Below are 111,279 nucleotides of genomic sequence, written 5' to 3'. Positions count from 1 at the left end.
GACCTCGACCACCCGGACCCGCTCGCCGTACTTCTCGCCGAACAGGGCCATGGCGCCAATCCGGCGCGCCTCCTCCTGGGTGGTGATGAAGGCGTGCACCTCCAGGTCGGCCAGGAGCACCTCGTTGACCTGCTGCTCCACGTCGTGCAGCACGCTCGGCGCCACCCCGGTCGGGGTGTTGAAGTCGAACCGCAGCCGGCCCGGCGCGTTCAGCGAACCCGCCTGGGTGGCCGACTCGCCGAGGAAGTTGCGCATGGTCTGGTGCACCAGGTGGGTGGCGGTGTGCGAGCGGGAGATGGCCCGCCGGCGGGACACGTCGATCTCGGCGTAGCCGGTCTCGCCGGCGCGCACCTCACCGCGGAGCACCTTGGCCCGGTGCACGATCAGGCCCGGCACCGGCTGCTGCACGTCGAAGACCTCGAGCTGGCCGCCGCCGACCGTGATCAGGCCCTGGTCGGGCTGCTGACCGCCGCCCTCGGCGTAGAACGGGGTGGTGTCGAGCACCAGCTCGACCGTGTCGCCCTCGACCGCCGCGGCCACCTCGGCGCCGCCGGCCAGCAGCGCGCGCACCCGGGACTCCCGGTTCAGCTCGGTGTAGCCGGTGAACTCCACCGCCCCGCCGCCGTCGAGCACCGACCGGTACGCCGACACGTCGGTGTGCCCGGTCTTGCGCGCCTGCGCGTCGGCCTTGGCCCGGCTGCGCTGGTCGGCCATCAGCCGGCGGAAGCCCTCCGCGTCGACCTGGAGGCCCTGCTCGGCCGCGATCTCCAGGGTCAGGTCGATCGGGAAGCCGTACGTGTCGTGCAGCTGGAACGCCTTGTCACCGGAGATCGCCGCCTGCCCGGCCGACTTGGTCTCCGCGATGGCGGTGTCCAGGATCGTGGTGCCGGCCCGCAGCGTGGCGAGGAAGGCGTCCTCCTCGGCGTACGCGTACTGGGAGATCCTGCCGAACTCCTCGGCCAGCTCCGGGTACGACGGGGCCATGCAGTCCCGGGCCACCGGCAGCAGCTCGGGCAGCGCCCGGTCCTGGTAGCCGAGGAGGCGGACCGCGCGGATGGCCCGGCGCATGATCCGGCGCAGCACGTAGCCGCGGCCCTCGTTCGACGGGGTCACCCCGTCGCCGATCAGCATCAGCGCGGTGCGCACGTGGTCGGCGATCACCCGCAGGCGCACGTCGTCCGGGTGCGACTCGCTGGCCACGTGGCCGGAGTGCGCGCCGTAGCGCTTGCCGGTCAGCTCGGCGGCCCTGTCGAGGATCGGCCGGACCTCGTCGATCTCGTAGAGGTTGTCGACGCCCTGGAGGATGGAGGCCATCCGCTCCAGGCCCATGCCGGTGTCGATGTTCTTCGCCGGCAGCTCGCCGAGGATCGGGTAGTCCTCCTTGGTGGTGCCCGGACCCCGCTCGAACTGCATGAACACGAGGTTCCAGAACTCCATGTAGCGGTCCTCGTCGACCGCCGGCCCGCCCTGGCGGCCGTACTCGGGGCCGCGGTCGTAGAACAGCTCGGAGCACGGGCCGCACGGGCCGGGAATGCCCATCGACCAGAAGTTGTCGGCCTTGCCCCGGCGGACGATCCGCTCGGCGGGCACGCCCACCGACCGCCAGATCTGGAACGCCTCGTCGTCGTCGAGGTAGACCGTCGGCCAGATCCGCTCCGGGTCCAGCCCGAAGCCGCCCGCCTCGACCGGCTTGGTGACCAGGTCCCAGGCCAGCGGGATGGCGCCGTCCTTGAAGTAGTCGCCGAAGGAGAAGTTGCCGTTCATCTGGAAGAACGTGCCGTGCCGGCTGGTCTTGCCGACCTCGTCGATGTCCGGCGTCCGGATGCACTTCTGCACGCTGACCGCGCGCCGGTACGGCGGGGTCTGCTGGCCCAGGAAGTAGGGGACGAACTGCACCATGCCGGCGTTGACGAACAGCAGGTTCGGGTCGCTGATGGCGGGCAGCGGAGCGGACGGCACCACGGCGTGGCCGTTGGCCTCGAAGTGGGCGAGGTACCGCCGCTTGATCTCCGCCGTCTTCATCGCTGGTGCTCCTCCGGGAAAATCTCTCGGTCGCCGATGCGCGGGTCCTCCCGCAGCTCGGCGAACTGGTCGTCGTACGCCTCGCCGCGGGCGAAGGCCTCGTGGATCTCCTGCTCGCGCTCGGCCATCCCGGCCCGCACGTCGTCCATGAAGCTCCGGACCGACTCGACGAGACCGCCGGCGGACTCGGACAGCCCGCTGGCGATCCCCGCCGGGGTGTACGCCTGCGCGGTCCGGGTGGCCTTGCGGACCACCAGCACGCCCACGGCCAGGCCGATGCCCAGCCAGAACAACCGCCTCATGCTCTCATCCTCCCGCTGTCGGCCGGCCGGGTCAGCGGTTGCCGCGCTTGGCGGCCCGGCGCTGCTGCTTGATGGTGTCGCGCACCTCGCGCTCGGTCTCCGCGTGGCGGCGGGCGGCGGCGGCCTTGCGCACGCCGTAGCCGAACGCGGCCACCTTGACCAGCGGGTTCGCGGCGGCGGCGGAGACCACGGCGGCCAGGTTCGCCACGTTGGCGGTGACGTTCTGCGCGTGGGTGGTCATGGTGTCCACCTTGGCCAGCTGGAGGTTGACCCCGTCGAGGGAGGTCTGCACCTGCTCCAGGGCGGTGTTGACGTTCTTCACCGTGGTGTTCACGTCACCGAGCAGCGGCGCGGTGCGGTCGTTCAGGTCGGCGATCATGCGGGTCGTCGCGTCGACGGTGTGCCGCAGCCGCAGGATCGGCACCGCGAGCACGAGCACCAGCATCAGGAACGCGCCGGCCGCGATCAGCGCAGCGATCTCTCCACCACTCACGCGCATGTCCTCCTCAAGCAGTGTCCCGGGACCCGACGCCCCGGGACGCGCGACCGTCCTACCCGGTCCGCCCCACGCCGACCCACCTCGGTCAGCAGGCGCAGGCTGGCCCGCCAGCCCCAGACCCTACCGTCCGTGATGGAAACCGGCTCACGACGGTGAGGGTGTCGGCTCGCCGAGCGGATCGTCGGTGAGGGTCGGGTACGGGTCCTCACCGGTGAGCGACGGATCGGTGCTCGGCTGTGGTCCGGTGCGCTCGTCGTCGATCGCGTTGCGCACCTTCACCGACACCAACGAGCCGGCACACTCCCCCGCTGCGGCCGCGGGCGCCGGAGACGGCGCGGACTCGCCGTCCACCGCCGGCGGCACGCAGGTCGGCTCGCGGACCCAGAGATCGAGGGTGAGTTCGTCCCGACGCCAGCAGGTGTAGTTCCCCTTGACCTTCTGCTCCGGGCAGCGGTCCACCTTCCAGCGCCGCCAGCCGTCCCGGGTCAGGGCCGTCTCGTAGACCTGGGCGGTCTCCTTCCAGGCCTTCTGCGACTCGACGGTGCGTTCCCGCAGCCGGCAGTCCTGGAGGCACCAGCGGCTGCCGCTGACGTTGTCCACCGTCTTCGTCGCCGCCCAGGTCGGCACGCTCAGCGCGTCGAGGGTGTCGAAGACCGGATCGTGGCTCAGCGTGCGCAGCCCGAAGTAGAGCGGCACCGCGCCGAGCAGCACCACGCTGACCAGGGCGAGGATGCCCATCCGCAGCCGCCGCCGCTCGCGCATCTGCCGGCGTAGCTCCGAGCGGGCGCCCCGCAGGCCGCCCACCGCGTCGTCGGCCTCCCCCGGCGTGGCCTCGGCCCGCAGCAGCGCCGGTCCGGCGCCGTCGCCCGGTCCCGGCCGCGCCCCCGCCGGCTCCCCCGTCGGTACGACCGCGGCGGCCCGCGCCACCGCCGGCGCGCCGGGCCCCGGCGGTACGGCGCCCGGGCCGGGCCGGTTGGGCTCCGGCGTGAGCGGGGTGGCCCGACCGGTTGTCCGCTCGTCCGGCCCCGCGGGGCGGGGCACCGAGGCGGCCGCCCGGGCCACCGCGGGTGCACCGGCGGCGGCGCGTGGCTCGCCGGCCGGGTGGCGGTCGCCCGCCGGCGGGACGCCGCCGGCGGGGAAGCCACCGGTCCGCGCCGGGTCGCCGGCCGGGAAACCGCCCGTGCGGGCCGGGTCGTCAACCGGCGCGCGTCCGCCGGACCGGGGACCGCCGGCCGGCAGGCCCCCGCCACGCGCCGGGTCACCGGCCGGGAACCCGCCGGTGCGGCCCGGGTCACCGCCGGGGCCGCGCCCGCCCGGACGGTCGCCGGTCGCCACACCGCCGGCCGGGAAACCGCCCGTGCGGGCCGGGTCGTCAACCGGCGCGCGTCCGCCGGGCCGGGGACCGCCGGCCGGCAGTCCACCGGTGCGGTCGGTGTCCGGACGGGCGGTGCCACGGGCGCGGTCGTCGGGAGCGGCCGGCCGGGCGGCCGGGCCGCCGGGTCGGGCCGCGCCGCGGGCGGGGCCGGGCTGGTCGCTCTTCACCGGCGGCAGGGCCGCGCCGACCCGGCCGGCCGGGCCACGGTCGGGGCCGGCCGGCCCGCCGCGCCGCGCGGCGGTCGGCTCGTCGGCCGGCGCACCGCCCGGGCGGCGGACGGCCGGCATGGCGGGGTCGGTGTGCGAGGTGCGGCCGGCCTGTCGCAGCCAGTCGGCGGGCCGCTCGGGCCGCTGCGGACGCGGCTCGTCGGCGTCCTCGCGGGCCCCGCGACGTGCGACCGGCGGAGCGTCGCCGGTGCCAGGGGATCCGCCCGGCGCGTCCGGGGCGGCACGGTGGCCCGCCGCGGCGCCGGACGCGGCACGACGGCCGCCCGGCGTGTCGGACGCGGCACGGCGGCCGGACGCGGCCGGCTCGTCGCCGGCGGCGCGGCGGCCCGACGACATCGGCGCGTCGTCGGACGCACCCCGGCGACCCGCCGGTGTCCCGGCGTCATCGGCGGCGGCCCGTCGACCGGACGGCGCTGCCTCGCCCGGAGCGGCCCGGCGGCCGCGCGGCGTGGCGGCGTCGTCCGGCACTGCCCGCCCGCCGGCCGGCCGCGCGGTGTCCTCGGAAGCGCCACGGCGACCGGGCGGGGCCGCCGGTGCGTCCGGAGCCGCGCGGCGGCCGGTCGGCATCGGCGGGACGGCAGCGGCTCGGCGGCCGGTCGGCGGCGCGTCGGCATCGGGACCGGGTCGGGGGCCGGACGGAGCGTCGGCCGGGACGCGGTGCGGGGTCGGCGTGCCCGGGCCGTCCGCCCGGCGGCCCACGGCGGGCCCGTCCGGTGCCACGCCGGGCATCGGCGGGGCGTTTCCACTGCGCGGCACCACCGGCTGGTCCGGTTCCCCGGCGCGACGACGGCCAGCGGGCCGGCCGCCGGCGGGTCCGCCCGCACCCTCCACCGGCGACGGGCCGGCGGTGGACGGTTGGGAGCGCTGCGGGGCGCGGCCCCGGCGCGACTCGGGGTCGCCCGGGTGTGGCGCACCGGTCACCGGCTCGCCGGGCCGGCCGACGCCGGGCGCGGCGGCGCGCGCCGAGGGCACGCCAGCGCGGCCGGTCTCGGGCTCGACGGCGGCGCGCCGGCCGGAACCGGAGACGGGCCGGACCGCGGGGTCGACGGCACCGGCGGCCGGCCGGCGGCCGGCGACGGGCGGAGCACCGTCGGGCACCGCCCGACGGCCGCCGCCGGAGGCCGGGCGGACGCCGGGGTCGAGGTCGGGGGCGCCGCGACGGCCGGGTGCGGGCGCGCCGCCCTCGGGGGCCGACCGGCGACCGGCGCCGGAGACCGGGCGGACGCCCGGGTCGGCGTCGTCGGACAGGGCGCGCCGGGCGCCACCGGAGACGGGGCGGGCCGGGTCCACGGCACCGGGCCGGGGGCCGCCGGCCGGCGCGGCGGGCGCCTCGGCGCCGTGCCGGCCGCGTGGGGTCGGCGGAACCGCGGACCGGGCGCCCTCCGGGCCCGCGGCCTGCGGCCAGCCGGGACCGGGGTTCGGGCCGCCGTAACCGCGGTCGGGGGCGGGACCGGCGCCCTGGCCGGCGCGGCCGGGAGCCGGGCCGGCGGGGGGCGCGACGCGCGGACCGGGCGGGCCGGTCACCCGGCCGGGAGCCGGTGCGAGGGGTGGCTGCTGGCCGCTCGGCGCGTCCGGGGTCCGGCGGGGCGGGCGGGACGGCTCGGCGGGGCCGCGGGTGGGTTCGGCGGGGCGCCGGGTCGGTTCGGGCGTGCCGGGCCAGGGGCCGTCGACGGGGCGGCGCGGGGCCGCCGGATCGGGGCCGCCGGGGCGGACCGGTGGCGCGGCGGGACCGGCCTCGGGGGCGCGGCGAGCGGGCGGGGTCTCCGGCCCGGGCCGGGTGGCCCCGGGCGGCGGCGCCGCGCCCGGGCGGGAGGCCCGGGGCGGTTCGGCCGCGGGCGGACCGGGTCGGGGCCCCGGCGCGGCGGGTGGCAACCCGCCCCGCGCGGGCGGCACGGCGCCGGGCGCCGACCCGTCCGGGCCGAGGTCGTTGCGCTGCTGCTTGGCCGTCCGCAGGTCGTCGATCCAGCCGAACTCCTCGCCGGCGGTCGCCTCGTCCGGCTCGGCGTCGGCCTTGCCCCGCCCCCACCGACGGCCCTTGGCACGCGGGTCCCGCCGCTCGTCGGGGCCATCCGCCGGCCGCTCCGGACCACGCGCCATCACTGCTGACCCTCCCCGACGGCGTCGCCGCCGCCCTCGTTCGCCCCGTCGACCCGTTCGGCGCCCGCCGGGCGGCCGCCGTTCACCGCGGCCTCCGCCCGCGCAGGCGGCGAGGGCAGCCCGCGCACGATCCGGCGCAGCAGCGGCAGCCGGGTGGCCACCGCCCGCTCCGCGCCGTGTCCGCTGGGTTGGTAGTAGTCGGTCCCGACGAGGTCGTCCGGAGCGTACTGCTGGGTGACCACCCCGCGGTGGTCGTCGTGCGGGTAGCGGTAGCCGGCCCCGTGCCCGAGGCCCCGGGCACCGGCGTAGTGGGAGTCGCGCAGCCCGCGCGGCACCGCCCCGCCGCGACCGGCGCGCACGTCGGCCATGGCCGCGCCGATGGCGGTGGTGGCCGAGTTGGACTTCGGGGCGGTGGCCAGGTGAATGACCGCCTGGGCCAGGTTGAGCTGGGCCTCGGGCAGGCCGACGTATTCCACGGCGTGCGCGGCGGCGGTGGCGACCGTCAGCGCGGTGGGGTCGGCCATGCCGACGTCCTCACTGGCGAAGATCACCATGCGCCGGGCGATGAACCGGGCGTCCTCGCCGGCCACCAGCATCCGGGCCAGCCAGTGCAGCGCGGCGTCCACGTCCGAGCCGCGCATGCTCTTGATGAACGCGCTGGTCACGTCGTAGTGGGCGTCGCCGTCGCGGTCGTAGCGGACGGCCGCCACGTCGACCGCCTGCTCGGCGACGGCGAGGTCGATCCGGCCGGCGCCGAGCGCGGTCGCGGTGGCCGCCGCCGCCTCCAGCGCGGTGAGCGCCTTCCGGACATCGCCGCCGGCGAGGCGGACGAGGTGGTCCTCGGCGTCGGTCTCCAGGGTGAGCGCGCCGCCCAGCCCGCGCTCGTCGGCGACCGCGCGGCGCAGCAGGCCGCGGACGGCGTCGTCGTCCAGCGGCTGGAGGGTGAGCAGCACGCAGCGGGACAGCAGCGGTGAGATGACCGAGAAGTACGGGTTTTCGGTGGTCGCCGCGAGCAGGGTGACCGTCCGGTCCTCCACGGCGGCGAGCAGCGAATCCTGCTGGGTCTTGCTGAACCGGTGCACCTCGTCGATGAAGAGCACGGTCGGCGGGCCGCCGGCGCGGCGCTGCCGGCGGGCGGTCTCGATGACGGCGCGGACGTCCTTGACCCCGGCGGTCAGCGCGGACATGGCGACGAAGCGACGGTCGGTGGCCCGGGCCACCAGGTGCGCGATGGTGGTCTTGCCGCTGCCGGGCGGCCCCCAGAGGATCACCGACATCGGGGCCGCGGCCTCGACCAGTTGCCGCAGCGGGGCGCCCGGGGCGAGCAGGTGGTCCTGACCGACCAGCTCGTCGATGCTGGCGGGGCGCATCCGGACCGGCAGCGGCGAATCCGCCGCGGCGGCGGTGAACCCGTCGACGCCGCCGGGACCCGCGGGGGCGCTGGGCGCTCCGGCGGGTTCGCCGAGGGTGAAGAGGGCGTCGGATTCCATCACGAGAACAGTACCGGGCCGGGCCGACGACGCTGGAATCGCGCCGCCGGCCCGGCCCGGATGGTCGTTTCCGGTCAGCCGCGACCCGGACGCCGGCCCCGGTACCACCGGCCGCCACCGGCGCCCCGGGGGCCGGACCCGACGCCGGCCAGGTAGAGGGAGAGCAGCAGGAAGCCGATGAGCATGAGGGTGTGGGTGTTGAACAGGTCGGGCGCGCCGAAGTTCGTGTTCAGGAAATCGATCAACAGGGCGAAGCCGAACACGATGGCCGCGAGAATGGCGAGCATGGTCGTTCCTCCGGTGGGGGGTCCCAGTAGGTCGCCGGGGATGTACCCGATCGGTCTGTTCGTCAATCTCCACCGTGGAACGCCCGCGGTGGGTGGCGTCAGCGATCGGTGGCGAGGATCGCGTACCGCACCGAGTCCCACCAGGAGCCCCGGACGAGCAGGTGGTCCCGGCTGACCCCCTCCGGCCGCATGCCGGCCTTCTCCAGCACCCGCCGCGAGGCGACGTGGTCCGGCCGGGTGGTCGCCTCCACCCGGTGTAGCTCCACCTGGTCGAACGCCAGGCTCAGCAGCAGCCGGGCGATCTCGGTGCCGAGGCCCCGGCCCCAGTGGTCGGGGTGCACCACGTAACCGATCTCGCCGCGCCGGTGCGGCACGCTCTCGATGGTCAGGGTGCCCAGCCCGAGCAGCGGCGACGCCAGGCCGACGCGCGGCGCCGGACGCGCCGAGGCGGAGTCGTCGCCGGCCCCGCCGACGGCGGCCAGCCGGTACGCCGGCCGCGGCTCGCCGGCCGCCTCCTCGCGCCAGCCGGACAGGGCGGCGCCGGCCTCGTCCCGCGTGGGCGGCCGGTCGTCCAGCACCCGGTCGAACACCCGTGGATCGGTCAGCAGGGCGTGCAGCGCCGGCACGTCGTCGTCCGCCCATTCCCGCAGCACACAGCGCGGGCCGGGCAGGCGCACCGGGCGCACGGAGTGGATGGGGGTCACGGAATCTCCTCTCGTAGGCTGGCCGCATGATCACTGCCGACCAGGTCCTGCTGGGACGGGACACCCTGCTCGCCGCCACCGGCCACCACCCGTACGCCCGGCACGCCCTCTGGCGGGACCGGGAGGCGCGGGGCTGGCGACGGGACGGCGCGGTCGGCTGGCTGCTCCCGCCGGAGCAGGGGCCGGCCGGCGGCGCGCTCGGGGCGGCCGGGCCGGCGCTGGACGTCTTCGCGGGCCTGGTGGCGGACGGGACGCTGCACCCCGGCCAGTGGCTGCACCTGCCCCGCACCGCCGCCGAGGAGGTGGCCGACCGGCTCACCGTGGCCCGGCTCGACGAGTGGGACTTTCTCTGGACCACGACGGCGCCGCCGGAGCAGCCGGAGGAGGAGCGGGTGGTCCGCCTCACCGAGGCCGACCATCCCGCGCTGGCCGCGCTGATCGACGAGGCCTTCCCCAGCACGACCTCCCGCCCGGGCGACCCGCGCATCGTCGACTGGTACGGCATCCGCGACGGCGACCGCCTGGTGGCCTGCGGCGCCGACCGCAGCCGGGGCGACGTCGGCTTCCTGGCCGGGCTGACCGTGGCGCCTGACCGCCGGGGCCGCGGGCTCGGCGCGGCGCTCACCGCCGGCATGACCCGCGCCCTGTTCGCCCGGCACGACCAGGTGGCGCTCGGCGTCTACACCGCCAACGTCGGCGCGATCCGGCTCTACCGCCGGCTCGGCTACACCGGGACCGAGCCGCGCACCTCGGTCCACCTGGGCTGATCCGCCGGCCACGACCACCTCCCCGCGCTGCGACTGCCGAACCGGCCCGAACCAACCACCCCGCCGGCCTGACGGCCTCCCTGCCGCACCGACCCGCCACCTCCAAGACCTGGCGGGTCGGCCGGGGCCGGATGCGAGGCGGTCAGTCCGAGCGTGCGGGTGCGGAGGCGACGACCGTGGCCGGGTCCACCGGGCCGGCGGGGTCGAGCGCCGGGCCGGGATGGCCCGGGCCGGCGGCCAGGTCGGCGGGCTCCTGTGCCGGCGTCCGACGCCCGGCCCGCCAGGCCGGCAGGTAGAGCGGCGCGGCCACGGCGAGCACCACGGCGCCGACCAGCATGGCGACGGTGATGCTGGTCGCGTCGGCCAGGGCGGTCAGCACCACCGCGCCGAGCGCACCGGCCGGCTGGCCCATCATCGAGTTCAGCGAGAGCACGCTGGTGCGGTACGGCCCGTCGACCTGCCGGTGCAGCAGTCCCATGTGGAGCGGGTTCGACGCGCCGTGCACGGTGTAGCAGGCGAGGTAGGCGATGAGCACCCCGACCGGGCCGGCGAGCAGGCCCATCCCGACCACGGTGACGCCCTGGAGCACCCGCATGAGCGCGGCGGCGGGCGCGGCGCCGAGGCGGCGCAGCATCAGCGGGGTCAGCGCGGCGCCGGCGGCGTTGGCCAGCCAGGCCGCCGAGCCGGCCGGGCCGAGCAGCGCGGCGGCGCGGTCCGGGTCGCCGACCACCTCGGCCAGCCGCACCGGCAGCAGCGACTCGAAGGTGACCATGCCGAAGCCCCAGAACAGCTCGACGGCGACCAGGGCGAGCAGCACCCGGTTGCTGCGCAGCAGGCCGATGGCCTGGGCGACCATCCGGGGCGCCTCGGCCACCGAGGCCCGCAGGGCGGCGGTCCCCTTGGCCGGCCGGTGTTCGACCAGCAGCACGGTGAGCGCCACCAGCGAGACCGCCTGGAGGGCGATGGCCACCAGCACGGGCAGGGTCAGCGCGCTGACCGGACCGACCGGGCCGAGGGCGACCAGGCCGCCGCTGAGCAGCGCGCCGGCGCCGATGGCGACGCCGATGACGGTGCCGGCCCAGCCCAGGCCGCGCTCGTACTCGGCCTCCGGGTCGGCGGCCAGGGTGGCGTCGACGTACCACGACTCCAGGGGGCCGCTGTCGAGCGCCCGGTAGATCCCCTGCATCGCCCAGACCAGGAAGAACATCCAGAACGAGTCGGCGACGACGAAGAGCACCAGCGAGGCCAGGCAGACCACCCAGGCGGTGACCAGCACCGGCTTGCGGCCGAGCGCGTCGGCGAGGCCACCGGTGGGCAACTCCAGCGCCAGCACCAGCAGGCCCTGGGCGGTGGCGACCAGGCCGATCTGGGACAGCGACAGGCCGCGCTCCTGCATCAGCAGGATCATCACCGGGATGAGCAGGCCGCTGGGCAGCCAGCGCAGACCGTAGAGGGTGAGGTAGCGGAACCGGACCTGGCGTACGGAGAGCGCGGTCACCGGAACTCCTTCGGCATCGGGTAGGCGGCGAGGTAGATCTGCACCTGCTCGGCGCCGGGTTCGGCCGCGTCAGCCTCGTTCCGGTGGCGCTCGAGCAGCTCCCAGACCTCGGCCTCGATCGCCTGCAGCCGGGCGGCCGGGATGGTCATGAAGATGTCGCTCATGCCGAAGGCGTCCCGCCACTCCGGCGCCCACTCGTGCTGGCTGGCGAACCACTGCTCGGCATGGTGGGCCAGGAGGCGCACCTGATCGCCCTGGATCCAGTCGATCGCCGCGCGGGCGTCGGGGTCGTCGTCGAAGTCGCTGGGATCCCAGTTGGTGACGTCGTGCGCGGCCTGCCACCACCGCTGCCGGCCGGTGCCCCGCTCCGGGTCCTCCACGACCAGCCCCACCTCGGCGAGCTGGCGCAGGTGGTAGCTGGTGGCCCCGGTGTTGGTGCCGAGCATCTCGGCCAGCGCGGTGGCGGTCGACGGCCCCTTCACCCGCAGGGCGCCGACCAGGCGCATCCGCAGCGGGTGGGCCAGCACCCGCACCTGTCGATGGTCGAGCCGCACCTCGCGCGGCTCGGGACGCGACGTCTCGTTCTCCATGCCATGCACAATATCTGTGCACACTTCCTTTGCACAATAGCTGTGCACAAGAACTGTGCATCAAGAGGTCAGGCAAGCACCTCGGTGATTCCGCGCAGCCGGGTCCGCAGCAGGTCGGCGGCCCGGGAGGAGTCGAGGCGTACCTCGGCGGGGCGGTGCAGGCCGGCTTCGGCGATGGTGGCCGTCTTGAGGCCGGCCGGGTCGAGGCCGTCGTGCCGGGCCACCAGCAGACCCATCTCGGCGCGGCTGACCGCTTCCGGGCCGGCCACGTTGAGCGGGCCGGCCAGGTCGGTGGGCACCAGTTCGAGCACCGCCGCGGCGAGGTCGGTCACGTGCACCGGGCAGCGGGCCTCGTCGGTGAAGAGGACCGCCCGGCCGGCCAGGGCGTCGCGGCAGAGCTGGATCTGCTTGCTCCCCTCCCCCACGATCAGCGAGGTCCGCACCAGCACCGCCCCCGGGTCGACGGCCCGCACCGCGGTCTCGGCGGCCGCCTTCGCCGCCCCGTACGGGTGCACCGGCGTGGGCACGTCGTCGTCGGCGTACGGCGTCGGCCGGCCGGCGTGCAGCGCGTCGCTGGACAGGTGCACCAGCCGCGCCCCGACCTCGGCGGCGCCGCAGGCGACGTGGGCCGCCCCGTCCGCGGTGACCGCCCAGTCGTCGTACCGGTAGGGGGTGGCCACGACGGCTTCGGGGCGTACCTCGGTCAGCAGCGCGCGGACCGCGGCCCGGTCGGTGACGTCGAGCCGGCGCGGCGCGACGCCCGACACCGCGACGGCGGCCGAGTGGTACGTGCCCACCACCCGGTGCCCGGCCGCGACGGCCTGCCGGCACACCTCGGCACCGAGAAAGCCGCTGGCTCCCACCACGAGCAGGTTCATCCCGTCCTCCAGACGTCGAAAGGCCCGCGTCATCATGACGCGGGCCTTTCGTCAACTCAGGATCAGGTCGGGTCGTTCACCGGGGCGGCCAGGCTGACGCGACGTCTCCGGCGGCTCGCTCGTTGGTGCGACGAGGGTGGACGGAGGCAGACGATGGCGGCGGGACGCGGTGCCGACCTGCTGCGCCCTCCCACGAGTTCGGGTCGCGCCACGTTCCTGGAGCTCTTCTTCGACCTGGCCTTCGTTGTGGCCCTCACCCGGGTCACGCAACGATTCGTCGACCTGAGCGATGACACCGGCTGGGCGCTCGTCGCGGGGCTCGGTCGTACCCTGCTGCTCTTCTTGGCGCTCTGGCTGATCTGGTCACACACCACCTGGATCACCAGTCGCTACGAACCGGAGCGGTCGATCATCCAGGCTGTCGTGGTCGGCACCATGCTCGCCGGCCTGGTCATGGCGGTGACACTGCCACGCGCGATGGAGGAGCGAGCGCTGCCGTTCGCGGCCGCGTACCTGCTGGTGATGGTGGTGCGGCCGCTGGTCGTCGCCGCCGCGCTGCGTGGCCATCCGCGACGTCTGGTGCCGTTCCGGCTCGCCGCGTGGGCTGCGGCGAGCGCGCCGCTCTGGCTGGTCGGCGCGTGGGGCCCCGAACCACTTCGTCTGCCGCTGTGGGCTGCCGCCCTCGCTGTCGACTACCTCGCGTGGGCCCTAGGCTGGCCGCTGCCGTGGCTCGGGGCCGCTGCGGTGCACCGCTGGCGGATCGCTGGGACGCATCTTGCCGACCGTCACCAGCAGATGTTCCTCGTCGCGCTCGGTGAGACGATCTTGGTGATCAGCATGGTTTTCGGCGGCACGGCCTACTCCTCGGTGCGGGCAGCGGCCTTCGGGGTCGCGTTCGCCACCAGCGCGCTGCTCTGGCGGATCTACTTCCACCGTGCCGGTCTGCTGCTGACCGAGGCGTTGGGTCGGGCGGGTATGCCCGGCCGGCTGGGCACCGTGTCGGAACGGACGCATCTGCTGATCGTGCTCGGCGTGCTCGTCACCGCGGTCGGCTACGAGCTGGTGATCGATCATCCGTACGGGCCGCCGCGGCCCAGTTGGCTCCTGTTCGTGGTAGGCGGTCCGGTGCTCTTCCTCGTCGGCCGTACGCTGCTGGAGTACGAGATCTTCGACCGGGTATCCCGATCCCGGGTGATCGGCCTGGTGGCCCTGCTGCTGTTCACGCCGGCGTTGGCCCGCTGGGCACCGATGGTCGGGCTGAGCGTGGTGGCCGGAGTGCTGGCCCTGGTCGCGCTACTCGACGCGCTGCGGACCCGGGGAGGGCCGCTGGAGTCTTCCGCCTCGCCGATCGCGCGGGAGGCATCCGGCGATCGCGACTCCGAGGCGTGACCGGACGCCACCAGCGGCGACATCTCGGCGACGCGGTCCCGAGCCGATGACGACCACGTCGTAGGTCGTGTTCTCCATGTCAGTTCGCCTTCGCGGCGCGTCCGGGCCGTTGCGGAGTCGATCGCCCGGGACATCCGGTCCGCCGGCTTCCGCGGCTGCGCCTCCTTGAACGCCGTGGCGGAGTATCCCGACCCCGACCATCCCGTGCACCAAGCCGTCCTCACGGCATCGGCAGTGGTTCCTCGACACGGTCAACACCTTGCTGGCGAGCATCCAGGAAAGCGAGGCCGAGTCCGCCGCGCGGCATTTCGTCATGCTCCGCGACGGTGCCATGGCGGCCGGCTGCCTCTTCGACCCTGCGCTGATCTCCGAGACCTTCCTCCGCGGCGTCGAGGGACTCATCCGGACCCACGCCGCACGCCGGCCATCCTGAGCTACTGGGCGCTCACAGCCCCTCGACTGCGCAGCACCTGAGCGCGTCGCTGCGTCATTCCACCCACCCCTCGTACGCGTCGATCATGAGGCCGGCGGCGCGACACGCCGGAGCGGTCCCGAGCCAACCTCATGATCGACGGCGAGGAGCGGCGGATCAGGTCGGGTCGGCCACCGGGGCGGCCGGGCCGGCGGTGCCGGCGTGCGGGCCGGTCGGCGCCTTCGGCTTGGCGTCGATACCGGCCTCGGCGCGCTGCTGGGCGGTGATCGGCGTCGGCGCGCCGGTCAGCGGGTCGAAGCCGCCGCGGGTCTTCGGGAAGGCGATGACCTCGCGGATCGAGTCGGCGCCGGCCAGCAGCATGCAGACCCGGTCCCAGCCGAAGGCGATGCCGCCGTGCGGCGGGGCGCCGTACTTGAACGCCTCCAGCAGGAAGCCGAACTTGTCCTGCGCCTCCTCGGCGGTGATGCCGAGCAGGTCGAAGACCCGCTGCTGCACGTCGCCGCGGTGGATACGGATCGAGCCGCCGCCGATCTCGTTGCCGTTACAGACGATGTCGTACGCGTAGGCCAGCGCCCGGTCCGGCGCCTCCTCGAACCGGTCCACCCAGTCGGCGTTCGGCGAGGTGAACGGGTGGTGCACGGCGGTCCAGCCACCCTCGTCCGTCTTCTCGAACATGGGCGCGTCGACCACCCAGCAGAACGCCCAGGCGCTCTCGTCGACCAGCTTGGCCCGCTTGGCGATCTCGACCCGGGCGGCGCCGAGCAGCTCCTGCGCCTCCCGGGCGTCGGTGCCGGCGGCGAAGAAGACGGCGTCGCCCGGCTTCGCGCCGACCGCGTCGGCCAGGCCGGCCAGGTGCGCCTCGGACAGGTTCTTGGCCACCGGGCCCCGCGGCTCGCCGGTCTCCGCGTCGAGCACCACGTACGCCAGGCCCCGCGCGCCACGCGCCTTGGCCCAGTCCTGCCAGCCGTCCAGCTCCTTGCGGGTCTGGCTCGCGCCGCCCGGCATGACCACCGCGCCCACGTAGCCGCCCGCGTCGATCGCGCCGGCGAAGACCCGGAACTCGGTGCCGCGCAGGTAGTCGGTCAGCTCGGTCAGCTCGACGCCGTAACGCAGGTCGGGCTTGTCGGAGCCGTACCGGGACATGGCGTCGTGCCAGGTGATCCGCGGGATCGGCCGGGGGATCTCGTAACCGGCCAGGTCGGACCAGAGCGCCGCGACGATCGCCTCGCCGAGGTCGATCACGTCGTCCTCGGTGACGAAGGACATCTCGATGTCGAGCTGGGTGAACTCCGGCTGCCGGTCGGCGCGGAAGTCCTCGTCGCGGTAGCAGCGGGCGATCTGGTAGTAGCGCTCCATGCCGCCGACCATGAGCAGCTGCTTGAACAGCTGCGGCGACTGCGGCAGCGCGTACCAGCTGCCAGGCTGGAGGCGCACCGGGACCAGGAAGTCGCGGGCGCCCTCCGGGGTGGAGCGGGTCAGCGTCGGGGTCTCGATCTCCAGGAAGTCCCGCTCGTGCAGCACCGTGCGGGCGAGCTGGTTGGCCCGCGAGCGCAGCCGCATGGCCTTCGCCGGGCCGCCGCGGCGCAGGTCGAGGTAGCGGTACTTGAGCCGGATGTCGTCGCCGGCCTCGATCTGGTCGTCGACCGGCAGCGGCAGCGGCGCGGCCTCGGAGAGCACCTCCAGCGCGGTCGCGGTCACCTCGACCTCGCCGGTCGGCAGGTCCGGGTTCTCGTTGCCCTCGGGGCGGCGGGTCACCTCGCCGGTCACCTTGACGCAGAACTCGTTGCGCAGCGCGTGCGCGTCCTCCTCGCGGAAGACCACCTGCACGACGCCGGAGGCGTCGCGCAGGTCGACGAAGATGACACCGCCGTGGTCGCGCCGGCGGGCCACCCACCCGGCGAGCGTCACCGTCGAGCCGGCGTCCGCGGCGCGCAGGCTTCCGGCATTGTGGGTACGGATCACGGCTTGCGTCTCCTCATCTGGTCCACGTCTGCTTCCCGCATTCTGTCAGGGCGGGCGGGCCGGCTCCCGGGCACCCGCCGGTCCGGCCGGTCCGGACAGCGGCGAACCGCGGGCCGCGACCCGGCCGGGCGGATACCGTGGCCGGGTGCGTGCCGTACCGAGCTGGGCCGTTGCCACGGCCGCGGCGGCGCCCGTCCTGCTGGTGGCGGGCTGGACCGTGGCGGGCGCCCGGCAGCCGCCCGGCTACGACCCGGTGCGCGACACCATCAGCGAACTGGCCGGGAAGGGCGCGACCGACTCGTGGCTGATGGCGGGCTGCCTGGTGCTGCTCGGCTGCTGCTACCTGGGCACCGCGCTGGTCCTGCACGCGGCCGGGCTGCCCAGCCGGTTCCTGCTCGCCGTCGGCGGGATGGCCACCATCGCGCTGATCGCCTTCCCCCGGCCGCAGGTCGGCGGTTCCCCGGCGCACGGGACGGTGGCCACGGTCGCGGTGCTCGCCCTGTCGCTCTGGCCGGCCGGGTCGGCGCTGCGGCTGCCCCGGGCCGTCCGGCGCGACGTGGCCGCGTCGCCCGCCGGCACGCCGCCGTGGGCGTTCCGCCGGCCGGTGGCGCTGGCCGTGACCGCGCTGCTGCTGCTCCTCTTCGGCTGGTTCGTCGTCGAGGTGACCGGCGGGTCGCGGACCGGGCTGGCCGAGCGGGTGGCCGCGCTGGCCGTCGCGCTCTGGCCGCTGGCCGCCGTCCTCTCCGCCCGCCGGGCACACCGCCGCTGGTCGGCGCGGCGACCGGACCCGCCGGTGGCGGACCCGGCCCGGACGGGCGGGCCGCCGGTCAGTCCGGGTCGGCCGGGAACAGGTGGTTGACCCGCACGTCGTCCTCGGCGAGCGCCCGGGCCCGCTCCTCGACCGCCCGGTCCGCCCCGGTGAGCCGGCCGCCGTGCTGGCGCAGGTGCTCCTCCCAGGACGGCACCTGGTAGACCTCGACGAAGCCGTGCGTCCGCTCCCCGGCCCGGAACAGCCCCCACCGCATCGCCCCGGTCCGCCGCCGGGACCGACCGACCGCACGCATCGCCTCGACGAACTCGGCGTGCCGCTCGGGGCGGACGGTGTAGGAGACGGTGACCAGCACCGGGCCGCCGCGCGGGTGCGGCTCCAGGGCCAGGTTCGGCTCGGGCCAGTAGATCGCCGGGTCGCGGTTCACGCCCCGGGTCTCCCGCAGCGGCCAGAGCAGCACGCTGAGCGCGCCGACCGCCATCACCACGGCGGCCGCGGTGAGCGCGCCGACCAGGCCGGTGAGCTCACCGAGAGCGCCCCAGGCGACCGCGCCGAGCGCCTGCCCGCCGGCGAAGACCATCTGGTAGACCGACAGGCCGCGGGCGCGTACCCAGCCGGGGAGGAAGAGCTGCATGGCGGCGTTGACGCTGGACAGCACGGTCATCCAGGCCAGCCCGGCGGGCACCAGCGCGGCCACCGCCGCGGCCGGCGCCGGCACGAGCGCGAGCACCAGCAGCACCCCGGCGTAGAGCAGGCCGGCGAGGAGCAGCAGCCGGTTGCTGGAGAGCACCAGACGGACCCGGGGCAGGACCAGGGCGCCGGCCACCGCGCCTACGCCGAGCGCGCCGAGCAGCACGCCGTACCCGCCGGCGCCCAGGCCGAGCCGGCGGCTGGCGACCAGCGGCAGCAGGGCCCACAGCGCGCTGCCCGGCACCACGAACAGGGCGGCCCGCAGCAGGATCCGGCGCACCACCGGGGAGTGCCGGACGTACCGGCCGCCGGCGCGTAGCGCAGCGCTGAACCGCTCCGGCGCCGGTTCGGTCTCCGGCCGCTCGGGCCGCCAGCGCAGCAGCGCCAACGCGAAGACCGCGAACGAGGCGGCGTTGACCGCGAAGACCACCGCCACGCCGGCCCGGGCCACCAGCACGCCGGCCACGGCAGGCCCGACCGAGCGGGCCAGGTTGACGCTGATCGAGCCGAGCGCCGAGGCGGAGACGAGCTGCGCCCGGGGCACCAGCTCGGGGATCACCGCCTGCCAGGCCGGCAGCGTGAGCGCCTGCCCGACGCCGAGGCCGAAGGTGAGCGTGAGCAGCAGGGCCGGCGGCATCCGGCCGGCCGCGGTCAGCGCGGTGAGTAGCACGCCGACGGCAGCCAGGAAGCCCTGCACGGCGATCAGCAGGCGCCGCCGGTCGAAGGTGTCGGCGAGGGCGCCCGCCGGCAGGGCCAGCAGCAGCACCGGCAGCAGGCTGGCGGTCTGCACGAGGGAGACCAGGGTCGGGGCGTTGGGCTGGTCGACCAGCAGCCACTGGGCGCCGACGGTCTGCATCCAGGTGCCGACGTTGCTCACCAGCACCGCCAGCCAGAGGCTTCGGAACGCGGCGATCCGCAGCGGCGCCCAGGCGGAGGCCGGCTGCGCGGTCGAGGTGGTCACGGGGGCGCTCACCGGGCGGAACGTACCCCGACCGGCGGCGGTCAGTCCGGTGATCCACGAACGCGGGACGGGCCGCCGGTTCCCCGGCGGCCCGTTCGCGTGCGGTCGATCAGTAGACGCTCACGCCGTAGACGCTGAGCGGCTCGGTGACCGGCTGGAAGTAGGTGGTGCCGCCGGAGGAGCAGTTGCCGCTGCCGCCGGAGGTGAGGCCCAGCGCGGTGCTGCCGGCGAAGAGCGAGCCACCGCTGTCGCCACCCTCGGCGCAGACGTTGGTCCGGATCAGGCCGGACACGCTGCCCTCGGCGTAGTTCACCGTCGCGCCGGTGGCCGACACGCTGCCGCTGTGCACGCCGGTGGTGCTGCCGCTACGCCGGACGCTCTGGCCGACGTACGCGTTGCCGGCGGTGGTGATGTCCTGGTAGCTGCCGTTGTAGAGGTAGACGTTGCCGGGCGGCGTGCTGCCGTTGGTGTAGCGCACGATGCCGTAGTCGTTGCCCGGGAAGCTGGTACCGGCCCGGCTGCCCAGCACCGTGGTCTGGCTGGAGTTCGAGTACCAGGTCGAGCCCAGGTTGGTGCAGTGCCCGGCGGTGAGGAAGTAGTACGTGCTGCCGCTGCGGACGTTGAAGCCCAGCGAGCAGCGGTAACCGCCGGTGTAGATGGCCTGGCCGCCGGAGAGGCGCTTGCTGAGCACGCCGGGCTCGGACACGATCCGGGTGGCGCCGCCGGTGCGGGCCACCGCCGCCTTGACCTTGTCCAGCTTGGCGCCGGTGACGGTGCTGTCCACGGAAACCACGACCTGGTTGGTGGCCGGGTCGATCCACCAGGCGGTGCCGGGAATCTTGGCGGACCGCTCCAGCTCGTTGGTGGCCGCCGCGAGCTTGTCGGCGCCCCGCGTGACGAGCTTCGGGGTGGCGCCGGCGGCACGGACCTGGCGGGCGGCCGCCGCGTCGGTCACCGCGACGACCATGGTGCCGCTGCTGTCGGCGTACGCGCCGGCCGCGCGGTCACCGAGCTTCGTGGCGAGGGCGGTGGCGGCGTCGGGCGAGGCGGGCGAGGCGGGGGCCGCCTGGGCGGGTGCGCCGAGCAGCGAGCCAGTGACCAGGGTGCCGGCCATGGCGACGACGGCGGCGCGGCGGAGCATTGACCTCGTGGGTCGCATGTAACAACCTCCGGATGGGGGTGACGGGCACTGTCACGGGGACGCGCCCGGGGACAACCCGGCCGACCTGGGGAAACCGGCCGGGTGACCAAAGTATTCACATATTTAAGATCATGAGCAAGACGTGCCTTTGCCCGAATTCGCACGGCCGCTCGATGTAACCGCGACGCAACATCATCGACACCGGCTGTCAGAGCCGGCCGCGCGCTCAGGCGCGGCGGCGGGCGCCCGGGCCCGGGCGCGGCACCACGTCGCGCGTGTCGGTCACCTCGTGCCCCTCGGCGCAGCGCAGCCCCATCCGGACCTCGGCACCGCAGTCGCGGTGGGCGACGGTGAGCGGCGAGCCGTCCGGGTCGGCCAGGTAGCGGTCGCCCCACCCGAGCACCGCCACCAGCACCGGCCAGAGGTCGAGCCCCTTGTCGGTGAGCCGGTACTCGTGCCGCAGCCGGCTGCCCGGCTCCCGGTAGGGCTCCCGGCGCAGCACCCCCTGCTCGACCAGCATGGCCAGCCGGTTGGTGAGCACCTGCCGGGGAATGCCGGTGCGCACCCGCATGTCGTCGAAGCGGCGTACGCCGCTGAAGACCTCGCGCAGCACGACCATGGTCCACCGCTCGCCGAGGACCTCCATGGCGCGGGCGATCGTGCAGTTCTCCACCGACCAGTCCAGTGCCGCGGGTCTCATGCCGACAGGCTAGGTCTGATTGACAGACTCAGCAACACACGCGAGGCTGAGTCCATGACGCAGACGCAGGAACGCACCCGTACCTTCACCTGGTCCGACCCGGTCGCCGGGGCCGCCCACATCGGCCGGCGCGGCGGCCTGGAGCTGCTGCGCGCGATGATCGCCGGGGAACTGGCCGCACCGCCGGTCATGCACCTGATCGACATGGCGCGGATGGAGGCGGACGAGGGCCGCGTCGTCGTCGAGCTGGTGCCGCAGGAGTTCCACTACAACCCGCTGGGCACCGTGCACGGTGGAGTCCTCTCCACCCTGCTGGACACCGCCGCCGCCTGCGCCGTGCACACCACCCTGCCGGCCGGCGTCGGCTACACCTCGCTGGACCTGAACGTGAAGTTCCTCCGCCCGGTCACGGTCGCCAGCGGCACCCTGCGCTGCGAGGGCACGGTGCTCCAGCGTGGCCGCCGCACCGCCCTCGCCGAGGCTCGACTGACCGACGGCCGGGACCGCCTGATCGCCCACGCCACGTCAAGCTGCCTGCTGTTCCCCCTCGACCAACCAGCCTGAGCCCCCCACCCGCCCCAGCCCAGCCCTCTAGCCCCCCGCGATCTTGCAGTTTCGGCCCATGGAGGGTCCGAATCACGGCTTTTGCCAGGGCAGCAAGTGCAAGATCGCGGGGGCGGGGGCGGGACAGCGGTGGGTCAGCGGGGGGTGGCCAGGCGGGCGGCGCGGGCGGCGCGCTTCTCCTCGAACCGGGACGCCTGGGTCTCCAGAACGTCCAGGTGGGCGGCGATCTCGTCGCGGGCGGCCTCGCCGTCGGCGTCCAGGCCGGTCGCCTCGAACAGGTTCCACTGGCGCAGCACCGGGACCACCACCTCGTCCCGGTGCTGGCGCAGGTCGTAGATGCCGGCCAGGGCGATCGCCACCGACTTGCGGGCGAAGCCGTCGATGCCGACGCCCGGCATCTGGAAGTCGGCGAGCACGTCGGCCACGGCCCGCATGGCCTGGTTCGGGGCCAGTTCGAAGGCCGCGCCGAGCAGGTTGCGGTAGAAGACCATGTGCAGGTTCTCGTCGGCGGCCACCCGGGCCAGCAACGCCTCGCAGGCGGGGTCGCCGGTCGCCCGGCCCGTGTTGCGGTGCGAGATCCGGGTGGCCAGCTCCTGGAACGAGACATACGCCAGCGAGTGCAGCACCTCGTCGTCGTGGGTGTTGACGTAGCCCGCCGACATGTGGATCATCCGGGCCCGTTCCAGGGCCACCGGGTCGACCGCCCGGGTCACCGTGAGGTAGTCACGGATCGCCGTGCCGTGCCGCCCCTCCTCTGCGGTCCACCGGTGCACCCAGGTCCCCCAGGCGCCGTCCCGCCCGAACAGCGTCGCGATCTCGTGGTGGTACGAGGGCAGGTTGTCCTCGGTGAGCAGGTTGACGATCAGCGCGGTCCGGGCCACCTCGGGGATCGTCGAGTCGTTCTCGGCCCAGGGCTCTCCGCCGAGCGGGCCGTCGAAGGTGCGCCCCTCGCTCCACGGCACGTACTCGTGCGGGAACCACTCCTTGGCCAGCGAGAGGTGCCGGTCGAGGTTCTTCTCGACCACGGGTTCGAGTTCGAGGAGCAGAGCGGTCTGGCTGAGCACGGTCACGACGATCTCCCTACGGTGGCGTAACTTACGCCACCGTAGGTCCAATCGTCGTCAGGCGCCAGCGGTCGCCGGTCCGACCAGCGGCTTCAGGTCGGCCCGGGGCGGCGTCCACTCCCCCGCCGCGGCGGCCACCTGCTCGCCCGAGCGGATGTCCTTCACCTCGTCACCCTCGGCGCCCGGGAACCAGACGTACGGGATGCCACGCCGCTCGGCGTACCGGATCTGCTTGCCGAACTTGGCCGCGCTCGGCGACACCTCGGTCGGGATGCCCCGGGAGCGCAGCGCCTCGGCCACCCGGTTGCTGGCCGCCCGCTCCTCCTCGGTGGTCACCGCGACCAGCACGCAGGTCGGCACGTCCCGGGAGACCGACAGCGCGCCGGCGCCGAAGAGCAGGCCGAGCAGCCGGGTCACCCCGATCGAGATGCCCACCCCGGGGAAGCGGACGGCGCCGGAGCTGGCCAGGTTGTCGTAGCGGCCGCCGGAGCAGACCGAACCGAACCGCTCGTAGCCGATCATCTGCGTCTCGTAGACCGTGCCGGTGTAGTAGTCCAGGCCGCGGGCGATCCGCAGGTCGGCGACGCAGAGGCCGGGCGAGTGCGCGGCGGCGGTCTCCACCACCGCGGTCAGCTCCGCGATGCCCTCGTCGAGCAGCGGGTCGGTCACCCCGAGGGCGCGCACGGCGTCGGCGAACGAGGCGTCCGGCGCGGAGATCTCGGCGAGGGACAGGCACGCCTTGGCCTGCGCCTCGCTCGCCCCGGCGGTCTCCGCCAGCAGCTCGGCGACCCGCGCCGGGCCGATCTTGTCGAGCTTGTCGACCGCGCGCAGCGCCGCCTCCGGGTCGGTCAGCCCGACGCCCCGGTAGAAGCCCTCGCAGATCTTGCGGTTGTTGACCTGGATCCGCACCGGCGGGATCGGCAGCGAGCGCAGCGCGTCGCCGATCACCAGCGGCATCTCGGCCTCGTAGTGGGCCGGCAGAGTGTCACGGTCGACGATGTCGATGTCGGCCTGGAGGAACTCCCGGTAGCGCCCCTCCTGCGGGCGCTCGCCCCGCCACACCTTCTGGATCTGGTAGCGGCGGAACGGGAACTGGAGCTTGCCGGCGTTCTCCAGCACGTACCGGGCGAACGGCACGGTCAGGTCGAAGTGCAGGCCGAGCGCGTCGTCGCCGGCCGGACCGTCGGTGTCGGCCTGGAGCCGGCGCAGCACGTAGACCTCCTTCGAGGTCTCCCCCTTGCGCAGCAGCTGGTCCAGGGGCTCGACCGAGCGGGTCTCCAGCGGCGCGAAGCCGTACAGCTCGAAGGTGGCGCGGATCCGGTCGAGCACGAACTGCTCGATCATCCGCTGGGCGGGCGTCCACTCCGGGAAGCCGGAGATGGGCGTGGGCTTGCTCATGGCGTACTCCTTGATCCCGCGCCGACCGCGCGGGGGCGTCGTGATCGCGGCCGGGCTACAGGCCGCGGGCGGGCGAGGCCGGGCGCGCGCCGCCGGTCCCCGACACCTCGACGAGGTACGGGTTGGTCGCGCGCTCGCGGCCGATGGTGGTCTGCGGGCCGTGGCCGGGCAGGACGACGGTGTCGTCGGCCAGCGGGAGAACCTTCTCCCGGAGGCTGGCCAGCATGCAGGGCATGCTGCCGCCCGGCAGGTCGGTGCGGCCGATCGAGCCGGCGAAGAGCACGTCACCGGAGAGGCAGATCTGCTCGGCCTCCCAGGGCGAGCCGGCGCCGGGCATCCGGAACAGCACCGACCCGCCGGTATGGCCGGGGGTGTGGTCGACGGTGATCTCCAACCCGGCCAGCGACAGGGTCGCGCCGTCGGTCAGCTCCGCCACGTCCTCCGGCTCGGCGTACGGCAGCCGCCCGCCGAAGAGCTGGGTGAGGTCCATCGAGAGCGCCTTGGCCGGGTCGGCCAGCAGCTCCCGGTCCTCCGGGTGGACGTAGGCGGGGATGCCCCGCGCGCCGCAGACCGGGGCCACCGAGAAGGTGTGGTCGAGGTGGCCGTGGGTGAGCAGCACGGCGGCCGGGTGCAGGCGGTGCTCGGCGAGCACGGCGTCGAGCCGGTCGAGCACCCCGATGCCGGGGTCGACCACCACGCACTGCTCCCCCGGCGCGGTCGCCACCACATAGCAGTTGGTGCCGAAGGCGTCCGCGGGAAAGCCGGCCACGAGCACGTCCGCTCCCCTTCCGTCCGGTTCGTCGTCCCTGTCAGCAGCCTAGTCGCACGGGCCACCGGCTTTCACCGACCACCGGCCCCGGTCGCCCCACCCGGCACAGTGACATCGCCCGATAAACCGAGGCCGGACCTCGTACACCACTTTCCCAGCCGGTACCCGTACACTCTGGCGGGCGTGTGGCGTGGCGCACCCCCGCAGCAGACGGGTGGCAGCGCCCGGCGTCGGCGAGGACCAGGGTAGAGGAAGGGGAGCACGGGTGGCTTCCAGCAGGGACCGGCAGCGCAAACTGGCGCGGGCCAAGCTCGACCGGCAACTCGCCCGGCGGGCCGCGGCCGCCAAGCGCCGCCGGCAGATCCAGGCCGGTGTCGGCGCCGCCGTGGTGCTCGCGTTGATCGTGGCCGGTTCGGCCTGGGCGCTCGGCGCCTTCGACTCCGAGCCGAAGAAGCAGGAGGCCGAGGACGTCTGCCTCTGGACCCCGCAGGACGCCACGGCCAACACCAACCTCAAGGAGGTCGGCACCCCGGCCACCACCGGCCTGCCGACCGCCGGCACCCGGACCATGACGCTCACCACCAACCAGGGCGGCCCGATCACCGCCGACCTGGACCTGGCCGCCGCCCCGTGCGGCGCCGCCAGCATCTCGTTCCTGGCCGGCAAGTCGTTCTACGACAACACCAAGTGCCACGAGATCACCACCGAGGGGGCGCTGCGCTGCGGCGACCCGAGCGGCAGCGGCATCGGCGGCCCGACCTACTCGTTCTACGACGAGAACGTCCCCACCGCGCCGGAGGCCAGCCCGTCCGCCTCGCCCGCGCCGGCGCAGCCCCCGGCGTACCCGAAGGGCACGGTTGCCATGATCGGCAACCCGCCGGGCAGCAACGGCAGCCAGTTCCTGATCTTCTTCAAGGACTTCAACCCGGCCAAGCCGGCGTACACGGTCGTCGGCAAGGTCACCGGCGGCCTCGACGTGGTGGAGAAGATCGGTGCCCTGCCGACCGTGGACAATGGGAGTGGGGCCAAGGTCAAGCCGAAGACGGACGTGGTGATCCAGAGCCTCACCGTCGGCGAGCCTAACGCCGCGCCGGCCGCCACGAGCGCGCCGGCGGCGAGCCCCAGCGCCGGCTGATCCGGCCGCCCATCCTGAGCAGCGGCGAGCAACGCCGTACCCGAGAAGCATGTGAGGAGTGACCGTGACGTCCACGAGAGAGCGGCAGCGCGCGGCGGCGCGGGCCCGCCTCGAGCGGGAGATGGCCGAGCGCGCCGCCAAGGCCCGCAAGCGCCGGCAGACCCAGGCCATCGTCGGCGCCGCGGCCGTGCTGGTGCTCGTGGTGGCGGGCACCGTCTGGCTCGCCACCTCGCTCGGAGGTGACGACAAGAAGCAGAACACCGCCGCCACCGCGGGCAACGTGCAGTGCGCGTTCACCGAGGTCCCCAAGGAGGGGCGGCCGAAGCAGATCAAGGACGTCGGGCTGCCCCCGGCCCAGCAGGTCAACAAGGGCACCCAGACGATGACGATCGACACCAACCTGGGCCCGATCACCGCCAAGATCGACCGGAGCCTGGTGCCCTGCACCGCCGGCAGCTTCACCCAGCTGGCCAGCAAGGGCTTCTTCGACAACACCAAGTGCCACCGGCTCGTCACCCAGGGCATCAAGGTGCTCCAGTGCGGCGACCCGAGCGCCACCGGCAAGGGCTGGCGGGACACCGACGGCACCGGCGGCCCGAGCTACAACCTGGCCGAGGAGAACCTGCCCACCGACAAGCGGCCGGCCTACCCGGAGGGCGTCATCGCGATGGCCAACTCGGGCCAGCCGGGCAGCACCGGCAGCCAGTTCTTCATCGTCTACGGCGACTCCCAGCTCGACCCGAACTACACCGTGCTGGGCACCATCACGGGCGGCATGGACCTGGTGAAGCAGGTCGCCGCGGCCGGTGACGACGGCGCCTTCGCCCAGCAGGCCGGTGGCGGTCACCCGAAGAAGGAGATCGTCATCAACAAGCTGAGCATGAGCGACATCCAGGGCTGACAGCCCTACGACGAGAAAGCGCCCGCCGGCTCTGAGAGCCGGCGGGCGCTTCTCGTCGTGCGGTCAGGCGCCGGAGGTGACCCGGTAGGCGTCGAAGACACCGTCGACCTTGCGGACGGCGGCCAGCAGGTGCCCCAGGTGCTTCGGGTCGGCCATCTCGAAGCTGAACCGGCTCACCGCCACCCGGTCCCGGGTGGTGGTGACGGTCGCGGAGAGGATGTTGACCCGCTCGTCGGAGAGCACCCGGGTGACGTCGGCGAGGAGCTTGTGCCGATCGAGGGCCTCCACCTGGATGGCCACCAGGAAGGTCGAGGCGGAGGTGAGCTTCCAGCTCACCTCGACCACCCGCTCGCTCTGCGCGCGCAGGTCCTCCGCGTTGGCGCAGTCGTCGCGGTGCACGCTCACCCCGCCGGACCGGGTGACGAAGCCGAAGACGGCGTCCGGCGGCACCGGCGTGCAGCAGCGCGCCAGCTTGATCCAGACGTCGCTGACGCCCCGGACGACGACGCCCGGGTCGCTGCTGCTCTGCCGGCTGCGGGGCGGCCGGGTGGCGACGGCGGTCTCGGCGATGTCCTCCGCCGCGCCCTCCTCGCCGCCGTACGCGGCCATCAGCTTCTGCACCACCGACTGGGCGGAGACCTGGCTGTCGCCGACCGCCGCGTAGAGCGAGGCCACGTCGGCCAGGTGCAGGTCCCGGGCGATCGCCATCAGCGCGTCCGAGGTGAGCATCCGCTGCAGCGGCATGCCCTGCTTGCGCATCGCCTTGACGATCGAGTCCTTGCCGGCCTCGATCGCCTCCTCGCGCCGCTCCTTGTTGAAGTACTGGCGGATCTTGGTGCGGGCGCGCGGGCTCTTAACGAAGCCGAGCCAGTCCTGCGTCGGGCCGGCCGTGTCGGACTTCGAGGTGAAGATCTCGATCACGTCGCCGTTGGAGAGCGTCGACTCCAGCGGCACCAGCTTGCCGTTGACCCGGGCCCCGATGCACTTGTGCCCGACCTCGGTGTGCACCGCGTACGCGAAGTCCACCGGCGTCGACCCGGTCGGCAGCGGGATGACGTCACCCTTCGGGGTGAAGACGTACACCTCCTGGCTGGACAGGTCGAACCGGAGCGCGTCGAGGAACTCGCTCGGGTCGGCCGCCTCCCGCTGCCAGTCCAGCAGCTGGCGCAGCCAGGTCATCTCGTCGATGTGCGCCGGCGGCCCGACCACCAGGGTGCCCTTGTGCTCCTTGTACTTCCAGTGCGCGGCGATGCCGAACTCGGCGGTGCGGTGCATCGCGTAGGTGCGGATCTGCATCTCCACCGGCTTGCCGGTGGGCCCGATGACCGTCGTGTGCAACGACTGGTACATGTTGAACTTGGGCATGGCGATGTAGTCCTTGAACCGGCCCGGCACCGGCTGCCAGTTGGCGTGGATGACGCCCAGCGCCGCGTAGCAGTCCCGCACCGTGTCGACCAGGATCCGCACCCCGACCAGGTCGTAGATGTCGTTGAAGTCGCGCCCCCGCACGATCATCTTCTGGTAGATCGAGTAGAGGTGCTTCGGCCGGCCGGTGGTCTCCGCCTTGATCTTGGCGGCCTTCAGGTCGGTGGAGACCTTCTGGGTCACCTGGCGCAGCAGCGCCTCGCGCTGCGGCTGGTGCTCGCCGATCAGGCGGTTGATCTCCTCGAACCGCTTCGGGAACAGGGTGCCGAAGGCGAGGTCCTCCAGCTCCCACTTGATCGTGTTCATACCGAGGCGGTGGGCCAGCGGGGCGAGGATCTCCAGCGTCTCCTTGGCCTTCTGCTCCTGCTTGGGGCGGGGCAGGAAGGTCAGGGTACGCATGTTGTGCAGCCGGTCGGCCAGCTTGATCACCAGTACCCGCGGGTCCTTGGCCATGGCCACGACCATCTTGCGGATCGTCTCCGCCTTGGCCGCGTCGCCCAGCTTGACCTTGTCGAGCTTGGTGACGCCGTCGACCAGCAGGGCCACCTCGCCGCCGAAGTCGGCGCGCATCTGGTCGAGGGTGTACTCGGTGTCCTCGATCGTGTCGTGCAGCAGGGCCGCGACCAGCGTGGTGGTGTCCATGCCCAGGTTGGCCAGGATGGTTGCCACCGCGAGCGGGTGGGTGATGTAGGGGTCGCCGGACTTGCGGTACTGACCCGAGTGCCAGCGGGCGGCCGTGTCGAAGGCGCGCTGGAGCAGCCGGGCGTCGGCCTTGGGGTGGTTCTCGCGGTGGGTGGCGATCAGCGGCTCCAGCACCTCGCTGACCTGCGAGGTCTGCCAGGGCGCGTTGAACCGGGCCAGCCGGGCGCGCACCCTGCGGCCGGTCGGCGCGTTGGAAAGGGCGAAGCCGCCGCCGGACGAGGGGTCCGCAGCGCCGTCGGTCGGGAACGGCACCACGACCGCCCCGCCGTCGGCCTTCCCGTCGGGTCCGGTCAGCGGCGCCGGCGGGTTGCCGGTCCGCTCGGTCACCGAGCCGTCCGCGTCACCTGTCGGGTGCACCGTGCCCTCCACCGGAGGGACGACATCGTGGGACACCGGCCTCCTCACCGCTCGCCGGGATGCGCCGGCCGTCCGGCCGACGTCCTGTCCAACCGGCCGAGGGGCCGGAGTTGTTCCGCGGTCACCGGGGGCTCGTGGCCCCGGCTGCCCCGCACCGCCGGGCGGTCACCCGCCCGGTCAAGCAAAGGGCAATGCTACCCGTACGCAGGGTACGCCGCCGCTCCGCCGGACGGACCGCGCCGGGTCGGCCCGACGGGCCGGTGGGTCAAACGGTCAGCAGGGCATGGACCGGACGCGGGGCGAGCCGCTCCCGCCCCTTGAGGAAGCCCAACTCCATCAGGACCGTGAAGCCGGCCACCGTGCCGCCGGCCCGCTCCACCAGGTCGAGGGTGGCCTCGGCGGTGCCGCCGGTGGCGAGCACGTCGTCCAGGACGAGGACCCGGCGCCCGGCGGTGAACGCGTCCTGGTGCACCTCCAGGGTCGCCTCGCCGTATTCCAGCGCGTAGGAGGCCGAGTGGGTGGCCCGGGGCAGCTTTCCGGCCTTGCGCACCGGCACCACGCCCACCCCGGTGGCGTACGCGACGGCCGCGGCCAGCACGAACCCGCGCGCCTCGATGCCGACCACGGCGTCGAACGATTCCGGCCCGTGGTACGCGATGATCCCGTCGATCACCTCACGGAAGGCCGTGCCGTCGGCGAAGAGCGGCATCAGGTCCTTGAACATGACCCCGGGCTTCGGGAAGTCCGGCACGTCCAGCACCCGGCTGGCGACCAGCTGGGCGACCTCCGGGCCGCTGTCTCCCCGTACCCCGGTGGTGTGGGTCTCCGTCACGGTACGTCCCATGTCCTCTCGAACGACGGCGGCGTCCGTCATGCCGCTTTCACAGCATGGCGGACGCCGTCCGGTCGATTCCTACCGGGTGTGCGGTCAGCGGCGCTTCGCGCCACCGGGGCGGTTGCCCCCGCCGCCGGCGGGACGCCCGCCCCGGGCGCCGGTGGGGCGCTTGCCGGCCGGCCGGGCGCCGACCTTCGGGGCGGCGCCGGCCAGGGCGGCCGCCTCGGGGTCGATGGTCTCCTCGGCGGTGGCCGTCGCGGCCCGCGGAGCGCCCTTCGGGGCGACCTCGCCGCGGGCGATGGCGCCACGGCGGGCCAGCACCCGCTTGTTGTGCGCGCTGATCCGCGGGTCCTGGTTCTTCAGCAGCACCAGCAGCGGGGTGGCCAGCAGGATCGAGGTCAGGAACGCCACCGCCATACCGACGAAGAGCACCAGACCCAGGTCCTTCAGGGTGCCCGCGCCCAGCAGGCCGGCACCGATGAAGAGCAGACCGCCGACCGGGAGCAGGGCGACCACCGAGGTGTTCAGCGACCGCATGAGGCTCTGGTTCAGCGCCAGGTTGGCCGCGTCGCCGTAGGTCAGGTTGTTGTTGGCGGTGATGCCCCGGGTGTTCTCCTGGACCTTGTCGAAGACCACCACCACGTCGTAGAGCGCGAAGCCCAGGATGGTGAGGAAGCCGATGATCGTCGACGGGGTGACCTCGAAGCCGACCAGCGAGTAGATGCCGGCGGTGAGCACCAGGTTCGTGAAGAGCGACGCGATCGCGGCGGCCGCCATCCGCCACTCGAAGCGGAGGATCAGGTAGATCGCCACCACCGCGACGAAGATCAGCAGACCGAGCAGGGCCCGGGAGGTGACCTGGCTGCCCCACGCCTCGGAGACCTGGCTGCCGCTGATCTGGTCGGCCTGGATGCCGAACGACTGCGCCATCTCGGTCTTGACCGCGTTGGCCTGCTCCGCGGTGAGCTGCCCGGTGCGCAGCTCGTAGTACTCGCCGCTGGTGCTGCCGACCTTCTGCGCGGTGACCACCTCGGCGCCGCCGCCCTTGGTCGCCAGCGCCGCGTCGACCTTCGCCTCGGCCTGCTCCAGGGTGCCGACGCTGGCCGGCACCTGGAACGAGTTGCCGCCGGCGAACTCGATGCCGAGGCTGAAGCCCCGGACCGCGAAGCTGAGCACGGCGATCAGCACCAGCACACCGGCGACGGTGAACCACAGCTTGCGCCGGCCGACGATGTTGAGATCGGCCTCGCCCCGGTAGAGCCGGGACGCCAGACCAGTCTTAGCCATCTCAGGCCTCCTTGACACGCGGGTTGCGGGCGGTGCCCGACTCGGCCGACCGGGCCGGCAGGGCCCGGCCGAGACCGCTGACCCGCGGGGACAGGAACGCCCGGGTCCGGGCGAACATCGTCATGATCGGGTGGCGGAAGAGGAACACGACGACCAGGTCCAGGACGGTCGCCAGGCCGAGCGCGAAGGCGAAGCCCTTCACGGCGCCGACCGAGACGATGTAGAGCACCACGGCCGACATCAGGGTGATGGCGTTCGCCGAGATGATCGTCCGGCGGGCCCGGACCCAGGCGCGCGGCACGGCGCTGCGTGGGCTGCGTCCCTCGCGGATCTCGTCCTTGAGTCGCTCGAAGTAGATGACGAACGAGTCCGCCGCCACGCCGAGTGAGACGATCATGCCGGCGATGCCGGCGAGCGTGAGTGTGAACCCGATCGACCGGCCGAGCACCACCAACGCCCCGAAGACGAGCATCGCCGAGAGCACCAGGCTCAGGAAGATGACCGAGCCGAGCAGCCGGTAGTAGAAGAACGAGTAGATGATGACCAGCAGCATGCCGATGCCGGCCGCGAGCAGACCCGCCTTGAGGTGGCTGTCGCCCAGCGTCGCGGTGACGTTCTGCTGCTCCTGCGGGATGAAGGTCACCGGCAGCGCGCCGTAGCGGAGCTGGCTGGCCAGGGCGTTCGCGCTCTTGTTGTCGAAGCTGCCGGTGATCTGCGAGTCACCGGTCAGCACGCCCTGGATCTCCGGGGAGGAGACGATCTCGTTGTCCAGGACCACGGCGACCCGGCACTTGCCGTCCTGGCCGAGCGCGGTCTGGTCGCAGGCCTGACCCTCGTTGTTGAACGCCTCGCGGGTCAGCGCCGTCCACTTCTCCTGGCCCTTGCCGGTGAAGTTCAGGCTGACCACCCAGGAGCTGGTCTGGTCGAGCACGGCGTTGGCGTCGTCGACGTCGGTGCCGAGCACCTTCGCCACGTCGAGCAGGTACTTGGCGCCGGCCTCGCAGGCCACCGCCTTCTGCTTCTCGTCCTTGATCGACGCCGGCGGCCGCTTGTCGAGCTGGGCGCAGGTGATGGTCGGGACGTTGAACTGCATCTCGACCGGCAGCACCGCGATCTCCTGCGGGGAGAGGGTGCCGAACGGCTTGAGCTTGTCGGCCAGCGACGGGTCGGCGGTCAGGTCGGCCGGCGCCTGGAGGCCGGACGCGGCGGCCCACGCGGCCGCACCGACCTTCTGCTCGACGGCCTTGCGCTGCTGCTCGACGCTCTGCGGCACCGGGGCGGCGCTGGCGCTCGGGCTCGGCGCGGCGGCGCTCGGCGTGGCCGACGCGGTCGGCGCGGCGGCGCTGGCGCTCGGCGTCGGCGCCATGCCGCCCTGGCCGCCGGCGGTCGGCGACGAGGTGGCCTTCGGGCTCGCGCTCACCTTCGGCGAGGCGCTGCCGGACGGGGCCGGGGTGGCGCTGCCCGAGGGAGCCGGGGTGGCGCTGGCCGTCGGGGCCGGCGCGGCGGCCGCGCCGCTGCCGTCGGTGGCCTTGAGCACCTTGCGGAAACGCAGCTCGGCGGCGCTGCCGACGTCGGTCAGGTCCCGGTTCTCACCGGGCAGGGAGATGACGATGTTCCGGTTGCCCTCGGTGACCACCTCGGCCTCGGCCACGCCGTACGCGTTGACCCGGCTCTCGATGATCTGACGGGCCTCTTCGAGGTTGGCGGACGTCGGGGGCTTGCCGTCCACGGTGTTGGTGGCCTCGAGCGTCAGCCGGGTGCCGCCGATGAGGTCCAGGCCGAGCCGGGGCTCCAGCCGATCCTTCCAGCCACCGCTGGCGCCGCCCGAGAAGAACACCAAAAGATAGAGGACGACGAAGATGAACCCGAGAACGGCGAGCTGCCGTCCGGGGCGCATCTGTCCCTGAGGTGGTGCCACGGCTGTCCTGTCTCCCTGTACGGTCGCGCCGCTTCGACAGCGGCGGGAATGTCGGGCCGGGGGTGTCCGCCCGACTGCTCCGGGGGTCGGCGCCGCCGGACGGCACGCCTCCCAGCGCACAACGCGGCGGCGTCGCGCGGGCTTCCCGCGTGCCGGCGTCGGACGCCGACCCAACTATCCACTTGTGTGAGTGAATCCGCTGCCCCGTCCGGGGCCGGTGGTCACTCCTTGACCGACTCGGCTTCCTCGGTGATCGTCTCGGCCTCGGGGGCCTCGGTCCGCTTCACCACGCGGGCGATCGCCGGGCGCGCGTACCGGGTCTGCACGCCCGGGGCGACCTCCAGCAGGACCGTCTCGTCCTCGATGCCGGTGACCGTGCCGTAGAGCCCGCCGATGGTGACCACCTCGTCGCCCGGGCCGAGCGCGGACTGCATCTGCTCGGCCTCACGGCGGCGCTTCTGCTGGGGGCGGATCATCATGAAGTACATGACGCCGAAGAGCAGAGCGATCATGAGGATCGGCGTCAGGCCGCCGGCCCCTCCGCCACCCGCTGCAAGGTTTTGCACGGTTGTCGACCTTCCCATTGGCCTCTGCTCCCACCCCTGAGGGGTGCCGGAGCGGAGGCGGATTCTCACGTCCTGTACAGACCGCGGCGAAGTCTAATCCCTACACCTGAGAACACCGAATGCGGCACAGATCACGTTCGGATCACGCCTGATCGGTCTGCGCCGAGAACAGATCGGGCACGGGAGGGGCATCCGCGCCAAATGTACCATTCGGCGGAGTACGCCCCAGATGGTGCCAGGCGGCCGCGGTGGCGACCCGGCCGCGCGGCGTCCGCGCCAGCAGCCCGGCCCGGACCAGGAAGGGCTCGCACACCTCCTCGACCGTGTCCGGCTGCTCCCCGACCGCCACGGCGAGGGTGGAGAGCCCGACCGGGCCGCCCCGGAAGGAGTCGACCAGCGCGGTGAGCACCGCGCGGTCCAGCCGGTCCAGGCCGAGCGCGTCGACGTCGTAGACGGTGAGGGCGGCCCGGGCGGTCTCCAGATTGACCACCCCGTCGGCGCGGACCTCGGCGAAGTCGCGGACCCGGCGCAGCAGCCGGTTGGCGATCCGGGGGGTGCCCCGGGACCGGCCGGCGATCTCCGCCGCCCCCTCCTCGGTGATCGGCACGCCGAGGATCCGGGCGGACCGGTGCAGCAGCGCCTCCAGGTCGGCCGGGGCGTAGAAGTCGAGGTGCGCGACGAAGCCGAACCGGTCCCGCATCGGCCCGGTGAGCAGGCCGGACCGGGTGGTCGCGCCGACCAGCGTGAACGGCTCGACGTCGAGCGGGATGGCGGTCGCCCCCGGTCCCTTGCCGACCACCACGTCGACCCGGAAGTCCTCCATTGCGCTGTAGAGCAGCTCCTCGGCCGGCTTGGCGATCCGGTGGATCTCGTCGATGAAGAGCACGTCGCCCTCGGCCAGGCTGGTCAGGATGGCGGCCAGGTCGCCGGAGCGCTCGATGGCCGGCCCGCTGGTCACCCGGATGCCCGAGCCCAGCTCGGCGGCCACGATGTTGGCCAGGGTGGTCTTGCCCAGGCCAGGCGGCCCCGAGAGAAGGATGTGGTCGGGCGGGGAGCCGCGCCGCATCGCGCCCTTGAGCAGCAGGTCGAGCTGGTCGCGGACCCGGTGCTGGGCGATGAACTCCTCCAGCCGCTTCGGCCGGACGCTGGCCTCCGCGTCCCGTTCCGCGTCGCTGACGTACGCCGAAACCAGGTTTTCGTTGCTCACGCGCTGACCTTCTTCTGCGACTGCGGGGCTCGCAGACCCGGCTCACTCCTCGCGCTCATCATCGCGTGCGGCCCAGGAGGCGGATGGCCTGCTTGAGCAGGACCGGCACGGGCGGGGTCTCCCCGTCGACGGTCTCCGCCACGGCGGCCACCGCCTGCTCGGCCTGGCCGGCGGTCCAGCCGAGCCCCACCAGGGCCTGGCGGACCTGCTCCGGCCAGGCGCCGGCGGTCACCCCGGCCGCGCCGTCGACGCCGACCGGCACCGGGCCGATCCGGTCGCGCAGTTCGAGGACGAGCCGCTCGGCGCCCTTCTTGCCGATGCCGGGCACCCGGGTCAGCGCGGCGGTGTCGGCGTTGGCGATGGCCTTGCGGACCGCGTCCGGGGTGTGCACGGCGAGCACCGCCTGGGCCAGCCGCGGGCCCACCCCGCTGGCGGTCTGGAGCAGCTCGAAGAGCTGCTTGGCGTCGTCGTCGGCGAAGCCGTAGAGGGTGAGCGAGTCCTCCCGGACCACCAGGCTGGTGGCCAGCCGGGCGGGCTGGCCGACCCGCAGCTCGGCGAGGGTGCCGGGGGCGCACTGGACCGCCAGGCCGATGCCGCCCACCTCCACCACCGCGTGGTCCGGACCGGTCGCGGTCACCGTGCCGCGCACGCTGGCGATCATCGCGCTCCTCCTCGTCGTGCCCGCTCGGCGGCGGCGGCCAGCTTGGACCGGGTGCCGCCGCGCCAGATGTGGCAGATGGCCAGGGCCAGGGCGTCGGCGGCGTCGGCCGGGCGGGGCGGCTCGGGCAGCCGCAGCAGCCGGGTGACCATGGCGGTCATCTGCGCCTTGTCGGCCTGGCCGGAACCGGTCACCGCCGCCTTCACCTCGCTCGGGGTGTAGGTCTGCACGGGCAGCCCGGCCCGCGCCCCGGCGAGCACGGCGATCCCGCTGGCCTGGGCGGTGCCCATCACGGTGCGGACGTTGTGCTGGCTGAACACCCGCTCGACGGCCACGGCGTCGGGCCGGTGCTCGGTGACCAGGTCGGTGAGCGAGCGGTCCAGGTGCAGCAGGCGCAGCGGCAGCTCGTCGGCGGGGTCGGTGTAGACCACGTAGTAGGCGATCAGGGTGCAGGGACGGCCCGGCACGCCCTCGACCACGCCGACCCCGCACCGGGTGAGCCCCGGGTCGACGCCCAGCACGCGCACGCCGCCTCCTCCCCGAGCCACCGGCAGAACGTGTGTTCGACACCCTACTGGTGCGCCCCGGGGCTCGGCCGGGCGGACACGCCGGGACCCGGCGGACACGATCCGCGCCACACACTGAAGCGGTCGAGTATGTGCCGCCGCCCCATGTGCCGCCGGCCACACAGCTCGTAACTTCTTGCGCCATGACGGCAGAACCCGTGGCGGTCCCCCACGTCGTGCAGGTCGACCTCTCCGGTCGCGCTGCGCTGGTGACCGGTGGTGGCAGCGGCATCGGACGGGCCTGCGCCCTGCGCCTGGCGGCGGCCGGCGCGGCGGTGCTGGTGGTCGACCGCAACGTGGAGGCGGCCAAGGCGGTGGCCGCGGAGGCGGGCGGCCGGGCGGAGGGCGTCGACCTGGCGGACCCGGAAGCGGTGGACCGGCTCGACATCGACGTGGACATCGTCGTCAACAACGCCGGCCTCCAGCACGTCGCGCCGGTGCAGGACTTCCCCGTGGAGCGCTTCGAGTACATCCAGCGGGTGATGGTGGAGGCGCCGTTCCTGCTGATCCGGCGGGCGCTGCCGCGGATGTACGCGGGCGGCTGGGGCCGGATCGTCAACATCTCGTCGGTGCACGGGCTGCGCGCCTCGCCGTACAAGGCGGCGTACGTCTCGGCCAAGCACGCCCTGGAGGGGCTGTCGAAGGTGGTGGCGCTGGAGGGGGCCGCGCACGGGGTGACCGCCAACTGCATCAACCCGGCGTACGTGCGGACCGCGCTGGTGGAGAGCCAGATCGCCGACCAGGCGGCCAGCCACGGCATCGGCGAGGACGAGGTGGTGGAGAAGATCATGCTGGCCCGGGCGGCGATCAAGCGACTGATCGAGCCGGAGGAGGTGGCGGAGCTGGTGGCGTACCTGTGCTCGCCGCCCGCCGCGTTCATCACCGGCGCTTCGATCGCCCTCGACGGGGGCTGGACGGCCAACTAGTGGCCGCGCGCACAATGTCGGTCATGTCGTCGCCGGTCGAGTTCCTGGAGCTGCTGGCGCGGGAGGCCGCCGCGGTCGAGTTCGAGGGCCCGCTGATCGCCGCCCGCGCCGCCGGCCTGCCCGCCGAGCGCCTCGCCGAGCTGGAGCAGGCGAAGGTGGTGGCGCTGCGGGTCCGCGCGCTGCTGGAGCGGCGGCGCCGCCGGGAGACCGAGCTCTCCGGCCTGTACGACACGGCCAGCGACCTGGCCGGGCTGCGCGACCTGGACGACGTGCTGCGCGCGATCGTGCACCGGGCGCGGATCCTGCTCGGCACCGACGTGGCGTACATGACGCTCAACGACGACGAGCGCGGCGACACCTACATGCGAGTCACCGACGGCTCGATCTCGGCGCGGTTCCAGCGGCTGCGGCTGGAGATGGGCGACGGCCTGGGCGGCCTGGTGGCGCAGACCGGCACCCCGTACGTCACCTCGAACTACCAGGAGGACGACCGCTTCAAGCACACCGGGGAGATCGACGGCGGGGTGGGCGAGGAGGGCCTGGTGGCCATCCTGGGCGTCCCGCTGCGGCTCGGGTCGAGCGTGATCGGCGTGCTGTACGCGGCCAACCGCTCGGCCCGGCCGTTCGCCCGGGAGGAGGTGTCGCTGCTGGTCTCGCTGGCCGCGCACGCCGCGGTGGCGATCGACACGGCCCGGCTGCTGGCCGAGACCCGGTCGGCGCTGGAGGAGCTGTCGGCGGCGAACAGCACGATCCGGGCGCACAGCAGCTCGGTGGAGCGGGCGGCCGCCGCCCACGACCGGATGACGGCCCTGGTGGTGCGCGGCGGCGGGATGGGTGACGTGGCGGCGGCGGTCACCGAGGTGCTCGGCGGGGCGCTGCTGGCGCTGGACGCCGAGGGTCGGCGGCTGGCCCGGGTGGGTGAGATCGAGGAGCCGGACCGGGCGGACATCGTCGAGGCCGTGGCCGCGTCCCGGACCGAGGGGCGCAGCGTCCGCCGGGGTCCGCTCTGGTACGCCGCGGTGGTGGCCGGCGCGGAGAACCTGGGCGCGCTGGTGCTGCGCCCGGACGGCGAGCTGGTCGACGCCGACCAGCGAATCCTGGAGCGGGCGGCGCTGGTGACCGCGCTGCTGCTGCTGTTCCGCCGGACGGTGGCCGAGGCGGAGGGGCGGGTCCGGGGCGAGCTGCTGGACGACCTGATCGCCCGGCCGCTGCGCGACACCGACGCGTTGCGCAGCCGCGCCCGCCGGCTGGGCGTGGACCTGGACGCCCCGCACGTGCTGGTGGCGGTCGGCGACGACGCGATCGCCGCCACCGGCTCGGCCCGGCAGCGGGTGCTCTCCTGGGCCACCACGTACGCCTCGACGCGGGGCGGGCTGGCCGCGGCGCGCGACGGGCGGGTGGTGCTGATGCTGCCCGGTCAGGACGCGGGCGGCGCGGCCCGGGCGGTGGCCCGGGACCTGTCCCGGGTGACCGGCCGGCCGGTGACCGCGGGGGCGAGCGGGCCGTCCACCGGCCCGGTCTCGCTGGCCACCACCTTCGCCGAGGCGGAGCGGTGCCTCACCGCGCTGGGCGCGTTGGGCCGGGCCGGGCAGGGGGCGAGCACCGCCGAGCTGGGCTTCGTCGGGCTGCTGCTGGGCGCGGTCGGCGACTCGGGCGACCGGGACGTGGACCGGTTCCTCACCGCCACGGTGGGTCCGGTGGTCGACTACGACGCCCGGCGGGGCACCGCGCTGGTGAAGACGCTGGAGGCGTACTTCGGGGTGGGTGGCAGCCTGGCCCGGGCGGCGGAGCTGCTGCACGTGCACGTCAACACGGTGACCCAGCGGTTGGAGCGGGTCGGGCAGCTGCTCGGCGCGGACTGGCAGAAGCCGGAGCGCGCCCTGGAGGTGCAGCTCGCCCTGCGCCTGCACCGCCTGCGCACCCCGGCGGCCTGACCGCTCGCCGCGCGCCGCCGGGGGTCAGCGGGCGCGGATGCCTTCGAAGACGGTGTCCACGATCCGCTCGGGGAGGATCCGCTCGTCCAGCTCCGGGTGCCAGCGCAGCACCCGCTGGATCAGCATCGGGCCGGTGAGCAGCGCCATGACCAGCTCGACGTCCAGGTCGGCGCGGAGCTCGCCGCTGTCCACCCCGCGCCGCAGCACCTCGCGCATCAGCTTCCGCCGCGGCTCGATGATGTTCTGGTAGAGCTGGAAGTGGTCCGGGCTGCGGTTCACCTCAGGCACCAGGCAGGGCATGATCCGGGCGGCCCGCGGGTCGACGTTGTGCCCGACCGCGCCGACCAGCAGCACCAGGTCGTCGCGGACGGAGTGCCCCGCGGGCTGCGGCGGCACCCCCTTGAGCCGGCGCAGCGCGTCCATCAGCAACGCGTCCTTGCCGGACCAGCGGCGGTAGATGGTGGCCTTGCCGACGCCGGCGCGGGCGGCGATCGCCTCGATGGAGAGCGCCTCGAGAGTGCTGCCCTCGGCGAGCAGGTCGAGGGTGGCCTCCACGATCGCCTCGTCCGCGCGGACGCTCCGCGGTCGCCCGGGCGACCGCGGAGCATCAGCTGTGGATGTCATGTCAGACATTGTCCCCGAACCTATGCGGTCCCGGCCAACTCGGGCTCGGTGGCCGGCCGGGGGTCGACCTCGATCAGCGGACGGCCCGGCATCCAGCGCAGCACGATGACGATGCCGAGCAGCGCCACCAGGGCGGAGACGCCGGCCGCCCAGTGCATCGCCGAGACGAACGACTGGTTCGCCGCGTCGATGAGCCGGGGCGCGCCGGCCCCGAGCCGGCCGGCGACGGCGTACGCCCCGGAGATCGACTCCTGGGCCGCGTCGCGGACCGGGGCGGGCAGGCCGGACACGGCCGAGGCCACGTCGTTGCGGTAGACCGCGGAGAGGACCGAGCCGAGCACCGCCACGCCGAGGGCGCCGGCCACCTGGCGGACGGTGTTGCTGACCGCCGAGCCCACGCCGGCCTTCTCCCGGGGCAGCGCCGACATGATCGACTCGGTGGCCGGCGGCATGATGTTGGCCATTCCGGCGCCCTGGACGAAGCCCAGCGCCGAGAAGATCCAGATCGGGGTGTCCGCGTCGATGAGCACGAACGCACCGAGCGCGGCGGCCGTGAGCAGCAGCCCGACCGCGGCGACCGCCCGGCCGCCGTAGCGGCGGACCATGGCGGCGCTGCGCGGCGCGAAGATCAGCTGAGCGGCCGCGAAGGGCAGGAAGAGCAGGCCGCTCTCCAGCGGGGTGTAGCCGCGGACCAGCTGGAGGTAGAACGCGCCGAAGAACATCACGCCCATGGCGGCGAAGAAGACCAGGCCGACCAGCGCCACCGGGGCGGCGAACCGGGGCACCCGGAACAGCCGGACGTCCAGCGACGGGTGGTCGCTGCGCAGCTCGTGGGAGATGAACCAGCCGAGCACCGCGAGCCCGCCGACGATCGCGGCCCAGACCTGCGGCCGGCCGAAGCCGTGCTCGCCGCCGTCGATGATGCCGTAGGTGAGCGCGACCAGACCGACCACGGAGAGCAGCACGCCGAGCACGTCCACCCGGCCCGGCCGGGGGTCGCGGGACTCCGGTACGAGGGCGGCGACCAGCACCACGCCGAGCACCACCACCGGCACGTTGATCAGGAAGACCGAGCCCCACCAGTAGTGCTCCAGCAGGGCGCCGCCGAGCACCGGACCGATGGCCACGGCCAGGCCGACCGCGCCGGCCCAGATGCCGATCGCCTTGGCCCGTTCGCGGGGGTCGAAGACGTTGGAGATGATCGACAGGGTCACCGGCATGATGGCGGCGCCGCCGACGCCCATCAGCGCGCGGGTGGCGATCAGCTGGCCCGGGTCCTGGGCGTACGCGGAGAGCAGCGAGGCCAGCCCGAACAGGGCCAGGCCGACCATCAGGAAGCGCTTGCGGCCGAAACGGTCGCCGAGGACGCCGAAGGTGAAGAGCAGTCCAGCGAAGACCAGCGTGTAGGAGTTGATCGCCCACTCCAGCTCGCCCTGGCTGGCCCCGAGGCCGTGCACCGGGTCGGCGAGGGTACGCAGGGCGACGTTGAGGATGGTGTTGTCGAGGACGACCACGAGGAGGCTGATCACCAGCACCCCCAGGATCGCCCACCTCCTCGGGTGTCCGGTGTTCTCGTGCGGTTCCACTCGGGTTCTCCCCCCGGCTCACCCGCGTCAAAATACGATACGGGACAGACTCGTAACGCTGCTGAGCGTAGGTGAGAGTGTTTCGATACGGAACGGATCCGTATCGTTTGTGGCTCAGGTCACCCCCGTCCGGGTGAGCTCGGAGGGGTCAGCTGACCTCGCGCACCTGGTGCAGGGACCGGTTGAGCTGCCGCTTCATCCACCGGGCGACGGGCCGCTCGATGAACCGGTGGATCAGCCACGCGGCGACGAGCAGCGACCCGAACAGCGCGCCCAGCAGCAGCCACGGCGACAGGTGGGTCTGGGTCTCCTTGATGACGGCGACCCCGACCGTCTGGTGCACCAGGTAGAGCGGGTAGGTCAGTGCGCCGGCCGTCGCGACCCAGGGCCACCTCACCCATCCGAAGCGGTTGAGCGCGACCGCCGCCATGACGAGGAAGAAGACCGTCACGATGACGGCCGAGGGCGCGAACGAGACGTCGCGGGCCTTGGCGAGGCCGAGCAGCCGGGTGAGCGAGATCAGCCAGGACAGCCCGACGATCGACCAGAGCAGCAGGTTCTGGCCGAAGCGGTGGATGAGATAGAGAGCGACCCCGGCGATGAAGTAGCTGGAGTAGCTGGCCGCCGTGACCTCGATGAGCCACTGGTTGCCGAACTTCGGCACGACGAGCGAGGCGACCGTCCACAGGGCGCAGAAGGCGACCACGCGGCGGTAGCTGAGACCGCGGGCGACGAGGACGGCGAACAGCAGGTAGAAGATCATCTCGACGGTGAGGGTCCAGTACGACATGTCGAGACGCGGAACGTTCAGGAAGTCCTGCATCATCGTGAGGTTGGCCAGCACGTCACGGGCCTGGAGCTCGCGCGTCATCGGCACGGCCACGAGCACGCCCGCCGACACCAGCACAGCGAACCAGTAGGCGGGATAGAGCCGCACCACGCGGGAGACGAAGAAGTCACCGACGGACCGGCCCCATGCGCTCATGCAGATGACGAAGCCGCTGATGATGAAGAACAGCTGCACCCCGAGAAAACCGTACGCGGAGGCGGAGTGCAGCGGGCCGAAGATGGACGCGGCGGCGGGGTCCCGCCACGCGCCGAGCTTGTCCCCGACGAGGTGGTACGCGACGACCATGACCGCCGCGCCGAGGCGCAGCCCGTCGAGCACCAGCAGCCGGGGGTGCCGCGCGCCGGACGGGCTCGGCGCCGTCGAGGCCGGGACGTCGGCCTGCCGGGGCAGCGTCGCCTGCTCGCCGGAGCGCGTCGGCTCGATGGTCGGGGCGGGCGCGTCGCGTTCGTCCGTCGCCTGCGTCATCGACGACTCCTCGGGGATCGGGGCGGTGGAGCTCGGCCGGAGAGATCTCGTCATGCCGGGACGCGTTCCGCCGGGGTGACCGTCCGTCCGGCACGCCGCCACTGGTACAGCAGCCAGAGCGCGGCGAGCGCGAACAGTACCAGCACCGTCGGCACGTAGGCGTCAACCGCGAGCCGCTGGGCGAGCCCGTGCAGGTGGCCCGCCTTCCAGATCAGGCCCCTCGGGATGATCTCGCCGGTCCGGGCGGGACCCGGCCACATGAGGAAGGGCAGGATCGCGGCGACCGCGACGGCGCCGGCCAGCACACGTGCCGTGCCGTGCGAGCGGCGCACGACGTCGACGAGCACCACCGCCATCGGGCCGATCCAGATCCAGTAGTGCGACCAGCTGACCGGCGAGACGAGAAGCGTGGTGAGGCCGACGACGACCATCGCCATGGCCTCCTCGCCGTGCCGCTGCAGCGCGGTCGCGAGGGCGAGGCCGGCGACCACGACGACGACCACGGACAGCATCCACCAGATCGTGTTCTGCTCATCCGTCTCGAGCAGGCGCGCGGTGAAGCCCTGCAGGGACTGGTTGCCGCCGTAGCGTGGGCCGAGGATCATCAGCACCCGGTGCGAGTCGAATGCCCGCCCGGTGAGCCAGTAGTCGTACGAACCGCCCGGCTGGATGATCGCCCCCAGGAGCGTGAGCCCCACGAAGGTGACCGTCGCGACGACGGCGGCCCGGATCCGCCGCGTGAGCAGCAGGTAGATCACGAAGAGGCCGGGCAGCAGCTTGGTCGCGGTCGCCGCCCCGATCCCGACGCCCTTGAACCGGCTGGAGTCGGACAGCGCGAGGTCGGCCACGACCAGCAGCATGACCAGAATGTTGATCTGGCCCAGGCCGAGGTTGCGCTGCAGCGGCTCGGTCCAGATCAACACGCCGCCGATGGCGGCGACCACGCCGAGGCGGCCGCGGGTGCCCTCGTAGCCGAGCATCCTGGTGGTGAACCACAGGGCGGCGAGCATCGCCGCGACACCCGCCGCGTTCATGAGATTCAGGGCGACCCACGGGTCGAACCAGGTCAGCGGGATCAGGAACGGGAGGGTGATCGGCGGGTAGGTGTAGGGAAGGTCGAGCGTGGTGTACCCGAGTTGGTAGACGGGCTGCCCGTCGAGGAACGCGTGGGCGGCTCCGAGGTACATCATGAAGTCCGTCCCGGTGAACGGATACTCCCGCAGGAAGGCGACGTACGCGGCGAGCGAGACGGCCAGCACGGCCAGGCCAGGGACGAGGAGCCAGTTCGGCACGGGGGTGCGCGGGCGGGCGGCATGATCGGCCGCCACGCCGGCGGCGAACCGGCGGATGCGCTGGATGACCATAGTGGGCCGAATCCTAGCCGGGATCGCGCTCACGTCGGGTAACGACCCCTCGTGCGTTCAGTGACTTACCGTAGCGAGTGGAACGCGCACCGTCATGCCCGGCTCGGGGGTGACCGTGACCGGCGCGGGAGTCACGCCTGACCGGCCGGGGCGGGTCACCCCCGAGCTTTCCGCGGCGAACTATCCGCGGCGGGCGGCTCTCCGGCGCCGCGCCAGGTGGGCGATCGTGCCCCAGATGCCGCGCCGGAACAGCAGCACGACGAGGACGAAGATGCCGCCGGTGACCAGGCCGATCGCCTCGAAGCCGGAGAACGACAGCCAGTCCTCCAGGCGGACCACCAGGGCCGCCCCGAGCACGCCGCCCCAGAGGGTGCCGATGCCGCCGAGCACCACCACGATGACCGCCTTGCCGGAGGTGGTCCAGTGCAGCACGTCCAGCGAGACGAACCGGTGGCCGACCGCGAAGAGCCCGCCGCCGAGCCCGGCCAGGAAGCCGGAGAGGACGAACGCGGTCAGCTTGTAACGGTGCACCGGGTAGCCGAGCGCCCGCGCCCGCGCGGGGTTGTCCCGGATGCCGACCAGCACCCGGCCGAACGGCGAGTGCACGATCCGCCAGGCGGCGAGCAGGCCGAGCAGCACGATCGGCAGGATCGCGTAGTAGAAGTAGTAGTCGTCGGTGAGGTCGACCCCGAAGAAGGAGCGGGGCACGCCCTGGAGGCCGTTCTCGCCCTGGGTGACCGAGCGCCACTCGTTGGCCACGTAGTAGACCATCTGCGCGAAGGCCAGGGTGACCATGGCGAAGTAGATGCCGGTGCGCTTGACCGCGAGATAGCCGATCGGCAGCGCGAGCAGCGCCGCGGCCAGGGCGCCGGCCAGCACGGCCGCGGGGAACGGCAGGCCGGCGTGGATCGCCACGAGCCCGGTCACGTACGCCGAGGTGCCCCAGAACGCGGCGTGCCCGAAGGACATCAACCCGGTGAAGCCGAGCAGCAGGTCCACCGAGACGGCGAAGAGCGCCCAGCAGAGGATGTCCACGGCCACCGCCGGGTAGAGCCCGTTCGGCAGCCAGAGCGCCACGACCAGGCCGGCGGCGAGCAGCGCGTACCGGACCCAGCCGGGCGCCCGGGCGACGGTGAGCAGCCCGGACGGCGGGGCGGGCCGGGCCGACTCCTCGGCGGGGGTGTCGACTGCGCTCGTCATGCCGGTGCCTCCTCACGGCCGAACAGGCCGGCCGGCCGCCAGAGCAGCACCGCGGCCATCACCACGAACACGACGGTCTGCGACACGATCGGGAAGTCCGACAGGTACGCCTCGCCCCAGGCCTGGATCAGGCCGATGCCGAAGCCGGCCGCGACCGAGCCGAAGATCGAGCCGAGCCCGCCGATCACCACGACCGCGAAGACCACGATGATCAGGTCGGCGCCCATCAGCGGGTTCACCGCCCGCATCGGGGCGGCGAGCACCCCGGCCAGCCCGGCCAGGGCGATGCCGAAGCCGAAGACCGGGGTGACCCACTTCCCCACGTCGATGCCGAAGGCCCGGGTCAGCTCGGGACGCTCGGTGGCGGCCCGGACCACCATGCCGACCCGGGTCCGGCCGAGCACCCACCACACCGCGACGCAGAGCAGCACGGTGAAGCCGAGGATGAAGACCCGGTAGGTGGGGAAGTCGAAGAGCCCGAAGTCGACCGTCCCGCTCAGCTCGGCCGGGGTGGCGTACGGGCTGGACTGCACGCCGTACCGGGACTTCACCAGGTCCTGCAGGATCAGCGTGAGGCCGAAGGTGAGCAGGAAGTTGTAGAGCGGGTCGAGCCGGGTCAGCCGGTGGATCACCGCCCGCTCCAGCACCATGCCGAGCAGGCCGAGCGCCAGCGGCATGATCACCAACGCGGCCCAGAACGGCACGCCCGCCTCGGCGAGCAGCACGTACGCCCCGAAGGCGCCGAGCATGTAGAAGGCGCCGTGGGCGAAGTTCACCACCCGGAGCATGCCGAAGATGACCGCGAGCCCGAGGGCGAGCAGGGCGTAGAACGCCCCGCCCACCAGCCCGTTGAACGTGTTCTGCAGGAACCCTGACATCAGCCCGTCACCTCGCCTTCTTCCGTTCGCGACTGCGGGGCTCGGAAAACCGGCTCACTCCTCGCGCTCACATCTTGCAGTCGGCCGACGGGGCGCGGAACGCCTCGGCCGCCGGGATGGTCTTGAGGATCTTGACGTAGTCCCACGGCTCACCGACCTCGGCCTGCGGCTTCACCTGGGCCAGGTACGCGTCGTGGATGACCCGGTGGTCCTCCGCGCGGATCTTGCCGTTGCGCAGGAAGAGGTCGTTGACCTCCTTGCCCTCCAGGCCCTTCACCACGGTGTCCGCGTCGTCGGTGCCGGCCGCCTGCACGGCCTCCAGGTACTGCATGGCGGCGGAGTAGTTGGCCGCGTGGGCGAAGGACGGCCGGGTGCCGGTCTCCTTCTGGAACCTGTCCGCCCACTCGCGGTTCTGCTGGTCGAAGTTCCAGTACCAGGCGTCGGTGTAGGTGGTGCCGGCGAGCGCGGCCGGGGTGAGCGAGTGGATGTCGGTGATGAACATCAGGCCCACGGCCAGCCCGACGCCCTTGTCCCGCAGCTTGAACTCGTTGTACTGCTTGACCACATTGACCAGCTCGGCGCCGGCCTGCATGGTGCCGAGCACCTGCGGCTTCGGGTTCAGCGTGGGTGCCTTGAGCAGGAACGAGGAGTAGTCGCCGCTGGTGTTCGGGAACGGCGCACCGTCCTTGCCGACCACCTGCCCGCCGGCGGCGGTGATGGCGGCGGAGAAGCTCTTCTCCATGTCCTGCCCGAAGGCGTAGTTCGGGTAGAGGATGTACCAGTTCTTGCCGACCTGCTCGGTGGTCACCGTGCCGGTGCCGTGGGCCAGCATGTAGGTGTCGTACGCGTAGTGGAACGTGTACTTGTTGCAGCTCTTGCCGGTCAGGTCGGTGGTCGCCGCGCCGATGTTGAAGTAGAGCTTCTTCTTCTCCTTGGCCACGTCGGCCACCTTCAGGGCGGCCGAGGAGGTCGGCACGTCGAGGATGGCGTCGACGCCCTTGCGGTCGTACATCTCCTGGGCCTTGCTGTTGGCCACGTCCGGCTTGTTCTGGTGGTCGGCGGTCTCCACGCTGATGTTCTTGGTGACGGCCTTGTCGCCGTACTTGGCCTTGAAGTCGGCGATGGCCATCTCCACGGCCTTGACCGAGTTACGCCCGGACAGCTCCGAGTAGGCCCCGGACTGGTCGTTGAGGACACCCAGCACGATCTTGTCGCCGGTCAGCTTCTGGTCGCCGCCGGACTGCGGGCCACCGCCGCCGCATCCGGCGACCAGCACCGCCGCCGCCGAGGCGGCGGCCACACCCACGCTCCTGCGCATGTCAAATCCTTCCGTACCGCGCGGTCCGCGCGGGTCAGCCGTCGGTTGTCAGATTCCGAGGTACGCCAGCAGCTCGCGCTCCCGCGAGCGCACCTCGGAGTTCTCCATCGCCTCCGCGATCCGTCCCTCGGCCAGCAGGTAGTGCCGGTCGGCGACGCCGGTGGCGAAGTGCAGGTTCTGCTCGACCAGCAGCACGGTCACGCCGTGCTTCTTGGCCTCCCGCAGCAGGTCGCCGACCTGCTGCACGAGCAGTGGGGACAGGCCCTCGGTGGGCTCGTCGCAGAGCAGCAGCCGGGCGCCCATCCGCAGCACCCGGGCCAGGGCGAGCATCTGCTGCTCGCCGCCGGAGAGCATGGTGGCCGCCGAGTCACGCCGCGTGTAAAGGGCGGGGAACGCCTCGTACACCCGCTCCAGCGGCCACGGGTCGGGGCCCACCCGTGGCGGCAGGGTCAGGTTCTCGGTGACGGTCAGGGTGGCGTACGCGCCCCGGTCGTCGGGGACCCAGCCGAGCCCGAGCCGCGCCCGCTTGTACGCCGGCAGCTTCGTGATGTCCCGGTCGTCGAGGCTGACCGTGCCGCGCTGGCCGGGGTGCAGCCCCATCACGGAGCGCAGCAGGGTGGACTTGCCGGCGCCGTTGCGCCCCACCAGGGTGACGACCTCGCCGGCGGCCACCTCCAGGCTCACGTCCCGCAGCACCTGGGCCTCGCCGTACCAGGCGGAGAGGTTCTCAATGCGCAGCATCGGCGGCTCCCAGGTAGGCGGTGATGACGCGCTCGTCGGCGCGGACCTGCTCATAGGGCCCCTCGACCAGGACCTTGCCGGCCTGGAGGACGGTGACCGTGTCGGCGAGCCGGCCCACCACGCTCATGTTGTGTTCGACCATGACCACGGTCCGGCCCGCGCGGACCCGGGCGATCAGGTCGACGGTGCGGTCCACGTCCTCCAGCCCCATCCCGGCGGTGGGCTCGTCGAGCAGCAGCACCTTCGGGTCGAGGGCGAGCGCGATGGCCAGTTCCAGGGCGCGCTTGCGCCCGTAGGCGAGGGCCTCGGCCGGGGCCTCGGCCAGCTCGGCGAGGCCGACCATGGCGAGCAGTTCGTCGGCCCGGTCGCGGTAGCGGCGCATCAGCTTCGCCGAGCGCCAGAACCGCCACCCCAGCCCGCTGGACGACTGGAGGGCCAGCTCGACGTGCTCCCGCGCGCCCAACTGGGGGAAGAGGCTGGTGATCTGGAAGGAGCGGGCCACGCCGAGCCGGGCGACCCGTTCCGGGGGCAGGCCGGTGACGTCCCGGCCGGCCAGCTCGATCCGGCCGGCGCTGGGCGGTAGAAACCCGGTGAGCAGGTTGAACAGGGTGGTCTTGCCCGCGCCGTTCGGCCCCACCAGGGCGTGCACGGTCTCCGGCGCCACGTCGAGGTCGACCCCGTCGACCGCCCGGAAGCCCCGGAAGTCCCGGGTCAGCCCACGGGCCGACAGGATCGCTTGCCCGGCCATCGCCTCACCCTCCGCAGGTCCTCATCCCGCGTCGGCCAGGTCGGTGACCGGGGTCACAGGGCCGACGCGTGCAGGAAACCTACGGCGCACCGGCAGAGTCGAGCCATGTCGATCCCCCACACATTCGGCCCGGATGGCACGGGCCCGCCCGCCATAGGGGGCGGGCCCGTGCGCGGGCTTCCGGACGGATCGTCGGCCGTCGACATGTGGTGCGCCACCGTCATCGGGCGGCGGCGTACTCCGGGAGGTCGAGCCCGTCGGCCTTGCTGAAGAAGAGCCGGGTGGCGAGCCCGCGCAGCGGGCGGGAGGTCATGGCCCGCATCGACGCGTCGCGCATCCGGATCGCGGTCCGGCTGGCCGGCAGGAATCCGGAGATGCCCCCGCCCGGGATCTCCTGGCTGCGCGTCACGTGCGGTCGCAGCAGTTCCTCGTAGCGGCGGTAGGCCACCGCGTGGTCGCCGCGCGCCGCGGCCAGCTCGCCGGCCAGCAGGTACGCGCCGACCAGCGCGAGGCTGGTGCCCTGCCCGGTGAGCGGGGACGGGCACCAGGCGGCGTCGCCGAGCAGGGCCACCCGCCCGGCGCTCCACCGCTGCATCCGCACCTGGCCGTACCGGTCGAAGTAGAAGTCGCCGGCCTCCGGGGCGGCGGCCAGCAGCTCGGCGGCGCGCCAGCCGACGTCGGCGAAGCGCTCGGCGAGCAGCCGCTGCTGGGCGGCCGGGTCCCGCCGGTCAACGTCGAGTTCCGGGGAGCGGAAGCTGAAGAACGCAGCGGTCCGGCCGTCCCGGGTCGGGCGGGTGCCGACCACCCGACCGCCGGGCGCGTTGTGCAGCAGGAACCAGCCGGTCTCGTCGCGGTACGGGGTGGAGAAGTAGGCCAGGTAGGCGCCGAGGGGCCGGACGTACGCCGACTCCGGGCCGAACGCCAGGGCCCGGGTGCGGGAGTGCGAGCCGTCCGCGCCGACCACCAGGTCGACCGTGCGCGGGGCGGAGCGGGCGAAGGTCAGCCGCACCCCGTCCCCGGTCTGGTCCAGCGTCTCGATCGAGTCGTCGAAGACGTACTCGACGTCGTCCCGGGTCTCCTCGTGGAGCAGCCGGGCCAGGTCGCCGCGCTGGATCTCGATGTCGGCGACGATCCCCTCCCCGCCGAAGGCGTGCACCGGCAGCCGGGCGCGCGTCCCGCCGCGCTCGTCGACGTACGCCATGCCCTGCTCCCGGACGGTCTCTGCCCGGACCCGCGCGGTCAGCCCCATCCGGTCGACCACCTCGCGGGCGGTCCCCCGCACATCGACCGCCTGTCCGCCGGGGCGCAGCCCGGGGGCGCGTTCCACCACGGTCACGGCGAAGCCGTGCCGGCGCAGCCAGAAGGCGAGGGCGGGGCCGGCCACGCCGGCGCCGGAGATGAGCACGGTCCTGTCGTTCATGGTGTTCTCCCGAGATCACGCGTACACCGTCAGCCGGTTCCGGCCGGGCGCTGCGCGTCACGCTAGGTCCGGCGCGCCGCACGCGCCTGGGACGACCTAGTACGCTGCCCCTCCGGGGCCGCTCGGCGGACCCGGTGTACTAGTACGCTTTCGGAGCGGAGGTGCCAGGGATGGCGCAGCGTGGTCCGGGTCAGGAGCCGCCGTACCGGCGGATCGCCGCGGAGATCCGCCGCCGCATCGACCTGGGCGAGCTGCGGCCCGGCGACCGGGTGCCCTCGGCCCGGCAGCTCACCCGGGAGCACGGGGTGGCCATCGCCACGGCCACCCGGGTGCTCGCCCTGCTCCGCGCCGAGGGGCTGGTGCTGACCCGCCCCGGCGCCGGCACCGTCGTCGCCGAGCCGCGCCGGGAGTCGGCGCGGCCGGAGCCGGAGCTGAGCCGGGAGCGGGTGCTGCGCACCGCGGTGGCGCTGGCGGACGAGGGCGGCCTGGCCGCGGTGTCGATGCGGCAGATCGCCGCCGAGCTGGGCGTGGCCACCATGTCGCTCTACCGGCACGTGCGCGGCCGGGACGAGCTGATCCTGGCGATGGCCGACGCGGCGCTGGCGAACGCCCCGCTGCCGGCCACCGAGCCGGCCGGCTGGCGCGCCCGGCTGGACCTGCTCGCCCGGGCGCAGTGGGCCGTCTACCGGCGGCACCGCTGGGTGCCGCACGTCATCTCGATCGCCCGGCCGCAGCCGCTGCCGCACGGCATGTCGCACACCGACCGCGCGCTGCGGGCCACCGCCGGCCTGGGCCTGGACCCGCAGGTGCGCTGGCACGTCGCGGTGACCCTCATGGCGTACGTGAAGGGCATCGCCACGAACCTGGAGATGGGCGCGCAGGCGGTGCAGGACACCGGCCTCACCCACGACGAGTGGGTGGACCGGCAGCAGGCCACCTTCCAGCAGATGATGGCCGGTGGCGGTCTGGCCACCATGGACGCGCTGACCAGCGGCGGCGTCGACCTGGACCTGGAGAGCGTCTTCGACTTCGGCCTGCGCCGGCTGCTCGACGGATTCGCCGCGGTGATCGAGGGCGGGGTCAGTCCGGGAAGGTGACCACCCAGCGGGCGCCCTCGCCCCGGGCCAGCCGGTCCAGCGCCGCGGGCGCCTCCGCCAGCGGGACGGTGCCGCTGACCAGCGGAGCCAGGTCCAGGCTGCCCTCGGCGAGCGCTGCGGCCAGCTCCGGCACCTCCCGGTCCGGGTCGGACGAGCCGTAGACCGAGGAGCGCAGGGTGCGGGCCGAGTGGAAGATCTCCAGCGCCGACAGGCTGAGCAGGTCGTCCCTGGCCCCCATGCCGACCACGGTGACCGCTCCCCCGCGCCGGGTGCAGCGCCAGGCGGCCCGGATGGTGACGGACCGGCCGACGCACTCGAAGGCGTGGTCCACGCCGCGCCCCTCGGTGCGCGCCCGGACCTCCTTGCCGAGCGTGTCGTCGGAGCGGAGGAAGTCGGTGGCCCCGGCGGCGAGGGCCAGGTCCCGCTTGGCCTCGGCCACGTCGACGGCGAGGATCGGCGCCGCGCCGGCCCGCCGGGCGGCGGTGAGCACGGCGAGGCCGACCCCGCCGAGGCCGATCACCGCGACCGACTCGCCGGGGGCGACCCGGGCGGTGTTGCGGACCGCGCCGGTGCCGGTGAGCACCGCGCAGCCGAGCAGGGCGGCCTGCTCCGGCGGCAGGCCGGCCGGGATCTCGATGGCGGCCCGCTCGGGCACCACCACCTCCTCGGCGAGCGCGCCGAGGCCCAGGGTGACCTGGAGCGGGCCGCCGTCGGCGGTCTCGCCCCGGGCCACCGAGGGCCCGGTGTTCGCGGTGCAGAGCCAGGGCTCGCCGTGCCGGCAGTGCCAGCAGGCCCGGCAGGCGGGGGCCCAGTTGAGCACCACGGGCGTGCCGACGGCCAGCCGGGTGCCGGGGCCGGCCTCGGCCACCACGCCGGTCGCCTCGTGCCCCAGCACCAGCGGGTACGCGGGCGCCACCGTACCGTCCACCATGGCCAGGTCGGAGTGGCAGAGGCCGGCGGCCCGGATCCGGATCCGCAGCTCGCCGGGGCCCGGGGCGGGCAGGCGTACCTCCTCGACGGCCGGGGTGGCGCCCCGGCCGCGGACCACGAGCGCCTTCACCGCTGGATCGCCTTCAGCTCGGTGAACTCCTCGACGCCGTAGCCGCCCAGTTCACGGCCGAGGCCGGACTGCTTGTAGCCGCCGAACGGGGCGAGCGGGTTGAACGCGCCGCCGTTGACGTCCACCTGCCCGGTGCGCAGCCGCCGGGCCACGGCGAGCGCTGCCTCCTCGTCGGCGGACCAGACCGCGCCGGCCAGCCCGTACCGGGAGTTGTTGGCGATGGCGACTGCCTCGTCGGTGTCGGCGAACGGGATGACCGCGAGCACCGGGCCGAAGACCTCCTCCTGGGCGAGAGCGCTGTCCGGGTGCACGTCGGCGAGGACGGTGGGGGCGACGAAGTGCCCGCGCGGCGGCAGCGGCGCGTCCGGGCCGCCGGCGACCAGTCGGGCGCCGTCGGCGAGGGCCCGGTCGACGTGTCCGCGGACCCGCTCGGCCTGGGCGGCGGAGACGAGGGGGCCGAGCCGGGTGGCCGGGTCGAACGGGTCGCCCAGCCGGTATCCGGCGACGGCCGCCGCGACCAGGTCCAGCGCCTCGGCGTAGCGGTCGCGGTGGACCAGCATCCGGGTCCAGGCGGTGCAGGTCTGGCCCGAGTTGAGCAGGGCGTTGCCGACGCCCACCTTCACGGCGGTGGGCAGGTCGGCGTCGGCGAGGACGACGTTGGCCGACTTGCCGCCGAGTTCCAGGGCGACCCGGGCGATCCGGTCGGCGGCCAGGTGGGCGATCCGCCGGCCGGTGGCCGTGGAGCCGGTGAACGAGACCAGGTCGACGTCGGGGTGGGCGGCGAGGGCCTCGCCGACCACCGGCCCGGTGCCGGGCACCAGGTTGACCACCCCGGGCGGCAGCCCAGCCTCGGTGACCGCGTCGAAGAGCAGGTACGCGGTGAGCGGCGTCAGCTCGCTGGGCTTGAGCACCACCGTGCAGCCGGCGGCGAGGGCCGGGGCCACCTTGGCGACCACCTGGTGCAGCGGGTAGTTCCACGGGGTGATCGCGCCGACCACGCCGACCGGTTCGCGCACGACGAGCGAGTTGCCGACGGTCTCCTCGGCCGGCGGGCGCGCGGCCAGGTCGACCATGCTGCGCAGCACGGTGAGCGGCAGGCCGGCCTGCACCCGGGTGGCGAGCTTGAGCGGGGTGCCGAGTTCGAGGGCCACCGTGCGGGCGATGTCGTCGGCCCGGGCGGCGAGCGCGGCGTGCAGCCGGTCGAGGTGGGTGGCCCGCTCCGCCGGGGCGGTGTCGGCCCAGCCGGGGAAGGCGGCCCGGGCGGCCGCGACGGCCCGGTCCACGTCGGCCGGGGTGCCGGCGGGGACCTGCCCGATGATCTCCCCGGTGGCCGGGTTCTCGACCGGGATCGTCCCGCCGTCCGCCGGGTCGACCCAGTCCCCGGCGACGTGCAGATGGCGGCGGACCAGCAGGGCGGGGGGCGCGTCGGCGAGATCCATGGCGTCCCTTCGGGGGCGGGAAACTAGCAGTGGGAGTTTTGACGCTACCCCGGACCGGCGCCGCGTTCCAGAGGGGTCACGGTCCGGCCGTACTCGGCGGCGAGACCGTGCAGCAACGCGTCCAGGCCGAGGGTGAACGCGCCCTCGTCGACGCTGCGCTGGTGGCCGCGGAGCCGGTGGGCCTGATTGAGGTGCGGGTGGGCGGCGTACAGCTCCGGGTCCTCGACGAAGCCGCGGGCGAACGAGCCGAGCGCCGAGCCGGCCACGAAGTAGCGCAACGCGGCGCCGATGTGGGTGGCCCGGGCCGGCGGCCAGCCCGCCCGGACCAGGGCACCGTAGACGGCGTCGGCCATGGCCAGCGCCGCCGGCCGGCGTCCGGGCCCCTGCGCCAGGTAGGGGACGATGTTCGGGTGCGCGGCCAGCGCCTCCCGGTAGGACCGGGCCCAGCGGCGCAGCGCCTCGACCCAGTCGTACCGGTGGAAGACGCTGACGTCGACACTCGCGGTCACGCTGTCCGCCACCGCGTCGAGGATCTCGTCCTTCGTGGCGAAGTGGTTGTAGAGCGAGGGACCCTGCACGCCCAGCGCGGCGGCCAGCCGGCGGGTGGAGAGCGCGCCGAGGCCGTCGGCGTCGATCAGCGCGAGCGCGGTCTCGACGATCCGGTCGCGGTTGAGCAGGGCCTGCCGGGGACGGGGCACCTCAGACCACCCACGCCGGGCCGACGCCCGCGCCACGCGCCCCTCGCCGGTCGAATCCCGCCACGCCGCCTCCCCCGTCGGAAACACCTGCTCACGCACCCTAGCCGGGACGCGGCCGGGGAGCCTCGTCGCGACGGTCGAAGGAGGGGTCTGGACGGATGAAAACTTACACCGCTAGTTTAAGAGCGACCGCCGCCGCCCGCGGCGGTCCACCGCCACGCCGACCGAGGGAGCATCGTGGACTTCGCACTGTCCGACGAGGAACGGGCCGTCCGGGACACCGTGCGCGCCTTCGTCACCCGCGAGGTGCTGCCGCTGGAGCAGGAGGTGCTGCGCCGCGAGCGCGACCACCAGCCCGGCCTGGACCGCTCCGAGCTGCGCGAGCTGCAGCTCAAGGCCAAGAAGTTCGGCTTCTGGGGCCTGGCCACCCCCGAGGAGTACGGCGGGATGGATCTCCCGGCGGTGCTCCAGTCGCTGATCTGGACCGAGCTGGGCCGCTCCTTCGTGCCGTTCCGCTTCGGCGGCGAGGCGGACAACATCCTGTTCCACGCCACCGAGGAGCAGAAGCGCGAGTTCCTCCTCCCCACCATCGAGGGTGAGCGGATCTCCTGCTTCGCGATCACCGAGCCGGGCGCCGGCTCGGACGCGGCGAACATCAAGCTGCGCGCCCGCCGCGACGGCGACGACTGGGTCCTCGACGGCGAGAAGACGTTCATCACCAACGGCAACGACGCCGACTTCGCCATCGTGGTGGCCGTGACCGACCCGGAGAAGGGCGCCCGCCGCGGCGGCGCGACCGCGTTCCTGGTGGACCGGGCGATGGGCTGGCGGTCGGAGTTCATCCAGACCATGGGCGAGGGCGGGCCGGCGTCGCTGATCTTCGACGGCGTACGCGTGCCGCACCGCAACATCCTCGGGGAGATCGGCGAGGGCTTCACGCTCGGCATGGAGTGGATCGGCAAGGGCCGCTACACCATCCCCTCGCACGCCATCGGCATCGCCGAGCGGGCCCTCCAGATGGCGATCGACCACGCCAACACCCGCGAGACCTTCGGCGCGAAGATCGGCACCAACCAGGCGATCCAGTGGATGATCGCCGACTCGGAGACCGAGCTGGAGGCGGCCCGCTGGCTGGTGCTGCGGTCGGCGTGGACGGTCGACCAGGGGCTGGACCCGCGGCACGCCTCGTCGATGGGCAAGCTCTACGGCGCCGGCATGGTCAACCGGGTGGTCGACCGGGTGCTCCAGATCCACGGCGGCATGGGCTACACCCGGGAGCTGCCCATCGAGCGCTGGTACCGACAGGTCCGGCTGTACCGGATCTTCGAGGGCACCGACGAGATGCAGCGCCTGATCATCTCCCGCGACCTGCTGCGCGGATACACGAAGATTGGCGGCCACCTGGCCTGAGCGGCCCCTCCCTCAGCCGGTCAGCGCCGCGACGGCCCGGTCGACGTCCTCCTCGGTGGTGTAGAGGTGGAACGAGGCCCGGACCCGCCCGGCGCGGACCGCCGCCCGCACCCCGGCCCGAGCCAGCCGCTCCTGCGCGTCCGGCACCTCGACGGTGACGATCGCGCTGTCGCCCCTCGGCCGGCCCAGCCCGGCCAGGAACCGGTTGGCCAGCGCCACGTCGTGGTCGCGCACCGCGGGCAACCCGATCTCGGCCAGCAGTTCCAGGGCGGGCGCCGCCCCGACGTAGCTGAACCAGGCCGGCGAGATGTCGAAGCGCCGGGCGTCGTCGGCCAGCCGCAGCGGCGGGCCGTAGTAGGACGACTGGGGGTCCTGGCCCGCGTACCAGCCGGCCGCGTCGGGGCGCAGCCGCTCCCGCAGGGCCGGGGCCAGGTAGGCGAACGCCGCGCCACGCGGGGCCATCAACCACTTGTACGCCGCCACCGCGACCACGTCGGCCCGCGCGGCGTCGAAGGGCAACCAGCCCGCGGCCTGCGTGGCGTCCACCGCGACGAGGGCGCCGTGCGCCCGGGCCGCCGCGACGATCGTCTCGTACGGCGCGACGGTGCCGTCCGAGGACTGCACGAGGCTGAACGCGACCAGATCGGTGTCGGCGTCGATCGCGTCGACCAGGCCGGCCAGCGGCACGGTGCGGACCCGGACGCCCCGCTCCTGCTGCACCAGCCAGGGAAAGAGGTTGGACGTGAACTCCACCTCCGGGACGACCACGGTCGCGCCCGCCGGCAGCGCGGCGGCCACCGGGGCGAGCAGTTGTGAGGCCGTGCTGCCGATCGCCACGTCCGCCGGGGCCACCCCGACCAGCCGGGCGAACGCCGTGCGGGCGCGGCCGACCGACTCGCCCCAGCCCTCGAAGGAGACCCGCCCGGCCCGCCAGTCGGCGAGCACGTCCTGCACCGCCGTCCAGGCCGGCTCGGGCGGCAGCCCGTAGGTGGCGGTGTTCAGCCAGCCGGGCTCCGGTTGCCACAGCTTCTGCGCCTGCTCCAGGTCCATGCCACCGACGCTAACGATCATCGTCGGCGAACGGGACGGCCAATTCCCGGGCGGCGGCCTGCCGATGCCGGACCGCGCAGGCCTGGACCCGGCGGGGCAACACATCAGTGATCCGAACGGCGCCCCGGCCGGAGTTCCGGCGCCCGACGGCGGATGATGCGGCCCGATCCGGGAACCCCCCTGCGTCTGTCCCGGTCCCGGTGGGACAGGTGCCACGGCCACGGCCGTCGCGTCGCATTCAACCCACTCTTGGCAGGAAGGTGCGGAAATGGCCAGGCTGGCGGCACTGGACCCGCGGCACACCGTTGCTCCTTCCGGATACAGCCGCTGGCTCATCCCGCCGGCGGCGCTCGCGGTGCATTTGTGCATCGGACAGGTCTACGCGACCAGCGTGTACAAGAACTCGCTCATCGCCCGGTTCGATGTCGGCCAGACGGCCATCGGAGTGATCTTCAGCATCGCGATCGTGATGCTCGGACTCTCCGCGGCGGTCGGCGGTACGTGGGCCGAGCGCAGCGGACCCCGCAAGACCATGTTCACGTCCGCGTGCTTCTGGGCGGCAGGGTTCCTGATCGGGGCGCTGGGCATCGCCACGGGACAACTCTGGCTGCTCTACCTCGGCTACGGCGTGATCGGCGGCATCGGGCTCGGGATCGGCTACATCTCGCCCGTCTCCACCCTGATCAAGTGGTTCCCGGACCGGCCCGGTCTCGCCACCGGCCTCGCGATCATGGGCTTCGGCGGCGGCGCGCTGCTCGCCAGCCCCGTGTCGAAGCAGCTGCTCTCCTTCTACGACCCTGACTTCGACCCGGCCAAGGCGGGGGCGGTGGCCTCGAGCCATGCCCTCGTGGGGCTGTTCCTCACGCTCGGCGTCGGCTACTTCCTGATCATGATGTTCGGCGTGTTCAACGTCCGGGTGCCCCCGCCCGACTGGCGCCCGGCCGGCTTCGACCCCGCCTCGGTCGCAACCAAGCCCCTGGTCACCAGGGCGAGCGTGTCCGCGGCGAACGCCATCCGCACGCGCTCGTTCTGGCTGCTCTGGATCGTGCTCTTCACGAACGTGACCGCCGGCATCGGCATCCTGGAGCAGGCCGCCCCGATGATCCAGGACTTCTTCCGGGACAACGGTGTATCGGCCGTCTCGGTCGCCGCGGCGGCGGGCTTCGTGGGCCTGCTGTCGCTGTTCAACATGGCCGGGCGGTTCGTGTGGTCGTCGACGTCCGACATCATCGGCCGTAAGCCGATCTATGTGGTCTACCTCGGCCTCGGCATGGTGCTCTACACCCTGCTCGCGGTGACCGGACACAACGCCACCGCACTGTTCGTGATCCTTGCCGGCCTCATCATCTCGTTCTACGGTGGCGGTTTCTCCACCGCCCCCGCCTACCTGCGCGACCTGTTCGGCACCCACCAGGTCGGCGCCATCCACGGCCGGCTGCTGACCGCCTGGTCCGCCGCGGGCGTGGCCGGACCGCTGATCGTCAACGGGATCCTGGACGCGCAGGGTAAGCCGGGCACGCTCACCGCCGCGTCGTACCGACCGGCACTGTTCACCATGGTCGGCGTACTTGCCGTCGGATTCATCGCCAATCTGCTGATCCGGCCGGTCCCGGAACGTTTCCACGAACCGGACACCGGCGGAGCCGTTCCGGTGGCGCCCGCCGAGAAGACCGACCCGGTCGCGCTGAAGCCGGAGAGCCGACCCGCGGCCCAGGCCGTGGGCCCGCAACGGGCCCGCCTCTGGATATCGTGGGCGCTGGTCAGCGTGCTGCTCGGCTACGGCATCTGGCAGACCGTCACCACAGCGGCGAAGCTCTTCACCGAGTGATCCGCGCCCGCCAGGGATCCGCCGCCACCGGGCGACCGATGGCGGCGGATCCTGGCGTCACCGGGCGCCCGGCTCAGACCGGCGCGTCCGACATCCCGGCGGGCTGCCGCGCGGGCTCCTCCGCGGTCTCCCCGTCGGCCGACGGCTCGTCCTCGTCCAGCATGGTCGCCTCGTCGAACGGGCGCTCGCCGCTGAGCACGGCCGCGGCCTGTGCCCGGTCGAACTCGCCGGTCCAGGTGCCGACCAGCACGGTGGCCACCGCGTTGCCGGCGAAGTTGGTCAGCGCCCGGGCCTCGGACATGAACCGGTCGATGCCGACGATCACCCCGACCCCGTCCACCAGGTCCGGGCGGTGCGACTGGAGGCCGCCGGCCAGGGTGGCCAGGCCGGCGCCGGTCACCCCGGCGGCGCCCTTCGAGGCGATGATCATGAAGGCCAGCAGGCCGATCTGCTCGCCGATCGCCATCGGCTTGCCCAGCGCGTCGGCGATGAACAGCGCGGCCATGGTCAGGTAGATCGCGGTGCCGTCGAGGTTGAAGGAGTAGCCCGTCGGAACGGTGATGCCGACGACCGGCTTGCTGACGCCGAAGTGCTCCATCTTGGCGATCAGCCGGGGCAGCGCCGACTCGGACGACGAGGTGGACAGGATCAGCAGGAACTCCCGACCCAGGTAACGCAGCAGGGAGAAGATCGAGATCCCCGCCACCAGGCGCAGCAGCGCGCCGAGCACCACGATCACGAAGATCAGGCAGGTGGCGTAGAAGCCGAGCATGACCTGGGCCAGGCTGGTCAGGGCGTCCACGCCGGTCGCGCCGACGAGCGCGGCCATCGCGCCGAAGGCGCCGATCGGGGCGGTCCACATGATCATCGCCAGCACCTTGAAGACGAGGCGCTGGATCACCTCGACGGCTCGCAGCACCGGCTCACCGCGGTGGCCCATGGCCTGGACGGCGAAGCCGGCCAGCAGGGCGACGAGCAGCGTCTGGAGCACCGAGCCCTCGGTCAGGGCGGAGAACAGCGAGGTCGGAATGACACCGAGCAGGAACTCGACGGTGTCGCCGCTCTCACCGCCGGCGGCCGCCTTGCCCGCGTCGGCCACCTCCGGGCCGAGGTCGAGGCCCGAGCCGGGGTGGATGATGTTGCCGACCACCAGGCCGATGGCGAGCGCGACCGTCGACATGAGCAGGAAGTAGCCGAGCGCGAGGCCGCCGACCTTGCCGACCCTGGCCGCCTGCCGGACGGAACCGACGCCGAGGACGATCGTGCAGAAGATGACCGGGCTGATCATCATCTTGATCAGGTTCACGAAGCCGGTGCCCAGCGGCTTCAACTCCTTGCCGACCTCGGGCGCGACGAGGCCGACCACGATGCCGGCGACGACGGCCGCGATGACCGCCAGGTAGAGGTACCGGGTCCGGTCCCGGCGGACGGGCCGGGCGGCCGCGGGGGTGGGTGAGGTGGTGGTGTCCATGCCCCACAATGTGACGCCGGTCTCAGCGCACGGCACGCTTGCGTTCATTCTGTTCATCCCCGTTACTCGCGGCCGAAAGCGGACCGGGCGGCTGCGCCAGACTTGCGGGACGACCGGGGCGAGAGGAGGGAATCCGTGGCCCGACGCCAGTGGAGCATCGCGGGGCAGCTCTTCGCCCTCCAGGCGGTGGTGGTGACGCTGCTCGTGCTGGCCGGCGCGGCCGGCGCCGTCTGGCTGGCCCGCAACGACTCCCACCAGGCCGCGAAGGACGAGGTGCTGGCCGTGGCGCAGGCCGTCGCCGGCTCCCCCAACGTCCGCGCGGCCCTCACCGCCGCCGACCCGTCGGCCACCCTCCAGCCGTACGCGGAGGGCACCCGGGTGGCCACCGGAACGGACTTCGTGGTGGTGATGGCCCCGGACCGGACCCGCTACTCGCACCCGAACCCCACGCTCATCGGGCAGCCGTTCATCGGCGACATCGGCCCGGCGCTCTCCGGCGAGCCGTTCACCGTCACCAACGTCGGCACGCTCGGCGAGTCGGTGCGCGCGGTCGTCCCGGTCTACGACGGCGAGCACCGGATCATCGGGCTGGTCTCGGTGGGCATCACCACCCGGGCGATCAACCGGAAGCTGCTCGCCCAGGTGCCGGTGCTGCTCGGCGCCGCCGCACCCGCCCTGGCCCTCGCGGCCACCGGGTCCTGGCTGCTCAGCCGTCGGCTCCGCCGGCAGACCCACGGCCTGGGGCCGAGCCAGATGACCCGGATGTACGAGTACTACGACGCGGTCCTGCACTCCGTCCGCGAGGGGCTGCTGGTGCTGACCCGGGACCGCCGGGTGGCGCTGGTCAACGACGAGGGTCGCCGCCTGCTCGGGCTGGCCGACGACGCGGCGGTGACCGACCGCCCGGTCAGCGGGATCGACCTGCCCCCGGCGGTGGCCGAGCTGCTCGACTCCGGCCGGGACGCGCACGACGAGCCGATCCTGGCCGGCGACCGGGTACTCGTGGCCAACCAGCGGACCACCCGCTTCGACGGCGCGGTGCTCGGCACCGTGCTGACCCTGCGCGACCAGACCGAGCTGCGCAACCTGGCCAGCGAGCTGGACTCGGTCCGCGCCCTCACCGAGGCGTTGCAGGCGCAGAACCACGAGTCGGCGAACCGGCTGCACACTGTGCTCACCCTGGTCGAGCTGGGCCGCACCGACGAGGCGGTCCGGCTGGCCACCCGCGACCTGGCCCTCGCCCAGCAGCTCACCGACCGGGTGGTCGGGGCGGTGACCGAACCGGCGCTGGCCGCCCTGCTGCTCGGCAAGTCGGCGCAGGCCGGCGAGCGCGGCGTGGATTTGGTGATCGAGCCGGACTGCCGGCTCGACGACAGCCCGCTGCCCACCACCGACCTGCTCACCGTGGTCGGCAACCTGGTCGACAACGCCCTCGAGGCGGTCGCCGGCACCCCGCCGCCGCGCCGGGTCCGGGTCCTCGTCGGCACGTCCGAGGACGAGCTGGTGGTCCGGGTCGGCGACAGCGGCCCCGGGCTGGACCCCGACCGGGTGGCGGACGCGTTCCGGCGCGGCTGGTCCACCAAGAGCGCCGGCCGGGGGCTCGGCCTGGCGCTGGTCGGGCAGGTGGTCCACCGGCACGGCGGCGCCTCGGAGGTCGTCCGCACCGACGACGGGGAAACCGTGTTCACCGTCCGGCTGCCGATTCCGCGGGGGGCCCGATGAGCGACGTCCGGGTGCTCGTGGTGGAGGACGAGCCGCTGCTGGCCGAGGCGCACCGCGCGTACACCGAACGGGTGCCCGGCTTCGTGGTGGTCGGGGTGGCGCACACCGCGCGGGACGCGATGGCCGCGCTGCGCGAGCGCGGCGGCGCGGGCGTCGACCTGGTCCTGCTCGACTTCCGCCTGCCCGACCTGCACGGCCTGGACGTGTGCCGGGCCCTGCGGGCGGCCGGCAGCAGCGTGGACGTGCTGGCGGTGACCTCGGCGCGGGACCTCGCGGTGGTCCGCACCGCGGTGTCCCTCGGGGTGACCCACTACCTGCTCAAGCCGTTCACCTTCGCCGCCTTCCGCGACAAGCTGGAGCGGTACGCCGAGTACCGGCGGCAGGCCCTCGCCGACGGCGAGGTGGCCGCCCAGCACGAGGTGGACCGGATGTTCGCCACCCTGCGCGGCGCGACCCGGCACACGCTGCCCAAGGGCCTGGACGAGCAGACCCTGCACGCCGTGCTGGCCGCCCTGGGCGACGGCGGGCTCTCCGCCACGGAGGTGGGCCGGCGCACCGGGATCTCCCGGGTGACCGCCCGGCGCTACCTGGAGTACCTGGTCTCCGCCGACCGCGCGGTCCGCGCGCCCCGCTACGGGACGCCGGGCCGCCCCGAGGTGGAGTACCGGCCGACCTGACGAAGGGTGGATCCGGTGGGGCAGGATCACGACGGGCGGCGCCCGCCGCGCATCCACTCCGGAGGCCGTCGATGATTCTCGAGATCCGCACCTATCGCCTGAGGCCCGGCACGATCGACGAGTTCGTCCGGGTGATGAGGGAGGAAGCCGCGCCGCTGCTCGGCCGCTTCGGCATCCGGGTGGTGGCCGCCGGGGCGTCCCTGGCCCGGGAGGACGGCCACGAGGAGGCGTACCTGATCCGGGGTTTCCCGTCCCTGGCGGTGCGGGACGAGCAGGAGGCGGCCTTCTCCGGCAGCGACGCCTGGCGGGACGGCCCCCGCGACGCGATCCTGTCGCGCATCGAGAGCTACCACACCGTCGTTCTGGAGACCTCCGACGCCGCCGAGGACGTGCTGGGCGGCCACCGGCCCTGAGCCGCCCGGGCTCGCCGCGGCGGCGGGTCAGCTCACGTTGGCCGGGCCGAGGACGCTCTTCAGGTCGCCCATCAGCGCGGTGGTCGGTGCCACCCGGAACGGGCCGAGGCGCAGCGTGGTGACCTTGCCGCCGTTGAGCAGCTTGACGTGCACCTCGGTGTCGCCCGGGTGCAGCACCAGGGTCTCCTTGAGCTTCTCGACCAGCGGCGGCGTGCAGCGGTGCACCGGGATGGTGAGGGTGACCGGCTTGTTCGCCGGGTTGCTGCTGATGTCGGGCATCTGCATGTCCATCGCCATGATCCGTGGCGTGTCGTCGCGGCGGTCGACCCGCCCCTTCACCACCACGATGGCGTCCTCGGCGATGTACTGCCCGATCACCTCGTAGGTGTTGGGGAAGAAGAGCGTCTCCACCCCGCCGGCCAGGTCCTCCAGCGTGGCCGAGGCCCAGGCCCGGCCCTGCTTGGTGACCCGGCGCTGCACGCCGGAGAGGATGCCGGCCAGGGTGACCACCGCGCCGTCGGGCACGGTGCCCTCCTCCGACAGCGCGGCGATGGTGGTGTCGGCCGCCGCGCCGAGCACGTGCTCCAGGCCGAAGAGCGGGTGGTCGGAGACGTAGAGGCCGAGCATCTCCCGTTCGAACGCGAGCTTGTCCCGCTTGTCCCACTCGCTCTCGCCGATGACCGGCATGACCGTGGTGCTGCCGCCGGTGTCCGCGTCGCCGAAGCCGGCGCCGAACAGGTCGTACTGGCCGACGGCCTCCTTGCGCTTGACGTCGGCGTACGCGTCGATGGCGTCGGCGTGCACGGCGAGCAGGCCCTTGCGGGTGTGCTTCAGCGAGTCGAAGGCGCCCGCCTTGATCAGCGATTCGATGGTCTTCTTGTTGCAGGCCACCGCGTCCACCTTGGACAGGAAGTCGTAGAAGTCGGCGTACTCGCCCTTCTCCTCCCGGCAGCGCATGATCGCGGCCACCACGTTCGCGCCGACGTTGCGCACCGCGGCCAGGCCGAACCGGATGTCCTCGCCGACCGGGGTGAACGGCCCGGCCGAGGTGTTGACGTCCGGCGGGAGGACCTGGATGCGCATCCGGCGGCACTCCGAGAGGTAGAGCGCCATCTTGTCCTTGTCGTCGCCGACGGAGGTGAGCAGCGCCGCCATGTACTCGGCCGGGTAGTGCGCCTTGAGGTAGGCGGTCCAGTACGACACCAGGCCGTACGCGGCGGAGTGCGCCTTGTTGAACGCGTAGCCGGCGAACGGGACGAGGACGTCCCACACCGCCTGGATGGCCTGGTCGGAGTAACCGCGCTCGCGGCAGCCGTCCCGGAACGGGATGAACTCCTTGTCGAGGATCTCCTTCTTCTTCTTGCCCATCGCCCGGCGCAGCAGGTCGGCCTGGCCGAGCGTGTAGCCCGCGAGGATCTGCGCGGCGCGCTGCACCTGCTCCTGGTAGACGATCAGGCCGTAGGTGGGGGCGAGGATCTCCTGCAGCGGCTCCTCCAGCTCCGGGTGGATCGGCGTGATCTCCTGGAGGCCGTTCTTGCGCAGCGCGTAGTTGGTGTGCGAGTCCACACCCATGGGGCCGGGCCGGTAGAGCGCCAGCACGGCGGAGATGTCCTCGAAGTTGTCCGGCTTCATCAGCCGCAGCAGCGAGCGCATCGGCCCGCCGTCGAGCTGGAACACGCCCAGGGTGTCGCCGCGGGCGAGCAGTTCGTAGGCCGCCTTGTCGTCCAGCGGCAGGCCCAGCAGGTCCAGCTCCGTGCCGTGGTTGAGCTGGATGTTCTTGACCGCGTCGTCGATGATCGTGAGGTTGCGCAGGCCGAGGAAGTCCATCTTCAGCAGCCCGAGCGACTCGCAGGTCGGGTAGTCGAACTGCGTGATGATGACGCCGTCGGCGTCCCGCCGCATCAGCGGGATGTGCTCGATGATCGGCTCGGCGGACATGATGACGCCGGCGGCGTGCACGCCGGTCTGCCGGATCAGGCCCTCGATGCCCTTCGCGGTCTCGATGACCTTCTTGACGTCCGGGTCGGACTCGTAGAGGCCGCGGATCTCACCCGCCTCGGCGTAGCGCGGGTGCTTCGGGTCGAAGATGCCGGAGAGCGGGATGTCCTTGCCCATCACCGCCGGGGGCATCGCCTTGGTGATCCGGTCGCCCACCGCGTACGGGTAGCCGAGCACCCGCGCGGAGTCCTTGATCGCGGCCTTCGCCTTGATGGTGCCGAAGGTGGCGATCTGCGCGACCTTGTCCTCGCCCCACTTGTCGGTGACGTAGCGGATCACCTCACCGCGCCGGCGCTCGTCGAAGTCGATGTCGACGTCCGGCATCGAGATGCGCTCGGGGTTGAGGAACCGCTCGAAGATCAGGCCGTGCGGGATCGGGTCCAGGTCGGTGATGCCCAGGGCGTACGCGACCAGCGAGCCGGCGGCCGAGCCGCGGCCCGGGCCGACCGCGATGCCCTGGCTCTTCGCCCACTGGATGAAGTCGGCGACCACGAGGAAGTAGGACGGGAAGCCCATCTGGATGATGACGCCCAGCTCGTACTCCGCCTGGACGACGTGCCCCTCCGGGATGCCGTTCGGGAAGCGGCGCTCCAGCCCCTTGAACGTCTCCTTGCGGAACCAGGACTCCTCGGTCTCCCCAGCCGGGATCGGGAACCGCGGCATCAGGTTGTGGAACTCGAACATCCCGGCCGGGTCGACCTTCTCGGCGACCAGCAGGGTGTTGCGGCAGCCCTGCTGCCACAGCTCGGACGAGTCGACCGCGCGCATCTGCTCGGCGGACTTGACGAAGTAGCCGCCGCCCTCGAAGCGGAACCGGTTGGGGTCGGCCACGTTGCTGCCGGTCTGCACGCAGAGCAGCACGTCGTGCGCCTCGGCCTGCGCCTCGTGGGTGTAGTGCGAGTCGTTGGTGACCACCGGCGGGATGTCGAGCTTGCGGGCGATCTCGGTGAGCCCGTCCCGGACCCGGCGCTCGATGTCGAGGCCGTGGTCCATGATCTCCAGGAAGTAGTTGTCCTTGCCGAAGATGTCCTGGTAGGCGGCGGCGACCTTGAGCGCCTCGTCGAACTGGCCGAGCCGCAGCCGGGTCTGCACGGCGCCGGACGGGCAGCCGGTGGTGGCCATGATGCCCTCGGCGTGCTCGGCGATCAGCTCCATGTCCATCCGGGGCCACTTGACGTAGTGGCCCTCCATGGAGGCACGCGAGTTGAGCTTGAACAGGTTGTGCAGGCCGTCCCGGTTCGCCGCCCACATGGTCATGTGGGTGATCGCGCCGTTACCGGAGACGTCGTCGCTCTTCTGCTCCGGCCGGCCCCACTTGACCCGCTGCTTGTGGAAGCGCGACTCCGGCGCCACGTACGCCTCGACGCCGAGGATGGGCTTGACCCCGGCGGCCATCGCCTGCTTGTAGAAGTCGTTCGCGCCGTGCATGTTGCCGTGGTCGGTGATCGCCACCGCCGGCATGCCGAGCCGCGCGGCCTCGGCGAAGAGGTCCTTGAGCCGGGCCGCCCCGTCGAGCATCGAGTACTCGGTGTGTACGTGCAGATGCGCGAACGAATCGCCCATGCGTGGCGCCCCCCGGGGTGTGGATCAAGGCTGCGTCGGAGTCGACCGACCCACCCTACCGAGGCGATCCGGCGGGCTCCACCGTCCGCGCCGAGGGTGGCCCGGGTCTCTCCGTCCCGATGGTGCTGGCGCACACGATGCTGTATCGCTTGCACATAGTGTGTGGCACACACTATCGTGTGGTGCATGGTGAGCGAGGAGGTCCTTCGGACCCATCTCCAGGAGCTACGGCGCGGCACGGTGGTGGTGGCCAGCCTGGTCGCCCTGCGCCGGCCCGACTACGGCTACGCGTTGCTGCAACGGCTGGCCGCGCACGGCTTTCCGGTCGACGCCAACACCCTCTATCCCCTGCTCCGGCGGCTGGAGGAGCAGGGGCTGCTGACCAGCGAGTGGAACACCGAGGAGAGCCGGCCGCGCAAGTTCTACCGCACCAGTGACGAGGGCGGAGCGGTGCTGGGCCGCCTCCTCGACGAACTGGGCGCGGTGCAGACGTCCGTCACCCAGCTGATCGAAGGAGTGGACCGATGAGTTCCCTGACCGACCGTTATCTGGCGGCCACGCTGCGGGCCGTGCCGACGCAGCGCCGAACGGAACTCGCCGACGAGCTGCGCGCCTCCATCGAGGACATGATCGACGACCGGGCCGCCGGCGGGCAGGACCGCGGCGCCGCCGAGCGGGAGGTGCTCACCGAGCTGGGCAACCCCGAGCAGCTCGCGGCCCGCTACACCGACCGCCGCCTCCAGCTCATCGGCCCGCGCTACTTCCTGGTCTGGTGGCGGGTGCTGCGGCTGCTGCTCACCTTCATCCCGGCGATCGTCGGCGTGGTGACCGGCGTGGTCAAGGCGACGGTCGGCGGCGAACCGGACGCGGCGATCGGCGCGGGCATCGCGAGCGGCCTGCAGACCGCGGTGCAGATCGCCTTCTGGGTGACCCTGAGTTTCGCCGTGCTGGAGCGCACCGACACCTCGCTGAAGCTGCCCGAGTGGACGGTCGACCAACTGCCGGAGGAGGCCCGGGAGCGGCAGGTCACCCTGGTCGACGCCGGCGCCTCGATCGTGTTCCTGCTCACCACCATCGCGATCCTGCCCTGGCAGCACTTCCAGCCCTGGCTCTCCGGGGACGGCTCGCGGCTGCCGATGATCGACCCGGCGCTCTGGAGCTTCTGGCTGCCGGCGCTGATCGTGGTGCTGGTCGCCACCATGGGCCTGGAGATCGCGAAGTATCGGGCGGGCCGGTGGACCTGGCCGCTGGTCGCGGTCAACGCCGTGCTCAACCTGGCGTTCGCGGTGCCGCTGGTCTGGCTGCTGCTCACCGACCGGCTGCTCAACCCGGCGCTGATCGAGCGGTTCGCCTGGCTGCGCGAGGGCGGCGCGGAGGACGTGGCCCAGATCGCCACCGTGGTGACCGCCGTGGTCGTGGTCTGGGACGTGATCGACAGCGCGGTCAAGGCCCGCAAGGCCGCCGACTGACCGCACGCCACCGGCCGGCGCGCCCTCCCTCACGGGGGGCGCGCCGGCCGCTCTGCGGCAGGGCTCAGGCGCGGGCCGCCAGGGCCCGCCACTCCCGGGCGAGCAGGGCGTAGACGGCCTCGTCGGTCCACTCGCCCTTGACGAACTCGTTCTCCCGCAGGTGGGCCTCGCGGCGCATGCCGAGACGCTCCAGCACCCGGGCCGAGGCGGCGTTGCGGGCGTCGAGCCGGCCGACGATCCGGTGCAGCCCGAGGCCGTCGAAGCCGAGCCGCAGCAGCTCCCGGGCCGCCTCGGTGACGTACCCCCGGCCGGTGTGGTCGGGGTGCGCCACGTAGCCGATCTCGCCCTGCCGGTGCTCGCCGCTGGTCCAGCTGAGCAGCACGTCGCCGACGAACTCGCCGGTCTCCGGCAGCACCAGGGCCAGGTTGAGCACGTCACCCGGCGCGCGCAGCGCGGTGCGGCGCACCATCCGGTCCATCGCCGCCCGGGCGGCGGCGTCGTCGTAGGGCTCGTGGTAGAGGAACCGGCAGACCTCGGGCCGGCCGCGGTAGTCGCGCAGGACGGCCAGGTCGGCGGGGGTGAAGGCGCGCAGCAGCAGCCGATCGGTGCGCAGCGGCAGGTCGGGGACGAGCATGCCGGCAGGGTACGGGCGCGGGGGCCGGCCGGTCAGCCGGGTTTCCCGGCGATCCCGTGCTGCACGCCGGGGGGTTGCGTCGCCTGCCGGACTCGTCCGGGCTGTTCGGGCGGTGGTCGGCATAGCCTGGAATCCCGCCCCACCGGCGAGCACTGGACGAGCTGATGCCTCTCCCGGACGGTACCGACGAGCTGGCCAGGTCGGCCGCGCGCGGCGACCGCGACGCGCTCGACGCGCTGCTGGTCGCCGTGCGGCCCGAGGTGCTGCGCCAGTGCGCCCGCCTGCTGCCCCACCGCCAGGACGCCGAGGAGGCCTGCCAGGACGCGTTGCTGGCGCTGGCCCGGGGGATCACCCGGTTCGAGGAGCGGTCGTCGTTCCACACCTGGCTGTACCGGCTCACCGCCAACCGGGCGCGCTCCACCTACCGGGTGCTGCGCCGACGCTGGCAGCTGGAGGCCGGCGGCATGCCGCTGCCCGACCCGCCCGATCCGCGACGGACCAGCGTGGTGGCGGGCACCCGGCTCGACCTGCTCGACGCGCTCGACGCCGTCCCGCCTGACCTGGCCGAGGCGGTGACCCTGCGGGACGTGCTGGGGCTGAGTTACCGCGAGATCGCCGGCCTGCTCGGCCTGCCCGAGGGGACCGTGAAGTCCCGGATCCACCAGGCCCGCCGGCAGGTGCGACAGTGGATGTCCGATGGCTGAGCCGCCCCGCCGGTGCCGCCGGCGTGCCGCCGCGACCCCCGCCCTCGCCGCCGTCGTCGTCCTCGCGGGGGCGCCGGCCTGCGCCGACCGCCCGGTCTCGCCGCTGCCGGTCCGGCCGCCCGCGGCGGCGGCGAGCACCGAGGCCGCCGCCGCGCCGTCCACCTCCATCGCACCCACCCCGGAACCGTCGACGGTCACGCCGCTGAGCCGGCGCCCCGCGCCGCCCGCGGCGACCCGGAGCCGAACGGCCCGGCCGGCCACCTCGGCGCCGACCGCGTTGCCGAGCGCGTGTCTCGGCGCGGTCCGCTACGACCTGGTCCTCGCCGAGACCGAACTGGCGCTGGTGAAGTCGCTCTGTTTCGCCACCGGCGGGGTGCTGCGCATCCGGGGCATCGGGCCGGGTCAGGTCAGCGTGGACCGGGAGGACCTGGTCTCCCGCAGCTACGAGGCCGGCGTGGTGGACATCCGGTTCGTGCGGGCCGGCACCGTCGTGGTGACGATCCCGCAGGACGGCCGGACGTACCCGATCACGGTGGTGGTGGTCTGACCGGGCGGCCTACCCGACCCGGACCCCGGCGAGCAGGGCGTCGACGAAGCCCGGGCCGCTGCCCGTCGGCGGGGTGAGCTGCAGGTAGAGCAGGCCGCCCGCACCGGGGGCCCGCCCGGCGGCCTCGACGATCACCGGCCGGGCGCCGGGGCAGGCGAACGCGGCGACGATCCAGTCGACACCGCCCTGCCGTGTGCGCCGCACCGGCGCCGCGGCGCAGTCCGCGTGCGGGCGTTCGGCCAGGAAGCCCTCGGGGGTGGTGCGGCGGGCGGTGCCGGCGGAGAGGCCGACGAACGCGCCGGGCACGCCCGGATCCGCCGCCCAGCGGCCCGGGTCCGGGGACACCACGAGCGCCGGCTCCAGCTCGCCGTCGTCGCCGTACTGCCCGGCCCAGCCGGTGCCGTCGGCCCGCCAGCCGGCCGGCAGGGCGACGGTGAGCGGCCCGCTGCGCCCCGCGGCGCCGGCCGGGCTCCGGGTTCCGGCATCACCCGCCGCCGCACCCAGCACGACGAGCACCAGGGCGACCGCCCCGGCCGGGACGAGTCGACGTCGGTCCGGCGGCCGGTCCGGCCGCGGCGGCCGGGACGCACCGTCGGCGGGGGTCGCCGCGGCGCGGCGGAGTGCCGCCCGGAACGCGGCCGCGTCCGGATAGCGGCCGGCCGGGCGGGCGGCGGTGGCCGTCCGGAGCACGGCGGCCACCGCGGGCGGCACGCCCGCCCGCAGCCGCGGCAGCTCGGGGCCGACCCGCCGGTCCTCCCGCGGACCGCCCCGCACGGCGTCGCCGAGCAGCGTGAGGCCGAGGCGGCCCAGCCCGAACACGTCCGCGCGGGTGTCGACGACCGCGAGCGGGTCGTCCTGCTCGGGCGCCATGTAGCCGGGGGTGCCCGCCCGGGCGGTCAGCCCGGAGGCGGCGGCGAGCGCCTTGGCCAGCCCCAGGTCGGCGATGAGCACCCGTTCGGCGCCCGGCCCCGACCGGAAGAGGATGTTGCCCGGGGTGAGGTCACGGTGCACGATGCCGTGCCGGTGCAGCACCGCGACCCCCGCCGCGATCTCGTCGAGCAGCGTCACGGCCGCGGCCGCCGGGAGCGGACCCCGCGCCAGCCGGTCCCGGAGGCTGCCGCCGTCCGCCCAGGCCAGCACTGCGTACGGGCGGCCGTCGGGAAGCTCGCCCACGGCGTGCACCCGGACCAGGCGGTCGTGGTCGAGCCGGCGTAGCAGCCGGGCCTCGTCGAGGAAGCGTTCCCGCACCCGCAGGTCGTGGCACCAGTTCTCGGCAAGCACCTTGATCGCCACCCGGCCGTCGAGCACCGGGTCGTACGCGAGCCAGACCGTGGCGAACGACCCCGCCCCGAGCAGCCGCTCCACCTGGTAGGCCCCGATTCGCGTCGGCGCGGTCATCGCATCACCTCCGGGATGGCCACCCCGGCCGCCGTTCCCTCGACGGTAGACGCCGCAGCCGGCCGGCGGCACTCCCGGCGGCGGCGACCGGCGGCCCCGGACCGGAGCGTCGGAAACCCGACGAACCGAACCGGCCGGGCCGGAGACCAACAGGGCAGGAGAACCGAACGGAAGGAAACCCGTCATGAACCGACTCTGGTCCATCGTCCTCACGGGACTGCTGGCCCTCACCGCCGTCGTCCCGGTGACCGTCGCCTCCCCGGCCGCGGCCGGTGTGCCGGCGACCCGGGCGACCGCCGACGCGGTGGGCGGCCCGGCGGCCGCCGCGGCGGTCGAGGTGCTCAGCGTCCGCGGCGCCGGCCCGTACCGGATCGGCGCCCGGCTCGACCGGCTCGCGGCGGCCGGCCTGATCGACTGGACGGCGCCCGGGTGCGCCGGGATGCTGCACGCCGGCGCCACCGGGGCCTGGGCCGGGGTGATCCTGCTGGCCTTCCGGGACGGCCGGCTGGTGTCGGTCGGCACGGCCACCGTCCCGCCCCGCTCCCCGGCCGGCGCATCGGTCGGCATGTCCTTCGCCGAACTGGAGCGCATCTACGGGCGGCGCGGCGCGTTGATCCGCAACGATGCCGGGAACGCCGAGGCGTACCTGGTCCGGTTCGGGTCCCGGGTCGAGCTGTTCACCGGCCACCCGATCCGCCCCGGGGTCGGCTACTTCGAGGCCGGGCCGGCGTCCTACGTGGAGCGCGGCTTCCGGCAGGGCCCGTCCTGCTGAACTCCGGTCCGGGCACAACCGGGCGCCGGGCGACCAGGTCGCCCGGCGCGACCGGTACGGATCGTGGTCGAGGTCGGCCGACCGAGGTCATGACCCCCTCGGAGACGGTGGACGAGACGGAATCACCACCGTCCCGGCGGGGCGGTAGCGTGGCATGATCTGTGCGAGGATCGCCAGCCATGAGTGCCGACCCGACGTATCTGCACGCCCTCGCCGGCGAATGCGTGGACCTGGTGTCCCGGCAGTTCGGTCGTCGGCTGGACTGGTCACCCGAGAGCCTGTCGACGCTCGACGAGGTGTGCGCCGACCTGCTCGCCGACGGGCCGCTCGCCGAGGAGCGCCTTGACCTGTGGTGGCAGCTGATCGGCGCCTACACGGGCGAGGTCGTCATCCGGGCCTACGCCGGCGAGTGGGTCGAGCACGAGATGTCCCGCGGGGCCCCGGCGGTCGCGGTGCTCGGCGTGACCGGGTTCCCGTTCGGGCTGGCCGCCCGGGTCCTGGACGGTGAGCCGCACAAGAGTTTCGCCTCGTTCGTGCACGCTCTGCCGGCCATCGCCCAGCGCACGAAGAGCGACTGACCCAGGCGGCCGGTTCAGCGAGGCGCCGGGTACGGAAAACGCGCCGCCGAACCGACGCATGGTCGGCTCGGCGGCGCGTCCGGCGACCTCAGCCGACCGCGGCCATGACCTCGTCGGAGACGTCGAAGTTGGCGTAGACGTTCTGCACGTCGTCGCAGTCCTCGAGCACGTCGATCAGCTTGAAGATCTTGCGCGCGCCCTCCTCGTCCAGCGGCACGTTGACGCTGGGGATGAGGGAGGACTCGGCCGACTCGTACTCGATGCCGGCGTCCTGCAGGGCGGTGCGGACCGGGATCAGGTCGGTCGGCTCGGAGACCACCTCGAACGCCTCGCCGAGGTCGTTGACCTCCTCGGCGCCCGCGTCGAGCACGGCCATCATCACGTCGTCCTCGCTGGTGCCGGCCTTCGGGACGATCACCACGCCCTTGCGGGAGAACATGTACGACACCGAGCCGGCGTCGGCGAACGAGCCGCCGTTGCGGGTGAGCGCGGTGCGCACCTCGGTGGCGGCGCGGTTGCGGTTGTCGGTGAGGCACTCGATGAGCAGCGCGACGCCGTTCGGGCCGTAGCCCTCGTACATGATCGTCTGGTAGTCGGCGCCGCCGGCCTCCAGCCCGGAGCCGCGCTTGACCGCGCGGTCGATGTTGTCGTTCGGGACGGAGTTCTTCTTGGCCTTCTGGATGGCGTCGTAGAGCGTCGGGTTGCCGGCGGGGTCCCCGCCGCCGGTCCGGGCCGCCACCTCGACGTTCTTGATCAGCTTGGCGAACATCTTGCCGCGCTTGGCGTCGATGACGGCCTTCTTGTGCTTGGTGGTCGCCCACTTTGAGTGGCCGGACATCTCATACCTCCGTCTGTTGACTCACGCCTGCGTCGACTGTCCGCGCCCGCGCCGAACCGGGACCGCCGGGCGGTCGGCTGGGGGGCGGCGGCGGGCGGTGAGCCCTGCCGAACCGCGGCAATCCTATCGAGGTCGCGTCCCCGCATGTCACACCCGGCACCGCGGCCGGCCCGGCGAGGTGGGCGGGGCCCCTGCCGGAGCACGACGAGCCGGGCCCGGAACACCTGCCCGCCGACGTCCCAACCAGGACAAAAGGGCCCGCCGGGAGGTCAGGCGGCCGCCCGGACCAGATCCACGAAGTAGCGGTGCAGCCGCAGGTCGCCGGTGAGCTCCGGGTGGAACGAGGTGGCCAGCAGGTGGCCCTGCCGGACCGCGACGATCCGGCCGGCGGCCGGCCCGGACGACGACTCCAGCTCGGCGCGTCCGACGCCACGCTGCGACCTGGAGTCGTCGTCGGTGACCCGGCCGAGCACCTCGACGCCCGCGCCGACCCGCTCGACCCAGGGGGCCCGGATGAAGATCGCGTGGAACGGCTCGCCCTCGACCCCGGTGATCTCCACGGGCGCCTCGAACGAGTCGACCTGCCGGCCGAACGCGTTGCGCCGGACGGTCATCTCGATGCCGGCGAAGCCGCGCTGGTCCGGGCGGCCGTCGAGCACCTCGTCGGCCAGCATGATCATGCCGGCGCAGGAGCCGTAGACCGGCATGCCGCCGGCGATCCGCTTGTCGATCGGCTCGCGCATCTCGAAGATGTCGGCGAGCTTGCTGATGGTGGTCGACTCCCCGCCCGGGATCACCAGGCCGTCGACCGCGTCCAGCTCGGCCGGGCGGCGCACCGGACGGGCGTCCGCGCCGGCCCCGGCCAGGGCGGCGAGGTGCTCGCGCACGTCGCCCTGGAGGGCGAGCACACCGATGACGGGTGCGGTCACTCCTCGCTCCTCTCGCTCGTCGGACGGGGCCCGGGCCGGGCCCCGTCCGGTCGCCGTCACCAGCCGCGCTCGGCCAGCCGGTGCGGCTGCGGGATCTCGTCGACGTTGATGCCGACCATCGCCTCGCCCAGGCCGCGGGAGACCTTGGCCAGCACGTCCGGGTCGTCGTGGAAGGTGGTGGCCTTCACGATCGCGGCGGCGCGCTGGGCCGGGTTGCCCGACTTGAAGATGCCCGAGCCGACGAAGACGCCCTCGGCGCCGAGCTGCATCATCATGGCCGCGTCCGCCGGGGTGGCGATGCCGCCCGCGGTGAACAGCACGACCGGCAGCTTGCCGGTCTCGGCGATCTCCTTAACCAGCTCGTACGGCGCCTGCAGCTCCTTGGCCGCCACGAACAGCTCGTCGGCCGGCAGCGACTGCAGGCGGCGGATCTCCTGGCGGATCTTGCGCATGTGGGTGGTGGCGTTGGAGACGTCACCGGTGCCGGCCTCGCCCTTCGACCGGATCATGGCGGCGCCCTCGGTGATCCGGCGCAGCGCCTCGCCCAGGTTGGTCGCGCCGCAGACGAAGGGGACGGTGATCGCCCACTTGTCGATGTGGTTCGCGTAGTCGGCCGGGGTGAGCACCTCGGACTCGTCGACGTAGTCGACGCCGAGGGACTGGAGGATCTGCGCCTCGACGAAGTGGCCGATCCGGGCCTTGGCCATCACCGGGATGGAGACCGCGTTGATGATGCCGTCGATCATGTCCGGGTCGCTCATCCGGGAGACGCCGCCCTGGGCGCGGATGTCGGCGGGCACCCGCTCCAGCGCCATGACGGCGACCGCGCCGGCGTCCTCGGCGATCTTGGCCTGCTCGGGGGTGACCACGTCCATGATCACGCCGCCCTTGAGCATCTCGGCCATGCCCCGCTTGACGCGGGCGGTGCCGACGACCGGGTTGGCGTTGGTGTTCGGGGAGGTGGATTCGGGCACGGGTCATCGCTCCTTGGACGTGCGCGGGGGGTGGCTGCGAAAAGGCTACGACGGGGTCAACGCCGGTCCGACAGCCAATCAGACCCCCGGTGGCCTGCTCTGTGGTCGGCGTCACCGGGGTCGGGGCACCGCCCGCTCAGCCGGTGGTGACGTCCGCCCGCGGGATGACCGTGGGATCGTCGATGTCGAAGTAGCGCGGCCACTCCCGCCCGCGTCCCATCCGCAACAGGCGTACCAGGGGGCGGCCCCGGGCCGCCCGGGCGTCCCGGACCAGATCGGTGTGCACCTGCCGCGCCAGGGCCAGCCGCCGGCTGGCGGCGATCACCGCCTCGCAGGCCGGGTCCGCCGGGTCCAGCTCCACCGTGCGCAGCTGCCGGGTGAGGTCGTTCTCCGCGGCCTCCCGCTCCTCTTCGACGGCGTCCAGGGCGATCCGGGCGGCCGCGTACAGCTCCACGCCGTAGCGCTGCTCGGCCAGCACCGCGGCGGCGGCCGCGCGGCGCAGCAGGTGCGCGTCGAGCGCCCGGGCCGCCGACTCCGCGCGCGACTGCAGCCGCTCGACCCGGCCGGCGGTCCAGATCAGGTACGCCGAGACCAGCCCGAGCACCAGGAGCGCGCCCACCACCCACCACATGCCCGGCATCGTAGTGCTGCTCCTCATCCCGCCCGGCCCGCGCGGGCACGGGTCGACGCGCTCGTCACAGCGGCCCCACCGGCCACCGGGTTCAGCCCAGCTCCGCCCATTCGGTGTCCATGACCCGGCCGTCGGTGGCTTCGATCGCCGCTGCGTATACCTCCAGAACCCGGCGGGCAACCACGGGCCAGTCGAAATTCGCCACCACCTGGTCGCCGCAGGCGGTCAGCGCGGCCCGCTGCCCGGCGTCGTCGAGCAGCTCGGCCAGGGCGGTACGCAGCGCCGCCGCGTCCCCGGTCGGGAAGAGCCGGCCGGCCCGCCCGCCGTCCAGCACCCGGCGGAACGCGTCCAGGTCGCTGGCCACCACGGTGGTGCCGGCGGCCAGCGCCTCGGTGAGGATCATCCCGAAGGACTCCCCGCCGGTGTTCGGTGCGACGTACAGGTGCACGCTGCGCAGCATGCGAGCTTTGTCCGCCTCGGAAACCATGCCGAGGAAGGTGACCCGGTCCCGCAGCCCGGCCGGGAACTGCCCGAACAGGTCGTCGGCGTCGCCCGGCCCGGCCACCAGCAGGCGCAGCCCGGGGCGGTGCGGGGCGAGCGCGACGAAGGCGTCCCGCAGGATCGGGAAGCCCTTGCGGGGCTCGGTGAACCGGCCGAGGAAACCGAGGGTCCCGCCGGTGCCCGGCCCGCACTCCCCCGGCCAGCCGGACAGCGGCTCGACGCCGGCGAACTTCGCCACCGCCACCCCGTTGGGGATCTCCACGGCGCCGCCGTCCATGTGCTCGACCTGCACCTTGCGGGCCAGGGCGCTCACCGCGATCCGGGCGGTGATTCGTTCGAGGAGGATCTGGAGCACCCCCTGCGCGGCGGAGAGCACCCGGGACCGGGTCATCGCGGTGTGGAAGGTCGCCACCACCGGGCCCCGGGCGCAGAGCACGGCGAGCATCGACAGGCTGGGGGTGAGCGGCTCGTGCACGTGCAGCACGTCGAAGTCGCCCCGGGTGATCCAGCGCCGCACCCGGGTCGTGGAGACCGGGCCGAAGGCGATCCGGGCCACCGAGCCGTTGTACGGCAGCGGCACCGCCCGGCCAGCCGAGACCACGTACGGCGGCAGCGGCGAGTCCTCGTCGGCCGGGGCCAGCACGCTCACCTCGTGGCCGAGCCCGAGCAGCGCCTCGGCCAGGTCCATGACGTGGTTCTGCACCCCGCCCGGCACGTCGAAGGAGTACGGGCACACGATGCCGATCCGCATTGCGCCCCGCTCCCTCAGATCGTCCCGGTGGTGGACGCCGGCGGCGCCGGCGCGGTGGAGCGGTCCGTGCGCTGGTCCAGCCACATCCGCTGCAACATGTGCCAGTCTTCCGGATGCCGGGCGATGCCCACCGCAAGACCGTCGGCAATCCGCTGGGTCACCACGCGCACCCGGGCGTCCAGCGGGGCGCTGCCCTCCTCGGGCAGCTCCAGCGGGCCCTCGATGGCGGCGCGGGCGCGGTCCGGCTCGAACCACAGCGAGGCCACGTAGAGCGGCGCGCCGGTGCGCAGCGCCAGCAGGGCCGGGCCGGCCGGCATCCGGGTCGGGCCGCCGAAGAACTCCACCTCCACGCCCCGGGCGGAGAGGTCCCGGTCGGCGAGCAGCGGCACCACGGCGCCCGCCCGCAGCCGGTCCACCAGCACGTCGAACGCCGGCCGGTCGCCGCCGGAGGTGGGCAGGATCTCCATGCCGAGGCCCTGCCGGAAGGCGAGGAAGCGCTTGTAGAGGCCCTCCCGCTCGAGCCGCTCGGCGACAGTGGTGATCGGCCAGCCGTTTGCCGCCACCCAGGCGCCGGCGGCGTCCCAGTTGCCGGCGTGCGGCAGCGCGACCACCGCGCCCCGCCCGGCCGCCACGTCGGCGGCGAGCTTCTCCTGGCCGTCGAGGTGGAACCCGGCCAGGATCTCCTGGCGGCTCAGGCTCGGCAGCCGGAACGCCTCCAGCCAGTACCGGGCGTACGACCGCAGGCCGGCGCGGGCCAGCTCGTCCAGCTCCGCCTCCGGCAGCTCCGGGCCGACCACCCGGCGCAGGTTGGCGCGCAGCCGCTGAACGCCCTTGCCGCCCCGGCGGTGGGCGCGGTCGGCGCCTGCCCGGAAGGCCGCGGCGACCACGGGCCGGGGCAGCGCGCGGACCAGGCGCCAACCGGCGACGTAGCCCGCCTCGGTGAGGTTCACTCCCGGCCGGCCGGCTGTGCCTGCCGGTACACGTGGGCCATCCGCTGCCCGACCGTGAAGATCGAGACGGCGGCGAGCAGCCAGAGCGCGATCTCCAGGGCCGGGTCGACGCCGAGGCCGGTGAGCAGGCCGCCCACGCCGACGATCAGCAGCCGCTCGGTGCGCTCGGCGATACCGACGTTGGAGGTCATCCCCAGCCCCTCGGCGCGGGCCTTGACGTAGGACACCAGCCCACCGGCGGCCAGGCAGAGCAGCGCGGCGGCCACCGCGGAATGGTCGCGCTCGGTGGCCAGCCAGTAGGCGACCGCGCCGAAGACCGCGCTGTCGGCGATCCGGTCCATGCTCGAGTCGAGGAAGGCCCCGAACCGGGTGGAACCGCCGCTCATCCGGGCCATCGTGCCGTCGAGCAGGTCGGTGAGCGCGAAGACCGTGACGATCAGCGCACCGGCGACCAGATGACCGCGGGCACCGAAGCCGAGCGCCCCGACGAGCACGCCGACGGTACCGGTCACCGTGACCGCGTTGGGGGACACACCGGCGCGGAGCAGGCCGCGCGCGACCGGCTCCACGACGCGGGTCATCCCCGCGCGGGCCGTCACTTGGAAGATCTTCGCCATGGCTGTCCCACGATAACGGCCGGCAGCGGCCGGGGACACAGCCGGTCGTACCGACCCGCCAGGCGTACTTGTGCCGACCCGGTTACAGGTGTGAGATCGAGCGTGGGAGGTGAGCCAGTTCACCGGATCACCCGTCCGCGTACCCGTCGTCCAGGAGATCACCGGAAGATATCGCCGCGGTGCCCGCCCGGGCCGCTTCCCCGTCGCGCGCGGCGGTCGCCACCACCACCGGTTGAGGGAGGTGCGCCGCGATGGCGCAGAAGAATCAGGAGAAGGGTGTCACCGGCGGCGCGCCGGTGGTGACCGAGCCCGGCAGGGTTCGCAACGTGGTGCTCGTCGGGCACTCCGGGGCGGGCAAGACGACCCTGGTCGAGGCGCTGCTCGCGGCCAGCGGCACGATCGGCCGGGCCGGCAGCGTCACCGACGGCACCACGGTCTGCGACCACGACCCCGCCGCCGTCCGCCAGCAGCGGTCGGTGAGCCTGGCCTGTGCCCCGCTGCTGCACCGCGACGTCAAGGTCAACCTTCTGGACACCCCCGGGTACGGCGACTTCGTCGGCGAGTTGCGCGCCGGGCTGCGGGCCGCCGACGCGGCGCTGTTCGTGGTCTCCGCCGTCGACGGGATGGACGCGGCCACCGCCGCGCTCTGGGAGGAGTGCGCCGCGGTCGACATGCCCCGCGCCGTCGCGGTGACCCGGCTGGACCACCCGCGCGCCGACTTCGACGAGGCGGTGGCGCTCTGCCAGCGGGTCTTCGGCGACAACGTGCTCCCTCTCTACCTGCCGATGCTGGGCGACGACGGCGAGTCGGTCGCCGGCCTGATGGGGCTGATCACCCGGCGGGTCTTCGACTACTCCCAGGGCCTGCCGGCGGCGGTGCGCGCGCCGGACCCGGAGCACCTGCCGGCCATCCTCGAGTCCCGCAACGAGCTGATCGAGGGGGTCATCGCGGAGAGCGAGGACGAGACGCTGATGGACCGCTACCTCGGCGGCGAGGAGATCGACACCGAGGTGCTCATCACCGACCTGGAGACGGCGGTCGCCCGCGGCCACTTCTACCCGGTGGTGCCGGTCTGCGCGGAGACCGGCGTCGGCCTGGACGCGCTGCTGGACGGCCTGGTGGCGGCGTTCCCGTCGCCGCTGGAGCACGAGCTGCCCGCGGTCACCGGGGTGGACGGCTCGCCCCGGCCGCCGCTGGCCTGCGACCCCGACGGCCCGCTGGTCGCCGAGGTGGTCAAGACGACCGTGGACCGGCACGTCGGGCGGGTCTCCCTGGTGCGGGTCTTCTCCGGCACGCTCAGCCCCGACCAGGTGATCCACGTGTCCGGGCACGGCATGGCCGAGCGCGGTCACCCCGACCACGACGCCGACGAGCGGGTCGGCCACATCTACAGCCCGCTCGGCGCGACGCTGCGCGAGGTGCAGACCGCCGTGGCCGGGGACATCTGCGCGATCACCAAGTCGGGCAGCGCGGAGACCGGCGACACGATCTCCACCAAGGACGAGCCGCTGCTCATCGCCCCGTGGGAGATGCCGGAGCCGCTGCTGCCGGTGGCCATCGTGGCGAAGAGCCGGGCCGACGAGGACGCCCTGGCCCGTAACCTGGCCCGGCTGGTCGCCGGCGACCCGACGCTGCGGCTGGACCGCAACGCCGAAACCCACCAGCTGGTGCTCTGGTGCATGGGCGAGGCGCACGCCGACGTGGTGCTCGACCGGCTGCGCGCTGGCGGGGTGGAGCTGGAGACTGAGCCGGTCCGGGTGGCGCTGCGCGAGACGTTCACGACCGGCGCCCAGGGGCACGGCCGGCACGTCAAGCAGTCCGGCGGCCACGGCCAGTACGCCGTCTGCGACATCGAGGTCACGCCGCTGCCCCGGGGCGCCGGCTTCGAGTTCGTCGACAAGGTGGTCGGCGGCGCGGTGCCGCACAACTACATCCCCTCGGTGGAGAAGGGCGTCCGCACCCAGATGGAGCGCGGCCTGGTCGGCGGCTACCCGGTGGTCGACCTGCGGGTGACCCTCTTCGACGGCAAGGCGCACAGCGTGGACTCCTCCGACGCGGCGTTCCAGACCGCGGGCGCGCTCGCCCTGCGGGACGCCGCCGAGAAGGGGCAGCCCACGCTGCTGGAGCCGGTCGACGAGGTCACCGTCCGGGTGCCCGACTCGTCCGTGGGCGCGGTGATGGGCGACCTGTCCGGCCGGCGCGGCCGGGTGCTCGGCACCGAGCCGGACCCGGACGCCGAGGGCCGCACCCTGGTCCGCGCCGAGGTCCCGGCCACCGAGCTGCTGCGCTACGCGGTCGAGCTGCGCTCGATGACCGCCGGCACCGGCACCTTCCGGCGCGAGTTCGCCCGCTACGAGCCGATGCCCACCCACCTCGCCGAGCAGGTCCGCAAGGAGGCCGGCGGCCGTTCCTGACCGTGCCACCGCCCCGGCCCGCCGCGGTGCGGGCGCGGGTCAGGGGCGGGCGGCGGGGACCGGCGGCATGGGCCAGCGCGGGCGGTCGGCGTCGCGCAGCGCGGCCGACCGCAGGGCGGCGAGCCGGCGCTCCACCTCGGCGAAGTGGTCGGGGGCGAGCGGGCCCCGGGCCAGCGCGCCGGCGTTCTCCTCGACCTGGGCGACCGTACGGGCGCCGGGAATCGGCACGGCGCGGCCGCTGCGCGCCCAGATCCAGCCGAGCGCGCCCTGGGTCAGGGTCCGGCCGTCGGCGGTCAGCGCGTCGCGGACGGCGGCGACCCGGCGCAGCCACTCCGGGGCGGGCCGGCCGCTGCGGAACCACTCCAGCCAGTTCGGCGGGGTGCCGCGCAGGTCGTCGCGGGGCAGCGTGGACTCCGGGTGGTACTTGCCGGTGAGCAGCCCCATCCCGAGCGGCCCCCGGGCCAGGCTGGCCAGGTCGTGCTTCTCGCAGACGGCCAGCATGGCCGGGGCGTCCCGGAGCACCGACAGGCCGTGCTGCACGGCGGCCGCGCCGCGGGCGACCTGGGCGAAGGCCGCCGCCCGGTCGGCCCGGTCGGTGCTCCAGCCGTACGCCCGGACCAGCCCGTCGGCGACCAGGTCCTCCAGGGTGCCGACCAGCGCCTCGGCCCGGGGCACCGGCAGGTCGCCGAGGTGCAACTGGTAGAGGTCGATCCGGTCGGTGTCCAGCCGGCGCAGCGAGTCGACGACCGCCCGCCGCAGGTATTCCGGCGAGGCGTCCTCCCCGGTGGCCTGCCGGGTCCGCTCGTCGAAGGTGTAGCCCCACTTCGTGGCGATCACCGCCTCGTCGCGCCGGCCGGCGAGGGCCCGGCCGAGGATCCGCTCGCCGTGCCCGGCCCCGTACGTGTCGGCGGTGTCGAAGAGGGTCACCCCGAGGTCGAGGGCGCGGCGGACCGCCCGGACCGACTCCTCGTCGTCGACCGCGCCCCAACCCAGCGGGCGGGCACCCTCGGCCCACGGGCCGCCGATCGCCCAGCAGCCCATGCCGAGGGCGCTGACCGCGATGCCGCTGCGGCCCAACGGCCGCGTGCTGACTGCCATCGCCGCATCCTGCCACCTTCCCCGGACCCGCGGGCGGCTTCCTCACCCCCGGTGCCGGGCCGACCGCCGGACGGTCAGCGGGCGCGCCCGGCGGCGGTTGGACGGTCAGCGGCCGCCCGGCCGCCGGCGGCCGGTCAGCGGGCGTACGCCAGCAACACCGGGTCGATCTGGCCAGCCCAGGCGCCGGTCAGCCGGGCCGGCGTCGGGGCGTGGGTCGGGATCGGCCGGCGGACCAGGGCCAGCTCCACGCCGCCGGCCCGGATCAGCGCCGGGTCGCCGTCGACCACCTCGTCGACCGCGTCGAGGGTGGCGGCCGTGCCGGTCCGGGCGCCGGCCAGGGTCATGTTCGGCGGGCGCACCTCGCGGCGGCCGTCGACCTCGAAGTACTCCTCCGCCTGCCCGGCGTCGGCCAGAACGGCGGCGGCCAGGGCCGGTGGGTAGACCGGGTCGCCGCAGGCGTCGTACACCCAGCGGGGGCCCAGCACGGAGTGCTCGGTGGTGCCGACCAGCCAGCGGTCGGCGCCGGCCAGCGGCGCGGCCCGGTAGGTCAGCGGCACCTGGAGGATCGGCCCGTCGCCGGCCCGGACCAGGATGGTCTCGATGCCGACCTCGCCGGCCGGGTCGTCGAACCGGTAGGCCGCCACGCGGGTGACCTCCGCGCCCGGGGTGCCGGCGAACCAGGGCCGGCCGGGCAGCCAGGAGGCGAGCAGGTCGAGCTTCGAGGGGCGCAGTTCCGCGCGATGCAGCAGGGCCATGGGCAAGATCGTACTTCCGGCTGCGGGCCGCCGGGACCCTCGCCGACGCGGCCCGGCCGCCACCGGGAACGGTCGGCTGCGCCGGGGCACGCCCCTGGCCGTCAGGCCGGCCAGGCCTTGGCGAACAGGTCCCGGGTGTCGGCGAGCAGTTGCGGCAGCACCTTGGTGCGGCCGATCACCGGCATGAAGTTCGCGTCGCCGCCCCAGCGCGGCACCACGTGCTGGTGCAGGTGCGCGGCGATGCCCGCACCGGCCACGCCGCCCTGGTTCATCCCCAGGTTGAAGCCGTGCGCGTTGGAGACGTGCCGGACCACCCGCATGGCGTCCTTGGTGAACGCGGCCAGCTCGGCGGTCTCCGGCACGTCCAGCTCGGTGTAGTCCGCCACGTGCCGGTACGGGCAGACCAGCAGGTGCCCCGGGTTGTAGGGGTAGAGGTTGAGCACCGCGTAGACGTGCTCGCCCCGGGCCACCACCAGGCTCTCGTCCGGCGGCAGGCCGGGGGCGAGGCAGAACGGGCAGCCGGTCGGCTTCTCGTAGCCACCTTCGGGCCGGTCCTCGCCCGAGATGTAGGTCATCCGGTGCGGCGTCCAGAGCCGTTCCAGCCCGTCCGCCAGACCGTTGTCGCCGCCGCTGCCGGCGCCGCCGTCGAAGTGCCGTTCCGCCCCAGTCACACGCCGATCCTACGGTCAGCGCACCGGAGCCCACCCGTGCGCACCGGCCGCGCGGGGGACGGGTGGCTCAGGTGTTGGGCGTCCCCTCCGCCGACGGCCCGGCGTTGGTCCGGGACTCGACCACGTCCCGCACGTGGGCCACCGCCTCCTCGATCGGCACGCCGTTGCGCTGCGACCCGTCCCGGTAGCGGAAGGAGACCGTGCCGGCGGCCACGTCGTCGTCGCCGGCGATCACCATGAACGGGATCTTCTGCTGCTGGGCGTTGCGGATCTTCTTCTGCATCCGGTCGTCGCCCGCGTCGACCTCGGCCCGGATCCCCTGCTTCCGCAGCGCCGTGACGAAGTCCTGGAGGTAGTCGGTGTGGTCCTCGCGGATCGGGATGCCGACCACCTGCACCGGGGCGAGCCAGGCCGGGAACGCGCCCGCGTAGTGCTCGGTGAGCACGCCGATGAACCGCTCGATCGACCCGAACTTGGCGCAGTGGATCATGACCGGCTGCTGCCGCGTGCCGTCGGCCGCCTGGTACTCCAGCCCGAAGCCCTTCGGCTGGTTGAAGTCGTACTGGATGGTCGACAGCTGCCAGGTGCGGCCGATGGCGTCCTTGGCCTGCACCGAGATCTTCGGGCCGTAGAAGGCCGCGCCGCCCGGGTCCGGCACCAGGTCGAGCCCGGTCTCCAGCGCGCACTGCTCCAGCACCGAGGTGGCCGTGGCCCAGTCCGAGTCCGAGCCGACGAACTTGTCGAGCCGGGCTTCGTCGCGGGTGGACAGCTCCAGGTAGAAGTCGTCGATGCCGAAGTCCTTCAGCAGGCTCAGCACGAAGTTGAGCAGGTGCTTGATCTCGGCCGGCGCCTGCTCGCGGGTGCAGTACGAGTGCGAGTCGTCCTGGGTCAGGCCGCGCACCCGGGTCAGCCCGTGCACCACGCCCGACTTCTCGTACCGGTAGACCGACCCGAACTCGAACAGCCGCATCGGCAGCTCACGGTAGGACCGCCCGCGCGACCGGTAGATCAGGTTGTGCATCGGGCAGTTCATGGCCTTGAGGTAGTAGTCCGCGCCCTCGAGTTCCATGGGCGGGTACATGCCGTCGGCGTAGTACGGCAGGTGGCCCGAGGTGTGGAACAGCCCTTCCTTCGAGATGTGCGGGGTCCCGACGTACTGGAAGCCCTCCTCGATGTGGCGGGTCCGGACGTAGTCCTCCATCACCCGCTTGAGCACGCCGCCCTTGGGGTGGAAGACCGCCAGGCCGGAGCCGATCTCGTCGGGGAAGCTGAACAGGTCCAGGTCCGCGCCGAGCTTGCGGTGGTCGCGCCGGGCGGCCTCCTCCAGCAGCCTCAGGTACGCCTTGAGCCCGTCCCGGGTCGGCCACGCGGTGCCGTAGACCCGCTGGAGCTGCGGGTTCTTCTCCGAGCCCCGCCAGTAGGCGGCGGCCGAGCGCATCAGCTTGAACGCGCCGATCAGCCGGGTGTTCGGCAGGTGCGGGCCCCGGCACAGGTCGGACCAGCAGACCTTGTCCTCGTTGGCGGCGAGGTTGTCGTAGATGGTCAGCTCGCCGCCGCCCACCTCCATCACCTCGGAGGAGTCCAGCCCCTCCCCCTTGACCTCGATCAGCTCCATCTTGAACGGCTCGGCGGCCAGCTCGCCCCGCGCCTCGTCCAGGCTGCTGAAGCGGCGCCGGCGGAACCGCTGGCCGGACTTGACGATCTCCTGCATCCGCTTCTCGAGCTTCGCCAGGTCGTCCGGCTGGAACGGCTTGGCCACCTGGAAGTCGTAGTAGAAGCCGTTCTCGATCGGCGGGCCGATGCCGAGCTTGGCCTCCGGGAAGACGTCCTGCACGGCCTGGGCCAGCACGTGCGCGGTGGAGTGGCGCAGCACGTTCAGCCCGTCCGGGCTGTCGAGGGCGACCGGCTCGACCGCGGTCTCCTCGGACGGCTTCCAGTCCAGGTCGCGCAGCACGCCCTGCGGGTCGCGGACCACCACGATCGCCTTGGGGCCGGTCATCGGCAGGCCGGCCGCGGCCACCGCGTCGGCCGCCGTCGTCCCGGCGGCGACGACGACGGGGTCGGCCACGACGGGGGTACGGGGTGCGGACACGGTGACTCCTGTCTTCGAGCGGGTTCTGATGTGCCGGGTACCGGCCCCTGCGATGCTATCGGTCGCCCGGACCCGCGCCGTCGGCGACGCCGCGCTCCCCCGGCCGACCAGTTCCGTCTCGCGTTGAACCTTTCCGCCCGCGCGCCCGAACTACCGGGTGGGGCCGGAGCCGGTTGCCGGCCGCGTCGACACGGATGGGGACGACCATGACGATGATCCGTCGGGGCCGGTGGTGGGCGACGGCGCTGATGGCCGCCGCGCTCGGCGGCCCGCTGGGCTGGCCGGGCGCGGCGAGCGCCGCCGAGGTGACCCTCACGACCTCACCCGCCCAGGTGCACCAGGGCGACGCCATCGAACTGGCCGTGGTGCTGCCCGAGGAGCGGGCCGGCAGCCGGACCAGCCGGATCGAGCTGCGGATGCCCGCGGACGCCCCGATCGGCGAGGTCTATCCGCTGTCCGTGCCGGACTGGGCTCCGACCATCACCACCCGCACCCTCGACCGGCCGGTCGCCGGCATCCACGCCTCCGAGCTGAACCAGGTGACCGACGCGGTGACCTGGATCCGGATGCCCGGCAGCACCGGGCCGGCCCGGCTCTCGCTCGGCATGGGCCCGATGCCGGCCACCGCCCGGCTCACCTTCTCGGTGATTCAGACGTACGCCGACGGCACGGTGGTCCGCTGGACCGACCCGCCCGGCGGGGCGCACCCCGCCCCGACGGTCACCCTGCTGCCCGCTCCGGCGAGGGCCGCAGCGCACGCCGGCCACGGCGAGCCGCTCGCCGAACCGGCCGCCCCGCCTCCGGCACCGACCGAGGACGGGCCGAGCGCCGATCTGCTGCTGGGCGGCGGCCTACTCGCCGGGCTGGCCGGCGGAGCGGCCCTCGGCTGGCTGCTCAGCCGCCGCCACCGCGACACCCTGACCCTCCCACCCGACACCATCACCCCCACCGCCACCGACGACCGCCCCGTCGTCCCGGCCTGACCCACCGCCCCCGCGGCGATCTTGCACTTCGCGCCCCGGCAGAACCGCCCGAATCGGACATCGACGGGGCCGCAAGTGCAAGATCGCCGCAGCAGGTCAGACGGGGGCAGCGAGTGCAGGATCGCCGCGGCGGGTCAGGCGGGGGCCGCGAGCCAGGCCGGGAGGGGTTCGCGGGCGGCGAGCCAGCCGTCCGGGACGCCGCCCGGGGTGCCAACGCCGGTGTGGGCGGCCACCACGCCGCCGACGATCGCCGCTGTGGTGTCCACGTCCCCGCCCGCCTCGACGCAGGCGCCGATCGCGGCCGGGTAGTCGTGCAGATGGGTGGCGGCCACCCAGAGGGTGAACGGGACGGTGTCCTGGGCGGTCACCCGGGAGCCGTTGCCCAGCGCCTCGGCCGCCTCGCCGGCCGGGTGGCCGAGCAGCGCGGCGGCCCGGCGTACGCCCCGGTGCACCTCGCCGGCCGGGTCCAGGGCGCCGGCCACCACGGTGAGCAGGCGGGCCGGCTCGGGCCGGTCCCCGTCGAGCCGGGCCCGGGCGGCCAGCGAGGCGGCCACCGCCACCGCGACCGCCCCGGCGATCCCCTCCGGGTGGGCGTGGGTCACCTCGGCCGAGGCGCGGGCCTGGTCGGCGGCGCGCCGGGTGGAGTCGGCGTACCAGGCGCCGAGCGGGGCCACCCGCATGGCAGCGCCGTTGCCGCAGGAGCCCTGCCCGTCGAACGCGGACGCGGCCGCCACCGGCCACGGGGTGCCGGTCCGGATGAGACGCAGGATGGTGACCGCCCCCGGCCCGTAGCCCCGGTAGGGCTCGCACCGCTGCGCGAAGGCGAGCGCCAGGGCGTCCCGGTCGATCCGCCCGGCCTCGCTCAGCGCGGCCACCACCGAGCAGGCCATCTCGGTGTCGTCGGTCCACTGCCAGGGCGGCGCGGGCAGCCGTCCGGCGGCGAGGTCGGCCGGGTGTCGGCCGGGCACGAAGAACTGGGAACCGAGGGCGTCGCCGACCGAGAGGCCGGCCAGCGCGTCGCGGGCGAGCGTGAGGCGGGTGTCGGGGAAGAGAGTGAACGTCATCGTCGTCCCAGCTTGCCCCGTTCGCAGGAGTGCCGCAACGCGATCAACTTGCCACGCCGAGTACGGTGCTGACGTGGCAACCGTCCTCCTGGTCGAAGACGATCACGTCGTACGCGGCGCGATGCTGCGGTCCCTGACCGACCGGGGGCACGCGGTGCACGCCGTCGGGACGGCGCTGGACGCGCTGCGCCGGGTCGCCGCCGAGACCCCCGACCTGGTGGTGCTCGACCTCGGCCTGCCCGATCTGGACGGCTCCGACGCGCTGCGGATGCTGCGCGGAATCACCGACGTGCCGATCATCATCGCCACCGCCCGGGACGACGAGCAGTCGGTGGTCCGGCTGCTCCGCGCGGGCGCCGACGACTACATGGTCAAGCCGTTCACCGGCGCCCACCTGGACGCCCGGATCACCACCGTGCTGCGGCGGGCCGGCCGGGCCAGCCGTACCGTCCAGCCGGCCGTCCACTCGGTGGGCGGCCTGCGCGTGGACGTGGGCGAGCGCAGCGCGGTGCTGGACGGCGAGCCGCTGGCCCTGACCCGCAAGGAATTCGACCTGCTGGCGTATCTCGCCGCACGTCCCGGCCGGGTAGTGTCCCGGCGGGAACTCTTGGAGGAGGTATGGCGGCAGCCCTCGGTCGGCGAGGACCAGACCATCGACGTTCACCTCTACTGGCTGCGCCGCAAAATGGGCGAGTCCGCGGCGAAGCCGCGCTACCTGCGCACCGTGCGGGGGGTCGGCTTCCGGCTGGTGGCGCCGGACTGAGGCCCGCGCTGGCCTGGCTCACGGCCGGCATGTGCAGCCTCGTCGCGCTCGCCTTCCTCATCCCGCTCGGCATCACCCTGTCCGACCAGGCACGCGAGGAGAAGCTGGCCGACGCGGCCCGGCGCAGCGCGCTGGTCACCGGGGCGCTCGCGGTCAGCACCGACCCGGAGATCGTCCGGCGGGCCGTGGCGGCCAGCGGTGACGACCCGGCGTTGCGGCCGGTCGTACACGGGATCGGGACCGACGAGGGCGCGGGCCGCGCCGACGCGGCGGCGCTGGAGCGGGCCGGCGCCGAGCGGCGCTCGGTGGTCACCGACGTGCCCGGCGGCGTGCTCCGGCTGGACCCGGTGGTGCTCGGCGACCGGGTCGCCGTGGTGGAGGTCTTCGTCCCCGACGAGGTGCTCGACTCCGGCGCGGGCGGGCGGTGGCTGCTGCTGCTCACGGTGGCGCTGACGCTGGTCGGGGCCGCGGTGATCGTGGTCGACCGGGTGGCCGCCCGGGCCGTCGACGCCACCGGCGAGCTGGTGAAGGCGGCCCTCGCCGTCGGCGACGGCGAGCTGGGCGTCCGGGTCGAGCCGACCGGGCCGCGGGAGCTGACCGAGGCCGGGCACGCGTTCAACCGGATGGCGGAGCGGCTGGTCGCACTCCGCGCCGACGAGCGGGAACTCGTCGCCGACCTGTCGCACCGGCTGCGTACGCCGCTGACCGCGCTGCGGCTGGACGCCGAGGCGCTGGAGTCCGACGACACCAGCATCGGCACGTTCAGCGAGGCGGAGCTGGACCGCCGCCGGGGGATACGGCGGATCCGGCAGGCCATCGTCACGCTGGAGGGTGAGGTCGACCAGCTGATCAAGACCACCCGCAAGGCGGTCAGCCAGGAGACCGGCCCGGCGACCTGCGACGTCAGCGAGGTGGTCCGGGACCGGATGGTCTTCTGGTCGGCGCTCGCCGGCGACCAGAACCGCCCGCACCGGGTGGTCGGGGCGCAGCTGCGGATTCCGGCCCCGGTGCCCCGGGCCGAGCTGGCCGCCGCGCTGGACGCGGTCATCGGCAACGTCTTCCGCTACACCCCGCAGGGCACCGCGTTCGAGGTGGCGGTGAGCCGGCGGGACGGCTGGGTGGCGATCCGGATCGACGACGCCGGCCCGGGCATCCCCGACCCGGACCGGGCGCTGCGCCGGGGCGCCAGCGACCAGGGCTCCACCGGGCTGGGGCTCGACATTGCCAAGCGCGTCGCCCTGCAGGCCAACGGATCGGTGAGCATCGACCGGGCCCGGCTCGGCGGGGCCAGCGTGGTGATGCTGCTGGCCGACCCGGAGGCGACGCCCCGGCAGGTGAACCGGTTCGGCCTGGTCGGCCGGATGGCGCGGGACGCCCGGGAGCCGCGGGCCGGCCGGCGCGGGCTGCGCCCGCGCTGAACCGGTGGCTGTGGGGCGGCGCAAGTCTTCCTTAGGAGTGGGTTAACGACGGTCCCTACGCCGCAACGGGCTGTCAGGATCAATCCGAACCCATCAGTTCCGTCGGCCGGGACGCCCCGTAACAACTCCGGTCGGCGGAGCCGTGCGCGCGGCGGGAGTTCGGTCCCCCCACACCTCGCTCCCGCCGCGCGCCACTTCCCCCGTCGAGCCGCACCCCGGGCGTGAGGTGACCGTGATGACGCCGACCGTGCGCCGGCTGCTCCGCTGGGCCGCCGTGATCGGTCTCGGCGTCGCCCTCACCCTCGCCGCCTGGCAGGACCCGGTGCTCGCGGACGGCCCGGGCCGGTCCACGAACGTCGTACCCGTGGTCGCCGTCGCGGTGGCCGCGGTGGTCGGGTTCGGGCTGGCCCTGGCCGGGCGACGCCGGCCGCCGCGGGTGTTCCGTCGGCCGGTTCCGTCCCGTCCGCTCAGCGCGTCGCGGCCGCCAGGTACGCGTCGATCTCGCCGCTGATCCGGGCCTTCTCGGCCGGCTCCAGGAAGGCTGCGCTCACCGCGTCGCGGGCCAGCGCGGCCACGCCGGCCGGGTCGAGCCGGAGCAGCCGGGCCGCCACGGCGTACTCGTCGTTGAGCGTGGTGCCGAACATCGGCGGGTCGTCGGAGTTGACGGTGACCAGCACGCCGGCCTCGACGAGCTGCGGCAGCGGGTGCTCCTCGATGGTCGCCACCGCCCGGGTCCGGACGTTGGAGGTCGGGCAGACCTCCAGCGGGATCCGCCGCTCGGCCAGGTGGGTCAGGAGCGCGGGGTCGAGGGCCGCGGAGATGCCGTGCCCGATCCGCTCGGCGCCCAGCTCGCGCAGCGCGTCCCAGACGGTCTCCGGGCCGGTGGTCTCGCCGGCGTGCGGCACCGAGCGCAGCCCGGCCGCGCGGGCCTGGTCGAAGTACGGCTTGAACTGCGGCCGCGGCACCCCGATCTCGGGGCCGCCCAGGCCGAAGCTGATCAGCCCGTCCGGCCGCTCGTCCAGGGCGATCCGCAGGGTCTGCTCGGCGGCCGGCAGGCCGGCCTCGCCGGGGATGTCGAAGCACCAGCGCAGCGCGATGCCGAAGTCGGCCTCGGCCCGCTTGCGGGCGTCCTCGATCGCCTCGCAGAACGCCGGCGCCGGGATCCCCCGGTGCACGTGCGAGTACGGGGTGACGGTCAGCTCGGCGTACCGGACCTGCTGGCGGGCCAGTTCCCGGGCCACCTCGTGGGTGAGCAGCCAGACGTCGTCGGCGTCCCGGATCAGGTCCACCACGCTCAGGTAGACGTCGATGAAGTGGGCGAAGTCGCGGAACGCGAAGTAGTCGGCGAGCGCCTCCGGGTCGGCCGGGACGGGGCTGCGCCCCTCGTGCCGGGCAGCCAGCTCGGCCACGATGCGGGGCGAGGCGGAGCCGACGTGGTGCACGTGCAGCTCCACCTTGGGCAGTCCGGCGATGAAGGTGGGCAGGTCGGTCACGAGTTCTCCTCTGCGCGGGCGCCGGTGCGGGCCACCACGAAGATCCGGCGGAACGGGAAGTACACCTGACCCTGCCGCACCGGGTACGCCTCGGCGAGACGCACCCCCAGCTCGGCGCGGAAGTCGGCCCAGCCGCCGGCGTCGAGCGCGGCGCGGACCGGCCGCAGCGCCGTCCCCTCCATCCAGGCCAGCACCGGATGGTCGGCGCCGGCGGCCGGGAGCAGGTGCACGTAGGTAGTCTCCCAGGCGTCGACGGCACAACCGGCACCGACCAGCAGCGCGGCGTAGTCGACCGGGTCGTCGACGGGCGCCTCGCGCAGCAGTGGGGCCAGGGTGTCGCGCCACCGGTCCCGCCCGGCGACCTCGCGCAGCGCCCGGTGCGACGGGGCGGCGAAGTTCCCCGGCACCTGGAACGCCAGCCACGCGCCGGCCGGCAGCGCGGCGGCCCAGCGGGTGAGCAGTTCCCGGTGGCCGGGCACCCACTGGAGAACCGCGTTGCAGACGACCACGTCGACGTCTGGCTCCGGATGCCAGGAGCGCACGTCCCCGACCGAGAAGGAGACCGGCTCGGCCAGGACGCCGGCCCCGGCCAGACTGCCGACCCGTGTCAGGGCGCGGGCCCGCGCGATCATCTCGGCGGAGGAGTCCAGGCCGGCGATCCGGCTGTCCGGCCAGCGGCCGGCGAGGGTCGTGGTCAGGGTGCCCGGGCCGCAGCCGAGGTCGACGACCGCGCGGGGCCGCTCCGCCGGGACCCGGGCGAGCAGGTCGTGGAAGGGTCGGGAGCGCTCGTCGCCGTAGCGCAGGTAGGTGCTCGGGTCCCACATGACAGCCTCCAAACCGTACGTACGTCTTGTTGGACGGTACGGCCCGACGGGCGTCCCGGCAAGCGGCTCACTAGGCTCGACCGGGTGGAACAGCGCAGCTTCGACCGGCTCGGCCGGCACGTCGGCATCATCGGACTCGGCGCCTGGCAGCTCGGCGCGGACTGGGGCGAGGTCAGCGAGGGCGCCGCCCTCGACGTGCTGAGCGCCGCGGTCGACTCCGGGGTGACCTTCCTCGACACCGCCGACGTGTACGGCGACGGCCGCAGCGAGCAGCTCATCGGCCGGTTCCTGCGCGAGCATCCCGGGCACGGGCTGACCGTGGCCACCAAGATGGGCCGGCGGGTGCCGCAGACGCCGGAGGCGTACACCCTGGACAACTTCCGGGCCTGGACCGACCGGTCCCGGGCCAACCTCGGCGTGGACACCCTCGACCTGGTGCAGCTGCACTGCCCGCCCACCGCGGTCTTCGCCGACGACCGGGTCTTCGACGCCCTGGACACCCTGGTCGCGGAGGAGCGCATCGCCGGATACGGGGTCAGCGTGGAGACCTGCGACCAGGCGCTGACCGCGATCGCCCGCCGGGGTGTGGCCAGCGTGCAGATCATCCTCAACGCGGTGCGGCACAAGCCCCTGGAGCGGGTGCTGCCCGAGGCCGCGAAGGCCGGGGTGGGCATCATCGCCCGGGTGCCCCTCGCGAGCGGCCTGCTCTCCGGCCGGTACGACGAGCACACCACCTTCCCGGCGGACGACCACCGGACCTTCAACCGGCACGGCGAGTCCTTCGACGTCGGCGAGACGTTCTCCGGCGTCGACTACGACCTCGGCCTGTCCGCCGTGCGCCGGCTCGCGCCGCTGGTCGGCGAGGGCCGGACGATGGCCCAGTTCGCGCTCCGCTGGATCCTCGACCAGCCCGGCGTCACCGTGGTCATCCCCGGCGCCCGCAACGCCGAGCAGGCCCGGCGCAACGCGGCCGCGGCCGGCCTGCCGCCGCTGACCGAGGAGGAGGTGGCCGCCGTCCGCGCCACCTACGACGAGCTGATCCGGCCGCAGGTGCACGACCGGTGGTGACCCCGGGCCGGCGTCCCGTCGGCGCGCCGTCGCCGGCCGGCGGCGCCCGCGGGCATGCTGGAGCCGGGCGCACGTCGTCGGAGGGGGAACGATGAGGGGCTGGTTCCGGCTCACCGTGGGGCTGCTCGCCGTCGTGCTCGGTGCCCTGTGGACGGTGTCGGGGCTGGGCTATGTCGAGGGCAGCGTGCTGACCGACCAGCGGATCTGGGCGGTCGTCGGCCCGGTGCTGGTCCTCATCGGACTCGTCGCGCTCTGGTTCGGCATGCGGGCCCGGCGCCGGCGCGGCTGAGGGGAAAAGGTGTCCACAATGCGGAAAGCCCCGCCTCCCGGGAAGGGACGCGGGGCTCACGCACCGGCCGGCGCGGCCGGTGCTCCGTCAACTCAGATGGGGCGGACCTGCTCGGCCTGCGGACCCTTCTGACCCTGGGCGATCTCGAACTCCACCCGCTGGTTCTCCTCCAGCGTGCGGTAGCCGCTGGACTGGATGGCCGAGAAGTGGACGAACACGTCAGCACCCCCGCCGTCGACGGTGATGAAGCCGAAGCCCTTGTCAGCGTTGAACCACTTCACGGTTCCCTGCGCCATGTGTATCTCCTTCTAAAACTGGCGGCCGAGCACGCCGTGCGGCCGATTGGCCGTTTTCGAGCAGCGGTGCCTGAGGCGGCCCCCGGTGAAGGAGACTTCTCTCAACCCACGCGTCTCTCAACAGCGTGAGACAGCAAACCACGTACGCAAAAACTTCGCACAGCCTACCGGACGAAATTCTCCGACATGTGACCTGACGGTTGCGGCAGATCCACTGGCCGGGCCGTTCGGGCCATGCGAAAGGCCCCTGTCCATCAAGGCGGAAAGGGGCCTTTCGTGCGTATGACTCAGTCGGGCCAGTGGCCGGTGAGCCGGCGTACGCCGACCGCCCCGCCCCGGTCCACGGCGGCCCGGACGACCGCGAAGATCGCCCCCTGCAACGCCGCGGCGGCCAGGATCTCGCCCCAGCGGCGGTCCTCGTCGGTGGCGCTGGGCGCCTCGCCGTCGCCCGCCGTCATCTTCCAGACCTGCCGGAAGATGACCCCGGCGACCGTACCGGCGGCCAGACCCATCAGCACGCCGGCCGGCTTGTAGGCCGCCCGTCCGATGCCCCTTCTCACCTGCGCCTCCCCCGGACGATCAGCAGCACCACCGCGGTGGCCATGGCACCGGCCGCCACGGCCGCCCACGGCACCGGGTTGCGCCCGACCGCCCCACCCTTCTCGTACGCCTGCGCCCGGACCCGCCGGGCCTTCTCCGCCGCCTGCCCGCGCACCCGGGCCACGGTCAGCGCCGCCTGCTGGCGGAGCCGCGCCTTCGCCTGGTCGGCGGAGTGCCGGACCAGGGTCTTGACGTCGGCCCGGGCGGCGAGCAGCTCCATCGTCTCACCCAGCTCCACCCGGGTCCGGCGGATCTCCTCCCGGAGCGCCGCCACGTCCCCGGTTCCGTTGCCGGTCATCCCCGCCTCCCGTCCTTCACCGCGGCGGTGACGGTGTCGACGTCCGCCCGGACGCTGCGGACCGTCGCCTCCGGCACCGGCGGGACGGCACGGCTGACCTGCTTCTTGCCGACGAGCGCCAGGATCCCGGCGAGCAGGAAGAGCCCCACCGCCACGATCAGCGCCGCCAGCCAGGCCGGCATGACCAGGTCCAGCAGCAGGATCACCGTGGCGACCAGCGCGCCGGCGCCGTAGAGGGCCATCACCCCGCCGCCGCCGAACAGACCGATCCCGATCCCGGCGTGCTTGCCCTTCTGGGTCAGTTCCGCCCGGGCCAGCGCCAGTTCGTCCCGCACCAGGCGGGTGACCTGCTCGGTGGCCCGCTGCACCAGTTCCGCGGTGGACGGCTCCTGCCCGGTCCGGGACGTGCTGCGACTCGCGACGTCAGCCATGCTGTCCTCCTTTCATCATCACCGCGCTGTATGCCCGGAGTCGCCGCCCGTCAATCCTGCGCGGAGCGGCCGGTCGGCCCGGCCGCGCACCATCTCCTGGCCCGGCCGTCGGACGGCGGCCGGAACCGGGGCGTGCGCAGCAGGTCCCCCATAACGGGCCGATCAAACGCAGCCGGCCCGACATGCCGCGAATCCGCCAGCAGCGACGGCTGGCCAGGCCCGAGGTCACGTAGCGGCGACGCGCCGAGCCCCGGCGCCGCACGGGCGGCCGGGGGCTCCGGTACGGGTACGGGTCAGCGACGGGCCTCGGCGTGTTCCTCCCGGCCCACGAACACCTCGCTGCGGGCCTCGCCGTCGTCGCTGCCGCCGAAGACGCGGGCGTCGTCGGGCACCTCGGTGTCGGGTCGCCGACGGGCCGTCCGGCGCGGCTGCGGCGCCTGCCAGGGCAGCGGGCCGGCCGTGTCGCCCACTTCGGCGCGCAGCCGGGGCAGGGCGGTCGGGCGCTGGTCGCGGACCCAGGCGACCAGGTGCTCGCGGACCAGGCAGCGCAGGTCCCACAGGCTGCCGGCGTCGGCGGCGCTGACCAGGGCGCGGACCTTGACCAGGCCGCCGGTGGCATCGGTCACCTGGAGCACGCAGACCCGGCCGTCCCACAGCTCGGTGCTCTCGCAGAGCCGGCGCAGCTCCTCGCGCATGGCCTGCACCGGGATGGCCCAGTCCAGGTCGAATTCGGCGGTGCCGAGCACGGCCGCCTCGGTCCGGGTCCAGTTCTGGAACGGGGTGCTGGTGAAGTAGGAGGTGGGCAGGATCAGCCGGCGGTCGTCCCAGATCTGCACGACCACGTAGCTGAGGGTCAGCTCCTCGACCCGGCCCCACTCCCCCTCGACCACCACCACGTCGTCCAGGCGTACCGCGTCGCTGAAGGCGAGCTGGAGGCCGGCGAAGACGTTGCCCAGCAGGCTCTGCGCGGCCAGCGCGGCGACCACACCGACCACACCGGCGCTGGTCAGCACGCCGGCGCCGATGCCGCGGACGGCGGGGAAGGTCATCAGCATCACGCCGAGGGCGAGCACCACGATCACCGCGATGGTCAGCCGGCGCAGGAGCACCACCTGGGTACGCACCCGCCGGGCGTGCCGGTTGTTCGGCACGTCCACCCGGAACCGGGCCAGTGCGGTGTCCTCCGCCACCACCAGCAGCGAGGCGACCAGCCAGGCGGTGGCGGCGATCAGGGCGAGCACCAGGGCGTGCAGGACGAGCTTCCGCCAGGGGCTGCCGATCGCGTACCCGGTGGTGAACCGGACCGCGAGCTGCACGGCCAGCACGGTCGCGGCCACCTGGAACGAGCGGTGCGAGTGGTCGGTCAGCTCCGTCATCAGCAGCGAGCGGCGGCCGAGCCGGCGGGTGACCCGGTGCACCACCTCGACCAGCAACAGCGCGACCGCCGCCGCGGCGAGCGCGGCGACGGCCGTCACGAGGTAGGTCTGCACGTTTCTTTCTCTCCCTCCGCCCGGGCGGAATCGGGCAAAGGCCCAATGGTGCCCGGACTACCGCGTATCGACCAGGATCACACCCGGCGATAGCGCGACTGGAGGAAGCAGTAGACGCCGAAGGCGGCGATGCCGAGCGCCATGAGCGTCAGCAGCACCTGCCCGTACGACTGGTCCTGGAGGGTGCGCAGGGCGGCGTCCAGGCCGCGGGCCTTCTCCGGGTCGTACTTCACGGCGGCCACCACGATCAGCAGGCCGGCGATGGCGAAGACGGCGCCCCGGGCGGCGTACCCGGCCATGCCGAGGCGGCGGGTCAGGGTGTGCGTCTTCGGGCTCATCTCACCGGTCTTGAGGTTGCGCTCGAACTTCTTCTTCAGCCCGTAGATGACCATGCCGATGCCGACCGCGGCGAGCACCAGCCCGGCCAGCCCGACCAGCCACCGGCCGCCCTCGGAGGCCATCAGCTTCTCGGAGAGCTGCTGCTGCCGGTCGGCGGCGTTGCTGCTGGCGTCCTGGACGACCTTGATCGCGGTCCAGCCCAGCCAGACGAAGACGATCACGCGGACGACGGAGGCGATCCGCTCGAAGAGCTTCTCCCGGCCGCGCAGGAAGCGGTGGCCGATGACCGCCTCGAACGCCTGCCAGATCGCCATGGCGAAGAGCCCGATGGCCATGGCGACCAGGAGGAACTTACCCATCGGCTGGGCACCGAGGGTGCGCAGAGCGCCGTTCTGGTTGCCCTCCTCCCCGGACCTGCCGAAGGCGATCTGCAAGGCCAGCCAGGCGAAGAGGAGGTGCACGATCCCGTAGCCGATGAAGCCAGCCCGGGTCAACAGTTCGAGCCACCTGCTGTTCGCGGCCTGGGCGGCGGTGGCGCCGGCGTTCCGGGTGAGAGACATGGCGCCTCAATCTCCCGGTGTCAAGATTTCCAAACGTCGGCCGCCGCCGCCCGGCGCGGTGGATCAGCTGTTCGGGTCGCGCGCCACCCGGATGACGACCTGCTGATCGGTGACGCTGTCCAGGGTCACCGAGAAGCCGCCGGCCTGGGCGGCCTGCTGACCGACGGTGAGCGAGAGCTGCTCCCCGGCCACCTCCACGGTGACCTGGTCACCCTCGGCCCCGACCAGCTTCGCCTCGACGCCGAGGATGGTGGCGCTGGCGTCGACGCCGCGGTCGAAGGTGACCGTGCAGGCGTCCAGGCCGCAGTCGGTGGAGGCGTTCTCCGAGCTGCAGCCGGCCAGCAGCGCGACGCCGAGGGCGAGGCCGGCGAGCAGGCCGGCGGCTCGGCGGGTGGGGGTCAGCGAGGGGGAAACGGGTCGGTTCGTCACCCGGCCAAGGGTACGAGACGACGGCCACCCCGCCACCCACCGGTGATCGTCCCGGGACGGGTTAGGGTCCCGGCATGCCCTTCGACATCGCCCGCACCCGGGCCGCCTACCCCGCCCTGATCGAGGGCTTCGCCCACTTCGACGGCGCCGGCGGCACCCAGACCGCCCGGCCGGTGATCGAGGCGGTCACCGCCGCGATGACCGCCGCCACCGGAAACCGGAGCACCGCGTTCGTCCCGGGCCGGCGGTCGCTGGACCTGGTCGCCGCGGCCCGCGCCGCGGTGGCCGATCTGCTCGGCGCGGAACCGGGCGGCGTTGTCCTGGGCCCGAGCGCCACGGCGCTGACGTACACCCTGGCCCGGACGCTCGGCGCGGGCTGGCGGCCCGGCGACGAGGTGGTGGTCTCCCGGCTGGACCACGACGCCAACGTCCGGCCGTGGGTGCAGGCGGCCGAGGCCGCCGGGGCGACGGTGCGCTGGGCCGAGTTCGACCCGGCGACCGGCGAACTGCCCGCCGGCCAGTACGCCGACCTGGTCACCGAGCGCACCCGGCTGGTCGCGGTGACCGCCGGCAGCAACGCGATCGGCACCGCGCCGGACGTGGCGGCGATCGCCAAGACGGCGCACGCGGCCGGCGCATTGGTCTGCGTGGACGGGGTGCACGCGGTGCCGCACGGCCCCACCGACCTGGCCTCGCTCGGCGCGGACTTCCTGGTCACCAGCGCCTACAAGTGGTCCGGGCCGCACCTGGCGGCGATGGCCGCCGACCCGGCCCGCTGGGCGGCGCTGCGCCCGGCGAAGCTGCTGCCCTCCTCCGACGCGGTCCCGGACCGGTTCGAGTACGGCACCCCCAGCTTCCCGCTGCTGGCCGGGGTGGTCGCGGCCGTGGACCACCTGGCCACCCTCGACCCGGCCGCGACCGGCAGCCGCCGGGACCGGGCCCGGGCCGGGCTGGCCGCCGCCCAGGCGCACGAGGAGGCGGTGTTCGAGCGGCTGCTCGCCGGGCTGGCCGCCCGCCCCTTCGTCACCGTCTTCGGCTCGCCGGCCCGGCGCTGCCCCACGGTGTCGTTCCGGGTGGCCGGCTCGACGCCGGCGGAGACCGCGGCGGCGCTCGGCGCGGCCGCGGTCTGCCTCTCCTCCGGCGACTACTACGCCTACGAGTACTTCCGGACGATGGGCCTGCGGGACAGCGGCGGCGCGGTCCGGGCCAGCGTCTACCACTACAACACCGGCGAGGAGGTGGACCGCTTGCTGGCCGAACTGGACCGGCTGGCCGCCGCCGGGGAGAGAATGGCCCGGTGAGCTTCCTGGTCGAGGAGAACCCCGCGAAGCGCCGCTTCGAGATCCTGGTCGACGACGCGCTCGCCGGGTTCACCGAGTACGTGCCACGCGGGGAGGTGCTGGTCTTCACGCACACCGAGGTGGACGACCGCTACCGGAACATGGGGGTGGGCTCGGCGCTGATCAAGGGCACCCTGGACCAGATCCGCGAGCGGGGCGACCGGATCGCGACGCAGTGCCAGTTCATGGCCGCGTTCATCCAGCGCCACCCCGACTACGCCGACCTGGTGGTCCCCGAGCCCTGACCGGGCCGGCGTCGACCCGGACCGGGCCGGGTCAGCGGGCGCCCGCGAGCAGTTCGGCCGCGGCGACGGCGGCGGCCCGGGTCGCGCCATGGGTGGCCACGTGCACCGCGCCGGTGACCAGCTCGGGCACGCCCAGCTCGACCACCACCGCGTCCGGGCGGGCGACCAGGGCGCGGGACACCGCGTCCCGCATCCAGTCGTGCCGGTGCAGGTCCCGCACCACCAGCACCAGCGGGCGGCCGGCCGTGCCGGCGGACGGGTCGGCGGGGACCTCCTCGCGGGCGTACCGGGCGGTCGTGGTGCCGGGCGCCAGGTCGGTCAGGGGCGCGGCGATCCCCCACGGGGTCTCGTCGCCGATGGCCAGGTTGTGCGGCGGGGCGAACTCCACCACGTGCGCCGGGCCGGTCAGCGGCAGCAGCCCGCCCGTGGTGGCGACCACCCGCAGGGCGCGGCGCGCGGCGGCCAGCCCGATCGCCGAGCCGGCGTCGCCGGGCCGGGCGGCGGACCGGCCGGCCCGGGCGGCGACCGTCCAGGCGGCCAGCAGCCCGACCCGCTTGGCCGCCTCGGCCAGCCGCTCCTCCGGCAGCTCACCGGCGAGCACGGCGGCCACGATGGCGTCCCGCAGCTCGCGGGCGTCGGCCTCGGTGGCCCGCTCCCCGCCCACGCAGATCGCGTCCGCCCCGGCGGCGATCGCGCGGACCGCCGCACCGGCGAAGCCGTACCGGTCGGCGACCGCCCGCATCTCCACGGCGTCGGTCACCACCACGCCGCCAAACCCCAGCTCCTCGCGGAGCAGGCGGCCCAGGATGCGCGGGCTGAGGGTGGCCGGCAGCTCCGGGTCCAGCGCCGGCACCAGCAGGTGCCCGGTCATCACCGCCTGCGCCCCGGCCGTCACCGCGGCCCGGAACGGGGCCAGCTCGACCGCGTCCAGCCGGGCCCGGTCCCCGCCGATGCGGGGCAGGTCGTGGTGGGAGTCGACCCGGGTGTCGCCGTGCCCGGGGAAGTGCTTGGCGCAGGCCGCCACGCCGCCGGCCTGCAGGCCGCGGACCCAGGCGGCGGTGTGCCGGGCGACCAGGGCCGGGTCGGCGCCGAACGAGCGGACCCCGATCACCGGGTTCTCCGGGTTCGAGTTGACGTCGGCGTCCGGGGCGTAGTTCAGCGTGACGCCCACCGCGGCCAGCTCGGCGCCCAGGTCGCGAGCCACCTCCTCGGTCAGGGCCGGATCGTCGACCGCGCCGAGGGCGAAGTTGCCGGGCCGGGAGCTGCCCCGGGCGGACTCGATCCGGGTGACGTCCCCGGCCTCCTCGTCGATGGCCACGATCACGTCGGGCCGCTCGGCGCGCAGGTTCGCGGTCAGCGCGGCGACCTGCTCGTGGTCGACGACGTTGCGGGCGAAGAGGACCACGGACCCGAGCCCCTCGCCGAGCCAGCGGCAGACCCACGGCGGCGGTGTGGTGCCGACGAACCCGGGTTGCAGGACGGCGGCGGCCAGGGCCGCCAGGTCTCCGGTCGCTCCCACGATCCGCTCGCTCATGCGCTGTCGTACCCCCGTCTTCCCCACGGCCCGCCGTCCCGGCGGTGCTGCCATGGTCACACCGCGTCCCGGAATAGTCAACAATCCTTACTGTTAGCGGCTGGCACCGCCGAGCGGCCCGTGGGAGAGTGCGAACATGCATCCCGCGCTGCTCGCCGACGCCACCAGCGCCGCGGACATCCCCGGCGTACGCCTGCTCGGCCTGGTGGTCGGCGGCCTGTTCCTGCTGATCGCCATCCGCGCGATGTTCCGCCGCTAGCCGCCGCGTTCGGATCCCGTCTCCCGGGGGTAGGGCTGTCGTTGTCCGTGCGTGCGCCCGGCACCCGGACGCGGCGAGGGGGAACGATGAAGATCGGCTACTTCCTGTCCAGCGAGGAGTTCACCCCGGCGGAGCTGCTGGAGCAGGCGCGCGGCGCCGAGCGGGCCGGCTTCGAGGCACTGTGGATCTCCGACCACTACCACCCCTGGATCGACGCGCAGGGTCAGAGCCCTTTCGTCTGGTCGACCATCGGGGCCCTCAGCCAGGTCTGCCGGTTGCCGGTGACCACCGCGGTCACCTGCCCGACCGTCCGCATCCATCCCGCGGTGATCGCCCAGGCCGCGGCGACCAGCGCGGTGCTGCACTCCGGGCGGTTCGTGCTCGGGGTGGGCAGCGGCGAGGCGCTGAACGAGCACATCTTCGGCGACCCGTGGCCGCAGACCGACGTGCGGCTGGAGATGCTGGAGGAGGCGGTCGAGGTGATCCGGGCGCTGTGGGCCGGCGACTTCGTCAACCACCACGGCCGGCACTACACGGTGGAGCACGCCCGGATCTACACCCGGCCGGACACTCCCCCGCCGATCTACGTCTCCGGCTTCGGCCCGAAGTCGATCGAGCTGGCCGGCCGGATCGGCGACGGCTACATCAGCACCATGCCCGACGCCGACATGGTCCGCCGGTTCCGCGACTCCGGCGGCGGCGCCAAGCCCTGCCAGGCCGGGTTCAAGGCCGCCTACGCCGACAGCGAGGACGAGGGCGCGCGGATCGCGTACGAGCGGTGGCCCAACGCCGGCGTGCCGGGCGAGCTGTCCCAGGTGCTCCCCTCACCGCGCCACTTCGAGCAGGCCGCGCAGCTGGTCAAGCCGGAGATGATGAAGGAGTCGTTCGTCTGCGGCCGGGACGCCGACGCCCACCTGGAGATGATCGACAAGTACGCCAAGGCCGGCTTCGACGAGATCTACGTGGCCAACGTCGGCCCGTACTGGCAGGGCCTGTTCGACCTCTACCAGCGTGAGGTGCTGCCCCGGCTGCGCTGAGCCGGCGCGGTCCGGTTTCGGCGGTGATCGCCAGGGGTACCTGCGGCCACTGATGAGACTGACCACGCACTCCACGACCCTGCGCCGCGCGGCGAAGAGCCTCTTCGGCTGGACCGCCCTCCGGCCCAACCAGCTGGCCGCCATGCGCGCGGTCATGAAGCGCCGCGACGCCCTGGTGGTGCTCCCCACCGGCGCGGGCAAGTCGGCGATCTACCAGATCCCGGCCAGCCTGATCCCCGGCCCCACGGTGGTCATCTCCCCGCTGCTCGCCCTCCAGCAGGACCAGATCGCCGCGCTCAACGAGCGGCAACGCCCCGAGCTGCGGGCGGTCCGGATCAGCTCGGACGAGACGGCGGCCCAGCAGGCCGAGGCGATCGAGGAGATCCGGTCGGGCCACGCCGAGTTCCTGTTCATCACCCCGGAGGCGCTGAGCAACCCGGACCGGCTGGCCGAGGTCCGCGCGCTCAAGCCGGCGCTGGTCGCGATCGACGAGGCGCACTGCATCTCCGCCTGGGGGCACGACTTCCGCCCGGACTACCTGGCGCTCGGCCACCTGATCGAGGGGATCGGCCGGCCGCCGGTGGTGGCGCTGACCGCCACCGCCTCCTCGCCGGTCCGCGACGACATCGTCGCCCGGCTGCGGCTGCGCGACCCCGAGGTGGTGGTGTCCGGGCTGGACCGCCCCAACCTCTTCCTCGAGGTGGCGCACTGCCCCACCGACGACTACCGGTGGCGGCGGCTGATCGCGCTGCTCCGTGACGACAAGCGGCCGGGCATCATCTACGTGCCGACCCGGCGGGCGGCCGAGGAACTGGCCGAGCGGCTCACCGACGCCGGCTACCCGGCGAAGCACTACCACGGCGGGATGCCGGCCGGCGCACGCAACGAGCTGCACGAGGCGTTCCTCGCCAACGAGGTGCCGATCATGGTGGCCACCTCGGCGTTCGGCATGGGCATCGACAAGCCGAACATCGCCTGGGTGGTGCACATGGCGCTGCCCGACTCGCCGGACAGCTACTTCCAGGAGATCGGCCGGGCCGGCCGGGACGGCGCGCCCGCCCGGGTGCTGCTGCTCTGGCGCGCCGAGGACGTGGGTCTCCAGCGCTACTTCAGCGGCGGCCTTCCCGACGAGAAGGAGCTGGCGGAACTCGCCGCCCTGCTGCGCAAGCAGGCCCGGACCAAGAAGGAGCTGCGCGAGCTGACCGGCCTCGGGCCGCGCAAGCTCGGCCAGTACCTGTCCCTGCTGGAGCAGGTGGGCGCCGCCGAGCCCCGCGCCCGGCAGCGGATCGCCGCCCCCCGGTACGCCCCGCCCGCCAGCGAGTCCGGCCGGGCCGCGCTGGCCGAGGCGGAGCGGCAGCAGACGGTGACCCGGTCGCGCACCGACATGATGCGCGCCTTCGCGGAGACCACCGGCTGCCGGGGGCAGGCGCTGCTGGCGTACTTCGGCGAGCAGATGAGCGAGGTCTGCGGGCACTGCGACAACTGCCACGCCGGCACCAGCGTCGCCGGGGACGGCGCGGTCGGGCCGTTCCCGGTGCACAGCCAGGTCCGGCACCCCGAGTGGGGCGCCGGCCTGTTGCTCAGCTACGAGGAGGACCGGATGACGGTGCTCTTCGACGAGGTGGGCTACAAGACGCTGTCCGTCCGCGTGGTGTCCGAACAGGGCCTGCTGGAGCTGGACTAGCCTGACCCGGGCGCCATGGCAGCGGCGCCCGTCGACAACGACGACCACCGCGAAAGGGGCTTGATCGTGATCGAGCAGCCGGCGTACACCGGGTTCGGTTTCTCCGACGACGAGTGGGGGCTGCTGGTCGGGCTGCCGCAGGCGGTCCTGACCGCGGCGGCCGCGGCCGAGTCCGACGGCACCCGGCGCACCATGGCCGAGAACGCCGCCGGGCTGGAGACCATCGCCGCGGGCCGCGAGTCGGCCAGCCCTCTGGTGGCCGCCGTCGCCGGGGAGGTCGTGGTCCGGGTGGGCGACCCCGAGACCGGCGCGGAGCTGCCGGTCATCACCCCGGACGACCCGCAGGCGATGATCGAGGACGTGCTGGGCCGGGCCGGGCAGGCGTCGGCGCTGCTCGCCGGCAAGGTCGACGAGGGGCAGGCCGGCGCCTACCGGCACTGGCTGGTGGAGATCGCCGAGCAGGTGGTGGGCGCCGCCCCCACCGGCGGCATCCTGGGCCTCGGCGGCGACGTGGTGACCGACTCGGAGCGGCGCTTCCGCGACCGGCTCGCGCACGTGCTCAACGACTGACCGGACTGTTAACAGAAGATGTCACGTCCGTCAATGACGGAAATGTCACGCCCCACGGGTGCCAACTCCCGGCCTCGTGGGGCGTCCTGCTTGATGAGGCGTCCTGCTTCACGAGGCGAGACGAACCACGGGGGTCGGGCATGGACACAGCACTGAAGCGGCAGGTCTTCGACACGGAGCAGGTGCCCGCCGCCGACCGCTTCGGGCTGTGGCTGGACATGCTCGCCCACACGCCCGGGCTCATGCGGGTCCGCACCGAGCACGCCGACAACTTCGTCGCCCGGATGGAGTTCCTCGACCTGGGTCCCCTCCAGCTCGTCCGCCACCGCTACCCCCCGCTCGACGCGGTCCGGACCCGGAAGCTGATCCAGCGCTCCGACGCGGACTACTACGTGCTCGCGCTGACCCTCGCCGGCACTGGAATCACCGACCAGGAGGGGCAGCGCGGCATCTGCCGCCCCGGCGACTTCACGTTCTACGACTGCGCCCGTCCCCAGGAGATCAGCCACCACGGCGTCGATGAGGACCAGCCGGTCAGCTCCATCGTGGCCTTCATCCCGTACGAGTCGCTGCCACTGCCGAGTCGCCGGCTCGCCCCCCTGTTCGCCGGCCGCATGTCCGGCGACGAGGGGATCGGGGCCCTGCTCGGCGACTACCTCATCCGGCTCACCGCCCATCCCGAGCAGTACCACGCGGCGGACGCGGAGCGGCTGGCCGGCGTCGGGCTGGACCTGGTATCCACCATGCTGGGCCGGCACCTGGTCTCCGAGGACGCGGTGCCCACCGAGGTACGCCGCCGGGCCCTGCTGGCCCAGGTGCGCTCGCACGTCCGCCAGCACCTCGGCGACGCCGCGCTGAGCCCGCAGTCCATCGCCGACGCGCACCACGTCTCGGTCCGGTCCCTGCACCGGCTCTTCGAGGCCGAGGAGACCACCGTGGCGGCGTACATCCGGGACGAGCGGCTGGAGCGGTGCCGCCGGGACCTCGCGGACCCGGCGCTGGCTGACCGGCCGATCCAGCTCGTCGCCGGGCGCTGGGGCTTCCGGGACAAGGCCCACTTCAGCCGGGCGTTCCGGGCCGCGTACGGGGAGACCCCGCAGGCGTACCGGGCGCGTCACCTGGAAGCGGCACGGATCGTCAACACGGCGGCGTCCGCAGTCAACTCCGGCCGGACATACTGAGTACGGGCCAGCCGGGCGACCGGCGCGGCCCACTGGTATCGGGGGGCCGTGGCGAGGCGCCCGCGGCGAGTTCCGCCGCGGGCGGCCGCCCGGTGGCCCTCCGACGGGCCACACCGGTTTCCGGCCCCGCCGTGCTTCCCCCCAGGACTGACGACGGGGCCGGTCAGGCTGCCTCCTCCTCCAGCAGCACGAGCACGGCCTTCTCCACCGCCTCGCGCGGCATGTCCGGCTCCACCGGAACCAGCACCCCGTCGTGGTAGAGATCGACCACCCTCGGGTCCACGTAGGACGTCCGGGCCACCGTGGGGGTGTTGCCGAGCAGCTCGGCGACCGAGCGCATCACCGCCACCACCGCCCGGCGGCGGGCCGTCGTGGAACGCTGCGGGCCGACGGCGGCCAGCTCCGTGGCGGCCAGCACGGTGGCGTGCCAGGTACGGAAGTCCTTGGCGGTCATCTCCCCGCCGCTGGCGTCGCGCAGGTAGTCGTTGACCTCGTCGCTGCGCACGTCCCGCCAGGTCCCGCCGTCCCAGTAGCCGAACAGGCGCTCCTCGGCCCGCCGCCGGCGGCGCAGGTTGGTCAGCACCCGGCACAGCTCCGGGTCCTCGATCCGGCGGACCTGCTCGATGCCGCCCTTCGCGGGAAACTCGAAGACCACGCAGCCGCCGTGCGAGCGGGCGTGCTCCGGGCGCAGGGTGGAGACGCCGAAGGTGGCGTCCTCACCGGTGGCGTACTGGTCGCTGCCGACCCGGAACATGCCCATGTCGAGCAGCCGGGCGACGGTGGCCAGGACCCGCTCCCGCCGCAGGCCGCGCAGCGCCAGGTCGTGCTCGACCCGGTCGCGCAGCACGGGCAGCCGGTGGGCCACCTCCAGCACGTGGTCGAACTTCGCCTCGTCCCGTTTCTCCCGCCACTTCGGGTGGTAGAGGTACTGCTTGCGCCCGGCCGCGTCGATCCCGGTGGCCTGGATGTGGCCGTTCGGGTACGGCGAGATCCACACGTCCTGCCAGGCCGGCGGGATGACCAGCTCGCCCAGCCGGGCCAGCTCGTCGGGGTCGCGCACCGGCTCGCCCTTCGCGTCGACGAAGAGCCAGCCCTTGCCGCGCCGCCGGCGTCCGTACCCCGGCCTGCCCGGATCACTACGCCGCAATCGCACCGGAGACCCGCACCGCCCGTTCCGCCTCGTCCACGGCGGTCACCACCTCGTCGACCGTGATGGCCGCCAACGTCGGGTGGGTTCCTACCCCACCGCGACCAGGCCAATCCCGGTCGATCCCGTCGCGGCCGGTGACCCCGAGCACCCGGTGTCGGGGGCGGTCGGGCGGCGGGCCCCAGTGCGCCGGCCGCACCGGCCCGAAGAGCACCACCGAGGCGGTGCCGTAGCCGGTGGCCAGGTGGGCCACCCCGGTGTCGCCGCTGACCACCAGCCGGGCGTCGGCCACCAGCGCGGCCAGCTCGGCCAGGCCGGTCCGGCCGGCCAGCACCGCGTCCGGCGGCAGCCCCGCGTCCCGGGCCACCCGGGCGGCCAGGTCCCGCTCGTCGGCCGAGCCGGTGAGCACCACCCGGTGTCCCCCGGCGGTGAGGGTCCGGGCCAGCGCGGCGAAGCGGTCGGCCGGCCAGCGCTTCGCGGGGATCTTGCTGCCGGGGTGCAGCACCGTGGCCCCGGCCGGGACGGCGGCGGCGGGCGGGCGGCGCAGCGCCAGGTCACCGGGGTCGGCCGGGAGGCCGTACCAGTGCAGCAGCCGGCACCAGCGGCGCACCTCGTGCTCGTCGTCGTCCCACGCCGGACCGGCGAGGTGCCCGGCCTCGGCGTTGCGGTGGGCGAGCAGCCGGCCCGGCCGGGTGGCGGCGAGCATCCGGTGCGACTGCGGCCCCCGCCCGTGCAGGTTGACCGCCACCTCCGGCGGCCGGCCGGACCACACCGGCCGATCGGTCAGCCCGCGGGTGGGCAGCACCCGGTCGACCACCCCGGTCAGCTGGGCCAGCGGGGCCAGCCAGGCCGGCGCGGCCAGCACCAGCTCCCGGCCCGGGAGTCCGGCGCGCAGGCCACGCAGCGCCGGGACGGCGGTGGCCAGGTCGCCGACCCCGAGCGCCCGCAGCACCAGGATCACGGGTACGAGGACTCCTGCTCGGCGCAGACCACCATCTCGCGTACGGCGCACCCGGCCGGCTGGGAGAGGGCGAACATGACCGCGGCGGCGGTGTCGGCCGGCTCGTTGAGCACCGCGTCCGGGCCTGGGCGGTACTGGGCGTCCCGCTGGTCGAAGAAGGCGGTCCGCATGCCGCCGGGGATGAGCAGGGTGACCCCGACCGCGCCGGCCAGTTCGGCGGCGAGCGCCCGGGTGAAGCCGACCACCCCGAACTTCGCCGCGCAGTAGGCGGTGGCGTCGCTGACCGCCTTCACCCCGAGCGTGGAGGCGACGGTGACGATGCTGCCCCGGGACGCCTCCAGGTAGGGCAGCGCGGCCCGGATCACCGCGGCGGTGGCGAGCAGGTCCACGGTGACGATCCGTTCCCAGGTCTCCGCCGGCACGTCGACCAGCTTTCCCGGCACGTCCATGCCGGCCGCGGTGACCACGGCGTCCAGCCCGCCGGAGCGTTCCGCGAGCTGCCGGGTGGCGGCCTCCGCGGCCCGGGTGTCGGCCAGGTCGCACTCGACCCAGGGCACCCCGTCGGCGGGCCGCTGCCGGTCCAGCACCAGCGGACGGCCGCCGCCCCGGGCCACCGCGGCGACCACCGCCGCGCCGAGCCCGCTCGACCCGCCGGTGACCAGGACGGTCGGGCCTGCCCCGGGCGGGCTGCTGCGCTGGCTCATGGTGCTCCCTTCGCCGTGGACCGCACGACCGTCTCCCGGTCCGGCTCGGTCGCCGGGACCGCCACGCCGGGCCAGCCCGCCGTGCCGCGCCCGGCCCGGGCCGCCGCGATCATGTCGGTGGTCGACCGGCCGTCCAGGTACGGCACGACCACCGTGTGCCCGCCCCACCGGGCCAGCATCTCCGCCTCGGGCAGCGTCTCCGCGCCGCCGCCGCTGGCGTAGTCGCCGCCCTTGACCCAGATGTCCGGCCGCAGCCAGGACAGCGCCGCGTGCGGGGTGGGCTCGTCGAAGATCAGCACCGCGTCGACGCAGCCCAGCGCGGCGAGCAGCCGGCCGCGGTCGCCCTGCGGCACCACCGGCCGCTCCGGGCCCTTCAGCCCGGCCACGCTGGCGTCGGAGTTGAGGCAGACCACCAGGCAGTCGCCGAGCTGCCGGGCCGCCTGGAGGGTGGCCACGTGCCCGGCGTGCAACAGGTCGAAACAGCCGCCGGTGGCCACGACCGTGCCGCCGGCCGCGCGTACCCGGGCCACCACCTCCCCGGCCGCGGCGGCCCCGATCCGGTCCCCGCCGCCGATGACCACCGCCGGGGCGGCGGTCCGGACCGGAGCGGGCAGCGCGGTGGCCACTCCCCCGCCGGCCACGTACGCGGACGCCTCGGCGACCGCCTCCTGCACCGCCTCGGAGACCAGCGCGCCTCGCGCCAGGGCCAGGGTGGCCGCGGCGGCGAACCGGTCCCCCGCACCGCACGTGTCTCCCTCGGCGGCCGGGGCGGGCACCACCAGCGGGGTGGATCCGGCGTGGCAGAGCAGCGCACCGTCCCCGCCCAGGGTCACCGCCACCGCACCGGCCTGCCAGCGCCGGCGCAGCGCCTGGGCGCCCCGGGACGCGGTGACCAGCCGGGACGCGCCGGGCGGGGCCTTGGCCAGCTCGCGCGCCTCGGACTCGTTCGGGGTGGCCAGGCTGACGCCGGGCACCGCGGCCGGGCCGCGCGGGTGCGGGTCCCAGACCACCGGCGCCCGGGTCGCGGCCAGCGCGGCGCGCAGCGCCGGGTGGCGGGCGACGCCCCGGCCGTAGTCGCTGACCAGCACGGCCGAGGCGGTGGCGAGCAGGCGCAGCACCGCCTCGCTGGGCGCGCCCGGATCGCCGGCCGGGCCGCCGCGGTCGTGGCGCAGCAGCACCCGGCCGCGCGCCCGCAGCCGGATCTTCTCCGGGGTCGCCCCGGCCAGCGGCAGCGCGTAGAGCTGCACGCCCGCGGCGGCGAGCAGCGTGCCGAGCCGGGCCCCGCCGGCGTCGTCGGCGAGCGCGGTGACCAGCGCGACCTCGGCTCCCTGCGCGGCGGCGAAGACGGCGGCGAGGCCGGCGCCGCCGGGACGGTCGGCGTGCGTGGTCTCCTCGAGCACCGGCACCGGGGAGTCCGGGCAGAGCCGGTTCACCACCCCCTCGACGTCCCGGTCCAGCAGCGTGTCACCGAGCACCACCACGGGTCCCGTCATGCTCGACCTCCTCATCGGGCCTGCACCTTCCCGTCCGGGCCGTCACCGAGCACCACCTCGACCCCGGTCCGCACCGTGTCGGCCGGCGTCCGGTCCGCCGCGCGGGCGGCGAGCGCCGCGGGCAGCGCCCGGTCGACGTACTCGCAGAGCACGTGGGTGGCGACCAGGTGCAGCTCCTGCACCACCTGGCTGTCCGGCGAGTCGATGGCGAGGGTCTCGTGGCAGGACCCGGCGAGCGGGTTGGGGGCGGGGCCGGTGAAGGCCCAGCAGCGCAGGCCGGTGTCGTGGCCGGCCCGGGCGGCGGTGAGGAGGTTGGTGCTGGTGCCGCTGGTGGACATGAGCAGGAGGATGTCGTCGGGTCGGCCGTGGGCGCGGACCTGGCGGGCGAAGACCTCGTCGTAGCCGTAGTCGTTGCCGATGGCGGTGAGGGCGGAGGTTTCGGCGTGCAGGGCGATGGCGGAGAGTGGTTCGCGGTCGTCGCGGAGTTTGCCGACGAGTTCGGCGGTGAGGTGCTGGGCCTCGGCGGCGCTGCCGCCGTTGCCGGCCACCAGCAGCCGCCCGCCGCTGGCCAGCCGGCGCGCCAGCTCCCCGCCCCAGCGGGCCAGCAACTGCTCCGCGTCGCGCAGCGGCAGCAGCGCGGCGGCCAGCCGGGTCAGGTGGTCCTCCAGCACCGTCCCACCGACGGCCGGCGTGGGCGCCATCAGGCGACCACCCGGGTGGGCCGACGGACGGTGGCCACCTCGGCGTACAACTCCGCGAGCCGGTCGGCCGTGGTGGACCAGGAGTAGCGGGTGCGGGCCCGTTCCAGGGCCGCGGTGGCGTAGGCGAACCGGCGGATCCGGT

General features: G+C 73.9%; 106 protein-coding genes (2 of these 106 running past the window's edge). 35 read left to right on the top strand and 71 right to left on the bottom strand.

What is annotated here, in order from left to right; all coding sequences use genetic code 11:
* The 7 genes from alaS to AC0OLQ_RS12340 all read right to left on the bottom strand — a co-directional run.
* Positions 1-2,022, bottom strand: the 5' portion of a protein-coding gene (gene alaS / locus AC0OLQ_RS12370) for an alanine--tRNA ligase (RefSeq protein WP_484531433.1). Its footprint begins 657 nt before the window's first position; the window shows 2,022 of its 2,679 coding nt (coding positions 1-2,022); it begins with the start codon at positions 2,020-2,022; the stop codon falls past the left edge of the window.
* Entirely contained in the window at positions 2,019-2,324 is a 306-nt protein-coding gene (locus tag AC0OLQ_RS12365; RefSeq protein ID WP_484531432.1) for a DUF6167 family protein, read from the bottom strand. The genes alaS and AC0OLQ_RS12365 overlap by 4 nt, the downstream gene beginning before the upstream one ends.
* Before the next feature lie 31 nt (positions 2,325-2,355).
* Positions 2,356-2,817: a DUF948 domain-containing protein gene (locus tag AC0OLQ_RS12360; RefSeq protein ID WP_357342426.1), complete on the bottom strand. Its 462-nt coding sequence runs from the start codon at positions 2,815-2,817 to the stop codon at positions 2,356-2,358.
* A gap of 150 nt (positions 2,818-2,967) precedes the next feature.
* Positions 2,968-3,585, bottom strand: coding sequence for a hypothetical protein (locus AC0OLQ_RS12355; RefSeq protein WP_484532330.1), 618 nt, complete (start codon positions 3,583-3,585; stop codon positions 2,968-2,970).
* Between the two features lie 2,936 nt (positions 3,586-6,521).
* Entirely contained in the window at positions 6,522-8,012 is a 1,491-nt protein-coding gene (locus tag AC0OLQ_RS12350) for a replication-associated recombination protein A (protein WP_484531431.1), read from the bottom strand.
* A gap of 74 nt (positions 8,013-8,086) precedes the next feature.
* Complete coding sequence (locus AC0OLQ_RS12345) at positions 8,087-8,299, bottom strand: hypothetical protein (RefSeq protein WP_107079061.1); 213 nt, start codon at positions 8,297-8,299, stop codon at positions 8,087-8,089.
* 98 nt (positions 8,300-8,397) lie between these two features.
* Positions 8,398-9,003, bottom strand: coding sequence for a GNAT family N-acetyltransferase (locus AC0OLQ_RS12340; RefSeq protein ID WP_484531430.1), 606 nt, complete (start codon positions 9,001-9,003; stop codon positions 8,398-8,400).
* Between the two features lie 26 nt (positions 9,004-9,029).
* Here AC0OLQ_RS12340 and AC0OLQ_RS12335 point away from each other — a divergent pair, with 26 nt between their 5' ends.
* Positions 9,030-9,770 carry a GNAT family N-acetyltransferase gene (locus AC0OLQ_RS12335; protein ID WP_357332899.1) on the top strand — a complete coding sequence of 247 codons (741 nt, stop codon included), beginning with the start codon at positions 9,030-9,032 and terminating at the stop codon, positions 9,768-9,770.
* A 142-nt stretch (positions 9,771-9,912) separates the two neighbouring features.
* Here the strand turns inward: AC0OLQ_RS12335 and AC0OLQ_RS12330 are convergent, their stop codons facing one another.
* From AC0OLQ_RS12330 to AC0OLQ_RS12320, 3 genes are all read right to left on the bottom strand, one after another.
* On the bottom strand, positions 9,913-11,268 hold the full coding sequence (locus tag AC0OLQ_RS12330) for an MFS transporter (protein ID WP_484531429.1): 1,356 nt from the start codon (positions 11,266-11,268) through the stop codon (positions 9,913-9,915).
* Positions 11,265-11,858, bottom strand: a complete 594-nt coding sequence (locus AC0OLQ_RS12325; protein WP_484531428.1) for a helix-turn-helix domain-containing protein — start codon at positions 11,856-11,858, stop codon at positions 11,265-11,267. Before AC0OLQ_RS12325 ends, AC0OLQ_RS12330 begins: the two co-directional genes overlap by 4 nt.
* Positions 11,859-11,926: 68 nt before the next feature.
* Positions 11,927-12,736 (bottom strand): SDR family oxidoreductase, encoded by an 810-nt coding sequence (locus tag AC0OLQ_RS12320; RefSeq protein WP_484531427.1) that lies wholly within the window; start codon positions 12,734-12,736, stop codon positions 11,927-11,929.
* 153 nt (positions 12,737-12,889) lie between these two features.
* On the opposite strand from AC0OLQ_RS12320, the gene AC0OLQ_RS12315 reads away from it, so the two are divergent.
* Together AC0OLQ_RS12315 and AC0OLQ_RS12310 are read left to right on the top strand one after the other, a co-directional pair.
* Positions 12,890-14,125 (top strand): low temperature requirement protein A, encoded by a 1,236-nt coding sequence (locus AC0OLQ_RS12315; protein ID WP_484531426.1) that lies wholly within the window; start codon positions 12,890-12,892, stop codon positions 14,123-14,125.
* Positions 14,126-14,384: 259 nt separating this feature from the next.
* Positions 14,385-14,558 (top strand): hypothetical protein, encoded by a 174-nt coding sequence (locus tag AC0OLQ_RS12310; RefSeq protein ID WP_357332904.1) that lies wholly within the window; start codon positions 14,385-14,387, stop codon positions 14,556-14,558.
* A 156-nt stretch (positions 14,559-14,714) separates the two neighbouring features.
* Here AC0OLQ_RS12310 and aspS read toward each other — a convergent pair whose 3' ends face one another.
* Positions 14,715-16,520, bottom strand: a complete 1,806-nt coding sequence (gene aspS / locus AC0OLQ_RS12305; RefSeq protein WP_484531425.1) for an aspartate--tRNA ligase — start codon at positions 16,518-16,520, stop codon at positions 14,715-14,717.
* A 145-nt stretch (positions 16,521-16,665) separates the two neighbouring features.
* Between aspS and AC0OLQ_RS12300 the strand changes: the two genes are divergently transcribed.
* Complete coding sequence (locus tag AC0OLQ_RS12300) at positions 16,666-17,379, top strand: DUF998 domain-containing protein (protein ID WP_484531424.1); 714 nt, start codon at positions 16,666-16,668, stop codon at positions 17,377-17,379.
* Here the strand turns inward: AC0OLQ_RS12300 and AC0OLQ_RS12295 are convergent.
* The 3 genes from AC0OLQ_RS12295 to AC0OLQ_RS12285 form a co-directional block, all read right to left on the bottom strand.
* Positions 17,348-18,952: an MFS transporter gene (locus tag AC0OLQ_RS12295; RefSeq protein ID WP_484531423.1), complete on the bottom strand. Its 1,605-nt coding sequence runs from the start codon at positions 18,950-18,952 to the stop codon at positions 17,348-17,350. The two genes, AC0OLQ_RS12300 and AC0OLQ_RS12295, sit on opposite strands and share 32 nt — an antisense overlap.
* 97 nt (positions 18,953-19,049) lie before the next feature.
* Positions 19,050-20,099, bottom strand: coding sequence for a S1 family peptidase (locus tag AC0OLQ_RS12290; RefSeq protein ID WP_357332908.1), 1,050 nt, complete (start codon positions 20,097-20,099; stop codon positions 19,050-19,052).
* 208 nt (positions 20,100-20,307) lie between these two features.
* Complete coding sequence (locus AC0OLQ_RS12285; RefSeq protein WP_484531422.1) at positions 20,308-20,781, bottom strand: winged helix-turn-helix transcriptional regulator; 474 nt, start codon at positions 20,779-20,781, stop codon at positions 20,308-20,310.
* 54 nt (positions 20,782-20,835) lie between these two features.
* On the opposite strand from AC0OLQ_RS12285, the gene AC0OLQ_RS12280 reads away from it, so the two are divergent.
* Positions 20,836-21,345, top strand: coding sequence for a PaaI family thioesterase (locus tag AC0OLQ_RS12280; protein ID WP_357332910.1), 510 nt, complete (start codon positions 20,836-20,838; stop codon positions 21,343-21,345).
* A 134-nt stretch (positions 21,346-21,479) separates the two neighbouring features.
* Here the strand turns inward: AC0OLQ_RS12280 and AC0OLQ_RS12275 are convergent, their stop codons facing one another.
* From AC0OLQ_RS12275 to AC0OLQ_RS12265, 3 genes are read right to left on the bottom strand one after another with little or no spacing between them, the layout of a single operon-like run.
* The gene (locus AC0OLQ_RS12275; RefSeq protein ID WP_484531421.1) at positions 21,480-22,415 is read right to left on the bottom strand and encodes an acyl-ACP desaturase; all 936 of its coding nucleotides are present in this window, start codon (positions 22,413-22,415) and stop codon (positions 21,480-21,482) included.
* A 51-nt stretch (positions 22,416-22,466) separates the two neighbouring features.
* Positions 22,467-23,807, bottom strand: a complete 1,341-nt coding sequence (gene hisS / locus AC0OLQ_RS12270; RefSeq protein WP_484531420.1) for a histidine--tRNA ligase — start codon at positions 23,805-23,807, stop codon at positions 22,467-22,469.
* Positions 23,808-23,862: 55 nt separating this feature from the next.
* Complete coding sequence (locus AC0OLQ_RS12265; RefSeq protein ID WP_484531419.1) at positions 23,863-24,582, bottom strand: MBL fold metallo-hydrolase; 720 nt, start codon at positions 24,580-24,582, stop codon at positions 23,863-23,865.
* 259 nt (positions 24,583-24,841) lie between these two features.
* On the opposite strand from AC0OLQ_RS12265, the gene AC0OLQ_RS12260 reads away from it, so the two are divergent.
* Both AC0OLQ_RS12260 and AC0OLQ_RS12255 read left to right on the top strand, forming a co-directional pair.
* On the top strand, positions 24,842-25,711 hold the full coding sequence (locus AC0OLQ_RS12260) for a peptidylprolyl isomerase (protein WP_357332914.1): 870 nt from the start codon (positions 24,842-24,844) through the stop codon (positions 25,709-25,711).
* 64 nt (positions 25,712-25,775) lie between these two features.
* Positions 25,776-26,612, top strand: coding sequence for a peptidylprolyl isomerase (locus AC0OLQ_RS12255; protein WP_484531418.1), 837 nt, complete (start codon positions 25,776-25,778; stop codon positions 26,610-26,612).
* 63 nt (positions 26,613-26,675) lie between these two features.
* Here AC0OLQ_RS12255 and AC0OLQ_RS12250 read toward each other — a convergent pair whose 3' ends face one another.
* From AC0OLQ_RS12250 to ruvC, 8 genes are all read right to left on the bottom strand, one after another.
* Positions 26,676-29,108 (bottom strand): RelA/SpoT family protein, encoded by a 2,433-nt coding sequence (locus tag AC0OLQ_RS12250; RefSeq protein ID WP_357333322.1) that lies wholly within the window; start codon positions 29,106-29,108, stop codon positions 26,676-26,678.
* A gap of 253 nt (positions 29,109-29,361) precedes the next feature.
* The gene (locus AC0OLQ_RS12245) at positions 29,362-29,928 is read right to left on the bottom strand and encodes an adenine phosphoribosyltransferase (RefSeq protein WP_484531417.1); all 567 of its coding nucleotides are present in this window, start codon (positions 29,926-29,928) and stop codon (positions 29,362-29,364) included.
* Positions 29,929-30,024: 96 nt separating this feature from the next.
* Entirely contained in the window at positions 30,025-31,218 is a 1,194-nt protein-coding gene (secF, locus tag AC0OLQ_RS12240) for a protein translocase subunit SecF (protein ID WP_357332917.1), read from the bottom strand.
* A gap of 1 nt (position 31,219) precedes the next feature.
* The gene (secD, locus tag AC0OLQ_RS12235; protein WP_484531416.1) at positions 31,220-33,136 is read right to left on the bottom strand and encodes a protein translocase subunit SecD; all 1,917 of its coding nucleotides are present in this window, start codon (positions 33,134-33,136) and stop codon (positions 31,220-31,222) included.
* Positions 33,137-33,357: 221 nt separating this feature from the next.
* Complete coding sequence (yajC, locus tag AC0OLQ_RS12230; RefSeq protein WP_484531415.1) at positions 33,358-33,648, bottom strand: preprotein translocase subunit YajC; 291 nt, start codon at positions 33,646-33,648, stop codon at positions 33,358-33,360.
* Between the two features lie 196 nt (positions 33,649-33,844).
* Entirely contained in the window at positions 33,845-34,909 is a 1,065-nt protein-coding gene (gene ruvB / locus AC0OLQ_RS12225) for a Holliday junction branch migration DNA helicase RuvB (RefSeq protein ID WP_357332920.1), read from the bottom strand.
* Positions 34,910-34,967: 58 nt separating this feature from the next.
* Positions 34,968-35,570, bottom strand: coding sequence for a Holliday junction branch migration protein RuvA (ruvA, locus tag AC0OLQ_RS12220; protein WP_484531414.1), 603 nt, complete (start codon positions 35,568-35,570; stop codon positions 34,968-34,970).
* Positions 35,567-36,094: a crossover junction endodeoxyribonuclease RuvC gene (ruvC, locus tag AC0OLQ_RS12215; protein ID WP_484531413.1), complete on the bottom strand. Its 528-nt coding sequence runs from the start codon at positions 36,092-36,094 to the stop codon at positions 35,567-35,569. The genes ruvA and ruvC overlap by 4 nt, the downstream gene beginning before the upstream one ends.
* A 182-nt stretch (positions 36,095-36,276) precedes the next feature.
* Here ruvC and AC0OLQ_RS12210 point away from each other — a divergent pair, with 182 nt between their 5' ends.
* Positions 36,277-37,059, top strand: coding sequence for a 3-hydroxybutyrate dehydrogenase (locus tag AC0OLQ_RS12210; protein ID WP_484531412.1), 783 nt, complete (start codon positions 36,277-36,279; stop codon positions 37,057-37,059).
* 14 nt (positions 37,060-37,073) lie between these two features.
* Positions 37,074-38,993: a helix-turn-helix domain-containing protein gene (locus AC0OLQ_RS12205; protein ID WP_484532329.1), complete on the top strand. Its 1,920-nt coding sequence runs from the start codon at positions 37,074-37,076 to the stop codon at positions 38,991-38,993.
* 24 nt (positions 38,994-39,017) lie between these two features.
* On the opposite strand, the gene AC0OLQ_RS12200 is transcribed toward AC0OLQ_RS12205, so the two are convergent.
* The 10 genes from AC0OLQ_RS12200 to AC0OLQ_RS12155 form a co-directional block, all read right to left on the bottom strand.
* Positions 39,018-39,626 carry a TetR/AcrR family transcriptional regulator gene (locus AC0OLQ_RS12200; RefSeq protein ID WP_484531411.1) on the bottom strand — a complete coding sequence of 203 codons (609 nt, stop codon included), beginning with the start codon at positions 39,624-39,626 and terminating at the stop codon, positions 39,018-39,020.
* Between the two features lie 11 nt (positions 39,627-39,637).
* A complete protein-coding gene (locus AC0OLQ_RS12195) occupies positions 39,638-41,203 on the bottom strand; it encodes an MFS transporter (protein WP_484531410.1) in 1,566 nt (521 codons plus the stop codon).
* 148 nt (positions 41,204-41,351) lie between these two features.
* Positions 41,352-42,518, bottom strand: coding sequence for an acyltransferase family protein (locus tag AC0OLQ_RS12190; protein ID WP_357332926.1), 1,167 nt, complete (start codon positions 42,516-42,518; stop codon positions 41,352-41,354).
* 50 nt (positions 42,519-42,568) lie between these two features.
* Entirely contained in the window at positions 42,569-43,882 is a 1,314-nt protein-coding gene (locus AC0OLQ_RS12185) for a glycosyltransferase 87 family protein (RefSeq protein ID WP_484531409.1), read from the bottom strand.
* A 180-nt stretch (positions 43,883-44,062) separates the two neighbouring features.
* A complete protein-coding gene (locus AC0OLQ_RS12180; protein WP_484531408.1) occupies positions 44,063-45,082 on the bottom strand; it encodes a branched-chain amino acid ABC transporter permease in 1,020 nt (339 codons plus the stop codon).
* Positions 45,079-45,960, bottom strand: coding sequence for a branched-chain amino acid ABC transporter permease (locus AC0OLQ_RS12175; RefSeq protein ID WP_091309901.1), 882 nt, complete (start codon positions 45,958-45,960; stop codon positions 45,079-45,081). The genes AC0OLQ_RS12180 and AC0OLQ_RS12175 overlap by 4 nt, the downstream gene beginning before the upstream one ends.
* A 67-nt stretch (positions 45,961-46,027) precedes the next feature.
* Positions 46,028-47,278, bottom strand: a complete 1,251-nt coding sequence (locus AC0OLQ_RS12170) for an ABC transporter substrate-binding protein (protein ID WP_484531407.1) — start codon at positions 47,276-47,278, stop codon at positions 46,028-46,030.
* A gap of 48 nt (positions 47,279-47,326) precedes the next feature.
* Positions 47,327-48,019, bottom strand: coding sequence for an ABC transporter ATP-binding protein (locus AC0OLQ_RS12165; protein ID WP_357332931.1), 693 nt, complete (start codon positions 48,017-48,019; stop codon positions 47,327-47,329).
* A complete protein-coding gene (locus AC0OLQ_RS12160) occupies positions 48,006-48,767 on the bottom strand; it encodes an ABC transporter ATP-binding protein (RefSeq protein WP_357332932.1) in 762 nt (253 codons plus the stop codon). The genes AC0OLQ_RS12165 and AC0OLQ_RS12160 overlap by 14 nt, the downstream gene beginning before the upstream one ends.
* Positions 48,768-48,987: 220 nt before the next feature.
* Complete coding sequence (locus AC0OLQ_RS12155; protein WP_484531406.1) at positions 48,988-50,187, bottom strand: FAD-dependent monooxygenase; 1,200 nt, start codon at positions 50,185-50,187, stop codon at positions 48,988-48,990.
* A 170-nt stretch (positions 50,188-50,357) separates the two neighbouring features.
* Here AC0OLQ_RS12155 and AC0OLQ_RS12150 point away from each other — a divergent pair, with 170 nt between their 5' ends.
* Positions 50,358-51,284 carry a GntR family transcriptional regulator gene (locus tag AC0OLQ_RS12150; protein WP_484531405.1) on the top strand — a complete coding sequence of 309 codons (927 nt, stop codon included), beginning with the start codon at positions 50,358-50,360 and terminating at the stop codon, positions 51,282-51,284.
* On the opposite strand, the gene AC0OLQ_RS12145 is transcribed toward AC0OLQ_RS12150, so the two are convergent.
* Genes AC0OLQ_RS12145 through AC0OLQ_RS12135 form a run of 3 tightly spaced genes read right to left on the bottom strand, consistent with a single transcriptional unit; the run spans position 51,268 to position 54,481 of the window.
* The gene (locus AC0OLQ_RS12145; RefSeq protein WP_484531404.1) at positions 51,268-52,344 is read right to left on the bottom strand and encodes an alcohol dehydrogenase catalytic domain-containing protein; all 1,077 of its coding nucleotides are present in this window, start codon (positions 52,342-52,344) and stop codon (positions 51,268-51,270) included. The two genes, AC0OLQ_RS12150 and AC0OLQ_RS12145, sit on opposite strands and share 17 nt — an antisense overlap.
* The gene (locus tag AC0OLQ_RS12140) at positions 52,341-53,783 is read right to left on the bottom strand and encodes an aldehyde dehydrogenase family protein (protein WP_484531403.1); all 1,443 of its coding nucleotides are present in this window, start codon (positions 53,781-53,783) and stop codon (positions 52,341-52,343) included. The genes AC0OLQ_RS12145 and AC0OLQ_RS12140 overlap by 4 nt, the downstream gene beginning before the upstream one ends.
* 44 nt (positions 53,784-53,827) lie before the next feature.
* Complete coding sequence (locus AC0OLQ_RS12135) at positions 53,828-54,481, bottom strand: TetR/AcrR family transcriptional regulator (protein ID WP_484531402.1); 654 nt, start codon at positions 54,479-54,481, stop codon at positions 53,828-53,830.
* A gap of 237 nt (positions 54,482-54,718) precedes the next feature.
* Between AC0OLQ_RS12135 and AC0OLQ_RS12130 the strand changes: the two genes are divergently transcribed.
* Positions 54,719-55,891, top strand: a complete 1,173-nt coding sequence (locus AC0OLQ_RS12130) for an acyl-CoA dehydrogenase family protein (protein ID WP_484531401.1) — start codon at positions 54,719-54,721, stop codon at positions 55,889-55,891.
* Between the two features lie 12 nt (positions 55,892-55,903).
* Here AC0OLQ_RS12130 and AC0OLQ_RS12125 read toward each other — a convergent pair whose 3' ends face one another.
* On the bottom strand, positions 55,904-56,941 hold the full coding sequence (locus tag AC0OLQ_RS12125) for an aminotransferase class V-fold PLP-dependent enzyme (protein WP_484531400.1): 1,038 nt from the start codon (positions 56,939-56,941) through the stop codon (positions 55,904-55,906).
* 268 nt (positions 56,942-57,209) lie between these two features.
* On the opposite strand from AC0OLQ_RS12125, the gene AC0OLQ_RS12120 reads away from it, so the two are divergent.
* Positions 57,210-58,769, top strand: a complete 1,560-nt coding sequence (locus AC0OLQ_RS12120; RefSeq protein WP_357332940.1) for an OFA family MFS transporter — start codon at positions 57,210-57,212, stop codon at positions 58,767-58,769.
* Positions 58,770-58,842: 73 nt separating this feature from the next.
* Here AC0OLQ_RS12120 and AC0OLQ_RS12115 read toward each other — a convergent pair whose 3' ends face one another.
* Positions 58,843-60,240 carry a cation:dicarboxylate symporter family transporter gene (locus AC0OLQ_RS12115; protein ID WP_357332941.1) on the bottom strand — a complete coding sequence of 466 codons (1,398 nt, stop codon included), beginning with the start codon at positions 60,238-60,240 and terminating at the stop codon, positions 58,843-58,845.
* Between the two features lie 135 nt (positions 60,241-60,375).
* Here AC0OLQ_RS12115 and AC0OLQ_RS12110 point away from each other — a divergent pair, with 135 nt between their 5' ends.
* The 3 genes from AC0OLQ_RS12110 to AC0OLQ_RS12100 all read left to right on the top strand — a co-directional run bounded on the left by AC0OLQ_RS12110 (position 60,376) and on the right by AC0OLQ_RS12100 (position 63,052).
* Complete coding sequence (locus AC0OLQ_RS12110; RefSeq protein ID WP_484531399.1) at positions 60,376-61,962, top strand: ATP-binding protein; 1,587 nt, start codon at positions 60,376-60,378, stop codon at positions 61,960-61,962.
* Complete coding sequence (locus AC0OLQ_RS12105; protein ID WP_357332943.1) at positions 61,959-62,639, top strand: response regulator; 681 nt, start codon at positions 61,959-61,961, stop codon at positions 62,637-62,639. The genes AC0OLQ_RS12110 and AC0OLQ_RS12105 overlap by 4 nt, the downstream gene beginning before the upstream one ends.
* A gap of 71 nt (positions 62,640-62,710) precedes the next feature.
* Complete coding sequence (locus AC0OLQ_RS12100; RefSeq protein ID WP_484531398.1) at positions 62,711-63,052, top strand: NIPSNAP family protein; 342 nt, start codon at positions 62,711-62,713, stop codon at positions 63,050-63,052.
* Between the two features lie 27 nt (positions 63,053-63,079).
* Here the strand turns inward: AC0OLQ_RS12100 and dnaE are convergent, their stop codons facing one another.
* On the bottom strand, positions 63,080-66,613 hold the full coding sequence (dnaE, locus tag AC0OLQ_RS12095; protein ID WP_484531397.1) for a DNA polymerase III subunit alpha: 3,534 nt from the start codon (positions 66,611-66,613) through the stop codon (positions 63,080-63,082).
* Between the two features lie 186 nt (positions 66,614-66,799).
* Between dnaE and AC0OLQ_RS12090 the strand changes: the two genes are divergently transcribed.
* Both AC0OLQ_RS12090 and AC0OLQ_RS12085 read left to right on the top strand, forming a co-directional pair.
* Positions 66,800-67,141: a PadR family transcriptional regulator gene (locus AC0OLQ_RS12090; RefSeq protein WP_484531396.1), complete on the top strand. Its 342-nt coding sequence runs from the start codon at positions 66,800-66,802 to the stop codon at positions 67,139-67,141.
* Positions 67,138-68,082: a permease prefix domain 1-containing protein gene (locus AC0OLQ_RS12085; RefSeq protein WP_484531395.1), complete on the top strand. Its 945-nt coding sequence runs from the start codon at positions 67,138-67,140 to the stop codon at positions 68,080-68,082. The genes AC0OLQ_RS12090 and AC0OLQ_RS12085 overlap by 4 nt, the downstream gene beginning before the upstream one ends.
* A 64-nt stretch (positions 68,083-68,146) precedes the next feature.
* Here AC0OLQ_RS12085 and AC0OLQ_RS12080 read toward each other — a convergent pair whose 3' ends face one another.
* Positions 68,147-68,716 carry a GNAT family N-acetyltransferase gene (locus AC0OLQ_RS12080; RefSeq protein ID WP_484531394.1) on the bottom strand — a complete coding sequence of 190 codons (570 nt, stop codon included), beginning with the start codon at positions 68,714-68,716 and terminating at the stop codon, positions 68,147-68,149.
* Between the two features lie 164 nt (positions 68,717-68,880).
* On the opposite strand from AC0OLQ_RS12080, the gene AC0OLQ_RS12075 reads away from it, so the two are divergent.
* Entirely contained in the window at positions 68,881-69,420 is a 540-nt protein-coding gene (locus AC0OLQ_RS12075; protein WP_484531393.1) for an RNA polymerase sigma factor, read from the top strand.
* Positions 69,413-69,967 carry a hypothetical protein gene (locus AC0OLQ_RS12070; RefSeq protein WP_484531392.1) on the top strand — a complete coding sequence of 185 codons (555 nt, stop codon included), beginning with the start codon at positions 69,413-69,415 and terminating at the stop codon, positions 69,965-69,967. Before AC0OLQ_RS12075 ends, AC0OLQ_RS12070 begins: the two co-directional genes overlap by 8 nt.
* Before the next feature lie 9 nt (positions 69,968-69,976).
* On the opposite strand, the gene AC0OLQ_RS12065 is transcribed toward AC0OLQ_RS12070, so the two are convergent.
* The gene (locus AC0OLQ_RS12065) at positions 69,977-71,365 is read right to left on the bottom strand and encodes a serine/threonine-protein kinase (protein ID WP_484531391.1); all 1,389 of its coding nucleotides are present in this window, start codon (positions 71,363-71,365) and stop codon (positions 69,977-69,979) included.
* 184 nt (positions 71,366-71,549) lie between these two features.
* On the opposite strand from AC0OLQ_RS12065, the gene AC0OLQ_RS12060 reads away from it, so the two are divergent.
* Together AC0OLQ_RS12060 and AC0OLQ_RS12055 are read left to right on the top strand one after the other, a co-directional pair.
* On the top strand, positions 71,550-72,137 hold the full coding sequence (locus tag AC0OLQ_RS12060; RefSeq protein ID WP_484531390.1) for a hypothetical protein: 588 nt from the start codon (positions 71,550-71,552) through the stop codon (positions 72,135-72,137).
* A gap of 179 nt (positions 72,138-72,316) precedes the next feature.
* Positions 72,317-72,715, top strand: a complete 399-nt coding sequence (locus tag AC0OLQ_RS12055; RefSeq protein ID WP_484531389.1) for a hypothetical protein — start codon at positions 72,317-72,319, stop codon at positions 72,713-72,715.
* Between the two features lie 88 nt (positions 72,716-72,803).
* On the opposite strand, the gene AC0OLQ_RS12050 is transcribed toward AC0OLQ_RS12055, so the two are convergent.
* The 7 genes from AC0OLQ_RS12050 to pgsA form a co-directional block, all read right to left on the bottom strand.
* Entirely contained in the window at positions 72,804-73,553 is a 750-nt protein-coding gene (locus AC0OLQ_RS12050; RefSeq protein ID WP_091310004.1) for a YebC/PmpR family DNA-binding transcriptional regulator, read from the bottom strand.
* Between the two features lie 269 nt (positions 73,554-73,822).
* Entirely contained in the window at positions 73,823-74,482 is a 660-nt protein-coding gene (gene pdxT / locus AC0OLQ_RS12045) for a pyridoxal 5'-phosphate synthase glutaminase subunit PdxT (protein ID WP_484531388.1), read from the bottom strand.
* A gap of 56 nt (positions 74,483-74,538) precedes the next feature.
* Complete coding sequence (gene pdxS, locus AC0OLQ_RS12040) at positions 74,539-75,456, bottom strand: pyridoxal 5'-phosphate synthase lyase subunit PdxS (RefSeq protein ID WP_484531387.1); 918 nt, start codon at positions 75,454-75,456, stop codon at positions 74,539-74,541.
* Positions 75,457-75,592: 136 nt separating this feature from the next.
* Positions 75,593-76,096 (bottom strand): hypothetical protein, encoded by a 504-nt coding sequence (locus AC0OLQ_RS12035; RefSeq protein ID WP_484531386.1) that lies wholly within the window; start codon positions 76,094-76,096, stop codon positions 75,593-75,595.
* Positions 76,097-76,178: 82 nt separating this feature from the next.
* Positions 76,179-77,339, bottom strand: coding sequence for a glycosyltransferase family 4 protein (locus tag AC0OLQ_RS12030; protein ID WP_484531385.1), 1,161 nt, complete (start codon positions 77,337-77,339; stop codon positions 76,179-76,181).
* Between the two features lie 14 nt (positions 77,340-77,353).
* Positions 77,354-78,289, bottom strand: a complete 936-nt coding sequence (locus AC0OLQ_RS12025; RefSeq protein WP_484531384.1) for a phosphatidylinositol mannoside acyltransferase — start codon at positions 78,287-78,289, stop codon at positions 77,354-77,356.
* Entirely contained in the window at positions 78,286-78,906 is a 621-nt protein-coding gene (gene pgsA, locus AC0OLQ_RS12020; RefSeq protein WP_484531383.1) for a phosphatidylinositol phosphate synthase, read from the bottom strand. Before pgsA ends, AC0OLQ_RS12025 begins: the two co-directional genes overlap by 4 nt.
* A gap of 251 nt (positions 78,907-79,157) precedes the next feature.
* Here pgsA and AC0OLQ_RS12015 point away from each other — a divergent pair, with 251 nt between their 5' ends.
* Positions 79,158-81,320 (top strand): elongation factor G-like protein EF-G2, encoded by a 2,163-nt coding sequence (locus tag AC0OLQ_RS12015; protein WP_484531382.1) that lies wholly within the window; start codon positions 79,158-79,160, stop codon positions 81,318-81,320.
* A gap of 39 nt (positions 81,321-81,359) precedes the next feature.
* On the opposite strand, the gene AC0OLQ_RS12010 is transcribed toward AC0OLQ_RS12015, so the two are convergent.
* From AC0OLQ_RS12010 to thrS, 4 genes are all read right to left on the bottom strand, one after another.
* Positions 81,360-82,418: an aldo/keto reductase gene (locus AC0OLQ_RS12010; RefSeq protein WP_484531381.1), complete on the bottom strand. Its 1,059-nt coding sequence runs from the start codon at positions 82,416-82,418 to the stop codon at positions 81,360-81,362.
* A gap of 134 nt (positions 82,419-82,552) precedes the next feature.
* Positions 82,553-83,173 (bottom strand): CG0192-related protein, encoded by a 621-nt coding sequence (locus AC0OLQ_RS12005; protein ID WP_484531380.1) that lies wholly within the window; start codon positions 83,171-83,173, stop codon positions 82,553-82,555.
* A gap of 101 nt (positions 83,174-83,274) precedes the next feature.
* A complete protein-coding gene (locus AC0OLQ_RS12000) occupies positions 83,275-83,844 on the bottom strand; it encodes an HIT family protein (protein WP_484531379.1) in 570 nt (189 codons plus the stop codon).
* Positions 83,845-83,911: 67 nt separating this feature from the next.
* Positions 83,912-85,936: a threonine--tRNA ligase gene (thrS, locus tag AC0OLQ_RS11995; protein ID WP_484531378.1), complete on the bottom strand. Its 2,025-nt coding sequence runs from the start codon at positions 85,934-85,936 to the stop codon at positions 83,912-83,914.
* A gap of 206 nt (positions 85,937-86,142) precedes the next feature.
* Here thrS and AC0OLQ_RS11990 point away from each other — a divergent pair, with 206 nt between their 5' ends.
* Positions 86,143-86,919, top strand: a complete 777-nt coding sequence (locus tag AC0OLQ_RS11990; protein ID WP_484531377.1) for a DUF1775 domain-containing protein — start codon at positions 86,143-86,145, stop codon at positions 86,917-86,919.
* Between the two features lie 134 nt (positions 86,920-87,053).
* Here the strand turns inward: AC0OLQ_RS11990 and AC0OLQ_RS11985 are convergent, their stop codons facing one another.
* On the bottom strand, positions 87,054-87,983 hold the full coding sequence (locus AC0OLQ_RS11985; protein WP_484531376.1) for an ADP-ribosylglycohydrolase family protein: 930 nt from the start codon (positions 87,981-87,983) through the stop codon (positions 87,054-87,056).
* A 73-nt stretch (positions 87,984-88,056) separates the two neighbouring features.
* Between AC0OLQ_RS11985 and AC0OLQ_RS11980 the strand changes: the two genes are divergently transcribed.
* From AC0OLQ_RS11980 to AC0OLQ_RS11970, 3 genes are all read left to right on the top strand, one after another.
* Complete coding sequence (locus AC0OLQ_RS11980; protein WP_357332975.1) at positions 88,057-88,746, top strand: response regulator transcription factor; 690 nt, start codon at positions 88,057-88,059, stop codon at positions 88,744-88,746.
* A 29-nt stretch (positions 88,747-88,775) separates the two neighbouring features.
* Entirely contained in the window at positions 88,776-90,164 is a 1,389-nt protein-coding gene (locus tag AC0OLQ_RS11975) for a HAMP domain-containing sensor histidine kinase (RefSeq protein WP_484531375.1), read from the top strand.
* 235 nt (positions 90,165-90,399) lie between these two features.
* Positions 90,400-90,675, top strand: coding sequence for a hypothetical protein (locus AC0OLQ_RS11970; protein WP_484531374.1), 276 nt, complete (start codon positions 90,400-90,402; stop codon positions 90,673-90,675).
* Here the strand turns inward: AC0OLQ_RS11970 and AC0OLQ_RS11965 are convergent.
* Together AC0OLQ_RS11965 and AC0OLQ_RS11960 are read right to left on the bottom strand one after the other, a co-directional pair.
* A complete protein-coding gene (locus tag AC0OLQ_RS11965) occupies positions 90,632-91,657 on the bottom strand; it encodes an adenosine deaminase (RefSeq protein WP_357332978.1) in 1,026 nt (341 codons plus the stop codon). The genes AC0OLQ_RS11970 and AC0OLQ_RS11965 overlap by 44 nt on opposite strands.
* Positions 91,654-92,481, bottom strand: a complete 828-nt coding sequence (locus AC0OLQ_RS11960) for a trans-aconitate 2-methyltransferase (RefSeq protein WP_484531373.1) — start codon at positions 92,479-92,481, stop codon at positions 91,654-91,656. Before AC0OLQ_RS11960 ends, AC0OLQ_RS11965 begins: the two co-directional genes overlap by 4 nt.
* Before the next feature lie 84 nt (positions 92,482-92,565).
* Between AC0OLQ_RS11960 and AC0OLQ_RS11955 the strand changes: the two genes are divergently transcribed.
* Complete coding sequence (locus AC0OLQ_RS11955) at positions 92,566-93,549, top strand: aldo/keto reductase (protein WP_484531372.1); 984 nt, start codon at positions 92,566-92,568, stop codon at positions 93,547-93,549.
* Between the two features lie 91 nt (positions 93,550-93,640).
* Complete coding sequence (locus AC0OLQ_RS11950) at positions 93,641-93,838, top strand: hypothetical protein (RefSeq protein WP_091310065.1); 198 nt, start codon at positions 93,641-93,643, stop codon at positions 93,836-93,838.
* A gap of 92 nt (positions 93,839-93,930) precedes the next feature.
* Here the strand turns inward: AC0OLQ_RS11950 and AC0OLQ_RS11945 are convergent, their stop codons facing one another.
* The 7 genes from AC0OLQ_RS11945 to AC0OLQ_RS11915 form a co-directional block, all read right to left on the bottom strand.
* A complete protein-coding gene (locus AC0OLQ_RS11945; protein ID WP_091424054.1) occupies positions 93,931-94,134 on the bottom strand; it encodes a cold-shock protein in 204 nt (67 codons plus the stop codon).
* 287 nt (positions 94,135-94,421) lie between these two features.
* Entirely contained in the window at positions 94,422-94,682 is a 261-nt protein-coding gene (locus AC0OLQ_RS11940; protein ID WP_393024355.1) for a DUF4235 domain-containing protein, read from the bottom strand.
* A gap of 8 nt (positions 94,683-94,690) precedes the next feature.
* On the bottom strand, positions 94,691-95,032 hold the full coding sequence (locus AC0OLQ_RS11935; protein ID WP_484531371.1) for a DUF3618 domain-containing protein: 342 nt from the start codon (positions 95,030-95,032) through the stop codon (positions 94,691-94,693).
* Positions 95,029-95,463, bottom strand: coding sequence for a phage holin family protein (locus AC0OLQ_RS11930; protein WP_357332984.1), 435 nt, complete (start codon positions 95,461-95,463; stop codon positions 95,029-95,031). Before AC0OLQ_RS11930 ends, AC0OLQ_RS11935 begins: the two co-directional genes overlap by 4 nt.
* A 293-nt stretch (positions 95,464-95,756) precedes the next feature.
* Positions 95,757-96,953: a mechanosensitive ion channel family protein gene (locus AC0OLQ_RS11925; protein WP_357332985.1), complete on the bottom strand. Its 1,197-nt coding sequence runs from the start codon at positions 96,951-96,953 to the stop codon at positions 95,757-95,759.
* Between the two features lie 77 nt (positions 96,954-97,030).
* Positions 97,031-97,852 (bottom strand): DUF1206 domain-containing protein, encoded by an 822-nt coding sequence (locus AC0OLQ_RS11920; RefSeq protein ID WP_484531370.1) that lies wholly within the window; start codon positions 97,850-97,852, stop codon positions 97,031-97,033.
* Positions 97,853-97,915: 63 nt separating this feature from the next.
* Positions 97,916-98,281, bottom strand: a complete 366-nt coding sequence (locus tag AC0OLQ_RS11915) for a hypothetical protein (protein WP_484531369.1) — start codon at positions 98,279-98,281, stop codon at positions 97,916-97,918.
* 74 nt (positions 98,282-98,355) lie between these two features.
* Between AC0OLQ_RS11915 and AC0OLQ_RS11910 the strand changes: the two genes are divergently transcribed.
* Together AC0OLQ_RS11910 and AC0OLQ_RS11905 are read left to right on the top strand one after the other, a co-directional pair.
* Positions 98,356-99,582, top strand: a complete 1,227-nt coding sequence (locus tag AC0OLQ_RS11910) for a cysteine desulfurase-like protein (RefSeq protein WP_484531368.1) — start codon at positions 98,356-98,358, stop codon at positions 99,580-99,582.
* On the top strand, positions 99,579-99,866 hold the full coding sequence (locus AC0OLQ_RS11905; protein ID WP_484531367.1) for a GNAT family N-acetyltransferase: 288 nt from the start codon (positions 99,579-99,581) through the stop codon (positions 99,864-99,866). Before AC0OLQ_RS11910 ends, AC0OLQ_RS11905 begins: the two co-directional genes overlap by 4 nt.
* 31 nt (positions 99,867-99,897) lie before the next feature.
* Here the strand turns inward: AC0OLQ_RS11905 and AC0OLQ_RS11900 are convergent, their stop codons facing one another.
* Positions 99,898-101,400 carry a glycoside hydrolase family 3 protein gene (locus tag AC0OLQ_RS11900; protein WP_484531366.1) on the bottom strand — a complete coding sequence of 501 codons (1,503 nt, stop codon included), beginning with the start codon at positions 101,398-101,400 and terminating at the stop codon, positions 99,898-99,900.
* A gap of 136 nt (positions 101,401-101,536) precedes the next feature.
* Here AC0OLQ_RS11900 and AC0OLQ_RS11895 point away from each other — a divergent pair, with 136 nt between their 5' ends.
* The 5 genes from AC0OLQ_RS11895 to AC0OLQ_RS11875 all read left to right on the top strand — a co-directional run bounded on the left by AC0OLQ_RS11895 (position 101,537) and on the right by AC0OLQ_RS11875 (position 106,131).
* Positions 101,537-101,659 (top strand): hypothetical protein, encoded by a 123-nt coding sequence (locus tag AC0OLQ_RS11895; RefSeq protein ID WP_256566104.1) that lies wholly within the window; start codon positions 101,537-101,539, stop codon positions 101,657-101,659.
* An 86-nt stretch (positions 101,660-101,745) separates the two neighbouring features.
* On the top strand, positions 101,746-102,696 hold the full coding sequence (locus AC0OLQ_RS11890; protein ID WP_484531365.1) for a TIGR03557 family F420-dependent LLM class oxidoreductase: 951 nt from the start codon (positions 101,746-101,748) through the stop codon (positions 102,694-102,696).
* A gap of 52 nt (positions 102,697-102,748) precedes the next feature.
* Positions 102,749-104,380, top strand: coding sequence for a RecQ family ATP-dependent DNA helicase (locus AC0OLQ_RS11885; RefSeq protein ID WP_484531364.1), 1,632 nt, complete (start codon positions 102,749-102,751; stop codon positions 104,378-104,380).
* 66 nt (positions 104,381-104,446) lie between these two features.
* Positions 104,447-104,950 (top strand): hypothetical protein, encoded by a 504-nt coding sequence (locus tag AC0OLQ_RS11880; protein ID WP_484531363.1) that lies wholly within the window; start codon positions 104,447-104,449, stop codon positions 104,948-104,950.
* A gap of 140 nt (positions 104,951-105,090) precedes the next feature.
* Positions 105,091-106,131 (top strand): helix-turn-helix domain-containing protein, encoded by a 1,041-nt coding sequence (locus tag AC0OLQ_RS11875; RefSeq protein ID WP_484531362.1) that lies wholly within the window; start codon positions 105,091-105,093, stop codon positions 106,129-106,131.
* A 163-nt stretch (positions 106,132-106,294) separates the two neighbouring features.
* Here the strand turns inward: AC0OLQ_RS11875 and AC0OLQ_RS11870 are convergent, their stop codons facing one another.
* The 6 genes in view from AC0OLQ_RS11870 to AC0OLQ_RS11845 are tightly spaced (at most 11 nt apart) and all read right to left on the bottom strand, a layout consistent with a single transcriptional unit that may run on beyond the window.
* The gene (locus AC0OLQ_RS11870) at positions 106,295-107,284 is read right to left on the bottom strand and encodes a DNA topoisomerase IB (protein WP_484531361.1); all 990 of its coding nucleotides are present in this window, start codon (positions 107,282-107,284) and stop codon (positions 106,295-106,297) included.
* Positions 107,268-108,239, bottom strand: a complete 972-nt coding sequence (locus AC0OLQ_RS11865; protein WP_484531360.1) for a glycosyltransferase family 9 protein — start codon at positions 108,237-108,239, stop codon at positions 107,268-107,270. Before AC0OLQ_RS11865 ends, AC0OLQ_RS11870 begins: the two co-directional genes overlap by 17 nt.
* Positions 108,236-108,943: an SDR family oxidoreductase gene (locus AC0OLQ_RS11860; protein WP_357332997.1), complete on the bottom strand. Its 708-nt coding sequence runs from the start codon at positions 108,941-108,943 to the stop codon at positions 108,236-108,238. Before AC0OLQ_RS11860 ends, AC0OLQ_RS11865 begins: the two co-directional genes overlap by 4 nt.
* The gene (locus AC0OLQ_RS11855; RefSeq protein WP_484531359.1) at positions 108,940-110,436 is read right to left on the bottom strand and encodes a PfkB family carbohydrate kinase; all 1,497 of its coding nucleotides are present in this window, start codon (positions 110,434-110,436) and stop codon (positions 108,940-108,942) included. Before AC0OLQ_RS11855 ends, AC0OLQ_RS11860 begins: the two co-directional genes overlap by 4 nt.
* Positions 110,437-110,447: 11 nt before the next feature.
* The gene (locus AC0OLQ_RS11850; protein WP_484531358.1) at positions 110,448-111,137 is read right to left on the bottom strand and encodes a D-sedoheptulose-7-phosphate isomerase; all 690 of its coding nucleotides are present in this window, start codon (positions 111,135-111,137) and stop codon (positions 110,448-110,450) included.
* Positions 111,137-111,279: the end of a glycosyltransferase gene (locus AC0OLQ_RS11845; RefSeq protein WP_484531357.1), read on the bottom strand. The gene runs 1,075 nt beyond the window's last position; 143 of the gene's 1,218 nt are visible here — the last part of the coding sequence; the start codon falls outside the window, past its right edge; its stop codon occupies positions 111,137-111,139. The genes AC0OLQ_RS11850 and AC0OLQ_RS11845 overlap by 1 nt, the downstream gene beginning before the upstream one ends.

Source organism: Micromonospora sp. Utrum1 (assembly GCF_057197805.1).
This window is presented reverse-complemented; position numbering and strand designations above follow the sequence as displayed.

What these genes read in the sequence shown, in the direction of transcription:
- AC0OLQ_RS12150 (WP_484531405.1), top strand. Translation starts at nt 50,358, where the DNA reads ATGGCGCAGCGTGGTCCGGGTCAGGAGCCGCCGTACCGGCGGATCGCC.
- AC0OLQ_RS12325 (WP_484531428.1), bottom strand. Translation starts at nt 11,858, where the DNA reads ATGGAGAACGAGACGTCGCGTCCCGAGCCGCGCGAGGTGCGGCTCGAC.
- AC0OLQ_RS11985 (WP_484531376.1), bottom strand. Translation starts at nt 87,983, where the DNA reads ATGACGTTCACTCTCTTCCCCGACACCCGCCTCACGCTCGCCCGCGAC.
- AC0OLQ_RS12290 (WP_357332908.1), bottom strand. Translation starts at nt 20,099, where the DNA reads ATGCGACCCACGAGGTCAATGCTCCGCCGCGCCGCCGTCGTCGCCATG.
- AC0OLQ_RS12205 (WP_484532329.1), top strand. Translation starts at nt 37,074, where the DNA reads ATGTCGGTCATGTCGTCGCCGGTCGAGTTCCTGGAGCTGCTGGCGCGG.
- AC0OLQ_RS12090 (WP_484531396.1), top strand. Translation starts at nt 66,800, where the DNA reads ATGGTGAGCGAGGAGGTCCTTCGGACCCATCTCCAGGAGCTACGGCGC.
- AC0OLQ_RS12060 (WP_484531390.1), top strand. Translation starts at nt 71,550, where the DNA reads ATGAACCGACTCTGGTCCATCGTCCTCACGGGACTGCTGGCCCTCACC.
- yajC (WP_484531415.1), bottom strand. Translation starts at nt 33,648, where the DNA reads ATGATCGCTCTGCTCTTCGGCGTCATGTACTTCATGATGATCCGCCCC.
- AC0OLQ_RS12170 (WP_484531407.1), bottom strand. Translation starts at nt 47,278, where the DNA reads ATGCGCAGGAGCGTGGGTGTGGCCGCCGCCTCGGCGGCGGCGGTGCTG.
- AC0OLQ_RS12155 (WP_484531406.1), bottom strand. Translation starts at nt 50,187, where the DNA reads ATGAACGACAGGACCGTGCTCATCTCCGGCGCCGGCGTGGCCGGCCCC.
- AC0OLQ_RS11990 (WP_484531377.1), top strand. Translation starts at nt 86,143, where the DNA reads ATGACGATGATCCGTCGGGGCCGGTGGTGGGCGACGGCGCTGATGGCC.
- secF (WP_357332917.1), bottom strand. Translation starts at nt 31,218, where the DNA reads ATGGCTAAGACTGGTCTGGCGTCCCGGCTCTACCGGGGCGAGGCCGAT.
- AC0OLQ_RS11950 (WP_091310065.1), top strand. Translation starts at nt 93,641, where the DNA reads ATGAGGGGCTGGTTCCGGCTCACCGTGGGGCTGCTCGCCGTCGTGCTC.
- AC0OLQ_RS12070 (WP_484531392.1), top strand. Translation starts at nt 69,413, where the DNA reads ATGGCTGAGCCGCCCCGCCGGTGCCGCCGGCGTGCCGCCGCGACCCCC.
- AC0OLQ_RS12315 (WP_484531426.1), top strand. Translation starts at nt 12,890, where the DNA reads ATGGCGGCGGGACGCGGTGCCGACCTGCTGCGCCCTCCCACGAGTTCG.
- AC0OLQ_RS11850 (WP_484531358.1), bottom strand. Translation starts at nt 111,137, where the DNA reads ATGGCGCCCACGCCGGCCGTCGGTGGGACGGTGCTGGAGGACCACCTG.
- AC0OLQ_RS12080 (WP_484531394.1), bottom strand. Translation starts at nt 68,716, where the DNA reads ATGCTCGTCCCCGACCTGCCGCTGCGCACCGATCGGCTGCTGCTGCGC.
- AC0OLQ_RS12335 (WP_357332899.1), top strand. Translation starts at nt 9,030, where the DNA reads ATGATCACTGCCGACCAGGTCCTGCTGGGACGGGACACCCTGCTCGCC.
- AC0OLQ_RS12185 (WP_484531409.1), bottom strand. Translation starts at nt 43,882, where the DNA reads ATGGTCATCCAGCGCATCCGCCGGTTCGCCGCCGGCGTGGCGGCCGAT.
- AC0OLQ_RS12175 (WP_091309901.1), bottom strand. Translation starts at nt 45,960, where the DNA reads ATGTCAGGGTTCCTGCAGAACACGTTCAACGGGCTGGTGGGCGGGGCG.
- ruvA (WP_484531414.1), bottom strand. Translation starts at nt 35,570, where the DNA reads ATGATCGCCAGCGTGCGCGGCACGGTGACCGCGACCGGTCCGGACCAC.
- AC0OLQ_RS11930 (WP_357332984.1), bottom strand. Translation starts at nt 95,463, where the DNA reads ATGGCTGACGTCGCGAGTCGCAGCACGTCCCGGACCGGGCAGGAGCCG.
- AC0OLQ_RS11945 (WP_091424054.1), bottom strand. Translation starts at nt 94,134, where the DNA reads ATGGCGCAGGGAACCGTGAAGTGGTTCAACGCTGACAAGGGCTTCGGC.
- AC0OLQ_RS12015 (WP_484531382.1), top strand. Translation starts at nt 79,158, where the DNA reads ATGGCGCAGAAGAATCAGGAGAAGGGTGTCACCGGCGGCGCGCCGGTG.
- AC0OLQ_RS11860 (WP_357332997.1), bottom strand. Translation starts at nt 108,943, where the DNA reads ATGAGCCAGCGCAGCAGCCCGCCCGGGGCAGGCCCGACCGTCCTGGTC.
- AC0OLQ_RS11890 (WP_484531365.1), top strand. Translation starts at nt 101,746, where the DNA reads ATGAAGATCGGCTACTTCCTGTCCAGCGAGGAGTTCACCCCGGCGGAG.
- AC0OLQ_RS12320 (WP_484531427.1), bottom strand. Translation starts at nt 12,736, where the DNA reads ATGAACCTGCTCGTGGTGGGAGCCAGCGGCTTTCTCGGTGCCGAGGTG.
- AC0OLQ_RS11855 (WP_484531359.1), bottom strand. Translation starts at nt 110,436, where the DNA reads ATGACGGGACCCGTGGTGGTGCTCGGTGACACGCTGCTGGACCGGGAC.
- AC0OLQ_RS12085 (WP_484531395.1), top strand. Translation starts at nt 67,138, where the DNA reads ATGAGTTCCCTGACCGACCGTTATCTGGCGGCCACGCTGCGGGCCGTG.
- AC0OLQ_RS12180 (WP_484531408.1), bottom strand. Translation starts at nt 45,082, where the DNA reads ATGACGAGCGCAGTCGACACCCCCGCCGAGGAGTCGGCCCGGCCCGCC.
- AC0OLQ_RS12055 (WP_484531389.1), top strand. Translation starts at nt 72,317, where the DNA reads ATGAGTGCCGACCCGACGTATCTGCACGCCCTCGCCGGCGAATGCGTG.
- AC0OLQ_RS12165 (WP_357332931.1), bottom strand. Translation starts at nt 48,019, where the DNA reads ATGCTGCGCATTGAGAACCTCTCCGCCTGGTACGGCGAGGCCCAGGTG.
- AC0OLQ_RS12365 (WP_484531432.1), bottom strand. Translation starts at nt 2,324, where the DNA reads ATGAGGCGGTTGTTCTGGCTGGGCATCGGCCTGGCCGTGGGCGTGCTG.
- AC0OLQ_RS12050 (WP_091310004.1), bottom strand. Translation starts at nt 73,553, where the DNA reads ATGTCCGGCCACTCAAAGTGGGCGACCACCAAGCACAAGAAGGCCGTC.
- AC0OLQ_RS12115 (WP_357332941.1), bottom strand. Translation starts at nt 60,240, where the DNA reads ATGGACACCACCACCTCACCCACCCCCGCGGCCGCCCGGCCCGTCCGC.
- dnaE (WP_484531397.1), bottom strand. Translation starts at nt 66,613, where the DNA reads ATGGGCGATTCGTTCGCGCATCTGCACGTACACACCGAGTACTCGATG.
- AC0OLQ_RS12190 (WP_357332926.1), bottom strand. Translation starts at nt 42,518, where the DNA reads ATGACGCAGGCGACGGACGAACGCGACGCGCCCGCCCCGACCATCGAG.
- AC0OLQ_RS12280 (WP_357332910.1), top strand. Translation starts at nt 20,836, where the DNA reads ATGACGCAGACGCAGGAACGCACCCGTACCTTCACCTGGTCCGACCCG.
- AC0OLQ_RS11900 (WP_484531366.1), bottom strand. Translation starts at nt 101,400, where the DNA reads ATGAGCGAGCGGATCGTGGGAGCGACCGGAGACCTGGCGGCCCTGGCC.
- AC0OLQ_RS12035 (WP_484531386.1), bottom strand. Translation starts at nt 76,096, where the DNA reads ATGCCGGGCATGTGGTGGGTGGTGGGCGCGCTCCTGGTGCTCGGGCTG.
- AC0OLQ_RS11875 (WP_484531362.1), top strand. Translation starts at nt 105,091, where the DNA reads ATGGACACAGCACTGAAGCGGCAGGTCTTCGACACGGAGCAGGTGCCC.
- AC0OLQ_RS11895 (WP_256566104.1), top strand. Translation starts at nt 101,537, where the DNA reads ATGCATCCCGCGCTGCTCGCCGACGCCACCAGCGCCGCGGACATCCCC.
- AC0OLQ_RS12010 (WP_484531381.1), bottom strand. Translation starts at nt 82,418, where the DNA reads ATGGCAGTCAGCACGCGGCCGTTGGGCCGCAGCGGCATCGCGGTCAGC.
- AC0OLQ_RS11970 (WP_484531374.1), top strand. Translation starts at nt 90,400, where the DNA reads ATGACGCCGACCGTGCGCCGGCTGCTCCGCTGGGCCGCCGTGATCGGT.
- AC0OLQ_RS12005 (WP_484531380.1), bottom strand. Translation starts at nt 83,173, where the DNA reads ATGGCCCTGCTGCATCGCGCGGAACTGCGCCCCTCGAAGCTCGACCTG.
- AC0OLQ_RS12100 (WP_484531398.1), top strand. Translation starts at nt 62,711, where the DNA reads ATGATTCTCGAGATCCGCACCTATCGCCTGAGGCCCGGCACGATCGAC.
- AC0OLQ_RS12075 (WP_484531393.1), top strand. Translation starts at nt 68,881, where the DNA reads ATGCCTCTCCCGGACGGTACCGACGAGCTGGCCAGGTCGGCCGCGCGC.
- AC0OLQ_RS11910 (WP_484531368.1), top strand. Translation starts at nt 98,356, where the DNA reads ATGCCCTTCGACATCGCCCGCACCCGGGCCGCCTACCCCGCCCTGATC.
- AC0OLQ_RS12350 (WP_484531431.1), bottom strand. Translation starts at nt 8,012, where the DNA reads ATGGAATCCGACGCCCTCTTCACCCTCGGCGAACCCGCCGGAGCGCCC.
- AC0OLQ_RS11885 (WP_484531364.1), top strand. Translation starts at nt 102,749, where the DNA reads ATGAGACTGACCACGCACTCCACGACCCTGCGCCGCGCGGCGAAGAGC.
- AC0OLQ_RS12285 (WP_484531422.1), bottom strand. Translation starts at nt 20,781, where the DNA reads ATGAGACCCGCGGCACTGGACTGGTCGGTGGAGAACTGCACGATCGCC.
- AC0OLQ_RS11975 (WP_484531375.1), top strand. Translation starts at nt 88,776, where the DNA reads ATGTGCAGCCTCGTCGCGCTCGCCTTCCTCATCCCGCTCGGCATCACC.
- AC0OLQ_RS12065 (WP_484531391.1), bottom strand. Translation starts at nt 71,365, where the DNA reads ATGACCGCGCCGACGCGAATCGGGGCCTACCAGGTGGAGCGGCTGCTC.
- AC0OLQ_RS11935 (WP_484531371.1), bottom strand. Translation starts at nt 95,032, where the DNA reads ATGACCGGCAACGGAACCGGGGACGTGGCGGCGCTCCGGGAGGAGATC.
- AC0OLQ_RS12105 (WP_357332943.1), top strand. Translation starts at nt 61,959, where the DNA reads ATGAGCGACGTCCGGGTGCTCGTGGTGGAGGACGAGCCGCTGCTGGCC.
- AC0OLQ_RS12140 (WP_484531403.1), bottom strand. Translation starts at nt 53,783, where the DNA reads ATGGATCTCGCCGACGCGCCCCCCGCCCTGCTGGTCCGCCGCCATCTG.
- AC0OLQ_RS11920 (WP_484531370.1), bottom strand. Translation starts at nt 97,852, where the DNA reads ATGTCTCTCACCCGGAACGCCGGCGCCACCGCCGCCCAGGCCGCGAAC.
- AC0OLQ_RS12125 (WP_484531400.1), bottom strand. Translation starts at nt 56,941, where the DNA reads ATGGACCTGGAGCAGGCGCAGAAGCTGTGGCAACCGGAGCCCGGCTGG.
- AC0OLQ_RS12030 (WP_484531385.1), bottom strand. Translation starts at nt 77,339, where the DNA reads ATGCGGATCGGCATCGTGTGCCCGTACTCCTTCGACGTGCCGGGCGGG.
- AC0OLQ_RS12200 (WP_484531411.1), bottom strand. Translation starts at nt 39,626, where the DNA reads ATGTCTGACATGACATCCACAGCTGATGCTCCGCGGTCGCCCGGGCGA.
- AC0OLQ_RS12210 (WP_484531412.1), top strand. Translation starts at nt 36,277, where the DNA reads ATGACGGCAGAACCCGTGGCGGTCCCCCACGTCGTGCAGGTCGACCTC.
- AC0OLQ_RS12355 (WP_484532330.1), bottom strand. Translation starts at nt 3,585, where the DNA reads ATGCGCGAGCGGCGGCGGCTGCGGATGGGCATCCTCGCCCTGGTCAGC.
- AC0OLQ_RS12345 (WP_107079061.1), bottom strand. Translation starts at nt 8,299, where the DNA reads ATGCTCGCCATTCTCGCGGCCATCGTGTTCGGCTTCGCCCTGTTGATC.
- pgsA (WP_484531383.1), bottom strand. Translation starts at nt 78,906, where the DNA reads ATGGCGAAGATCTTCCAAGTGACGGCCCGCGCGGGGATGACCCGCGTC.
- AC0OLQ_RS12120 (WP_357332940.1), top strand. Translation starts at nt 57,210, where the DNA reads ATGGCCAGGCTGGCGGCACTGGACCCGCGGCACACCGTTGCTCCTTCC.
- hisS (WP_484531420.1), bottom strand. Translation starts at nt 23,807, where the DNA reads ATGAGCAAGCCCACGCCCATCTCCGGCTTCCCGGAGTGGACGCCCGCC.
- AC0OLQ_RS12160 (WP_357332932.1), bottom strand. Translation starts at nt 48,767, where the DNA reads ATGGCCGGGCAAGCGATCCTGTCGGCCCGTGGGCTGACCCGGGACTTC.
- AC0OLQ_RS11960 (WP_484531373.1), bottom strand. Translation starts at nt 92,481, where the DNA reads ATGTGGGACCCGAGCACCTACCTGCGCTACGGCGACGAGCGCTCCCGA.